The 105,774-nt window shown below is 65.9% G+C and carries 103 protein-coding genes and 3 tRNA genes; 67 read left to right on the top strand and 39 right to left on the bottom strand.

Features of this window, described 5'->3' with window-relative positions; translation table 11 throughout:
• The first annotated feature begins 284 nt into the window (after positions 1–284).
• Positions 285–710 (top strand): CBS domain-containing protein, encoded by a 426-nt coding sequence (locus ACTHQS_RS04585; RefSeq protein WP_440166458.1) that lies wholly within the window; start codon positions 285–287, stop codon positions 708–710.
• Between the two features lie 91 nt (positions 711–801).
• Here ACTHQS_RS04585 and ACTHQS_RS04580 read toward each other — a convergent pair whose 3' ends face one another.
• Positions 802–1,800 carry a LysM peptidoglycan-binding domain-containing protein gene (locus ACTHQS_RS04580; protein ID WP_440166456.1) on the bottom strand — a complete coding sequence of 333 codons (999 nt, stop codon included), beginning with the start codon at positions 1,798–1,800 and terminating at the stop codon, positions 802–804.
• Between the two features lie 372 nt (positions 1,801–2,172).
• On the opposite strand from ACTHQS_RS04580, the gene ACTHQS_RS04575 reads away from it, so the two are divergent.
• Positions 2,173–2,727 carry an acyl-CoA thioesterase gene (locus ACTHQS_RS04575; RefSeq protein ID WP_440166454.1) on the top strand — a complete coding sequence of 185 codons (555 nt, stop codon included), beginning with the start codon at positions 2,173–2,175 and terminating at the stop codon, positions 2,725–2,727.
• 93 nt (positions 2,728–2,820) lie between these two features.
• Complete coding sequence (locus ACTHQS_RS04570) at positions 2,821–3,255, top strand: thioredoxin family protein (RefSeq protein ID WP_440166452.1); 435 nt, start codon at positions 2,821–2,823, stop codon at positions 3,253–3,255.
• 85 nt (positions 3,256–3,340) lie between these two features.
• Here ACTHQS_RS04570 and ACTHQS_RS04565 read toward each other — a convergent pair whose 3' ends face one another.
• Complete coding sequence (locus ACTHQS_RS04565; RefSeq protein WP_159631253.1) at positions 3,341–3,619, bottom strand: putative quinol monooxygenase; 279 nt, start codon at positions 3,617–3,619, stop codon at positions 3,341–3,343.
• Positions 3,620–3,712: 93 nt separating this feature from the next.
• Between ACTHQS_RS04565 and ACTHQS_RS04560 the strand changes: the two genes are divergently transcribed.
• The gene (locus tag ACTHQS_RS04560; RefSeq protein ID WP_440166450.1) at positions 3,713–5,389 is read left to right on the top strand and encodes an AMP-binding protein; all 1,677 of its coding nucleotides are present in this window, start codon (positions 3,713–3,715) and stop codon (positions 5,387–5,389) included.
• Positions 5,390–5,399: 10 nt separating this feature from the next.
• On the opposite strand, the gene ACTHQS_RS04555 is transcribed toward ACTHQS_RS04560, so the two are convergent.
• Positions 5,400–6,017: a hypothetical protein gene (locus ACTHQS_RS04555; protein WP_440166448.1), complete on the bottom strand. Its 618-nt coding sequence runs from the start codon at positions 6,015–6,017 to the stop codon at positions 5,400–5,402.
• 121 nt (positions 6,018–6,138) lie between these two features.
• Entirely contained in the window at positions 6,139–7,125 is a 987-nt protein-coding gene (locus ACTHQS_RS04550) for a DNA-3-methyladenine glycosylase family protein (RefSeq protein WP_440166446.1), read from the bottom strand.
• Positions 7,126–7,277: 152 nt separating this feature from the next.
• On the opposite strand from ACTHQS_RS04550, the gene ACTHQS_RS04545 reads away from it, so the two are divergent.
• Positions 7,278–7,694 carry a VOC family protein gene (locus ACTHQS_RS04545; RefSeq protein WP_440166444.1) on the top strand — a complete coding sequence of 139 codons (417 nt, stop codon included), beginning with the start codon at positions 7,278–7,280 and terminating at the stop codon, positions 7,692–7,694.
• Between the two features lie 26 nt (positions 7,695–7,720).
• Here the strand turns inward: ACTHQS_RS04545 and ACTHQS_RS04540 are convergent, their stop codons facing one another.
• Positions 7,721–8,908 (bottom strand): SLC13 family permease, encoded by a 1,188-nt coding sequence (locus ACTHQS_RS04540; RefSeq protein ID WP_440166442.1) that lies wholly within the window; start codon positions 8,906–8,908, stop codon positions 7,721–7,723.
• 59 nt (positions 8,909–8,967) lie between these two features.
• Between ACTHQS_RS04540 and ACTHQS_RS04535 the strand changes: the two genes are divergently transcribed.
• The 5 genes from ACTHQS_RS04535 to ACTHQS_RS04515 all read left to right on the top strand — a co-directional run bounded on the left by ACTHQS_RS04535 (position 8,968) and on the right by ACTHQS_RS04515 (position 14,355).
• Positions 8,968–10,353 carry a cystathionine beta-synthase gene (locus ACTHQS_RS04535; protein WP_440166440.1) on the top strand — a complete coding sequence of 462 codons (1,386 nt, stop codon included), beginning with the start codon at positions 8,968–8,970 and terminating at the stop codon, positions 10,351–10,353.
• Between the two features lie 25 nt (positions 10,354–10,378).
• Entirely contained in the window at positions 10,379–11,542 is a 1,164-nt protein-coding gene (locus ACTHQS_RS04530) for a cystathionine gamma-synthase (RefSeq protein WP_440166438.1), read from the top strand.
• 162 nt (positions 11,543–11,704) lie between these two features.
• On the top strand, positions 11,705–12,211 hold the full coding sequence (locus ACTHQS_RS04525) for a winged helix-turn-helix transcriptional regulator (RefSeq protein ID WP_440166436.1): 507 nt from the start codon (positions 11,705–11,707) through the stop codon (positions 12,209–12,211).
• A 26-nt stretch (positions 12,212–12,237) separates the two neighbouring features.
• Entirely contained in the window at positions 12,238–13,560 is a 1,323-nt protein-coding gene (locus tag ACTHQS_RS04520) for an MFS transporter (protein ID WP_440166668.1), read from the top strand.
• 24 nt (positions 13,561–13,584) lie between these two features.
• On the top strand, positions 13,585–14,355 hold the full coding sequence (locus ACTHQS_RS04515) for an SDR family oxidoreductase (RefSeq protein WP_440166434.1): 771 nt from the start codon (positions 13,585–13,587) through the stop codon (positions 14,353–14,355).
• Between the two features lie 132 nt (positions 14,356–14,487).
• Here the strand turns inward: ACTHQS_RS04515 and ACTHQS_RS04510 are convergent, their stop codons facing one another.
• The 4 genes from ACTHQS_RS04510 to ACTHQS_RS04495 are packed head-to-tail and all read right to left on the bottom strand — an operon-like array spanning position 14,488 to position 19,017.
• Positions 14,488–15,693, bottom strand: a complete 1,206-nt coding sequence (locus tag ACTHQS_RS04510) for an acyl-CoA dehydrogenase family protein (protein WP_440166432.1) — start codon at positions 15,691–15,693, stop codon at positions 14,488–14,490.
• Between the two features lie 11 nt (positions 15,694–15,704).
• Complete coding sequence (locus ACTHQS_RS04505) at positions 15,705–17,198, bottom strand: APC family permease (RefSeq protein ID WP_440166430.1); 1,494 nt, start codon at positions 17,196–17,198, stop codon at positions 15,705–15,707.
• Positions 17,195–18,406 (bottom strand): glutathionylspermidine synthase family protein, encoded by a 1,212-nt coding sequence (locus ACTHQS_RS04500; protein WP_440166428.1) that lies wholly within the window; start codon positions 18,404–18,406, stop codon positions 17,195–17,197. The genes ACTHQS_RS04505 and ACTHQS_RS04500 overlap by 4 nt, the downstream gene beginning before the upstream one ends.
• Before the next feature lie 2 nt (positions 18,407–18,408).
• Entirely contained in the window at positions 18,409–19,017 is a 609-nt protein-coding gene (locus ACTHQS_RS04495; protein ID WP_440166426.1) for a Tat pathway signal protein, read from the bottom strand.
• Positions 19,018–19,198: 181 nt separating this feature from the next.
• Here ACTHQS_RS04495 and ACTHQS_RS04490 point away from each other — a divergent pair, with 181 nt between their 5' ends.
• From ACTHQS_RS04490 to yidC, 6 genes are all read left to right on the top strand, one after another.
• On the top strand, positions 19,199–19,852 hold the full coding sequence (locus ACTHQS_RS04490) for an MOSC domain-containing protein (RefSeq protein ID WP_440166424.1): 654 nt from the start codon (positions 19,199–19,201) through the stop codon (positions 19,850–19,852).
• A 407-nt stretch (positions 19,853–20,259) separates the two neighbouring features.
• Positions 20,260–22,350, top strand: a complete 2,091-nt coding sequence (locus tag ACTHQS_RS04485) for a DEAD/DEAH box helicase (RefSeq protein ID WP_440166422.1) — start codon at positions 20,260–20,262, stop codon at positions 22,348–22,350.
• 299 nt (positions 22,351–22,649) lie between these two features.
• Positions 22,650–22,721 (top strand) — tRNA-Thr (locus ACTHQS_RS04480).
• 60 nt (positions 22,722–22,781) lie between these two features.
• A tRNA-Met gene (locus ACTHQS_RS04475) sits at positions 22,782–22,858 on the top strand.
• A 313-nt stretch (positions 22,859–23,171) separates the two neighbouring features.
• Complete coding sequence (locus tag ACTHQS_RS04470) at positions 23,172–24,125, top strand: hypothetical protein (RefSeq protein WP_440166420.1); 954 nt, start codon at positions 23,172–23,174, stop codon at positions 24,123–24,125.
• A 138-nt stretch (positions 24,126–24,263) separates the two neighbouring features.
• The gene (gene yidC / locus ACTHQS_RS04465) at positions 24,264–25,052 is read left to right on the top strand and encodes a membrane protein insertase YidC (protein WP_440166418.1); all 789 of its coding nucleotides are present in this window, start codon (positions 24,264–24,266) and stop codon (positions 25,050–25,052) included.
• A gap of 9 nt (positions 25,053–25,061) precedes the next feature.
• Here yidC and ACTHQS_RS04460 read toward each other — a convergent pair whose 3' ends face one another.
• On the bottom strand, positions 25,062–25,961 hold the full coding sequence (locus ACTHQS_RS04460) for an SDR family oxidoreductase (RefSeq protein ID WP_440166416.1): 900 nt from the start codon (positions 25,959–25,961) through the stop codon (positions 25,062–25,064).
• The gene (locus ACTHQS_RS04455; protein WP_440166414.1) at positions 25,958–26,422 is read right to left on the bottom strand and encodes a nuclear transport factor 2 family protein; all 465 of its coding nucleotides are present in this window, start codon (positions 26,420–26,422) and stop codon (positions 25,958–25,960) included. The genes ACTHQS_RS04460 and ACTHQS_RS04455 overlap by 4 nt, the downstream gene beginning before the upstream one ends.
• Before the next feature lie 92 nt (positions 26,423–26,514).
• On the opposite strand from ACTHQS_RS04455, the gene ACTHQS_RS04450 reads away from it, so the two are divergent.
• Positions 26,515–27,174 (top strand): TetR/AcrR family transcriptional regulator, encoded by a 660-nt coding sequence (locus ACTHQS_RS04450; RefSeq protein ID WP_440166412.1) that lies wholly within the window; start codon positions 26,515–26,517, stop codon positions 27,172–27,174.
• Between the two features lie 67 nt (positions 27,175–27,241).
• Positions 27,242–27,796 (top strand): dihydrofolate reductase family protein, encoded by a 555-nt coding sequence (locus ACTHQS_RS04445; protein ID WP_440166410.1) that lies wholly within the window; start codon positions 27,242–27,244, stop codon positions 27,794–27,796.
• On the opposite strand, the gene ACTHQS_RS04440 is transcribed toward ACTHQS_RS04445, so the two are convergent.
• From ACTHQS_RS04440 to ACTHQS_RS04420, 5 genes are read right to left on the bottom strand one after another with little or no spacing between them, the layout of a single operon-like run.
• The gene (locus ACTHQS_RS04440) at positions 27,781–29,001 is read right to left on the bottom strand and encodes an MFS transporter (RefSeq protein WP_440166408.1); all 1,221 of its coding nucleotides are present in this window, start codon (positions 28,999–29,001) and stop codon (positions 27,781–27,783) included. The genes ACTHQS_RS04445 and ACTHQS_RS04440 overlap by 16 nt on opposite strands.
• A 39-nt stretch (positions 29,002–29,040) precedes the next feature.
• Positions 29,041–29,838, bottom strand: a complete 798-nt coding sequence (narI, locus tag ACTHQS_RS04435; RefSeq protein WP_440166406.1) for a respiratory nitrate reductase subunit gamma — start codon at positions 29,836–29,838, stop codon at positions 29,041–29,043.
• 2 nt (positions 29,839–29,840) lie between these two features.
• Positions 29,841–30,461 carry a nitrate reductase molybdenum cofactor assembly chaperone gene (narJ, locus tag ACTHQS_RS04430; RefSeq protein ID WP_440166667.1) on the bottom strand — a complete coding sequence of 207 codons (621 nt, stop codon included), beginning with the start codon at positions 30,459–30,461 and terminating at the stop codon, positions 29,841–29,843.
• An 11-nt stretch (positions 30,462–30,472) separates the two neighbouring features.
• A complete protein-coding gene (gene narH / locus ACTHQS_RS04425) occupies positions 30,473–32,197 on the bottom strand; it encodes a nitrate reductase subunit beta (protein WP_440166404.1) in 1,725 nt (574 codons plus the stop codon).
• On the bottom strand, positions 32,197–35,907 hold the full coding sequence (locus tag ACTHQS_RS04420) for a nitrate reductase subunit alpha (RefSeq protein ID WP_440166402.1): 3,711 nt from the start codon (positions 35,905–35,907) through the stop codon (positions 32,197–32,199). The genes narH and ACTHQS_RS04420 overlap by 1 nt, the downstream gene beginning before the upstream one ends.
• 104 nt (positions 35,908–36,011) lie before the next feature.
• Here ACTHQS_RS04420 and ACTHQS_RS04415 point away from each other — a divergent pair, with 104 nt between their 5' ends.
• Both ACTHQS_RS04415 and ACTHQS_RS04410 read left to right on the top strand, forming a co-directional pair.
• On the top strand, positions 36,012–36,668 hold the full coding sequence (locus ACTHQS_RS04415; protein WP_440166400.1) for an SDR family oxidoreductase: 657 nt from the start codon (positions 36,012–36,014) through the stop codon (positions 36,666–36,668).
• A gap of 18 nt (positions 36,669–36,686) precedes the next feature.
• A complete protein-coding gene (locus ACTHQS_RS04410; RefSeq protein ID WP_440166398.1) occupies positions 36,687–38,258 on the top strand; it encodes a Na+/H+ antiporter in 1,572 nt (523 codons plus the stop codon).
• A gap of 5 nt (positions 38,259–38,263) precedes the next feature.
• Here ACTHQS_RS04410 and ACTHQS_RS04405 read toward each other — a convergent pair whose 3' ends face one another.
• Complete coding sequence (locus ACTHQS_RS04405) at positions 38,264–39,475, bottom strand: ROK family protein (protein WP_440166395.1); 1,212 nt, start codon at positions 39,473–39,475, stop codon at positions 38,264–38,266.
• Positions 39,476–39,571: 96 nt separating this feature from the next.
• On the opposite strand from ACTHQS_RS04405, the gene ACTHQS_RS04400 reads away from it, so the two are divergent.
• From ACTHQS_RS04400 to ACTHQS_RS04380, 5 genes are all read left to right on the top strand, one after another.
• Positions 39,572–41,284 (top strand): glycoside hydrolase family 13 protein, encoded by a 1,713-nt coding sequence (locus tag ACTHQS_RS04400; RefSeq protein ID WP_440166393.1) that lies wholly within the window; start codon positions 39,572–39,574, stop codon positions 41,282–41,284.
• Positions 41,285–41,348: 64 nt separating this feature from the next.
• Positions 41,349–42,290: an aldo/keto reductase gene (locus ACTHQS_RS04395; protein ID WP_440166391.1), complete on the top strand. Its 942-nt coding sequence runs from the start codon at positions 41,349–41,351 to the stop codon at positions 42,288–42,290.
• A 125-nt stretch (positions 42,291–42,415) separates the two neighbouring features.
• Complete coding sequence (locus tag ACTHQS_RS04390; RefSeq protein WP_440166389.1) at positions 42,416–43,279, top strand: HpcH/HpaI aldolase/citrate lyase family protein; 864 nt, start codon at positions 42,416–42,418, stop codon at positions 43,277–43,279.
• Between the two features lie 26 nt (positions 43,280–43,305).
• Positions 43,306–44,244 (top strand): DUF2797 domain-containing protein, encoded by a 939-nt coding sequence (locus ACTHQS_RS04385; protein WP_440166387.1) that lies wholly within the window; start codon positions 43,306–43,308, stop codon positions 44,242–44,244.
• A 57-nt stretch (positions 44,245–44,301) separates the two neighbouring features.
• Positions 44,302–44,526, top strand: coding sequence for a DUF3188 domain-containing protein (locus tag ACTHQS_RS04380; protein ID WP_440166385.1), 225 nt, complete (start codon positions 44,302–44,304; stop codon positions 44,524–44,526).
• On the opposite strand, the gene ACTHQS_RS04375 is transcribed toward ACTHQS_RS04380, so the two are convergent.
• Both ACTHQS_RS04375 and ACTHQS_RS04370 read right to left on the bottom strand, forming a co-directional pair.
• Positions 44,516–46,204, bottom strand: coding sequence for a SulP family inorganic anion transporter (locus ACTHQS_RS04375; RefSeq protein ID WP_440166383.1), 1,689 nt, complete (start codon positions 46,202–46,204; stop codon positions 44,516–44,518). The genes ACTHQS_RS04380 and ACTHQS_RS04375 overlap by 11 nt on opposite strands.
• Positions 46,201–46,581: an ArsR/SmtB family transcription factor gene (locus ACTHQS_RS04370; protein WP_440166380.1), complete on the bottom strand. Its 381-nt coding sequence runs from the start codon at positions 46,579–46,581 to the stop codon at positions 46,201–46,203. Before ACTHQS_RS04370 ends, ACTHQS_RS04375 begins: the two co-directional genes overlap by 4 nt.
• Before the next feature lie 130 nt (positions 46,582–46,711).
• Between ACTHQS_RS04370 and ACTHQS_RS04365 the strand changes: the two genes are divergently transcribed.
• The 5 genes from ACTHQS_RS04365 (at position 46,712) to ACTHQS_RS04345 (ending at position 50,955) form a co-directional block, all read left to right on the top strand.
• Positions 46,712–47,173: an FAS1-like dehydratase domain-containing protein gene (locus ACTHQS_RS04365; RefSeq protein ID WP_440166378.1), complete on the top strand. Its 462-nt coding sequence runs from the start codon at positions 46,712–46,714 to the stop codon at positions 47,171–47,173.
• Positions 47,174–47,175: 2 nt separating this feature from the next.
• A complete protein-coding gene (locus ACTHQS_RS04360; RefSeq protein WP_440166376.1) occupies positions 47,176–47,613 on the top strand; it encodes a MaoC family dehydratase in 438 nt (145 codons plus the stop codon).
• A 121-nt stretch (positions 47,614–47,734) separates the two neighbouring features.
• Positions 47,735–48,802 carry a UDP-N-acetylmuramate dehydrogenase gene (locus tag ACTHQS_RS04355; RefSeq protein WP_440166374.1) on the top strand — a complete coding sequence of 356 codons (1,068 nt, stop codon included), beginning with the start codon at positions 47,735–47,737 and terminating at the stop codon, positions 48,800–48,802.
• A 37-nt stretch (positions 48,803–48,839) separates the two neighbouring features.
• Positions 48,840–49,943: a winged helix DNA-binding domain-containing protein gene (locus ACTHQS_RS04350; RefSeq protein ID WP_440166372.1), complete on the top strand. Its 1,104-nt coding sequence runs from the start codon at positions 48,840–48,842 to the stop codon at positions 49,941–49,943.
• Positions 49,944–50,190: 247 nt separating this feature from the next.
• Positions 50,191–50,955 (top strand): polysaccharide deacetylase family protein, encoded by a 765-nt coding sequence (locus ACTHQS_RS04345; protein WP_440166370.1) that lies wholly within the window; start codon positions 50,191–50,193, stop codon positions 50,953–50,955.
• Between the two features lie 96 nt (positions 50,956–51,051).
• On the opposite strand, the gene asd is transcribed toward ACTHQS_RS04345, so the two are convergent.
• From asd to ACTHQS_RS04290, 11 genes are all read right to left on the bottom strand, one after another.
• Complete coding sequence (gene asd, locus ACTHQS_RS04340; protein ID WP_440166368.1) at positions 51,052–52,194, bottom strand: aspartate-semialdehyde dehydrogenase; 1,143 nt, start codon at positions 52,192–52,194, stop codon at positions 51,052–51,054.
• Positions 52,195–52,275: 81 nt separating this feature from the next.
• Entirely contained in the window at positions 52,276–52,692 is a 417-nt protein-coding gene (locus ACTHQS_RS04335; RefSeq protein WP_440166366.1) for a hypothetical protein, read from the bottom strand.
• A gap of 2 nt (positions 52,693–52,694) precedes the next feature.
• The gene (locus ACTHQS_RS04330) at positions 52,695–53,339 is read right to left on the bottom strand and encodes a hypothetical protein (RefSeq protein WP_440166364.1); all 645 of its coding nucleotides are present in this window, start codon (positions 53,337–53,339) and stop codon (positions 52,695–52,697) included.
• 23 nt (positions 53,340–53,362) lie between these two features.
• The gene (locus tag ACTHQS_RS04325; RefSeq protein WP_440166362.1) at positions 53,363–54,349 is read right to left on the bottom strand and encodes a hypothetical protein; all 987 of its coding nucleotides are present in this window, start codon (positions 54,347–54,349) and stop codon (positions 53,363–53,365) included.
• A gap of 120 nt (positions 54,350–54,469) precedes the next feature.
• Positions 54,470–54,688: an NF038396 family protein gene (locus ACTHQS_RS04320; protein WP_018760496.1), complete on the bottom strand. Its 219-nt coding sequence runs from the start codon at positions 54,686–54,688 to the stop codon at positions 54,470–54,472.
• Positions 54,689–54,692: 4 nt separating this feature from the next.
• Complete coding sequence (locus ACTHQS_RS04315) at positions 54,693–55,277, bottom strand: dihydrofolate reductase (RefSeq protein ID WP_440166360.1); 585 nt, start codon at positions 55,275–55,277, stop codon at positions 54,693–54,695.
• Positions 55,274–56,077 (bottom strand): thymidylate synthase, encoded by an 804-nt coding sequence (locus ACTHQS_RS04310; protein ID WP_440166358.1) that lies wholly within the window; start codon positions 56,075–56,077, stop codon positions 55,274–55,276. Before ACTHQS_RS04310 ends, ACTHQS_RS04315 begins: the two co-directional genes overlap by 4 nt.
• A 46-nt stretch (positions 56,078–56,123) precedes the next feature.
• On the bottom strand, positions 56,124–57,092 hold the full coding sequence (locus ACTHQS_RS04305; protein WP_440166356.1) for an NUDIX hydrolase: 969 nt from the start codon (positions 57,090–57,092) through the stop codon (positions 56,124–56,126).
• Positions 57,093–57,101: 9 nt separating this feature from the next.
• A complete protein-coding gene (locus tag ACTHQS_RS04300; protein ID WP_440166353.1) occupies positions 57,102–59,351 on the bottom strand; it encodes an RNA degradosome polyphosphate kinase in 2,250 nt (749 codons plus the stop codon).
• Between the two features lie 129 nt (positions 59,352–59,480).
• Positions 59,481–60,449, bottom strand: coding sequence for a mycothiol synthase (gene mshD / locus ACTHQS_RS04295; RefSeq protein WP_440166351.1), 969 nt, complete (start codon positions 60,447–60,449; stop codon positions 59,481–59,483).
• Positions 60,450–60,482: 33 nt separating this feature from the next.
• Positions 60,483–61,181 (bottom strand): winged helix-turn-helix transcriptional regulator, encoded by a 699-nt coding sequence (locus ACTHQS_RS04290; RefSeq protein ID WP_159631339.1) that lies wholly within the window; start codon positions 61,179–61,181, stop codon positions 60,483–60,485.
• A 340-nt stretch (positions 61,182–61,521) separates the two neighbouring features.
• On the opposite strand from ACTHQS_RS04290, the gene ACTHQS_RS04285 reads away from it, so the two are divergent.
• From ACTHQS_RS04285 to ACTHQS_RS04260, 6 genes are all read left to right on the top strand, one after another.
• Complete coding sequence (locus ACTHQS_RS04285; protein ID WP_440166665.1) at positions 61,522–62,289, top strand: permease; 768 nt, start codon at positions 61,522–61,524, stop codon at positions 62,287–62,289.
• A 173-nt stretch (positions 62,290–62,462) separates the two neighbouring features.
• Entirely contained in the window at positions 62,463–63,071 is a 609-nt protein-coding gene (locus ACTHQS_RS04280) for an FABP family protein (RefSeq protein ID WP_142133067.1), read from the top strand.
• 44 nt (positions 63,072–63,115) lie between these two features.
• Positions 63,116–63,853, top strand: coding sequence for a flavodoxin family protein (locus ACTHQS_RS04275; RefSeq protein WP_440166348.1), 738 nt, complete (start codon positions 63,116–63,118; stop codon positions 63,851–63,853).
• A 22-nt stretch (positions 63,854–63,875) separates the two neighbouring features.
• Positions 63,876–64,958 carry a CAF17-like 4Fe-4S cluster assembly/insertion protein YgfZ gene (gene ygfZ, locus ACTHQS_RS04270; protein ID WP_440166346.1) on the top strand — a complete coding sequence of 361 codons (1,083 nt, stop codon included), beginning with the start codon at positions 63,876–63,878 and terminating at the stop codon, positions 64,956–64,958.
• Positions 64,958–65,383, top strand: coding sequence for an ankyrin repeat domain-containing protein (locus ACTHQS_RS04265; protein ID WP_440166344.1), 426 nt, complete (start codon positions 64,958–64,960; stop codon positions 65,381–65,383). Before ygfZ ends, ACTHQS_RS04265 begins: the two co-directional genes overlap by 1 nt.
• Positions 65,384–65,434: 51 nt before the next feature.
• Positions 65,435–66,964, top strand: coding sequence for a DHA2 family efflux MFS transporter permease subunit (locus ACTHQS_RS04260; protein ID WP_440166342.1), 1,530 nt, complete (start codon positions 65,435–65,437; stop codon positions 66,962–66,964).
• On the opposite strand, the gene ACTHQS_RS04255 is transcribed toward ACTHQS_RS04260, so the two are convergent.
• The 5 genes from ACTHQS_RS04255 to ACTHQS_RS04235 form a co-directional block, all read right to left on the bottom strand.
• A complete protein-coding gene (locus ACTHQS_RS04255; RefSeq protein WP_440166340.1) occupies positions 66,926–67,642 on the bottom strand; it encodes a GNAT family N-acetyltransferase in 717 nt (238 codons plus the stop codon). The genes ACTHQS_RS04260 and ACTHQS_RS04255 overlap by 39 nt on opposite strands.
• Before the next feature lie 27 nt (positions 67,643–67,669).
• Positions 67,670–68,695 (bottom strand): ATP-dependent 6-phosphofructokinase, encoded by a 1,026-nt coding sequence (locus tag ACTHQS_RS04250; protein ID WP_440166339.1) that lies wholly within the window; start codon positions 68,693–68,695, stop codon positions 67,670–67,672.
• 205 nt (positions 68,696–68,900) lie between these two features.
• Entirely contained in the window at positions 68,901–69,155 is a 255-nt protein-coding gene (locus ACTHQS_RS04245) for a PspC domain-containing protein (RefSeq protein ID WP_440166337.1), read from the bottom strand.
• A 3-nt stretch (positions 69,156–69,158) separates the two neighbouring features.
• Positions 69,159–69,416: a hypothetical protein gene (locus ACTHQS_RS04240; protein ID WP_440166335.1), complete on the bottom strand. Its 258-nt coding sequence runs from the start codon at positions 69,414–69,416 to the stop codon at positions 69,159–69,161.
• 1 nt (position 69,417) lies between these two features.
• Positions 69,418–71,010, bottom strand: coding sequence for a PspC domain-containing protein (locus ACTHQS_RS04235; RefSeq protein ID WP_440166333.1), 1,593 nt, complete (start codon positions 71,008–71,010; stop codon positions 69,418–69,420).
• A gap of 125 nt (positions 71,011–71,135) precedes the next feature.
• Between ACTHQS_RS04235 and ACTHQS_RS04230 the strand changes: the two genes are divergently transcribed.
• Positions 71,136–72,473: an ATP-binding protein gene (locus ACTHQS_RS04230; RefSeq protein ID WP_440166331.1), complete on the top strand. Its 1,338-nt coding sequence runs from the start codon at positions 71,136–71,138 to the stop codon at positions 72,471–72,473.
• Positions 72,470–73,174, top strand: a complete 705-nt coding sequence (locus ACTHQS_RS04225; protein ID WP_440166329.1) for a LuxR C-terminal-related transcriptional regulator — start codon at positions 72,470–72,472, stop codon at positions 73,172–73,174. Before ACTHQS_RS04230 ends, ACTHQS_RS04225 begins: the two co-directional genes overlap by 4 nt.
• 153 nt (positions 73,175–73,327) lie before the next feature.
• Here the strand turns inward: ACTHQS_RS04225 and ACTHQS_RS04220 are convergent, their stop codons facing one another.
• Positions 73,328–74,545 (bottom strand): pyridoxal phosphate-dependent aminotransferase, encoded by a 1,218-nt coding sequence (locus ACTHQS_RS04220; RefSeq protein WP_440166327.1) that lies wholly within the window; start codon positions 74,543–74,545, stop codon positions 73,328–73,330.
• A gap of 276 nt (positions 74,546–74,821) precedes the next feature.
• On the opposite strand from ACTHQS_RS04220, the gene ACTHQS_RS04215 reads away from it, so the two are divergent.
• From ACTHQS_RS04215 to rplL, 9 genes are all read left to right on the top strand, one after another.
• Positions 74,822–74,894, top strand: a tRNA-Trp gene (locus ACTHQS_RS04215).
• 82 nt (positions 74,895–74,976) lie between these two features.
• Positions 74,977–75,261, top strand: coding sequence for a preprotein translocase subunit SecE (gene secE, locus ACTHQS_RS04210; RefSeq protein ID WP_142133076.1), 285 nt, complete (start codon positions 74,977–74,979; stop codon positions 75,259–75,261).
• Between the two features lie 114 nt (positions 75,262–75,375).
• On the top strand, positions 75,376–76,191 hold the full coding sequence (gene nusG, locus ACTHQS_RS04205) for a transcription termination/antitermination protein NusG (protein WP_440166326.1): 816 nt from the start codon (positions 75,376–75,378) through the stop codon (positions 76,189–76,191).
• Positions 76,192–76,319: 128 nt separating this feature from the next.
• Entirely contained in the window at positions 76,320–76,751 is a 432-nt protein-coding gene (gene rplK, locus ACTHQS_RS04200) for a 50S ribosomal protein L11 (protein WP_018760472.1), read from the top strand.
• 177 nt (positions 76,752–76,928) lie between these two features.
• Complete coding sequence (gene rplA, locus ACTHQS_RS04195) at positions 76,929–77,636, top strand: 50S ribosomal protein L1 (protein WP_440166323.1); 708 nt, start codon at positions 76,929–76,931, stop codon at positions 77,634–77,636.
• Positions 77,637–77,773: 137 nt separating this feature from the next.
• Positions 77,774–78,871 carry a GNAT family N-acetyltransferase gene (locus ACTHQS_RS04190; RefSeq protein WP_440166321.1) on the top strand — a complete coding sequence of 366 codons (1,098 nt, stop codon included), beginning with the start codon at positions 77,774–77,776 and terminating at the stop codon, positions 78,869–78,871.
• A gap of 7 nt (positions 78,872–78,878) precedes the next feature.
• Entirely contained in the window at positions 78,879–79,997 is a 1,119-nt protein-coding gene (locus ACTHQS_RS04185; RefSeq protein ID WP_440166319.1) for a GNAT family N-acetyltransferase, read from the top strand.
• A gap of 296 nt (positions 79,998–80,293) precedes the next feature.
• On the top strand, positions 80,294–80,875 hold the full coding sequence (gene rplJ, locus ACTHQS_RS04180) for a 50S ribosomal protein L10 (RefSeq protein ID WP_255172854.1): 582 nt from the start codon (positions 80,294–80,296) through the stop codon (positions 80,873–80,875).
• A gap of 77 nt (positions 80,876–80,952) precedes the next feature.
• Entirely contained in the window at positions 80,953–81,327 is a 375-nt protein-coding gene (gene rplL / locus ACTHQS_RS04175) for a 50S ribosomal protein L7/L12 (protein ID WP_139029946.1), read from the top strand.
• A gap of 81 nt (positions 81,328–81,408) precedes the next feature.
• Here the strand turns inward: rplL and ACTHQS_RS04170 are convergent, their stop codons facing one another.
• Positions 81,409–81,906 carry an aminoacyl-tRNA deacylase gene (locus ACTHQS_RS04170; RefSeq protein ID WP_440166316.1) on the bottom strand — a complete coding sequence of 166 codons (498 nt, stop codon included), beginning with the start codon at positions 81,904–81,906 and terminating at the stop codon, positions 81,409–81,411.
• Entirely contained in the window at positions 81,906–83,105 is a 1,200-nt protein-coding gene (locus ACTHQS_RS04165) for an acetyl-CoA C-acetyltransferase (RefSeq protein ID WP_440166314.1), read from the bottom strand. The genes ACTHQS_RS04170 and ACTHQS_RS04165 overlap by 1 nt, the downstream gene beginning before the upstream one ends.
• A 266-nt stretch (positions 83,106–83,371) precedes the next feature.
• Between ACTHQS_RS04165 and ACTHQS_RS04160 the strand changes: the two genes are divergently transcribed.
• The 9 genes from ACTHQS_RS04160 (at position 83,372) to ACTHQS_RS04120 (ending at position 98,268) form a co-directional block, all read left to right on the top strand.
• The gene (locus ACTHQS_RS04160; RefSeq protein ID WP_440166312.1) at positions 83,372–83,866 is read left to right on the top strand and encodes a hypothetical protein; all 495 of its coding nucleotides are present in this window, start codon (positions 83,372–83,374) and stop codon (positions 83,864–83,866) included.
• 311 nt (positions 83,867–84,177) lie between these two features.
• The gene (gene rpoB, locus ACTHQS_RS04155; RefSeq protein ID WP_387557584.1) at positions 84,178–87,687 is read left to right on the top strand and encodes a DNA-directed RNA polymerase subunit beta; all 3,510 of its coding nucleotides are present in this window, start codon (positions 84,178–84,180) and stop codon (positions 87,685–87,687) included.
• 104 nt (positions 87,688–87,791) lie between these two features.
• Positions 87,792–91,691: a DNA-directed RNA polymerase subunit beta' gene (locus ACTHQS_RS04150; RefSeq protein ID WP_440166310.1), complete on the top strand. Its 3,900-nt coding sequence runs from the start codon at positions 87,792–87,794 to the stop codon at positions 91,689–91,691.
• A gap of 449 nt (positions 91,692–92,140) precedes the next feature.
• Positions 92,141–92,515 (top strand): 30S ribosomal protein S12, encoded by a 375-nt coding sequence (gene rpsL / locus ACTHQS_RS04145; protein ID WP_009358312.1) that lies wholly within the window; start codon positions 92,141–92,143, stop codon positions 92,513–92,515.
• 1 nt (position 92,516) lies between these two features.
• Positions 92,517–92,987, top strand: a complete 471-nt coding sequence (rpsG, locus tag ACTHQS_RS04140) for a 30S ribosomal protein S7 (RefSeq protein ID WP_003803829.1) — start codon at positions 92,517–92,519, stop codon at positions 92,985–92,987.
• Positions 92,988–93,056: 69 nt separating this feature from the next.
• On the top strand, positions 93,057–95,171 hold the full coding sequence (gene fusA / locus ACTHQS_RS04135) for an elongation factor G (protein WP_440166308.1): 2,115 nt from the start codon (positions 93,057–93,059) through the stop codon (positions 95,169–95,171).
• A 256-nt stretch (positions 95,172–95,427) separates the two neighbouring features.
• Positions 95,428–96,618, top strand: coding sequence for an elongation factor Tu (gene tuf, locus ACTHQS_RS04130; RefSeq protein WP_018760460.1), 1,191 nt, complete (start codon positions 95,428–95,430; stop codon positions 96,616–96,618).
• A 166-nt stretch (positions 96,619–96,784) separates the two neighbouring features.
• A complete protein-coding gene (locus ACTHQS_RS04125; RefSeq protein WP_440166306.1) occupies positions 96,785–96,910 on the top strand; it encodes a hypothetical protein in 126 nt (41 codons plus the stop codon).
• A gap of 107 nt (positions 96,911–97,017) precedes the next feature.
• Complete coding sequence (locus tag ACTHQS_RS04120; protein WP_440166304.1) at positions 97,018–98,268, top strand: Nramp family divalent metal transporter; 1,251 nt, start codon at positions 97,018–97,020, stop codon at positions 98,266–98,268.
• A gap of 33 nt (positions 98,269–98,301) precedes the next feature.
• Here the strand turns inward: ACTHQS_RS04120 and ACTHQS_RS04115 are convergent, their stop codons facing one another.
• Positions 98,302–99,738 carry a GH1 family beta-glucosidase gene (locus tag ACTHQS_RS04115; RefSeq protein ID WP_440166302.1) on the bottom strand — a complete coding sequence of 479 codons (1,437 nt, stop codon included), beginning with the start codon at positions 99,736–99,738 and terminating at the stop codon, positions 98,302–98,304.
• A 396-nt stretch (positions 99,739–100,134) separates the two neighbouring features.
• Between ACTHQS_RS04115 and rpsJ the strand changes: the two genes are divergently transcribed.
• From rpsJ to rpsQ, 11 genes are read left to right on the top strand one after another with little or no spacing between them, the layout of a single operon-like run.
• Positions 100,135–100,443: a 30S ribosomal protein S10 gene (gene rpsJ / locus ACTHQS_RS04110; RefSeq protein WP_003803825.1), complete on the top strand. Its 309-nt coding sequence runs from the start codon at positions 100,135–100,137 to the stop codon at positions 100,441–100,443.
• Between the two features lie 17 nt (positions 100,444–100,460).
• Positions 100,461–101,111, top strand: a complete 651-nt coding sequence (gene rplC, locus ACTHQS_RS04105) for a 50S ribosomal protein L3 (protein WP_307425018.1) — start codon at positions 100,461–100,463, stop codon at positions 101,109–101,111.
• Between the two features lie 4 nt (positions 101,112–101,115).
• Entirely contained in the window at positions 101,116–101,736 is a 621-nt protein-coding gene (rplD, locus tag ACTHQS_RS04100; protein ID WP_440166300.1) for a 50S ribosomal protein L4, read from the top strand.
• The gene (gene rplW, locus ACTHQS_RS04095; RefSeq protein ID WP_011692807.1) at positions 101,733–102,038 is read left to right on the top strand and encodes a 50S ribosomal protein L23; all 306 of its coding nucleotides are present in this window, start codon (positions 101,733–101,735) and stop codon (positions 102,036–102,038) included. Before rplD ends, rplW begins: the two co-directional genes overlap by 4 nt.
• A gap of 29 nt (positions 102,039–102,067) precedes the next feature.
• Positions 102,068–102,907 (top strand): 50S ribosomal protein L2, encoded by an 840-nt coding sequence (gene rplB, locus ACTHQS_RS04090; protein WP_026264302.1) that lies wholly within the window; start codon positions 102,068–102,070, stop codon positions 102,905–102,907.
• A gap of 12 nt (positions 102,908–102,919) precedes the next feature.
• Entirely contained in the window at positions 102,920–103,201 is a 282-nt protein-coding gene (gene rpsS / locus ACTHQS_RS04085) for a 30S ribosomal protein S19 (protein ID WP_003803803.1), read from the top strand.
• A 38-nt stretch (positions 103,202–103,239) separates the two neighbouring features.
• The gene (gene rplV / locus ACTHQS_RS04080) at positions 103,240–103,605 is read left to right on the top strand and encodes a 50S ribosomal protein L22 (protein ID WP_009358304.1); all 366 of its coding nucleotides are present in this window, start codon (positions 103,240–103,242) and stop codon (positions 103,603–103,605) included.
• Entirely contained in the window at positions 103,606–104,436 is an 831-nt protein-coding gene (gene rpsC / locus ACTHQS_RS04075; protein ID WP_440166298.1) for a 30S ribosomal protein S3, read from the top strand.
• Positions 104,437–104,853 (top strand): 50S ribosomal protein L16, encoded by a 417-nt coding sequence (gene rplP, locus ACTHQS_RS04070; RefSeq protein ID WP_015937848.1) that lies wholly within the window; start codon positions 104,437–104,439, stop codon positions 104,851–104,853.
• 2 nt (positions 104,854–104,855) lie between these two features.
• Positions 104,856–105,185, top strand: coding sequence for a 50S ribosomal protein L29 (gene rpmC, locus ACTHQS_RS04065; RefSeq protein WP_018760452.1), 330 nt, complete (start codon positions 104,856–104,858; stop codon positions 105,183–105,185).
• Entirely contained in the window at positions 105,182–105,487 is a 306-nt protein-coding gene (gene rpsQ / locus ACTHQS_RS04060; RefSeq protein ID WP_018760451.1) for a 30S ribosomal protein S17, read from the top strand. The genes rpmC and rpsQ overlap by 4 nt, the downstream gene beginning before the upstream one ends.
• Positions 105,488–105,774: the final 287 nt, after the last annotated feature.

Here is a 105,774-nt window from a genome sequence, read left to right as displayed (position 1 = left end):
GGCGTTGGGAGAAGGGCTGCAGGAGGTGGTGGGGCGTTGGGAGAAGGGCTGCAGGAGGTGGTGGGGCGTTGGGAGAAGGGCTGCAGGAGGTGGTGGGGCGTTGGGAGAAAGGCTGCAGGAGGTGGTGGGGCGTCGGAACCTTAGGCGGGCAAAGGTTCGAAATCGGCGGCCGAAAGCGGGCTCCAGCCGCCGTCGACACCATGGTGGTGCGGGCGTAATCTGGCAGCATCGGCGCATGTGCTCCGATGCCCTGCGTCGATAATCCATCGATGAAGGAGGACTCAATGAGTGTTGTACGTGAATTCATGACCACGGATGCGCGATGCATCGGAGAAAGCGAATCCCTCACGGCCGCGGCCCGCATGATGATGGACCTCGACTGCGGAGCGCTTCCCATCTGCGGTGATGACGGCAAGTTGAAGGGCATGATCACTGACCGCGACATCGTGCTTAAATGCGTCGCCGCCGGCCGCGACCCCGGCCAGATGACGGCCCGCGATCTCGCCTCCGGCAAGCCGTACTGCATAGATGCCGACGCCAACGTTGATGCAGCCATCGACATGATGGAGGAGCACCAGGTACGCAGGCTCCCGGTGATCTCGGACCACAAACTGGTGGGCATCATCAGCCAGGGCGACATTGCCCGCAACTACTCCGAACAGCGTGTGGGCGAACTGGTGGAACACATTTCAGAACGCCACGGCGTGTAGCGCGTCATTGACTTGTCCGCGGATCCAGCCCTTGAAGGTTCGGACCCGCGGACAAGCTTAGGACTTCCCGGGCTCAGACCCGGCCGAACTGTCAGTTCAGCGCGATCAGGAGCATGGTGCTGGTTCCCGGAATACAGGTCTGCAGGATCGCCCTGGGGAAGCCGCCGAACACCGCGACGACGTCATTGGTGGTTCCCGGATTCGGGACGGTACCTCGCCCGGTCACCGTGTACGTCCCGTACCCCGGGATGCTCACCGTTTCGCCTACGCCGATTCCCGAGAACCGGGCCCACCCGCCGCAGAAATCATGCTCGGTGATGAACAGCGAGAAGCCGTCGTTGGGGGTGTAGTGGATCGGCCCAATGCAGGCATCCACCATGGACTGGCCGCCCGAGCCGGCCACGTAGATGGTGCGGACGGCAGGAGCCGCCGACACAACCGCGGGAGCCGGAGCAGGTGCCTGTTGTGCAGCAACCGGTGCCCCGGCGGGCGCCGGCGCGGGTGCGGGAGCAGGTGCAGGCTCGGCAACTGCGATGCGCGGACCTGCCAGCAGGAGCGTCTGGCCCGGGTAGATGGTGCTGTACGCACTCAGCCCGTTGGCCGCGAGCATGGCGTTCATGTCCACGCCATGGCCGGCGGCAATCGCCCCGACGGTGTCGCCCGGGACCACCGTGTACAGATTGGGGTCGCCGGCCGGTTCGGGGGCCGGCGCGGGTGCGGGCTCCGGCGCCGCCGGAGCCGGAGCAGGTTCGGCCGGTGGGGCCGGCGCTTCGGCAGCCGGAGCAGTGGCCTGTGCGGCGACCGCTTCCACCGCCGAACCTGCTGCCGGAGCTGATTCGGCCGTGCTGCCCGCCGGCGGCGGTGCCGTTGCCTCCGCAACCTGCGCCGCCGCCGTCGTGCTCCCGTTGAGTGGCGCCGGCGGCGCCGCCATTGCGCCGATACCCACCGCAGCCACCACCGCTGCCGTGGCCATGCCGGCCCATAACTTGTTGCTGATGACCGGCCGGCCGGAGGTGAGGTCGGTCCGGGGTTCGTCGGTGGCGAAGCTTCTGCTGGCGCCGTCGGGGGAAGGGAGGAAAGGCTGGTTCATGGGTTGCCCATCAGGTTTCGGTCCCGCCGCGGCGGTGCGTTGCACGCCAGGACGCTGGACGGAGCGAGATGTCGTTGCGCCGCCGGCCCCGGCAGGTGCCGGAGCCGAAAGCGGCGCAGGTTGGAGGCATCCGCACACCCAGAAAATGCGGAGCTCCGCGTGAAGGCAGGAGCTCCCGGAAGCAACCCGGGGGACCTGCCAGCGCGTGTTGGTCCTAGGAATCCCGAGTCTAGGAATGACGCCAAGGCCGGGGCACCAGTAGGGATTACCCGACTTTGCAGGCCCGCTACTCGCCCGGATCAGGGCTGCTACTCGACGGCGGGCGGGCGAATACTTGCCTTACGAAATGTTACTCACGGGTAACATGGAGGCATGCACCTGCTCCTGAGAACCCTCCTCATGCTCTTCCGCTCCCGCCGCCGTCCGCCGTTGTCCGTGTGGGACCCGTCGACACTGCCACTGCGCGTCCTGCCCACAGACATCGACATCGCCATGCACGTCAACAACGGCATGTACCTGTCCCTGATGGACCTTGGCAGGTTCGACCTGATGGTGCGCAGCGGCGTCTGGAAGCGGATGCGCCGCCGTGTCTGGAGCCCGGTGGTGTCCGCGGAAACCATCTCCTTCCGCAAGCCGCTGCAGCTGTGGCAGGAGTACGCCATCGAGACCCGCGTCATCGGGCTGGACACGAAGGCGATCTTCTTCGAGCAGCGCATGGTGGCCGACGGCGAGATTTACGCGCGTGCCTACATCGCCACCCGGCTGGTCACCAAGTCCGGCCCGGTAAGCCAGGAAGATATCCTCGCCGAGTTCGGTGCCCCGCCCGCGGACCTGGTCCTCCCGGACTGGATCCACGAGTGGCGCGCCTCCAGCGCCCTCCCCGGCAGCCGCACACCGGCCCCGCACCTCTGGGATGCCACCTCCTGAGCCGGCCGCCGCCGTCGTCCTTTCCGTTATTCCCAATGACGCGGGGAGCGAACAACCGCGACAGGCTCCCGGCCGGGCGCGTAGCGTGGACACATGGCTACCCTTGACATCACAGGTGAACAGTTCGCATCGACGATTGAAGGAAACGACATTGTCCTGGTTGATTTCTGGGCGGAATGGTGCGGTCCCTGCAAGCAGTTCGGCCCCACATACTCAACAGTGTCCGAGAAGCACCCGGACGTCCTCTTTACCAAGGTGGACACCGAAGCTGAGCAGCAGCTCGCGGCGGAGGCCGGCATCACCTCCATCCCCACGCTGATGGCCTTCCGTGAAAAGGTGCTGGTGTTCTCGCAGCCCGGCGCACTGAACGCCCAGCAGCTGGAACAGGTGGTGGACGCTGTGAAGGCGCTGGACATGGAGGAAGTCCACGCCCATGTGGCCAAGCAGCGCGAAGAAGCAGCAGCCGCGGCCGCTAAGCCCGCCGGCCAGGGCGGTCCCCAGGACGGCACGCAGATCCCCGACTTCTAAGACCCCTTTTTAACGCAGAATGCGGGACCTCCGGTGGGAGGTCCCGCATTCTGCGTTTAACGGCTGCGCGGACTAATGACTGCGCCTAGACGCGTTCCACCTTCACCGGTTCGGCCAGCAGCGCGCTCAGCGATTCGTTCAGGTCCTGCACGGCGATGCCTTTGGAGTGCCTGTCCAGGTCTTCCTCGGACGCCCACTGCTCGGTGAGGACCAGCTTCTCCTCCGTGGCTTCAGTGAGTTCGTACTGGATGCAGCCCGGCTCCTTCACCACCTCGTCGATGGCGATTTCCAGGGCCAGCTTGACGCGGTGGAACTCGCCGTCGTTGGGGATGAACGTTGCTATCAGGTCAATGGGTGCACTCATGGATTTCACAATACCGGGCGCCCGGGAAGGAACCGGCAGTGTTGCGGCGCCGGCATGCTTCTCCTGCCGGGATCCTGTTGGTAGCGTGCCATCATGCGTGCTTATACAGCCGGGGACACTGACGTCCCGCTCCTGGAGGAAACCATCGGCGCGAACTTTGAGCGCGTCGCCGCGCAGTTTCCCCTCCACGACGCCCTCATCGAGGCCGCACCCGTGCCGGGCGCTGACGCCCGCCGCTGGAGCTACACCAAGATGAACGACGACGTCGACCGGCTGGCACGCGCGCTCCTCGCCTTGGGCGTTGCCAAGGGGGAGCGGGTGGGCATCTGGAGCCCCAACTGCGCCGAGTGGACGCTGCTGCAGTACGCCACGGCCAAGATGGGCGCCATCCTGGTCAACGTCAACCCGGCCTACCGCAGCCACGAACTCGAATTCGTGGTCAAGCAGAACGGCATGCGCACGCTGGTCACGGCGCCGTCGGACGACAACAGCGACTACGTGGCCATGGCCCGCCAAGCCCTCCTCACCTGTCCCGATCTCCGGGAACTCGTCTTCCTGCCGGTCCATGGCCTGGACGCGCTGAAAGCCGGCAGCCCCCAAAGCGACGCGGAACTCACGTACGCCGAACTGCTGACCCGGGCGGACGGCGTCGGGCATTCCGTCTTGAAAGCCCGCATGGCCGAACTGAACCCGCACGACCCCATCAACCTGCAGTACACCTCCGGCACCACGGGGTTCCCCAAGGGCGCCACGCTGACCCACCACAACATCCTGAACAACGGCTACGCCATTGGCGAGCTGCTGGGCTACACAGAGCATGACCGCGTGGTCATCCCGGTGCCTTTCTACCACTGCTTCGGCATGGTGATCGGCAACCTCAACGCCCTCAGCCACGGCGCCGCCACCATCATCCCGGGCCGGGGCTTCTCGCCTGCGGCGGCGCTCGAGGCCGTCCAGGACTTCGAGGGGACCTCCCTGTACGGGGTGCCCACCATGTTCATCGCCGAGCTGGCCCTGCCCGACTTCGGCACCTACGACCTCTCCACGCTCCGCACCGGCGTCATGGCGGGATCGCTGTGCCCCATCGAGGTGATGAACCGGGTGATTTCGGAGATGAACATGGTGGACGTGGCCATCTGCTACGGCATGACCGAAACCTCGCCGGTGTCCACCATGACCCGGAAGGGCGACACGCTGCAGCAGCGCACCGAGACCGTGGGCCGCACCATGCCGCAGCTGGAGAGCAGGATCGTGGACCCCGCCACCGGCGAGGAACTGGAGCGCGGGCAGATCGGCGAGCTCTGCACCCGCGGCTACGCCGTGATGGCCGGGTACTGGAACCAGCCGGACAAGACGGCCGAAGCGATTGACGCGGACGGCTGGATGCACACCGGGGACCTGGCCCGCATGGACGAGGACGGCTACGTGGTGGTGGAAGGCCGCATCAAGGACATGGTGATCCGGGGCGGCGAAAACATCTACCCCCGCGAGATCGAGGAGTTCCTCTACACCCACCCCGACATCCAGGACGTGCAGGTAATCGGAGTCCCGGACCAACGGTATGGCGAGGAGCTGATGGCCTGCATCATCCTCAAGCCGGGAGCCGGACCCCTGGACGCCGACTCCCTGGCCGAATTCTGCCGCGGGCGGCTGGCCCACTACAAGGTCCCGCGCTACGTGGAGGTCCGGGAGAGCTTCCCCATGACGGTCTCGGGAAAGATCCGCAAGGTCCAGATGCGCGAGGAAGCGGTGGCCCGGCTGGGGCTCTGACCTCGCCGCGTCAGCTGGTTTCGCGGGCCGGGGACGGCCGGCGGGAAAACCGCATTATAACCAGCGCAGCCAGGACTGCTGCCGCCAGCCCTGCCGCCGCCAGCCCTGCCGCCGCCAGGAGCTGCCGGGAAGCGCCTGCGGATGACCCCAGTGCGCGGACGGCGCCGCGGCCCGTCCGCCCCTTGCCTGTTGTTGTGACTTCGTCAGGGGAGAGCTCCCAGTCCTCCTGTGTGGGAAAGATCCCGGCCGGAAGCTTCTCCTGCTGGAGCCTCCGGCGGGAGGCGAGCCGCTCACGGACCTCCTCGTTCGGGGCCGGGACGATCGTGTCTGCCGTCACCGCTGCCTCGAGGTCGACAATGTAAGGCTCGCCGTAGAAGGCTGAAGAAGCGACAGATTCCACCCAGGTGGCCGGTGGTGTCTCCACCCCGTGGCGCGCAAAGGCAGCCCGCAGCATGTCCCGGATGGCGCCGATGCCCTTGCCGTCGGCTTCCCGGGTCACCTCGAAGATGGCGAGTTGGAGCCGCACCTTCTCATCCGCCAAGGGGTCCGTGGCGGTGGGGTCCTGCAGGGCCGGGTCCACGGCAACCTGCTCACCGCCCTGGTTCCTGCTGCCTGGATTGGTGCTCATGGCCGTCCCTTCCGTCATGGTGCAGCCCTCCGCCTCGCGGTGGCCTTCATCCATGGCCGTACCCATTGCCCCGCGGATCAAGCATCCCGGTTGATGAGAGGGCCCGCGGTTTCCCGGCCGGTCAGTGCCCGCGGTGGTCCTGGATGGTCATCCTCGGGCCGAACGTGGGCTTGCGGAACCCGGTGCTCTGGATCATCCGGACCACGCGCTGCCGGTGCCCCCGCCAGGGCTCCAGCAGCCGGAGCATCCCGGCGTCGTCAGTCCGGTGTCCGGTCAGGGCCGCTCCTACATAGGCGGCCAGGTGGTAGTCGCCCACCGAAATGGAGTCGGGGCAGCCGTGGGTGCGCTGCACCACCTCGGCTGCCGTCCAGACCCCGATGCCCGGAATGACCTGCATCTTCTCCGCGGCCTCCAGCGCCGGCAGCGCCGCAAGGCGTTCAAGCGCGACGGCGGAGCGCAGCGCGCGCATGACGGTGGCCGAACGCTGGGGCCCCACCCCGGCCTTGTGCCACTCCCAGCTGGGAACCTGCAGCCAGCGCGCGGCCGTCGGTGCGACCACGAGTCCAGCCGGCGTGGACATCCCGGCCCGGGGCGCCGGAGTCCCATAACGGTGGACAAGGTAGCGGTAGGCGCGCCGTGCCTCAATCACCGTCACCTTCTGCTCAAGGATGATCGGCACCAGCTGGTCCACCATGCGGCCGCTTGACGGGAGCCGGACTGCCAGGCTGCGGCGCCGGGCCTCCCGTACCATGCGTGGCAGCGTGGAATGGAAGGCCGGTTCATCGAAACCCTGCCAGTCGTCGTCGGACCCCAACAGCCGGGGCGCTGCCTGCACGGCGGCTGCGGCGCCCGGGCCCCAGGCCTGGATATCCACCAACGGCCCGCCCGCGTCGCCGCCGCCCGCAGGGGCGAGCCGCATGGTGGCCGGACCCTCCGGCGTCGTAAAGGCATTCCAGATGACGTCCCCCTGGATACAGAAGGACGGATCGCTGTTGCCTCGCAGGAGCGGGCCCAGGGTCCGGGAAAGGCTGTAGGGACCCTCCGGATACCAGCGCAGGGACACGTCCGCCGCGGCTGCCAGCCGGGGAGGTGCCGCTGCGATCGTCATGTCTTCCATCGTCCCACGGACCGCCGACAGTGGCGGGACCATCGGCCCTTCTGCGCTTCCCGGCTCCGGATTAGGATCGCCGCGTGGAGCACCCGGGCAGCCGGCGCAAGGCACCCAACCAACAGGGAAGCACAGGAATATGGAGGGCAACCATGGGCGGAGTAGTGCATTTCGAGATTCCCGCGGACGACCAGAAGCGGGCCAGGAAGTTCTACCAGGAGGCCTTGGGCTGGCGGGTCGAACCGGTGCCGGGCATGGACTACAGCATGGTCATCAGCACGGACATGGACGACGACGGCCAGCCGGCGGCCGCGGGCGCCATCAACGGAGGGATGATGGCCAGGGAAGGGCAGATCACTGCCCCGGTGATCACCGTTGACGTTCCGGACATCGACGCCACGCTCAGGAGCGTGGAGCAGCTTGGCGGCTCGGTGGTCATGCCCAAGAACGAGATTCCCGGGATGGGCTTCACGGCTTACTTCAAGGATCCCGAGGGCAATGTGATGGGCCTCTGGGAGAACCTTCCCGCCGGCGAGGGCGGCGACGGCGGCCAGGCCCCCGGCAGCTGATCGCAGGCAGCTGATTAGGGGCTTACTTAGGGCATCCCGGACACGGCCCACAGTGCCAGCACGGCCAGCGGCACGGTCAGCGCCACCGCCACCACTCCCGCTGCGGCGAACCCGCCCCACCTGATGGGAACGTTCAGCACACGCAGCCGCTCGTGCCACAGCAGCGTGGCCAGCGAGGCCCAGGGGGTCACCAGCGGGCCCAGGTTCACCCCAATGAGCAGCGCGGCGAGCCTGGCCTGCGAGCCCGCCACCGGCTCCAGCGCCAGGTAGGCGGGAAGGTTGTTGGCAGCGTTGGCCGCGCCGGCGCCCAGCCCCGCCAGCTGCAGGAGCGCAGGCAGGCTGTCCCCGGTGCTGGCTATCCCCGTCAGCAGGGTGGCGAGGCCATGCGCATGCAGGGCCTCCATCAGCATGAACAGCCCCACCGTCAGCATCAGCGGCCGCCACGGGACCATGGACCACCGAAGCACGGAGGGCCGGCGGCGGAGGAAGACCGCCAGCAGGACGGCGGCCGCAGCCAGCGCCGGGTACTGGACCGGCACCCCGGATACCAGCGCGGGCAGCAGGACGAGGAGCGTGATCGCCGCGGCCTTCAGCAGGGTGCGGTCACGGACGGGATGGGCCGGCTGCGGCCCGTAGGTTCCGCGCAGGTCCCGCCGGAACGCCAGCCACAACAGGGCAAGGGGGACCAGCAGGCCCACCAGGGCGGGTGCCCACACCAGACCCGCGAACCGCCACGGGCTCAGGCCCAGCCGGTCCTGCGCCAGGAGATTGGTCAGGTTGGACACCGGCAGCAGCAGGGAAGCGGTATTGGCCAGCCAGATGCTGGTCAGCGCGAACGGCAGCGGCGGGATCCGGGCGTGCACGGCCAGCAGGACCACCACCGGCGTCACCAGCACCGCCGTCGTGTCCAGGGACAGGAACACCGTGGACACCGTGGCCACTGCAACCACCAGGAGCCACAGCAGGAGGACCCGGCCCCGCCCCAGGGCGGCCAGGCGGTCAGTCACCACCCGGAACAGCCCTGCCTCATCCACCAGTTCCGTGACCAGGGACATGGCCAGCACAAAGGCCAGGATGGGAATGGTCCGGCTGGCCAGGTCCCCGAAGGCGGGAAGGGGCAGCACACCGGATGCCAGGGCGGCCACGCCTGCTGCCAGGGTGGCGCCGGGCAGCAGGTAGCTGCGGGCAGCTTTCAGCCATGCGAACTGCTTCACCGGCTTATCCTCGCACCGGGGACAGGGAACGGCGTGCAGGAAGCGGTAGCTTTGTACCTATGAAGTACGCCCAGTCCATCCTGGACCTCATCGGCAATACCCCGCTCATCAAACTCAACCACGTGACTGACGGCATTAAGGCCACTGTCCTGGTCAAACTGGAGTACCTGAACCCCGGCGGGTCCATCAAGGACCGCATCGCGGCGCAGATGATCGAGGACGCCGAACGCGAGGGCAAGCTGAAGCCCGGCGGCACCATTGTGGAGCCCACATCGGGCAACACCGGGGTGGGCCTGGCCCTCGTGGCGCAGCAGAAGGGCTACAAGTGCATCTTCGTGGTCCCGGACAAGGTGGGCGAGGACAAGCGCGCCGTACTGCAGGCCTACGGCGCCGAAGTGGTGGTCACACCCACCTCCGTCCCGCCGGACAGCCCGCAAAGCTACTACGGCGTCTCGGACCGGATCACCCGGGAGACGCCCGGGGCCTTCAAGCCGGACCAGTTCTCCAACCCCGCGGCACCGGGAAGCCACTACAAAACCACCGGCCCGGAGATCTGGCGGGACACGGACGGCACAGTCACCCACGTTGTCATCGGCGCCGGCACGGGCGGCACCATCACCGGCACAGGCCGGTACCTCAAGGAGGTTTCGGCTGACAGGCCCGAGTCCGACGGCGGGGTGGTCCGGATCATCGGCGCGGACCCCGAAGGGTCGGTCTACTCAGGCGGTACCGGGCGCCCCTATTTCGTGGAGGGCGTCGGCGAGGACATGTGGCCGGCGAACTACGACAAAACCATTCCTGATGACGTCATCGCGGTCTCCGACGCGGACTCCTTTGCCATGACCCGCCGCCTGGCGCGGGAGGAGGGGCTGCTGGTGGGCGGTTCCTCCGGGATGGCCGTAGTAGCCGCGCTGCAGGCGGCGAAGGACCTGCCGGAAAGCGCCGTCGTCGTGGTCATCCTGCCCGACTCCGGACGCGGCTACCTTGCCAAAATCTTCAACGACCAGTGGATGCGCTCTTACGGTTTCCTCTCCGGCGGCGAGGAAACCTCCGTGGGGGAGGTCATCAAATCCAAGAACGGCGAACTGCCGGACCTGGTGCACATCCACCCCAACGAGTCGGTCCGCGACGTCATCAACATCATGAACGAGTTCGGCGTCAGCCACATCCCGGTCCTGTCGCAGGAGCCGCCCGTGGTCATGGGGGAGGTCCTCGGCGCCGTGGACGAGCGCACCCTGACCGCCAAACTGTTCCGCGGCGAAGCGAAGCTGACGGACAAGATCTCCGAACACATGGGCCCCAAGCTGCCCGTGATCGGCTCACTGGAAACCATCTCCGCCGCCAGGGAACTGCTCTCTGACACGGACACCCTGATGGTCACGTTCGTGGGCGCGCCCGTGGGCATCCTCACCCGGCACGACCTGCTGGCCTACCTCAGCAACTGATCTGCGCTACCCGCAAAGGAGCATCATGACCGCCTCTGAAAACCAAGGCTTCAACACCCGTGCCGTCCATGCCGGACAGGAGTTCGAACCCCGCACCGGGGCCGTGGTGCCGCCGCTGCATTTCAGCTCCACCTATGCCCAGGACGGCATCGGCGGCCTGCGCAGCGGCTACGAGTACGGCCGCGGCGGCAACCCGACGCGGGACGCGCTGCAGGAACAGTTGGCCGCGTTGGAACTGGGCACCCACGCCTACAGCTTCAGCTCCGGGCTCGCCGCGGAGGATGCCCTCATCCGCGCGCTGACCCGCCCCGGGGACCACATCGTGCTGGGCAATGACGCGTACGGCGGAACCTACCGCTTGATCAGCCGGGTCCTGGGGGACTGGGGCATAGGCAACACCCCGGTGGACATGGCCAACCTGGACCGGGTCCGCCACGCGGTGGACGCCCACAAAACCCGGTTCGTGTGGGTGGAGACGCCGTCCAACCCGCTGATGAAGATCACCGACATCGTGGCGCTCGCCGACATAGCGCACGACGCCGGCGCCCTTCTGGTCGTCGACAACACCTTCGCGTCCCCCTACCTCCAGAACCCGCTCGCCCTGGGTGCCGACGTGGTGGTCCACTCCACCACCAAGTACATCGGAGGCCATTCAGACGTGGTGGGCGGCGCCGTCGTGGTCAAGGATGAAGAACTGGCGGAAAAGATCGGCTTCGTCCAGTTCGCGGTAGGCGCCGTGTCCGGTCCCATGGACGCTTTCCTGACCACCCGCGGACTCAAGACACTCGGCGTCCGGATGGACCGGCACAGCGAGAACGGCCAGGCCGTGGCCGAATGGCTGCTCGAGCGCCCGGAGGTCGAAGCCGTCCTCTACCCGGGACTGCCCACCCACCCGGGCCACGAGCTGGCCAAGCGCCAGATGCGCAAGTTCGGCGGCATGGTGTCCGTCCAGTTCAAGGGCGGCGAAGCTGCTGCCCGCAAGGTGGCCGAGTCAACGTCCGTGTTCACGCTGGCAGAATCCCTGGGCGGGATCGAATCGCTGATGAACTACCCCTCCGAGATGACCCACGCGTCCGTCAAGGGCACCGAGCTGGCCGTTCCGGTGAACCTGCTGCGCCTGTCCTGCGGCATCGAGGACAAGGAAGACCTGGTCGCGGACCTGGACCAGGCGTTCTCCAACATCCCGTAACCCCTCCGCGAGCTGTGCCCCACCCGCCCCCTGGCCTCCCAAGCCCGCCCAGGGAACCCCGCGAGATGGCACTTCACGGCAGTGTTTCCGCCCTGGACTGCCGTGAACTGTCATTTCGCGGGACGTGTGGCTTTCTTGAAAGAAGTCAGCTAGGGTTCCGTTATGCCTCTTCGATCCGACTGGTCCCAACGCAGCTGCAGCATGGCCCGCGGCCTGGACATCCTGGGAGACCCCTGGTCCATCCTTGTCCTCCGCGAGGTCTTCATGGGGAACGGGCGCTTCGACGCCATGAAGAGCCGGCTGGAAGTGGCAGACTCCGTCCTCACCAAGCGCCTGGCAGGCCTGGTCGAATCGGGGCTGCTGGAGAAGAGCGCCTACGACGACGGTGGCCGCACCCGCCAGGAATACGTCCTCACTCCCAAAGGTGAGGACGCGCTGCCGGTCCTGAACGCGGTCACCATCTGGGCGGAGAAGCATTTGCCCGCGCCCTCGGACCAGGCACACCTCTACGTCATCCATTCCGGCTGCGGGAAAGCCACCACCTCGGCGGACACCTGCACCGAATGCGGTGAACGGCTCACCGCGGCGAACACCAGCTGGCACAGCAGGGCCCGGTCCGAGCAGCCCATCCCGTTGTCCACTGCTGCCGGGAAAGGAACGGCCGCGTGAGCGCCCTGCCCGGGAAAGCGGCGGACATGTCAACGCTGCAGACCCCGCGCGGACCGCGCCGCCGCCTGCACCCAGCCTGGGCCGTGGCCGTCGTGGCATTCCTCGCCCTGGTGGGAGCAGCCGGTTTCCGGGCGGCTCCCGGCGTCCTGATGGTCCCGCTCCAGCAGGAGTTCGGCTGGTCCACCACGGTCCTGTCCGCGGCAGTCAGCATCAACCTGGTCCTCTTTGGCCTGACCGCCCCGTTCGCCGCCGCCCTGATGGAGCGGTTCGGCATCCGGGCCGTGACGGCAACGGCCCTGGTCCTGATCGGCATGGGCAGTGCACTGACCGTGCTGGTGAGCCAGTCCTGGCAGATCCTGCTGACCTGGGGCCTGCTGATCGGCCTCGGCACGGGCTCCATGGCCCTGGTCTTCGCCGCCACGATCGCCAACACCTGGTTCACCAAAAGCCGCGGCCTGGTCATCGGCATCCTCACCGCAGGCAGCGCGGCCGGCCAGCTGGTCTTCCTGCCCTTCATCGCCATGCTCGCCCAGGACCCCGGCTGGCGGCAGGCCTCCCTGCTCATCGCGGCAGGCGCCCTGGCCGTGGTCCCGCTGGTGTTGAAGTTCCTCAAGAACTCGCCGGCCGACGTCGGGGTCCTGCCCTACGGCGCGGACCCGGTGGCCGCTGATGTTGAAGAACCGGAAGCCGCAGCGGACCGCAAAGACGGCGGCCGCACCAACGCCGCCGTCCGCGCGCTGCAGGCGCTCCGGCGCGCCAGCAAGGTCAGGACGTTCTGGGCTCTCGCCGCCGGTTTCGCCATCTGCGGGGCCACCACCAACGGACTGATCGGCACCCACTTCATCCCCTCCGCCCACGACCACGGCATGCCCCAAACCACGGCCGCGGGACTGCTCGCCGTCGTCGGGATTTTCGACATCATCGGCACCATCGCCTCGGGCTGGCTCACCGACCGCTTCAACCCCCGCGTCCTGCTGGCCGTCTACTACCAGTTCCGCGGGATCGGCCTGCTGGTGCTTCCGCTGCTGCTGAACGCCGAGGTGCAGCCCAGCATGATCGTGTTCGTCGTGATCTACGGCCTGGACTGGGTGGCCACCGTCCCACCCACGGCAGCCATCTGCCGCGAAACGTTCGGAGCTGACGGCAGCGTGGTCTTCGGGTGGGTCTTCGCGGCCCACCAGCTGGGCGCCGCCGCAGCCGCCATCGCCGCCGGTGCCCTCCGTGACGCCACCGGGCACTACACCTACGCCTGGTTCGGCGCCGCCGCCATGTGCACCATCGCCGCCGTCATCAGCGCCACCATCCGCCGGCACCACAGTCCAAGGGAAGTGGAGCCCGCAGCGGCCTGAAACGGGCGCCGCTAGGCTGGTCGGATGGAACCGCTCACACCCGCCCCTGCCCGCCCTGTTGCCCTGGTCACCGGCGTGGGCAGGCTGGCCGGCATCGGCGCGGGAATTGCCCGCCAGCTCGCGGCGGACGGCTGGGACCTGGTCCTGTCCTACTGGGCCGGCTACGACGCCCGCATGCCGTGGGGCAGCGCACCGGAAGACGTGGTCCGCCTGACCGCGGAGCTGGAAGCCATTGGCGCCCAGGCCCATGTCCTGTCGGCCGATCTCCAGGATCCAGGCGTCCCGGACCGGCTCGTGGCGGAGTCCGCCCAGCTGGCCGGACCGCTGCAGGGCCTGGTGCTCAGCCATGCCGAATCAGTGGACTCCGGCGTGCTGGACACCACCATTGAATCCTTCGACCGGCACTTCGCCGTCAACACCCGCGCCAGCTGGCAGCTGATTGCAGCGTTCGCGCGGCAGGCAACGGACGACGGCGGCGCGATCGTTGCGCTGACCAGTGACCACACAGCCTTCAACCTTCCCTACGGGGCCTCGAAGGGGGCGCTGGACCGGATCGTGATTGCCGCCGCCCGGGAGCTGGGCCCGCAGGGAATCTCCGCGAACGTCCTCAACCCGGGGCCCGTGGACACGGGCTGGATGACTCCAGTGGTCCGCGAAGAGCTCACCGCGCAGCAGCCCACCGGCCGCCTGGGCACCCCGGCGGACGTTGCCGGGACCGTGGCCTTCCTGCTTTCGCCGGCCGGGCGGTGGGTGTCCGGGCAGCTGATCAAGGCCGACGGCGGCTTCTCCGCCTGAGCGCTGCACCGCCACCCCGCCGAGTTGGCATTTAGCGGCAATGTGTGGCCGGTTCACTGCCGTGGGGCCCACGCCCGCAGGGTTCCCTGGCCGAGCTTGCGAGGCTAGGGGCGGGTGGGGAACAACTCGCGCTCAGTGGAAGGCGTTGAGTCCGGTGATGTGCCGGCCCAGGACCAGGGTGTGCACCTCGTCGGTTCCCTCATAGGTCCGGACCGATTCGAGGTTCGCGGCGTGCCGCAGCGGTGAGTAGTCGGTGGTGATGCCGTTGCCGCCCAGGATGGAGCGGGCTTCACGGGCGATCTTGATGGCCTCGCGGACATTGTTCAGCTTGGCCAGCGAGATCTGCTCGGGCCGGAGGGTTCCCGCGTCCTTGAGCCGGCCCAGGTGCAGCGCCAGCAGGGTGCCCTTCTGGATCTCCACCAGCATGTTCACCAGCTTCTGCTGCGTGAGCTGGTAGCCCGCCAGCGGCTTGCCGAACTGCAGCCGGTCCAGCGAGTATGCCAGTGCTGCCTCGTAGGAATCGCGGGCGGCTCCCATGGCGCCCCAGGCGATCCCGTACCGGGCCTCGTTGAGGCAGGTGAACGGGCCGCGCAGCCCCCGCGCACCCGGCAGCAGGGCCTCGGAGCCCAGCCGGACGCCGTCGAACACCACGTCGCACTGGATGGAGGCGCGCATGGACAGCTTCTGCTCGATGGGCGTGGCTGTGACGCCTGGGGTTCCGGCGGGGACCAGGAAGCCGCGAACGCCGTCGTCCGTCATGGCCCACACCACCATGACGCCGGCCACGGACGCCAGCCCAATCCAGCGCTTGGCGCCGTTGAGCACCCAGCCGGCGTCGTCCCCGCTGCCGTCCCGGACCGCGGAGGTGGCCATGGCGGCGGGGTCCGAGCCGGCCGTGGGCTCGGTCAGGGCGAAGCAGCCGATCACCTCACCCGCTGCCATGCGCGGCAGCCACTCCTGCTTCTGCTCCTCGGAGCCCCAGGTGTGGATGGCGGTCATGGCCAGTGAACCCTGGACGGACACGAAGGTGCGGATGCCTGAGTCGCCGGCCTCCAGTTCCATGGCGGCAAGGCCGTATTCGACGGCGGACCGGCCCGGGCAGCCATAACCCTCCAGATGCATCCCCAGCACGCCCAGCTCACCCAGCTCGGTCGCCAGGTCGAGGGGGAAGACGGCGTCCTCGTACCAGCGGGCGATGTCCGGCCTGATCCGCTGGTGGGTGAAGTCGCGGACCTTTTGCCGGAGCTCCAGTTCCTCCGCGGACAGCAGGGAGTCGAGGTCCAGGACATCGGACGGACCGCCGGTCACGGCTTCACCAGGCATCTGTTCACCAGTCATTTCTTCACCAGTCATTTCGCCGCCAGGAAGTAGCCGCGGGTGGCGGGCAGGAAACGGCAGACGACGGCGAGGACCACACCGAGCGCCAGCAGCAGCACGCCGCTGACAAAAGCGCCGCCGACGCCGAAGATCTGGGTGTCACCGTAGGCCGGGTCCCACATCTGCACCGCCGAGATGAAGAACGCCGCGGTCAGCAGCAACGCCCCGGCCAGCGGCAGGATGCCGCGGAACCAGAGGTTGCGCACCGATTCCCGCAGCGTTCCACGGAAGTACCAGAAGCAGGCGAAGCCGGTCAGGGCGTAGTAGAACGCGATGAACAGGCTGATGGCACTGATGGAGTCCGCCAGGAGGTTTTCGCTCAGGAAGCTCATGGCCACGTAATAGGCCGCGGCCGCGCCGCCCATCACCCGGGTGGAAAAACCCGGCGTCTGGTTTCGCGGGTGCACTTCCGCGAACTTTGCCGGCAGCGCCCCGTGGACGCCCATGGAGAGGGTCCCGCGGGCTGTGGGCAGGATGGTGGTCTGGGTGGAGGAGAGGACGGACGCCAGAACCGCGACGACGATCAGCCAGCCCCATGGGCCCAGCACCACGTCCTTCATGGCCAGGAAGACGTCATCCTGGTTGGCCTCGTTGCCCAGGCCGATCCCCTCGGAGCCCACCGTGGCGTACATCATCACCAGCAGCGCCACGGAAACGTAGATCGCCACCAGCACGAAGGCGGAGATCACGGCGCCGCGGCCGGGGGTGGTGGACGGGTTCTCGGTCTCCTCGTTCACGGCAAGGCAGGTGTCCCAGCCCCAGTAGATGAAGAGGGCCAGGAGGGCTCCATGCACCACGGCACCGGGATCGGCGAAGGCGCCTGCAGGGTTGAACCACTCGAAATCAAAGGCCTGCCCCTCCGGCGCACCGCCCACGATCCGCACCACAATGGCCAGCGCAAAGAGGCCCAGCGCAATGTACTGGACATAGGTCAGGACGCGCTGGACGTGTTCGCCCAGCCGGATCCCGCGGTAGTTCACCAGGGTCATGAGGATGATGAACGCCAGCCCTGTGCCGGTAACCAGTAATTGGTTCTCCGCCAGAGATCCGTCGCCCACCAGCAGCCACAGGTACTGGCCGGCCACCTGCGCCAGGTTGGCCAGGACCACGATCCCGGCCAGCGCCACGCCCCAGCCGCCCAGCCAGCCGGCCCAGGGGCCGAAGGCCTGGCGGGACCAGGTGAACGTGGTGCCGCAGTCCGGGATGGCACTGTTGAGCTCGCGGAAGGCGTAAGCGATGAAGAGGACCGGGATGAAACCCAGCAGCAGGATCAGGGGCGTGTAGTTGCCGTTGACGGCAACAATCAGGCCCAGGGTGGCCGCCAGCGAGTATACCGGCGCGGTGGAGGCCAGCCCCAGCATCACCGAGTCGCCCAGATCCAGGATCCCGGCCCGCAGTCCCTTGGCAGGCACCGGGGTGCCCGGCCCGCCTCCGGAGGGTCCCGCCGTCGTCATGTCCGTACTCATAGGGCGATCCCTGCCTTGGTGGAGTCGGCCACCGCCGAAAGCGGCGCCGGTGCATCGATGGTGTTGGGCACGAAGCGGCAGAAGTAGTCCGTGACCGGCCCGTCCGATTCCCGGATGCCGCAGCCCACGGACTCGCCGTCAACCACCCACAGGCCCAGGACGGGACGGTTTCCGTCGAAGTCCGGGAGGGGGTGGTACTGCTGGTAGCACCAGCCCTCGCGGCCGTAGCCGCCGGGCTGCTCCAGCCTGATGCCGTCCGCGTGGATGCGGATGTTGTCGCCTTCGCGGCCGTGCAGGGGCTTGGCCACCCATTCCTTCAGCGGCCCGGGGTCAGTGAGGTACGCGGGCAGCAGGTTGGGGTGGTTGGGGTAGAGGTGCCACAAAGCGGCGAGCAGTGCCTTGTTGGACAGCAGCATTTTCCAGGCCGGCTCCACCCAGCGCGGGTTGTGGGCCCGCTCCAGCAGCCGGGGCCCGAACTCCTCCTTCATCATCAGCTCCCATGGGTAGAGCTTGAAGATGGTGCTGATCATGAAGTTGTCCAGGTCCACGAAGCGGTTCAGGTTGGGGTCCCACCCGATATCGGACATGTTGATGCCGATGGTGGTCCACCCGGCCTGGCCGGCCACGTCCCGCATGTAAGCAGCGGTCATCCAGTCCTCGCCGGATTCCTCCACCTCGGAATGGGCAACGTGCAGGGTGCTCATGCCGGTGCGGTACTGGAACTTCTTCCATTGCCGGATCAGCGCCTCGTGGATGCCGTTCCACTGGTCCTTTTCCGGGTGGACGTCCTGCAGCCAGAACCATTGGGCCACAGCGGCCTCGATGAGCCCGGTGGGGGTGTCCGCGTTGTATTCGAGCATTTTGGCCGGGCCGCCCTGGCCGTCGTAGATGAAGTCGAACCGGCCGTACACGTCCACGTCGCCGGCCTGCAAGGATTCCGCTGCCAGCTCCAAGGCCTGGGGGCCGATGCCGATGCTGCCCATGGCGCCGGTGGCCAGGAACTTGGCTGCCTCGAGGCACATCCGGTGCATGTCCTCGGCCACGAGCTCAAGGGTCTCCACCTCGTCCATGGTGAACTCGTAGTACGCCGATTCGTTCCAGTACTCGATCCGGCGCCCGTCATCCATGGTGGTGGTGGAGAAAACCAGGCCCTGCTCTTCTATCTTCTGCTTCCAGCCCTGCCGGGGCTCAGACAACATCCGTTTCATCCTCAGCCTCCCGAGACCTTGCCGCCGCCGCCGCTTGAACCGCTCTTGGCGCTTGAACCGAACCCGCCACGGCTGACCGTGCCGCCCTTGCTGCTGTAGCCCGTGGACGCCTTGGCGCCGGTGGGGACGCTGCGGGTGTAGTTGGGTGCGGTGGACCTGTTCTGGCCGATGGGGGGAACGCTTGCCCCGCGGGAGTAGAAGTACCAGGCGTAGATGCCGCCACTGCGGCCGGCGGAACTGTCGCAGTTGGTGTCCGCCACGCGCTCGCCGGTTTCGTCGTTGAAACAGACCTGTGCGTACTCAGGGTCATCCTCATTGCTGGCCACCACCGCCGTGATGGTGCCGGCCAGCAAAGCGGTCACGCCGAGGCCCACCACCACGGTGCGGCGCTGCGAGCGCTTCTTGCGGGCTGCCGCCTGGTTGAGCTGCTTTTCCCGCTCGCCCGCAAACGGATCCACGGGGGTGACGGGCTCGTTGAGGAGTTCGGGACGCAGCTCCGGTTTGGGGACCTGCCAGGGCGGTGGCTTGGCAGTGCTGCCGGCGCCACTGCCGGCGTCGTTTGCCGGCCCGGTTTCCGGTTCCTCTTTTGGGTCTTTCTGGTTCGAGTCCACGGCGTCCCCCTCAATTGGTCACGCGATTTGGGCGCAGCACTGCACCCCCAAATGCAAGTCTCGAATCAGCGTAGTCCCTGCCGATGCCGCCTGCGAGCAGGAATGCCCTGCGGCAAGGGGGGGAGAACTGCCCATTGCGGGTGCGTGCCGGCGCTGTGCCCCGGGACCCTAGACTGATGCCATGGAATCCGGTTCTGTCCTTGCCGTCTGCCGCGTCCACCAGCTGCTGGGGGACCAGAGCAGTGTTGGCGTCACGGCCATCGATAAGCGCCCGGCCGGTGGTCCGGTCAAGGTGCACAAGCTGGGCCTCCGCGGGGACATCCAGGCCGACAGGGCCCACCACGGCGGGGAGGACCAGGCCGTCTACGCCTACTCGCAGGCCGACGCGGACTTCTGGGCCGCTGCCCTGGGGCGGGAACTGCCGCCGGGCACCTTCGGGGAGAACCTGCGGGTATCCGGCATCGAAACCACCCACGCAGTGATTGGCGAGCGCTGGGCGGTGGGCTCCGGCGTCGAACTCGAAGTCACGTCCCCGCGCACCCCGTGCGCCACGTTCCAGCGCCGGATGAAGGAACCGCAGTGGGTGAAGCGCTTCACCGAGGAAGGTCGGGTGGGGACGTACCTGCGCGTCCTCCGCACGGGCAGCATCCAGGCCGGGGACACGATCGAGCGGACGTTCGTCCCGCGCCACGGCATCACCATTGGCAAATGGTTCAGCGAACCGGACGTGGACGTGATTGAGGCCCTCCGCGGAGCAGAGGACGACGGCGAGATCCGGCTCCAGGACGAGTACCACACCAAGTTTGGGGTACTGCTGCGGCGGCTGGGACGGTAGGGACCGCCCAGCAGCGCGGCTGGAGGGTGCGGTGTGTGCGCAAGCTCACCGCCGCCGTCGGCCGTTCAATTTCCGGTCCGCGGCGTCCGTGCCTTACACTTGAAACATCCCCCACTCCGGAAATCCCTTTTTCCTGCCCAATTCTTGAGGCAGGACTGGCAAGTGTTGGGGCCCGCGCAAGCGATGCGGGCATTTTCATAGGGAGAGCCGGCTAAAGAAAACGCTGTACAGACTGCTGGGATAGCAGCCAAGAGATGCAGCGCGAAGTCCTGCCACGGGATTGCGAAAGCGCCGGACTTCTGTGACCGGCCGGTCAATGTTTGCCCGGCACCATCGGCACGTGTACTGCGGCTCCGCTCACCTCGGGTAGTGCCGCCTGGCCCCCTATGGATGAGGAATAACTCTCTATGCCCGAAAACCAGAACGAAACCATCGACGCAGCGGCAACCGCTGAGACCACCGCCGTCGAATTCACCGAGGCTGCTGCCCCGGCAGAGCAGCCCGTTGCCACCGAACCCGAAGCCCCAGCTGGGGCGGCTCCTGCGGCCAAAGCCGCGGAAGACGACGACACCGTGAAGTTCGCCGACCTCGGCATCGACGGCCGCGTCCTGGCCGCCCTGCAGGATGTCGGGTACGAGAAGCCGTCCCCCATCCAGGCAGCAACCATCCCGCTGCTGCTCGAAGGCCGCGACGTTGTTGGCCTGGCCCAGACCGGTACCGGCAAGACTGCAGCATTCGCAGTGCCGGCACTGTCCCGCTTGGCTGAACTCCACGACCTCAACGGCCCGTCCCGCAAGACCCAGGCGCTGGTCCTGGCCCCCACCCGCGAGCTGGCCCTCCAGGTTGCCGAGGCCTTCACCTCCTACGCCAAGCACATCGACGACTTCACCGTCCTGCCCGTCTACGGCGGCTCCGCCTACGGTCCCCAGCTCGCCGGCCTGCGCCGCGGCGCCCAGGTGGTTGTGGGTACCCCCGGCCGCGTGATCGACCACATCTCCAAGGGCTCCCTGGACCTGTCCGAGCTCCAGTACCTGGTGCTGGACGAGGCCGACGAGATGCTGCGCATGGGCTTCGCCGACGACGTTGAGCAGATCTTCCAGCAGACCCCCTCTGACCGCCAGGTGGCGCTGTTTTCCGCCACCATGCCGAGCCAGATCCGCCGGATGTCAAAGCAGTACCTGAACGACCCCGCCGAGATCTCGGTGAAGTCCAAGACCACCACCGGCGCCAACACCCGCCAGCGGTACCTGCAGGTCATGGGGCCGCACAAGCTGGACGCCATGACCCGCATCCTCGAGGTGGAAGAGTTCGACGGCGTCATCGCCTTCGTGCGGACCAAGATGGCTACCGAGGACCTGGCTGACAAGTTGAAGGCCCGGGGCTTCCAGGCCGCAGCGATCAACGGTGACATCCCGCAGCAGCAGCGCGAACGTACCGTGGACGCGCTGAAGGAAGGCCGGATCGATATCCTCGTTGCTACCGACGTCGCCGCCCGCGGCCTGGACGTCGAGCGCATCAGCCACGTGATCAACTACGACATCCCGCATGACACCGAGTCCTACGTGCACCGCATCGGCCGCACGGGCCGTGCGGGCCGCTCCGGCGACGCCATCCTGTTCATGACGCCGCGCGAGAAGTACCTGCTGCGTTCCATCGAGAAGGCCACCCGCCAGCCGGTGGAGCAGATGCACCTGCCCACCGCCGAGACCGTGAACACGCTGCGTCTTGGCAAGTTTGCCGAGCGCATCACCGAGACCCTTGAGTCCGAGGACGTCTCGATGTTCCGCGACCTGATCGCTTCCTACGAGGAAGAGCACAAGGTGCCGGCAGCAGAAATCGCTGCGGCGCTGGCCGTTATGGCGCAGGGCGGACAGCCGCTCCTGGTCAAGGAACTGCCCGCGGCTCCCGAGTTCCAGAAGCGTGAGCGCTCCAAGGACGGCTTCGGCTCACGCGGCCCGACCCGTACGCTCACCGAGGGCAACGCCACCTACCGGATCGCCGTCGGACGCCGCCAGCGCGTCATGCCGGGTTCCATCGTGGGCGCCATCGCCAACGAGGGCGGCATTTCCTCGGCCCAGATCGGTGGCATCGACATCCGTTCGGACCACTCCCTCGTGGAGCTTCCCGCGGACCTGAGCCCCGAGCAGCTGCGCGCCCTGTCCCGCACCCGGATCGGCGGCGAGCTGATCCACCTTGAGCTGGACAACGGACGCAAGCCCTCGGGTGACCGAGGCGCCTACCAGGGCAACCGTGGCGGTGACCGCGGCGGCAACTTCAAGGGCAACGGCGGGTTCAAGAAGGAATTCCGGAAGAACGACGGCGAGCGGTCCTCGGCTGACCGCGGCGGACGTTCGTACAGCGACCGTTCAGAGCGTTCCTTCAGCGACCGCGGCCAGTCCGGCGACTCCCGCTTCGGCGGCCACGGCGACGGCTCCCGCAAGCCCCGCAGCGGCGGCGACAGCGGACACCGCGACTTCAACCGCAAGGGCAAGTGGTAAACCCTTCCGCAGGTTGAGGAATTGACGACGGCGATGGGCCGGCTTTCGAGCCGGCCCATCGGCCTTTAACCGGAAGCCGGATGTGGGGATGGACACATTCCCGTCCGGGCATGAAGGCGGGGAGCCTCTGAAAGGCGGTTTCCGCCGCCGTCCGCCCTGCTGCCCATGGCCCTCCCGCCCCGGAATTCCGCGGAAAATCCGGGTAGACGGTCCAGGAGACGACGTACCCAGGAGGCCGGAAGCTGCCCGGTACGCCGATTTGTTGGTGCGGAAATCTTCCGGTAGAGTATTTACTCGTTGCCCCCCTAGCTCAGTGGTAGAGCGCGTTCTTGGTAAGAACGAGGTCACCGGATCGATTCCGGTGGGGGGCTCTGAATGAGGGCCTGCGTCAAGGCGGTTTGACCGGCTTGACGCGGGTTTTTCTCATTCGTGGCGGTGTAGCTCAGTTGGTTAGAGCGCACGACTCATAATCGTGAGGTCGGGAGATCGAGCCTCCCCACCGCTACCAAGTAAGACCCCCGGAATCCCCGAGATTCCGGGGGTCTTTTCGTTGCCTGCAGTAGGCCCACCCAAACACAAAAGCGTCTATGCGGAACGCCATGACCCGGAGGCCTCAGTGCCTTCCGATTGGCACGTACCCTGCGCGGCATGTAACGTTTAGGTCACCGGTTGGCACACACGCTTGGGGGAGCGTCCTGAACGCTCTTGCGTGTGCTAAGTCCCAGGCCTGTGCCTTGCATTCCGCAGACCGTAACCCTGTCCGGGCAGGGCACCCTGGTGTCGCTGCCCCATCCGCACTCCCATGAAGAGGCTCAGTTTTCATGCGCAGAAACCATCTGCTCGCCGCCGGCATGCTCTCGGCACTCCTTGCCACAACCGCCTGTGGCACCGTCACCGGCGCCGCCAACCCCTCCGCCCCATCGCCGGGCTTTAGCTCCGCCGGCATCGAGGCCAGCGCCAGCACTTCCAAGGACACGCCGCCCGACCAGGTGGGCGCCTCCCAGCGCATTGCCGCCGACAGGGCTGCCGCGGCAGCCCAGGCCGGGAAGGCGGCCACTGAGGCCAAGGAAGCCGAAGAAGCCGCAGCTGCGGAGAAGGTGGCCAAGACCGAGGCCCAGGCAGCCGCAGCAGCCGCAAAGGTGGCTGCCGGCGCCCCGGCAGCCGGCAAGGCCGCCGCGTCAGTTCCCTTGCCCGCCACGATTCCTTCCGCCGCGGCAAAGCCCGCACCCGCGCCCGCTGTCCCGGCGCCCGCGGCCCAGCCGTCCTCCGAGCGGATTGTCACCACCACGTACACCACGGCGTACACCTGGTTCGACAACACCCCTGCCGGGTCGGCAACCATCAGCCACCCTGTGCTGCATCAGTCTGCCGGCGGCACAGGCACCTTTGAAGACCCCATCACCATCGCTGTAGGGCACTCGTTGGCTACGGGGCAGGACATCCTCGACTTTCCCGCAGGCACGCGCATCTACCTCCCGGACGTCCGCCGCTACTTCATCGTGGAGGACACCTGCGGCGATGGCAACGATCCCCAGGGCGGCCCGTGCCACCAGGGCGCCAACGCGAACGGAACCAACTCCACCATCTGGATCGACATGTGGATTGGCGGCAAGGGTGTCAGTTCCGGTGCCGCCGACCAGTGCGCCAGCAGGGTGACCAACATCAACACCGCGGTCTTCAACCCGGTCAGCGACTACGTGGTGGCGCCGGGCGCAGGAGTGATCCATGACGGCCGATGCGATGCAGGCTACGGCAACGCACTCGTGAAGAAGTAACTGACGGGACGGGCCCGCCGGAACCAGGTGGTGACCGAAGCGGGGGCCGGCGAAACCGCCGGCCCCCGCTTGCTGCTTAACCGTGACAACCGGGGTGATCCGAAGTAGCTTGGCAGCAACTGGCGGATTGGGGACTCGGTGGACTTTTTCACGGCGGTGATGGAACCGTTCCGGTGGCTGGTGTCCGTCATCATGGTGGCTTTCCACGATGGACTCAGGGCGGCGGGCATGCCCGCGGCAGGCGGTTGGACCTGGACGCTGTCCATCATCGGGCTGGTACTGGTGATCCGCGCGGCGTTGATCCCGGTGTTCCTGGCGCAGGTCCGGGCCCAGCGCCGGATGCGGCAGCTGCAGCCGGACCTGAAGGAGCTCCAGGACAGATACAAAGGCAGGACGGACCAGGCGTCGCGGCAGGCCATGGCCCAGGAACAGATGGCCCTGTACAGGAAACATGGCACCAACCCGTTCTCTGCGTGCCTGCCGCTCCTGATCCAGGCGCCGTTCTTCCTGGCCCTGTTCCAGGTGCTGTCCGGGATCTCCAGCGCCGCGCCCCAAGGCGCAGGAATCGGAGCCCTGGGCCGGGACCAGGTGGTCCAGTTTGACTCCTCCAGCATCTTTGGAGCCCCGCTGTCCGCCTCCCTGTTGCACGGCGGCGGGGACCAAGCCGCCGTGGCGGTGCTCGCCGTCGTCATGATCCTGGTGATGATCGCCTGCCAGTTCCTCACCCAGAAACTCGTGGCGGCGCGGAGCATGGCGGGGCAGGACGCCGATAGTCCCCTGATGCGCCAGCAGCGGGTCCTCCTCTATGTCCTGCCGTTGATCTTCGGTGTTGGCGGCATCTTCTTCCCCATCGGCGTCCTGGTCTACTGGACGGTCTCCAACGCTTGGACCCTGGCCCAGCAGTTCCTGGTGTCGCGCCGGCCTTGATCGAGGGGGTCAGTGGCCGGCCAGCGCCTGCGACTGCTCCTTCAGGAAGTCGGTGACCGACCTTGGATTGATTCCGCGTTGGCGGAGGGGTTTGTCATCCCAGGTGGCCTCCTCGATATCCGAAGACAACCCGGCGCCCAGCGCAGAAGCCATGGCGTCGTTCCTGCGTTTCAACATAAGCGTGGCCAGCCGCGCCACGGGGCGCGGCATGCGCTGCACCTTCATGGGGCGGTGGGACAGTTCCCCTGCCAGCCCAATGATCTCGTTCGTGGTCAGGGGCTCGGGTCCGCCCACGTCGATCTGTGCCGGCGGAGCGGGCTCCAGCGCCACAGCGGCGAGGAGGGCGGCAATATCCCCGCTGGATACCAGCCGACGGCGGTTGTCGCCCTTGCCGATGACGGTTGCCTTTCCCGCCGCGAGGTCGAACCGGGCGGCGCGGCTGAGTTGGACTTCCTGCAAGCCGTCGGAGCGGACCACCACGGCGCGCATGGGGGAGTCCGCCAGGCGCCGCTCAATGGCGAGCTTGGCCTGTTCCAGCGGGGTCCGCCGCCTGGCGCCGCCGATCGGGAAGGACAGGTAGACAAAGCGCTGCACGCCGGCGGCCTCCGCGGCATCAACAAAATGGCCCATGCCCACCTCGTCGACGTCCCGAATGGTGGCGGAACTGGTCCCCGCAAACCGGCGGGTGATCGCCGTTGCCGTGGCAATCACCGTTTCGACGCCCTCGCACGCGGGCGCCAGCGTCGCAGGTTCGGTGAGGTCGCCGCGCACAATCTGCGCGCCGATCGCCCGGAGCGGTGAATCGTCAGTGGTGGGCCGGACCAGGCAGCGGACATCCTGCCCGGATTCACGCAGCAGCCGGGCCACCCGGCCGCCCAGGTCACCCGTTGCCCCCACCAGGAGGATCATGGCCCTGCTCCTTCCGGGCCGGCTCCGGTGACGGCCTGGACCGCGGCATTCACGTCCGCCGTATCCCTTTCGACAGGCTCCAGGTAGAACCTGACGGCCACGATCCGGTCGCCACGGACGCTGAAGATTGCCACGCCGGCCTGCTCGACGGCGCTGCCGTCCAGGCGGGTGCCACGCGATCCCCATTCGACCCATACTTTGCCGCCGGTGCCGGTGCCGGTGCCGGTTGCCGAGTCCAACACTGTCACGGTGAGGTCAGGGATCCCTGCGAACAGCGCGGACCAGTTCTTCCGTACCTGCGCACTCCCGGTGAAGCTGCGGGCGGGGTGGTTGGGGGTGATATTGACGTAGTCGTCTGCGAACTCGGCCATCATGGCATCGAGGTCGCGCCGCTGGGCTGCGGAAAACATTCGGCGCACAGGGCCGTCGGGGAGGCGGTCCACGCCGTCTGGCGTGTCCATGGAAAAGCTCCTTGATGCCTCGCCGGGCGAGGCTGTCACCTGTTAGATTGATTTAAATACAGTTAGCTGTATTGATTGGAGTTTAAGACCGCATGCAGAGCCCAGTCAATGCCTCCGGGAAACGCCCCGCGAGGCGAAGTTATGACGCACGGCGGCGCCGGCAGCTCGCTGCGGAGTCGCTGCACAGGGTCCGGGCGCATGCCAGGGAGCTGTTCCTCACACAGGGATTTGGGGCGACGACGATTGCCCAGATTGCCCGTGCTGCCGGGGTATCCGCCGAGTCGGTCTACAAGAACTTTGGCAGCAAGGCGGGGCTGGTCCGCGCCATTTACGAGGAGAGCCTCCTTGGTGCGGGCGGCCCGCCGGCCGAACAGAGGTCCGATCTCGCCCAGACAACGGAAACGGACCCGGTACGCCTGATGGAGCGGTTCGGCCGGTTCACCACGGAAATCAGTCCTATCGGCGCCCCGGTCTACCTGCTCATCAGGGATGCGGCGGCCAGCGGCGACGCTTCCATGGCGGCACTGCTGCGTGACGTGGACGATGCCCGTTACCGCCGGATGCTGCACAATGCGCGGCAGCTGGTGGGCAGGGGGCTCCTCCGGCCCGGCCTCAGTACGGCCGAGGCTGCCGACATCATGTTCACCTCCACCGCCGCCGAACTCTACGAGACCCTGGTGATCAAGCGGGAATGGTCCGCCGAACGCTACGGCACCTTCATTGCCCGGACCCTGGCGGCAAACCTGCTGTGACCCGCGCCGGCCGCCAAACCCCGGCGCGTCCCTGTTCCCCGCAGGATTCCCCCGGCAGAATGGGCCCATGGCGCAGCTGATCTACTCCGCAATCATGTCCCTGGACGGTTACACCGCAGACACGGACGGCAACTTCAACTGGTCCGCGCCGGACGAGGAAATCCACGCTTTCGTCAACGACCTGGAGCGGGATGTGGGCACCTACCTCCTGGGCCGCCGGATGTATGAGGTGATGTCGGTCTGGGAAACCATGGACACGCGGGATGAGCCGCCGGTCATCCAGGACTATGCCCGCATCTGGCAGGGGGCGGACAAGGTGGTCTACTCAACCACGCTGGACACCCCCAGTACCCCGAAAACCCGCCTGGAGCGGCAGTTCCTCCCGGAAGCCGTGCGGGACCTCAAGGAGGACAGCGACCGGGACATCAGCATCGGCGGCCCCACCCTCGCGGCGCACGCCCTCAAAGCCGGGCTGGTGGATGAGTGCCAGCTGTTCATCAACCCGGTGGCCGTCGGCGGCGGCCTGCGTTTCCTGCCGGACGGACTGAAGGCACGGCTGGAGTTGCTGGAGGAGCGCCGGTTCGGCAACGGGGTGGTGTACCTGCGTTACCGTGCCCGCTGAACCGCTGCCGTCCCGGCCCGTGGCTGGACCGCGAGCAGGGTGAACAGGAGGGCCACCAGGGCTGTTCCCACCAACAGGAGCAGCCCGATCGAATAGCTGCGCGTCGCGGCGTCGTAGGTTGCGCCCATGACCAGCGGGGGAAAATAGCCGCCCAGGCCGCCCGCCGCGCTGACGATGCCGCTGATGCTGCCCACTTTTCCTGCCGGGGACAGGACACCAACCCACGCGAACACCCCGCCCGTCCCCAGCCCCAGCGCCGCAGCCATGGCAACGAACGTGGCACCTGCGGGAACCTCGCCGTCGGGCCGCAGGTTCACCACCCAGCCCAGGACCGCGACGGCAGCCAGCGCCACGAGCACCACGGGCTTGGAGCCCAGCTTGTCCGCCAGCACCCCGCCAACGGGACGGGCCAGGACGGCGGCCAGGGCAAATCCGGCCGTCCGGGCGCCGGCGCCGGCAGGATCGAAGCTGTAGACGTCGCGCAGGTAGGTGGGCAGGTAGGTGGCGAACGACACGAAGCCACCAAAGACAACTGCGTACAGGAAGCACATCTTCCACGTGACGGCCGTCCTGGCCGCGTCCAGGAGTTTGGGCAGCACGGGCGCGTGGTTGGGGGCCCAGCCCGGTGATTCCTTCATGACAAACCAGACCAGTGCCGCCATCGCGGCCAGGACCCCGGCGATCAGCAGGTGGGTGGGAAAGTACCCGATCGCGGCCACCAGCCGCGGATTCAGGAAAGCAGCCAGCGCCGTCCCGCCCATGCCGGCGCCAAAGACGCCGGTGGCGAAGCCCCTGCGTGCCGGTTCGTACCAGGCACTGACGAACGGGATCCCCACGGCGAACACCGTCCCCGCCACGCCGAGCAGCAGCCCCGCCCCCAGCACCAGCGCAAAGGAACTGATGAGGCCGCCCACGGACACCAGGAGGATGGGCGGGATGGCGGCCAGCAGGACAAAGGTGAACATGGCCCTGCCGCCGTACTTGTCCGTGAGCGTGCCCACTACGATCCGTCCCAGCGAACCGACGAACACCGGCATGGCCACCAGGATCCCCGTGGTGGCCGGCGTCAGGGACAGGTTCTGGGTGTAGAAGGCACCCAGTGTGGCCACCGAGTTCCACGCCCAGAATCCTGCCACCGACGCCGCCGTGGCCAGCGCCAGGTTCAGCGCCCTGCCGGTCACTGGCGTTGAGGTTGTTCCGGCCACTGCTTGCTCCTCACCACATCATCCAAAACGCACCGCCGGTCAGCGGTTGCGCGTGTCCCTGTCCGGCGTGCCCACGGCGGACCAGCCCCGGCCCTTGGTCTCCCTGTCCCGTGACCGGTAAACGATGTATGGGCGGAACAGGTAGTGCAGGGGCGCGGTAAAGGCGTGCACCAGCCGCGTGAACGGCCAGATGACGAACAGCGCCATCCCCACCAGCGTGTGCAGGTGGAAGGAGAACGGCGCGGCCGCCATCGCCGCAATATCCGGCTGGAAGATAAACAGCGACCGGAACCACGGCGCCACCGTTTCCCGGTAGTTGTGCCCGTGTTCGCCCTCGAACACGCTGGCCAGCGTGGTCCACAGGCCAAACACGATGGCAGCAGTCAGCACCACATACATGGTCTTGTCGTTCTTGGTGGTGGCCATGAACACCGGCCCCGTGGTGCGCCGCCGGTAGATCAGCAGCGCAATTCCGCCCAGCGTTCCCACACCGGCGATGCCGCCCACCAGCAGGGCATTGAAGTGGTAGAACTCCTGGCTCATGCCCGCCGCCGCCGTCCAGGCCATCGGAATCACCAGGCCGAAGAAATGCCCGGCGATGACGGCCAGCAGCCCGAAGTGGAACAGCGGGGAAGCGATCCGCAGGAGCCGGGATTCATACAGCTGGGAGGACCTGGTGGTCCAGCCGAACTGGTCGTACCGGTACCGCCACACCAGCCCGCCCACCAGCACCACCGCCATGACGTAGGGCAGCACGCCCCACAGGACGGTGTCCCAGGTGTTAACGACGACGGCGGCTCCCGGCTCCGTCTCGAGCATCGCCCCGAGTGCCCGCATGGTCAGCCCCTCCTGACGGGCAGCAGCCGCGGGTCATAGGGGTCGAGCCCCACGCTTTCGGTGGGTGGTCCGTATCCGGCCATGCGCATCACTTCCTGCTCGTCCTGCGGTGACTTTCCGGGCAGCGTGGCGCAGATGGCCGCCAGGATCCCGCTGTGCGGCAGGTTGTCCCGCAGCAGCCCGAGCCGGAGCATCTCAAGGCTGGCCCGGTAGCGCTGCAGCAGTTCGCGTCCGGCGGCCCCATCAACCCGGGCCGCGAATTCCAGCACCATGGGCAGGTAGTCCGGGAGTTCCCCGTCCAGGTCCACCAGGACACCGCTGTGCCGGTAGGCCTCCTTGAAGAGGCCCAGCACTTCTCCGCGGCGGCGGGTGTCCCCGTCCGTCCAGTAGCTCAGGTGCAGGGCATGCCGCCTGCCGAGGTCGAATTCCCGGACGTACTGGGCCTGCAGTTCCATGGGCGGGGTGGCTGCCAGCAGGTCCAGCACCGGCGCGAACCCGGGCAGGGCGCCGGGAAATTCGGACAGCGCGGCCCGGACCAGGGGAACCCGCTCCACCAGTTCCTCGTCCGGGTAGGACAGGCACCAGGCCGCGGCAAGGTAGACCACCTGGTCGCGGCGGGTCATGGCTGGCCGGTTCACTGTTGGTCCTCGGCACCGGCAAGGGTGTCCGGGGCCGGGCCGCCGTCCGGGGAATGCCTGTCCGGGTAATCCTTGTCCGGGAAGAGTCCGGGAGGTGCGCCGCGGCCATCCCAGTTCAACAGGTTCACCCTCCCGCGCAGGCTTGTTCCTGCCGCGATGGTGTCCGAGCTCTGCCGGTCCCGCAGCGCGTTGAACGTGTCCACGGCCACCGGGACGGGCCTGCCGCTCGCCTCGCCGAACGGTGCTGAATCCTGCATGCCCGGTCCGCCGTCGAAATCCAGCGAACAGCCCAGCTCCTCCAGGTCGTGGGCCTGCTCCACGTGGGCTGTGGGAATGACGTAGCGCTCGCTGTACTTGGCGATGGCCATCAGCCGGTACATGTCGTACATCGTCTGCCCGTCCATGCCCACCGCCTCCGGGATGGACTCGTCGGGGTCCTCGCCCATGCTGATGCCGCGCATGAAGGAACGCATGGCCGCAAGCTTCCGCAGGACGGCGGTGACCCGTTCCGTATCCCCGGCGGTGAAGAGTTCGGCGAGGTACTCCACCGGGATCCGGAGGGCGTCGATGGCGCCGAACAGGTTGCCGGTGTCCTCGCCGTCGTGGCCCTGGTCCCGCAGCAGGTCCACCACCGGGGAGAGCGGCGGCACGTACCAGACCATGGGCATGGTGCGGTACTCCGGGTGCAGCGGCAGCGCCACCTTGTAGACCTTGGCCAGGGCGTAGACGGGGGACCGGCGGGCCGCGTCCAGCCAGTCCTCCGGGATGCCCTGCGCCCTGGCCTCGGCCTGGACGCGCGGGTCGTGGGGGTCCAGCAGCACATCCATCTGGGCGTCGTAGAGGTCCTGCGGGTCGGTGACGGACGCTGCCGCAGTGACGGCATCGGCGTCGTACAGGAACAACCCCAGGTAGCGCAGCCGGCCCACGCATGTTTCGGAGCAGACGGTCGGCAGGCCAACCTCCACGCGGGGGTAGCAGAACGTGCACTTCTCGGCCTTGCCGGTCTTGTGGTTGAAGTAGATCTTCTTGTAAGGGCAGCCGGTGACGCACTGGCGCCAGCCGCGGCAGCGGTCCTGGTCCACCAGCACGATCCCGTCCTCCACCCGCTTGTAGATGGCGCCCGACGGGCAGGACGCCATGCAGGACGGGTTCAGGCAGTGCTCGCAGATCCGGGGCAGGTAGAACATGAAGGTCTGCTCATAGGCGAACTTGATCTTGTCCTCTGACTCGCGCCGGACCTTCTCCACGATGGGATCCAGGTGGCCGTGGTCCTGCGAGCCGCCCAGGTTGTCATCCCAGTTCGCGGACCAGGTGATCTTAGTGTCTTCACCGGTGATCAGGGACTTGGGCCGGGCCACGGGGAAGTCGTCGCCCAGGGGTGCGTCCACCAGGGTCTTGTAGTCGTAGGTCCAGGGCTCGTAGTAGTCCTTGAGCTCCGGCTGGACAGGGCTGGCGAAGATGCCGAACAACTTCTTGACCCTGCCGCCGACCTTCAGCGTCAGCTTGCCGCGGCGGTTCAGGGTCCAGCCGCCGTACCAGCGGTCCTGGTCCTCATAACGGCGGGGGTAACCCTGCCCGGGCCGGGTCTCCACGTTGTTGAACCACACGTACTCCATGCCGGCACGGTTGGTCCATGCCTGCTTGCAGGTCACGGAGCACGTGTGGCACCCGATGCACTTGTCCAGGTTCATCACCATGCCCATTTGGGCCATCACACGCATCAGTACTGCACCTCCTGCGAGCGGCGGCGCACCGTGGCCACCATGTCGCGCTGGTTTCCGGTGGGGCCAAGGTAGTTGAACGCGTACGCCAGCTGCGCGTAGCCGCCGGCCAGGTGCGAGGGTTTCACCAGCAGCCGGGTCACGGAGTTGTGGATTCCGCCGCGCCGGCCGGTCGCCTCCGATTTCGGGACATCGATGGTGCGTTCCTGGGCGTGGTGGACGTAGACCACGCCTGCCGGCATGCGGTGGCTGACGATCGCGCGTGCCACCAGGACGCCGTTGACGTTGGTGCACTCCACCCAGTCGTTGTCCCGGACCTTGATGGCGTCGGCGTCGGCCGGGCTCATCCAGACGGTCGGTCCGCCGCGGGACAGGGACAGCATCAGCAGGTTGTCCTGGTATTCGGAGTGGATGGACCACTTCGAGTGCGGTGTCAGGTACCTGACCGTCACCTCCATGGCGCCGTCCGAGCCGAGCCGCGGTTCGCCGAACAACCGGTGCATGTCCAGCGGCGGCCGGTAGATGGGCAGGGCCTCGCCGATGTCGATCATCCAGTCGTGGTCCAGGAAGAAATGCATCCTGCCGGTGAGGGTGTGGAAGGGTTTGAGCCGTTCGATGTTGATGGTGAACGGGGCGTACCGCCGCCCTCCGGTCTCGGAGCCGGACCACTCCGGGGACGTGATCACGGGGACCGGACCTGCCTGGGTCTGGGCGAAGGTGATGAACTTTTCCTCCGAGCCCTCCGCCAGGTCCGCCAGCTTCCTTCCGGTGCGGACCTCCAGGTCCTTGAAGCCCTGCACGGACAAGGCGCCGTTGGTGGTGCCGGAGAACGCCAGGATTGCTTCCGCCATTTTTGAATCGGTGTCCATGGCCGGCCGGCCGTCCGCCGCGCCGCCCAGCATCACGCCGTTGGCATGGCTGAGGCGGGCCAACGGTTCGGCCATTTTGTAGGTGACATTCTTGACGGTGAAGCCCAGTTTGTCGGCCAGGGGCCCGACGGCGGCGAGCTTGTCCGCGATGGCCGTGTAGTCCCGCTCCACCACGGAAAAGACGGGCATATTCTGCCCCGGCACCGCAGGGATGTCCGGGTCCCGCCAGTCGCGGACCCGGCCGCCGGGCTGGGCGAGCTGGCCCGGGGTGTCGTGCTGCAGCGGGATGCTGACGAGGTCGCGGCGGACGCCCAAGTGGGTTTTTGCCTGCCGGGAGAATTCCCGGGCCAGGAGGTGGAAGGTGTCGAAGTCCGTCTTGGTTTCCCACGGCGGGTCGATTGCGGGGCTGAAGGCGTGCACGAACGGGTGCATATCCGTGGAGGAAAGGTCATGCTTTTCGTACCAGGTGGCGGCCGGGAACACGACGTCGGACAGCAGCGTGGTGGACGTCATCCGGAAGTCGGCGGAGACCAGGAGGTCCAGTTTCCCCTCCGGCGCTTCCTGGTGCCAGGCCACGTCCCGGGGCTTGAGTTCCTCTGCGCTGTCCCCGCCCAGGACGTTGTTGTGGGTTCCCAGCAGGTTGCGGAGGAAATACTCGTTGCCCTTCGCGGATGAACCGAAGAGGTTGGACCGCCACAGCACCAGGGTCCGCGGCCAGTTGGCCGGGGCGTCCACGTCCTCGATGGCAGGGTTGAGGGAGCGGTTCTTCAGCGCTTCGGCGATGTAGGAAGGTGCGTCGGCGGCGGTCCCGGCGGCCACGGCGGCCTCCGCCTCATCGGCCACGTCCAGGGGGTTGCGGTCGAACTGCGGGTAGAAAGGCATCCAGCCCAGCCGGGCGGACTGGGCGATGGCGTCCGCCGTGTGCATGCCGTCCAGCTTTCCGGTGGACAGAGGGGATTTGAGGGCGTCGGCGGAGTACCCGTCCTGCCGCCACTGGTCCGTGTGCATGTACCAGTAGCTGGTGCCGGTCATGGTCCGCGGCGGCCGTGACCAGTCCAGGGCATTGGCCAGGGACACCCAGCCGGTGATTGGCCGGGTCTTTTCCTGGCCCACGTAGTGCGCCCAGCCCCCGCCGTTGCGGCCCATGCAGCCGGTGAGCATCACCAGGGCCAGCACCGCCCGGTACGTGGTGTCACCGTGGAACCACTGGCAAATGCCCGCGCCCATGATGATCATGGAGCGGCCCTGCGACTGCTCTGCATTGCGGGCGAACTCCCGAGCCACCCGGATGCAGGCCTGGGCAGGGACGCTGGTGATCTCCTCCTGCCAGGCCGGTGTGTAAGGGGTGGCGGCGTCGTCGTAGCCGGCCGCCCACTCGCCGGGCAGGCCGTCCCTGCCCACGCCGTACTGGGCAAGCATCAGGTCGAACACGGTGGTCACCAGCTGGCCGTCCACCTCCATGACCGGGACACCCCTGCGGAGGATGCTGCCTTCGCCGCCTGCGTCCTCGAAACAGGGGAGCAGGATTTCGGCGCTCTCCCCGGACACTTCCCGGAGGGACAGGGCGGGCTCCATCCCCTCAAGGTCCAGGTTCCACTTGCCTTCGCCGCTGCCCGAGTACCGGAACCCCATCGACCCGTTGGGGACCGCCGGCCGCCCCGCGGCCTTGTCGAACAGGACGGTGCGGAACGCCGCATCCTCAGCCGTGGACTCCCCGGGGACGTCGAGGGCGGTGAGGAACTTCGACGGCGTGAGGGCGCCGTCGTCGGTCTTCTCCAGCCTGACCAGGAAGGGAAGGTCCGTGTACTGCTTCACGTAGTCGGTGAAGAACGGCACCTGCCGGTCCACGAAGGATTCCTTCAGCATGACGTGGCCCATGGCCATGGCCAGTGCAGCATCGGTTCCGGCCTGCGCCGGGAGCCATTCGTCTGCGAATTTGGTGTTGTCCGCGTAGTCGGGGCTGACGGTGACCACCTTGGTGCCGCGGTACCGGACCTCGGTCATCCAGTGCGCATCCGGGGTGCGCGTGACCGGAACGTTGGAACCCCACATCATGAGGTAGCGGGCGTCCCACCAGTCTCCGGATTCGGGAACGTCGGTCTGGTCGCCGAACACCTGGGGGCTGGCGACGGGAAGGTCGGCGTACCAGTCGTAGAAGGACGTCATCACCCCGCCGATGAGCTGGATGAAGCGGGTCCCCACCGCGTGGGACACCATGGACATGGCCGGGATGGGGGAGAAGCCCGCGCAGCGGTCCGGGCCGTACGTTTTGATGGTGTTCACGTGGGCTGCGGCGGCAATCTCGATGGCTTCCTGCCAGGAGACGCGCACCAGGCCGCCCTTGCCGCGGGCCTGCTGGTAGCGCCGCCGCTTTTCCGGGTCGGCAGCGATCTCTGCAAAGGCCAGCACTGGATCGCCCAGCCGGGCTTTGGCCTCCCGGTACATCTCCACCAGGACTCCGCGGGCATATGGAAAGCGGACGCGGGTGGGGGAGTAGGTGTACCAGGAAAAGGCCGCCCCGCGGGGACAGCCTCTTGGTTCATACTCCGGGCTGTCCGCGCCCACGGACGGGTAGTCCGTCTGCTGCGACTCCCAGGTGATGATGCCGTCCTTGACGTACACCTTCCAGGAGCACGAACCGGTGCAGTTCACCCCGTGCGTGGAGCGGACCACCTTGTCATGGCTCCAGCGGTCGCGATAAAAGATGTCACCCTTGCGGCCGCCCTCCCGGAACACCGCCCTGCCGTCCTCTGTCTGGTCCCACCTCGTGAAGAAACGGCCCAGCTTCAACATTGCTTCTGATGCGGGTCCATCTAGCCCCGCATGGGGTCCGGCAGCCATGCCCCCAAGCTAGGCAGGCGCTTTAAAGGCGGGATAGGGCACAAAGGCCCTGTTCAGGGCCAAATGGCTTCAGCGTGCAGGTGCCGGGAAGGCAGAATGGGTGCATGACACGCATCGCCATCATCGGCGGCCACGGCAAAGTGGCCCTTCTCCTGTCCGCACTCCTCACCGGCGAGGGCCACTCCGTCACCTCGTTCATCCGCAATCCGGACCACGCCGGCGACGTCGCCGGCACCGGCGCAACGCCGGCCGTGCTGGACGTGGAGAATTCGACGACCGAGGCCATCGCCGGGGCCCTCGCCGGACACGACGCCGTGGTCTGGTCCGCCGGCGCAGGGGGCGGCAGCCCGGAGCGCACCTACGCCGTGGACAGGGATGCCGCCATCCGCTCCATGGATGCCGCTGTCCAGGCCGGGGTGAACCGGTACGTCATGGTGTCCTACTTCGGTGCCGGTACGGACCACGGGGTGCCGGAGGACAACAGCTTCTTTGCGTACGCGGAGGCCAAGGCGGCAGCGGACGAGTACCTGCGCGGCACCGGGCTGGCCTGGACCATCCTTGGCCCTGGCGCACTGACGGACAAGCCCGGAACGGGACTGATCGACGTCGACCCTTCGCCGGAAGGGGACCGGGACACCTCCCGTGCCAATACGGCCATCGTGGCAGCAGCCGTGCTGGACCTGCCCCAGACCGCCGGCCGGACCATCGAATTCCGCGACGGCACGCTGCCCGTGGCGGCGGCCCTGGAACCGCGCCCGTAACCGCCGGGGAAGCGGCTCATGGACCAGCTCGCCCTCATCATCGGACTGCTGCTGGCCACGGTGGTGGCTGTGGGCCTGGGGGACAGGCTGAAGCTGCCGTACCCGGTCCTGATGCTCCTCCTGGCAGTGGCGCTGACCTTCATCCCGGGCTTTCCTGACCTGGAGATTGCCCCAGAGCTCATCCTGCCCATCTTCCTGCCGCCATTGCTGTTTGCCACCGCCCAGCGGAGTTCGTGGGCGGTGTTCCGGGTCCGGTGGCGCACGCTGCTCCTGATGGCCGTGGCCCTGGTGGTCATCACCACGGCGGTTGTGGCCGGCGCGGCGTGGCTGATGATTCCCGGCATAGGGGTTCCCGCGGCCATCGCCCTCGGGGCCATGGTGGCGCCCCCGGATCCTGTGGCCGTGGAGTCGGTGGCGGGCCGGGTGCACATGCCGCGCCGCCTGATCACGGTCCTTCAAAGCGAGGGACTATTCAACGACGCCGCCGCCATCGTGATCTTCCAGGCGGCCGTGGCCGCCGCCGTGGGCGGCACCAGGGTGCAGGCCGACGTCGTCCTGCAGTTCCTGGTGGGCGCGGCACTTGCCGTCCTGGTGGGCATCGCCATGGGCTGGCTGATCGCCCTGGTCACCCGGCTGGTCACATCCATGGTGGCCCGCAGCGCTGTGACCCTGGTGGTGCCTTTCGCCGCGTACATCCTCGCCGAGGAGGTGCACGCCTCAGGTGTCATTGCCGTGGTGGTGACCGCCCTTGAAATGCAGCGCCACGCCCGCCCGCAGGACGCGGCCGAACGCGTCACGCGGACTGCTTTTTGGGATGTGGTGGAACTGCTGGTCACCGGGCTGGCCTTCGGCCTGGTGGGGCTGGAAATCCGCCATGTGGTCCGCGATGAGGGGACGGAAATCTTCGGCATGATCGGGGTGGCCGTCGTGGTCTGCGTCCTGGTCTTCGCGGTCCGCTTCCTGTGGCTGGGTGTCCTGGCCCTTGGCGCCCGCAACCGCCGGAACCTCCTGCAGCCCACGTCCCTGAAGGAAGTCCTCATCCTGACCTGGTGCGGCATGCGCGGGCTGGCCACCCTGGCATTGGCCCTGGCCCTGCCGCTCACCCTGGCGGATGGGACGCCTTTCCCGGGCCGGGACTACCTGCTGGTGATTGCCTGCGCGGTGCTGCTTGCCACGCTGGTCCTTCCCGGGCTGACGCTGCCGTGGTTGATGCGTTTCCTCAAGGCCTCCGAGGACGGTACAGCCGAACGCGACGCCGTCCGGCTGCTGGCCACACGTGCGCAGGCAGCGGCGGTCGCGGCCCTGAAGCAGCACGACCTGATGACGGACCTGCCGCCGGAGAAAGTGGCGCTGGTCAGGGACCGGATGCGGCGCCTGCACGCGGAGCTGACGGACGGGAGCCTGAGGAACGAACCGCTGGCAGAAAAGCGCCAGCGGGGACGTGAGCTGGCCATCGCCGTCCAGACCATCGCGCTTGACGCGGCGCGGCAGGAAGTGGTGGCGGCCCGCAACGAGCCGGACATGGACCCGGAGGTGGCGGACCGGGTGCTCCGTCAGCTGGACCTGCGGACCATGGTCATGCCGGAGTAACGGGTTCAGGCCGGAGTAACGGGCCCCGCCAGCACCAGGTCCAGCGAGTTCCCCTCCACATAATCGAGGGCGCGGCGCACGGCGCCCACCGTCACGATGGAATCGCCCAGCGGGGATACTGCCACGCGTGCGGGGGTGGCAGTGTATTCAGCCAGGCGCTCGCTGATGGGGTCAAGGAGCACGTGGGCCGAATCTGCCACCCCGCCGCCGATTACCACCAGCTCGGGGTTGAGCATGGTGGCCACGGTCCCCACCACCCGGGCCATCCTGTCCGCCAGCCGGTCCAGGATGCCCATCGCCACGGCATCGCCTTGGGCTGCGGCGGCGAAGACCTGCTCTGCCTCCACCCGCCCGGGCTGGACGTCACGGAGGGCTGTGGGGCTGTCCGTGGCCAGGGCTTCGGCCGCCCAGGTCCGGGCCAGGTGGGCAATGCCATAGGTATCGCCCACGCCTTCCACCAGGTTCAGGTACGCGAGCTCCCCGGCACTGCCCCGCGTTCCGTGGACCAGCCGGCCGCCCTCCACAATGCCAGAGCCCAGCCGCTCACTGGCCAGGATCACCACCACATCTTCAATACCCGCGGCTGCCCCCTGCCAGCGGTCACCCAGGGCCGCAAGGTTGGCGTCGTTTTCCAGCAGCACGGTCCAGCCGCGGGTTTCCTTGAGGGCCGGCCGCAGTCCCACGTCGAACAGCCCCCAGAATGTCTGCGTGGCCACTACGTCCCCGTGCCGGTCCACCGGCGCGGCGACCCCCGCGCACACGGCCAGCACCTGTCCTGGTTCCGCTCCTGCGGAGCCAAGGGCGGCCATGGCCACGCCGTCGATAAAGGCGGTGCGTTCCCGGGAGTTGACGTCCCCGGCCTGGAAGGGGCGGCTGGACCGGCCAAGGGTCTTGCCCCGGAGATCCGATACCACCGCGGTGACTTTGGAGTAGCCGATGTCCATGCCCAGCACCACGCCGGCCCGCTCATTGAGCTCGAATCGGCGTGCCGGGCGGCCCTTCCGGTACCCGCCGAACTCCCGCTGGTTCTCCAGCTCCTGGATCCAGCCCCGCCGGACCAGGTCCTCGCAGACAGCGATGGTGGTAGCCCGCGTCAGGCCGGTGGCAGCCATGACGTCGGTGACGGTCACCGCTCCCGAGGCGCGCATGAACTCCAGGACAGCGCCGGCACTGACCCGCCGCAGCAGCTGGGGAGTCGCCGGAACCGGTTCAGGCATGCTGTTGACCTTCCTGTCCAAAACACCAGATAATACTTGAGGAAGTAAATTTAGACTCAATATAAATATAGCCGCACTGAAGAAAAGGGTCAGTCCTTGTCCACCACCGCCACTCTGGCAACCCTGTCCGACTCTGACCGTCTGGCCGACCCCAACTGGTGGCGCCAGGCCTCCGTCTACCAGATCTACCCCCGCAGCTTTGCCGACTCCAATGGCGACGGCATCGGCGACCTGAAGGGCATCACCGCCAAGGTCCCGTACCTCAAGACGCTGGGCATCGACGCCGTGTGGCTGAGCCCGTTCTACCCGTCCGCGCTCGCCGACGGCGGCTACGACGTGGACGACTACCGGGACGTCGACCCCAAGCTGGGTACCCTGGCTGACTTTGACGAGATGGCCAAGGCACTGCACGAAGCCGGCATCAAACTGATCGCGGACATCGTCCCCAACCATTCCTCCGACCGCCACAAGTGGTTCCAGGAGGCGCTTGCGTCCCCCAAGGGCTCCCCGGCCCGCGACCGCTACATCTTCAGGGACGGCAAAGGCCCCAACGGTGAGTTCCCGCCGTCGGACTGGGACTCGGTGTTTGGCGGCCCGGCGTGGGAGCGCATCACCGAACCCGACGGCACCCCCGGCCAGTGGTACATGCACATCTTCGCCAAGGAACAGCCGGACCTGAACTGGTCCAACCGCGAAATCCGCGACGACTTCCTCAAGACCCTGCGTTTCTGGTCCGACCGCGGAGTGGACGGTTTCCGCGTTGACGTGGCACACGCCCTCACCAAGGACCTCACCGAGCCGCTGCTCTCCAAGCTTGAACTGAGCGCCGCCAACACCGGCGTTGACGGATTTGACGACGGCACGCACCCGTTCTGGGACCGCGACGAAGTGCACGAGATTTACGCCGAATGGCGCGAGGTCTTCAACGAGTACAACCCGCCGCGCACCGCCGTCGCCGAAGCCTGGGTGCACGCCACCCGGCGTGCCCGCTACGCCAGCCCCCAGGGCCTCGGCCAGGCGTTCAACTTCGACCTCCTTCAGGCTGATTTTGACGCCGCCGAATACAAGGAAATCATCACCCGCAACCTCGCCGAGGCCGCGGCCACCGGCGCCTCCTCCACCTGGGTGTTCTCAAACCACGACGTGGTGCGGCACGCCACCCGCTATGGCCTGCCGCAGGTAGCCAAGGAAAAGGCCGGCGCCAAGGGCCAGGACGGCAAGGACTGGCTGCTCGCCGGCGGCCCCAAGGACCAGTTGGACGTCGAGCTCGGTGAACGGCGCGCCCGCGCCGCCACTCTGCTGATGCTGGCTGTTCCCGGCTCCGCGTACCTCTACCAGGGCGAGGAGCTGGGCCTGCAGGAAGTGGCCGAGATTCCCGAGTCGGAACGCCAGGACCCGTCCTTCTTCCGTAACAAGGGCGTGGAGATCGGCCGCGACGGCTGCCGGGTCCCACTGCCCTGGAAGGTGGAAGGTACGTCCTTCGGCTTCGGCGACGGCGGGTCCCACCTGCCGCAGCCCGATTGGTTCAGCAAGTACGCCGTCGAGGCCCAGGACGGAACCGAGGGATCCACGCTGGAGCTCTACCGCAAGGCCCTGAAGCTGCGCCGCGAACTGCTCACCGGTGAAGAGCTGGAGTGGATGGAGAGCGGCAACCCGGACGTCCTGCACTTCAAGCGCCCCAACGGGTGGCAGTCCGTGACCAACTTCGGGAACACCGCCGTGGACCTTCCCGCCGGCACGGTCCTGGTCAGCAGCGCCCCGTTGGAGGACGGCAAGCTGCCGGCCAACACCACCGCATGGCTGCGCTGATCCTGGATCCCGCGGACGCCCGGGCACTGCCGAAGCAGGCTGTCCGGACGGGCGGCCGGGGCTGATGCAGGAAGTCATTTACGGCTGCATGGGGCTGGGCGGCAGTTGGTCTGAGGAACCCCATGGCACCCACCATGTGGAGCAGGCCGCTGCTGCCGTCCAGGCCGCCCTGGACGTGGGCACTACCTTGTTCGACCATGCGGACATCTACCGCGGCGGCAAGTCCGAGGCCGTGTTCGGTGAAGTGCTGGCCGGTACGCAGGGCCTGCGGGAGCGGATCCGGCTGCAGACCAAGTGCGGCATCCGGCTGAACGAGCGCGGCCTGCAGACGCACTACGACCTGAGCCGGGATGCCATCCTGGAACGCGTAAACGGCAGCCTCGAACGGCTCCGCACCGACTATGTGGACATCCTCCTGCTCCACCGCCCGGACCCCCTGGCGGACCCTGCGGAGGTGGGGGCCGCCGTCGGGCAGCTCATGGCCGAAGGCAAGGTCCGGCAGCTGGGTGTGTCCAACATGTCCGCCGCGCAGATCGAAGTGCTTCAGGACCGGCTGGAGACCCCCGTGGTGGCCAACCAGCTGGAGATGAGCCTGCTCAAGCGGGCGTGGCTGGAGAGCCAGGTCCTGGTCAACCATCCGGAACACCTGGACTACAGCTTTCCGCACGGCACGCTGGAGTACTGCACGCGCAACAGCATCACGTTGCAGGCGTACGGCTCCCTGGCCCGCGGCGCCTACACCGGCGCTGAACCGGAAAGCCCCACATCAGCCCGGGCCGCCACCGCGGAACTCGTGGCGCAGCTTGCGGGCCAGTACGGAACGTCCGGCGAGGCCGTCCTCCTGGGATGGCTGATGAAGCATCCGGCTGGGATCGCGCCGGTCATCGGCACGGCCAATCCCGACCGGATCCGGGCCTGCGGCGACGCGGCGCGGGTGGCAGGGGCCCTCACCCGTGCCGACTGGTACAAACTCTGGGTCACCGCACGGGGCAGCAACATCCCCTGAGCCTCCCAACTGCTGCCAGCTACTTTCCGCACCAGGCCGGTCACAACCCGTTTAGTTCGTATTGATCCTCACAAGCGGGCCGTTTTCTTCGCCGTGCCGCTCGCGGGCCGGATACTGTAGAAAGCATGACGTCTACCATCGCCGCCGAAACCGTTAGGCCGGAACGCAATATCCCCGCAGAGATCGCCCGTTCCTGGCTGCTGGTCAATGCCATGAAGCCGGAGCTCTTCGACCAGTCGGCCGTGTCCCGCGCCGATTCGATCATCCTGGATATCGAAGATGCGGTGGACCCCTCGCAGAAGGACCAGGCCCGGAACAACGTCATCGACTGGCTGACGTCCGGCGGCAAGGCCTGGGTCCGGATCAACGACGCCACCAGCCCGTTCTGGGCCGATGACCTTGCCGGCCTGCGCGGCACCCCGGGACTGCTCGGCGTGATGCTCGCCAAGACCGAGTCCGCGGACCAGGTGACCGAGAGCTACCACCGCATGGACGGCAAGACGCCCGTCATTCCGCTGGTGGAATCCGCCTTGGGCATCGAGGAAGCCAACCACATCGCCAAGGCCCAGGGCGCGTTCCGCCTGGCCTTCGGCTCCGGTGACTTCCGCCGCGACACCGGCATGGCCGCCACCCCGGAAGCCATGGCCTACCCGCGCGCCAAGCTCGTCGTCGCCAGCCGCGTGGGCAACCTGCCCGGCCCCATCGACGGCCCCACCGTCGGTACCAACCACCCCATCCTGCGCGAGCAGACCGGCATCACGGTGATGATGGGCATGACCGGCAAGCTCTGCCTGGCCATCGACCAGACCCCGGTGATTAACGAAGTCATCAGCCCCACGCCGTCGGACGTCGCCTGGGCCACCGACTTCATGAACGACTTCGAGGCAAACGGCCGCGTTATCCGTGACGGCTCCGACCTGCCCCGCCTGGGCCGCGCCGAAAAGATCATGAAGCTCGCGGTAGCCTTTGGGGTGCAGCCCGCGCTGTAGCGCCACCCACCACTTCAGGAGACCCCGTGACCGATACCCGCTATCTGGTCCACGGGGTCTTTTGGGATGGTCCGCCTGCTTCAACGCCAACGGACGACGGCGGCCCGGTCCTGCGCCTCCAGTCACCCGAGGGGGACTTCCTGGAGATCAGCCTCAGGGCGGGCAGCCGGCTCGGCTTCAAGGTGGTGGAACCCGGAAGGTTCTGCTTGGGCCACGTCCAGGTCCAGTCAGCAGGCTCCCGCCGCCACATCCTGTGCGGCTCGGCCGCCCCGGCGCTTCGGGGCAAGCAATGCGAGCGGTGCTTCGTGCTGGACGAGTCCCGCCTGATGCACGACTTCCACCGCGGCGGCAGGGTAACCCCTGGCCTGCGGGACTACCTGATGCAGGAACACTGGCTCTACGTGGCCACGTTCGCGGGAGGCGCCACCAAGGTGGGAACGGCCTCCGGCCCACGGAAGTGGAACCGTTTGGCGGAGCAGGGGGCCGCAGTGGCGAGGTACGTTGCGAGGGCGGAGGATGGCCGTGTGGTGCGGGTCCTCGAGGACCTGGTAACTGCCGGGGTTGGGCTGACGCAGCAGGTGCGCTCTGCAGCAAAGGCGGAGGCGCTGCTGCAGCCGCTCCCGGCCAAGGCGCTGGACGCCGTCAATGCCCGCGCGGCCGGTGACGTGCAGGCCCTGCTGGCGCGCACCGCCGTCGACGGCTTCCAGGCTGTGGAGGAGCAGTGGCTGCGGCCCGCGCATGCTGAACCCCTTTACGGAAGGACGCCGCGCCACGCCTACCCGCACGCGCTGGACCAGGGACAGCACGGCTTCAGCATCGCAGCCCTGGGCGGGGCCAACGCGCTGGCGCGGCTGGACGGCACGGACGCCGAATTCGTGGTCAACCTGTCCCGGCTGGCCGCCCGGACCGTCGTGCTGGGGGAGTACGCCTCGGAGGTGCCGGCAGTACAGGAACCCTTGTTCTGAACGTCGGGGTCACGGCCCAGGCCGCCGGGGTGGCTGCGGACTCGGTAGACTTGGACGGTGCTGAACGAATTCTGGGCCACCGCGCCCACCCGCTACAAAGTCCTGGTCTTCAGCGCGATGGGACTGATCGCCGTCGGCATCATCCTTAACCTGGTGGGCAACACCAGCGGCAACCAAGCACTGGCCATGGCTTCCCTTCCCCTCATCGGGCTGGGGCTGGTCCTCCATGTCGTGGGCATCGTGGTCCGCGGCCAGGCGATCCGCAGGAACCTCAAGCGCTAGCTGCCGCCGCGTTCCGCAGGACGTGGCTGCGGGCGTGGTCAACGGCATCCGGCAATTCCTCAAACAGGTGCTTGTGGTGCCGCAGGGAACGGATCACGCCCACGTTGGTCACCAGGTCAAGATGGTCCGGCCGGACGCCCTTGAGCAAAACGGTGATGCCGCGCAGCTCCAGCGCGGAAATCACCTCCACCAGGGCGTGGGCACCGGTGGCGTCGAGCATCCGCAGCTGGGACAACCTGATGATGGCCACCTGAACGTCCTTGACCTGGCTGATCTCCTGGAGGATGCGTTCGGCGGCGCCAAAGAACATCGCCCCATCCAGCCGGAAGAGCGCGATGTGTTCGTCTCCTTCCACCGGGGGACCCGGAATACCCTCGCGCTGGACGCCGCTCAGGGAGGCGAAGGTCCGCAGGGCGAAGAGGGCTGCCGCGGCCAGTCCAATCTGGATGGCAACGATGAGGTCGAATGCCACGGTAATGACCGCCGTGAGCACGAAAACAGCGGCATCTGCCCGCGTGGAACGCAGGATGGCGGTGATGGTGCGCTGCGAGACCATTCGCACCGCAGTGACCATCAGGACCCCGCCAAGTGCTGCCAGCGGGATGCGGCTGACCATTCCGGACGCCAGATAGGTGATGCCCAGCAGTACGACGGCGTGCACAGCTGCGGCCAGGCGGGTCCTCGCCCCGGAACGCACGTTCACCGCCGTCCGCGCAATCGCACCGGTGGCGGGCATCCCGCCGAACAGGCCGGCGGCGATGGAAGCCAGACCTTGTCCCATCAGCTCGCGGTCGGGGCTGTAGGCGCCGGTCGGCCTGCCGTCCGGCCCGGCCATCCCGGCGGCCACCCGCGCCGAGAGCAGTGACTCAATGGCAGCCAGGACGGCGACAGCCACGGCGGGCATCACCAGGCTGCCCAGGGAGGAAAGATCGAAAGCGGGGAGGGCCGGCGCCGGAAGGGAATGCGGCAGTGCACCGATCCGCGGGACGTCCAGCTGCAGGATTTCGGCAGCGGCCGTCGCTAGGAGGACCGCCAGCAGGCTGGCTGGAACGGCGCGGAACAGCTTCTGCACCAGGACCATCACGACGGCGACTCCCGCCACGAGCGCGAGCGTCAGCAGGACCGTCGGAGCGGCGGAGCCCGCTGCCGCCTCCACCGCGGCCAGGAGGGTGTTGTGCCCCGGGGTGCCTGACGTTCCCGTGGCCAGCGGAACCTGCTGGAGGAAGATGATGGCGGCGATTCCCAGCGTGAAGCCCTCAACCACCGGCCAGGGAATGAAGGCCACGGCCCGGCCCAGGCCACTGAAGCCGAGGGCGCAGACCAGCAGCCCTGCCATCAATGACAAAAGGGCAACGCTCCCGACACCGTGGACCGCCACCACGGGTGCCAGCACCACCACCATGGCGCCCGTGGGCCCGGACACCTGCACGGGGGACCCGCCCATGACGGCCGCCACCATGCCGGCCACGATCGCCGTGATGAGGCCTGCTTCGGCGCCCACCCCGGAGCTGACGCCGAACGCCAGGGCCAGCGGCAACGCCACAATGCCCACGGTGATCCCGGCCAGCAGGTCGGTGCGCCACGTGGCGGCGAGCCCGGCGTAATCCTTCCGGGACGGAAGGAACCGGGTGAGCCCCCTGGGGGCCGTGCCGGAGGCAGCGACAGTATTCGCGGTCACGAGGCCGACCCGCCGGCCAGGTGGTCCGCCGGGAGCTGCTGCGCAAGCCGGAGCTGCTCGTTGGAGCCAGCCAGGCTGTCCAGGAGGAAGGTCCGGGCAATGGCCAGCAGCTGCGACACCCCCGGGTGGGCGAGTTGGTACGTCACCGCGTTGGCACTGCGTACCGAGGTCACCACCTTGTGCTTCCGCAGGGTGGCCAGGTGCTGGGAAAGGTGGGAGGCCTCCAGCCCGGTTTCTGCCAGGAGGTAGCTCACCGGCGCAGACTCCTGCGGCGCCGCGGCCAGCAGTTCAAGGATCCGGATCCTGGCAGGGTGGGCCAGCCCCTTGAACAGGTTCGCTTTGATCTCGTAGAGCGGGGCTTGGGCGGAAGACAGCATCAGACGGAGCGCTCCTGTGCGCGATGGCCGCCCGGAATGACCGCGGGCAGCGGATTGATGGAATGATGAATCCATCATATCATTGCGCCCTGCGCCTTTTGAAGGGGGTGGCAGCGATAGGCTGGAATCCATGACTATCAATCCGGACCTGCAGGGCCGCAGCTACCCTGCCGCAGAGGTGTACGACGTCGGCCGCGAAAAAATACGCGAGTTCGCGCGCGCAGTAAAGGCCACCCACCCTGCGCACTTTGACGTGGACGCAGCAAAGGCCCTGGGCCACTCCGATCTGGTGGCACCGCCCACTTTCGCCATCATCATTGCCCAGCGCGCCGACGCCCAGCTCATCGAGGATCCGGAAGCCGGCATCGACTTCTCCCGCGTGGTCCATGCCGACCAACGCTTCACGCACCACCGGCCCATCGTTGCCGGCGACCGGCTTGTCGCCGAACTGCATGTCGACGGCGTCCGCGCCATGGGCGGCGGCGCCATGATCACCACCCGCTCGGAGATCCTCGCCCTCGGTGCCGGCGACGCGCGGGAACCCGTCACCACCACCACGTCATCCATCCTGGTCCGCGGAGAGGGACAGTAACCATGAGCCCCAGCTTCAACGAACTCAGCGCCGGACAGGAAATCGGCAGGCGCACCGTCGAGGTCACCCGCACCGACCTGGTCAAGTACGCCGGCGCCTCCGGCGACTTCAACCCCATCCACTGGAACGAAGCCTTCGCCACCGGCGTGGAACTGCCCGGCGTCATCGCGCACGGCATGTTCACCATGGGCTCGGCCGTCCAGCTGGTGACTGACTGGGCAGGCGACCCGGCCGCCGTCGTCGACTTCCAGACCCGTTTCACCAAGCCGGTCCTGGTCACGGACACCACCGGAACCGATGAGCCCGGCGCCACCATCGAGGTCAGCGGCACCATTGGAAAGCTCGACGCCGAGGCCGGCACCGCCCGCGTGGACCTTACCGTGGTCTCCGCCGGGCAAAAGGTCCTGATGAAGGCCCAGGCCCTCGTCAAGTTGTCCTAGCCGGCCACGCTGCGGGCATCCTGGATTCGCTCCTGGCCGTGATGGTGATGCCCGCGGTGAGCTTCGTGCTGTCGCCCGGTGGCCCGGAAGCCCAACCAGGTTTCCCTAGTATTGTTGTCGGGTGACTCCCACGCTTCTTTCCTCCCTGACCACATCCGCCGTCGGAGGCCCTGCCGGCAAGTACGTCGAGGCCCGCACCGAGGCGGAGATCATCGACGCCGTCCGGTCGGCGGATGCCGCGGGGGAACAGGTCCTGATTGTCGGCGGCGGGTCCAACCTCCTGGTTTCCGACGACGGGTTCCCCGGGACCGTCATCAGGATCGCCTCCGAGGGGTTCACGGTCAACGCCGAGGACTCGTGCGGGGGAGTGGCGGTGGTGGTGCAGGCCGGCCACAACTGGGACAGGCTGGTGGAGCACGCGGTACGCCACGCCTGGTCCGGAATCGAGGCGTTGTCCGGCATCCCCGGGTCTACCGGTGCCACGCCTGTCCAGAACGTGGGTGCGTACGGGGCCGATGTTTCCCAGACCATCGCGGCCGTCCGCACCTGGGACCGTGAGCGGAATGCTGTACAGACCTTCACCAATTCGGAGTTGAAGTTCGGCTACCGGGACTCCATCCTCAAGCAGACTACGGTCAACGGCTCGCCCCGGTATGTGGTCCTCACCGTCGAGTTCCAGCTGCCGCTGGGGCGGATGAGCGCGCCGATCCGTTACGCCGAGCTGGCCCGGGCCCTCAGCGTGGAAGTTGGCCAGCGCGCCTACGCCAATGACGTCCGCCGCGAAGTGCTCCGCCTGCGTGCCTCCAAGGGGATGGTGTGGGACAGTGCGGACCGGGACACCTACTCCACAGGTTCCTTCTTCACCAACCCCATCGTGCCGGCTGAGGTGGCGGGCAAGCTGCCGGAGACCGCACCCCGTTACCCGGCAGGGCAGGATGGACTGGTGAAACTGTCTGCGGCGTGGCTGATCGACCAGGCAGGCTTCGGGAAGGGCTTCGGCCTGGAAGCGGACGGCGTGGCCGGCGGCCGGGCGTCGCTGTCCACCAAGCACACCCTGGCCATTACCAACCGAGGCTCCGCCAGCGCCGCCGACATGGTGGCCATTGCACGGGAGGTGCGCGCCGGCGTCGAACGCCGCTTCGGCATTTCGCTGAACCCGGAGCCGCTGCTCATCGGCCTCGAACTTTAATCGTCCCGGCAGGCCGCGCCGGGCCTAGGATGGGCGCATGGCTGCATCTGGTGCCCTGCGCGACGGCAGGATGATCGGCAGGCTCCGGCTGGCGTCCCAGCGGCTTGCCGGGATGGAGGCCACCTCCGTGCCGGAGCTGGTCCGCTGGATGACCGCCATGCAGGCCCAGGACCTGCCCGCGGCGCTGTGGGCGGTGGGCGTCCGCGTGCCTGGGGCGGGACTTTCCCAGGTGCGGGCTGCCATTGATGCAGGAACGGTGGTGCGGTCATGGCCCATGCGCGGGACCCTGCATTTGGCCGCTCCCGAAGACTTGCGCTGGATGCTGGACCTCACGGCTGAACGGCTCACCAGGAGCATCGCGGCGCGCCACCGGCAGTTGGACATCAGCTGGGCGGATGTGGAGAAGGCACGCGACCTGGCCCTGGACCGCATCCTGGCTGACGGTCCCATCAGCCGTTCCGGGCTGTTCAAGGTGTTCGACCACGGAGGCCAGCCCACGCAGGGCCAGCGCGGCATCCATCTCCTGGGTTCGCTCTGCCGGCACGGATGGCTGGTGCTGGGGCCCCTTGCCGGAAACCAGCAGCTGATCGCGGCATTCGACGAATGGATACCCTCGTCCCGGAGCCTGGAACGGGAGGAAGCCCTCGCCGAGTTCCTGCTGCGCTACTTCCGCAGCCACGGGCCTGCCACCCTCCGCGACTTCGCCTGGTGGACGCAGCTGCCCCTGACGGAGGCGCGGAGGGCGTTTGAGAACGTCCGGCACGGGCTGGTGGAGCTGGCGTTCGGGGGAACCAGCTATTGGCTGTCCCCGGACGTCGTGGCCCTCCTGGACTCCAGGGTGCCAGGTGCGCGGTCCCTTCACCTGCTGCCCGGTTTCGATGAATTCGTCCTCGGCTACACGGACCGCAGCCTGGTCCTGGCACCGGAGCACTCCGACCTGATCGTTCCCGGTGGCAACGGTGTCTTCAAAAAGACGGTGGTTGCCGCGGGGAAGGTGATTGGCACCTGGGCGCTGCAGGGCAGGGGGCCGCATGCCGTCGTCGTACCCGAACTCTTCGGCGACACCAAGCCCGTCACGGCAGCAGCCGAGGCGGCTGTTGCACGCACCGCCAAACGCTACCTTGCCTTTCTCGGCGGCTGACAAGGGTCCAGGCGCTTTCGCCTCGCAGCGGATGGCTGGCTGGGGGCGAGTAGTGGGCGACAGCAATTCGCGTAGTGGCCACTCTGGCCGTACGGGTCAGGCGGGTTTACCGTGTCTTCATTGCGCGAGCGTGAGCTGCCGAGCTTGCAGAGACAATGGGCGACGGCGCCCACTTGAAGACGCTGCCTGCTTGAACAGGCAGGACTCTCCCCAGAGCAGGAACCACGACGTTAGGGTCGAGGACAAGATGAACATTATGAACCGAATCCGGGTAATAGGGGCCTCCGTCACCCTGGCACTCGGCGCCGCTTTGCTTTCGGTCGCCCCTGCCGCCCATGCCGCAGACGCGATGGTGAGTGTGACCTTTGACGATGGCTGGGCCAGCCAGTACAACAACGCGCTGCCCATCCTGAAGAAGTACGGGGTTCCGGCCACGCTGTACGTCCTCTCGGGATCGATCAACACGCCCGACTACATGACGCAGGCCCAAATACAGGCCTTCGCAGACCGGGGCGACGAGATCGCGTCCCACACAGTCACCCACCCTGACCTGACCAAACTTAAAGCCGCCCAACTCGAAAAAGAGCTTGCCCAAAGCAAGGCCACTCTGCAACAGATGTTCGGTCCGTCCGCGGCGCTGGATTTCGCCTCCCCCTTTGGGGCCTATAACGCGACCACCACTGCGGCCGTCCAGAAGTATTATGCAACCCAGCGCAACACCGACGACGGCTTCAATGCCCGGGCCGGTTTCAACCCCTACAACATCCTGGTGCAGAACGTCGACTCCAGCACCACCACCGCCACGGTCAAGGGCTGGATCAGCTCCGCGAAAGCAAACAACACGTGGCTGGTATTGGTCTACCACGAGGTGGGGGTGAGTATCGGGCAGGACATTTACCATACGCGCACTGCCGTGCTCGATGCCCATATGGCGGCAGTGAAGGACAGCGGCCTGCCCATGGTTACTGTCCGCCAGGGCGCCAACGCCCAGGCCTCAGTGAACGCACCATAAGGGACCCTGGCGAATCCGGGGTAACTAAAAGAGCGGCCCGACCTGCATAAGCACTGCTTTATACAGGTCGGGCCGCTCGTCAGGCAGCTATCGGGGCTACAGCTGCCCCGTGGCGATGTTGAGCATGCGGCGCAGCGGCTCGGCGGCACCCCACAGCAGCTGGTCGCCGACCGTGAACGCGCTGATGTACTGCGGGCCCATCTCCATCTTGCGGATGCGGCCCACCGGGATGTCCAGGGTGCCGGAAGCGGCCACCGGGGTGAGCTCGGCCATGGAGGCTTCCTTGGTGTTGGGAACCACCTTGGCCCACTGGTTGTCCTCGTCCAGCAGCTTCTCGATCTCGGCTACCGACAGGTCCTCGCGCAGCTTCAGCGTCAGGGCCTGGGAGTGGGAGCGCATGGCACCGATGCGGACGCAGAGGCCGTCCATGATCACCCGGTTTTCGTCCGTGGTGCCCAGGATCTTGTTGGTTTCCACCCCGGCCTTCCACTCTTCCTTGGACTGCCCGTTGCCCAGGTCCGCGTCGATCCAGGGGATCAGGGAGCCGGCCAGGGGGACGCCGAACTGGGTGGCGTCGATGTCGGTGCGCTGGTGGGCCAGGACCTTGCGGTCGATCTCCAGGATGGCCGACGCCGGGTCGTCCAGTTCCGTGCTGACCTCGGCGTTGAGCGTGCCGAACTGGCTGAGCAGTTCGCGCATGTGCCGGGCGCCGCCGCCGGAGGCAGCCTGGTAGGTCATGGAGGTTCCCCACTCCACCAGGCCGTTCTTGAACAGGCCGCCGAGGCCCATGAGCATGCAGGAGACGGTGCAGTTGCCGCCGATGAAGTCCTTGGTGCCGTTGACCAGGCCCTTGTCGATGACATCGCGGTTGATGGGGTCCAGCACGATGATCGAGTCGTCATTCATCCGCAGGGTGGAGGCTGCGTCGATCCAGAGGCCGTCCCAGCCGCGGCTGCGGAGGTCGCCGTGAACCTGCTTGGTGTAGTCGCCGCCCTGCGCGGTGACGATAATGGGCAGCTTGGCCAGGGTGTCGAGGTCGAACGCGTTCTCGAGCTTGCCGGCACTGCCTCCTGCTGTTCCAGCAATAGACGGCGCGGCACCTCCCGCGTTGGAGGTGGAGAAGAACACCGGGTTGATGTTGGCGAAGTCGCCCTCGTCCTGCATGCGCTGCATCAGGACGGAACCGACCATGCCGCGCCATCCGACCAAGCCGACGGAAGGGGTAGCTGCTGTAGTCATTCGACTAGTTTAGACTTCGCATCCGGAAGGGCGCAGTCGGTTACGTCACGCCCCGCGTGTACCTCATGCCCGCCGTGCGGTTCATTCGCTGACGTGTCCTGCTCCAGGTTCCGGTACGTGCCGTTCCTTGCGCAGTTTCTTGGCCCGGTATTCATCCCTCGCCATGCTGAAGGTATACCAGGCTCCAAAAATGCTGAACGCGGTGAGGACCAAGGCGCCCCAGAACGGCTGGCCACCATCAGGTAAAGGACGCACCAGTATCACCAGGGAAAGAATGACCAGGACCACCATGACGGCAGCGAGGATTCCCATGCCCCACCACGACCGCACCTGCACGTGTCCGCGCCCGGGAGAAAAACCGATCTCTTCGCCGGGATAGCTGTGCAGTTCCCCTGTACTGGTCCTGCGCAGAACGCGCTTCTCACCCCGGGCAAGAGCGGCCTTGTGCTCGGCATAAACCTCATCATTGCGGCGTTCACGGTCGCGGTCGAATGTCACAGTCAGTCCTGCCGGATGGTTCGGATGTGGCCAAGAAGAGCGGTGTCGTCTACGCCGCTGGTTTCAGTGACGTCTGTCTGCCGGGGTGTGGAGATGCCGATCGTCCAGGATTGGTCGCCGCCGTTCTTCACGTACAGTGTCTGCCCCTTGGGATCTTCGCGGCGGCGGAGTGTGGCGCCGCCTTGGGGGTTATCGCGCAGATGCTGCTTGATCACCATGAAATTGGCCTCGGCGGCTGTAACATCGGGCCGCTGCGCCATGGCCCACCAAGTGAAGTAGGCCCTGGGCTGGAACAGCAGATTAATGTCCCCGCCTTCCATGCCAATGACGCTGTCGCCACCCTCTGCCGTCAGCAGGGAAATCTCCATCCGGCGGCTGGCGGAGGAGAGAAGGGCAGCCACGGCGGCAGTTGGTCCTGACACAGAGAGGAGCCCGTCACTTTCGGCTTTGGCCAAGCCCCGGGCCACCAGTGACGAAGCGCCCGCGCTCACCATGTCCGTGTTGTTCAGATAGCCGTCCACCCTCAGTGCTTCAGCGCTGAGCACGGCAGCGTCCCCGCCCTGGAGGCTTGCAAGGGTAACCATCTCGGCAAAGCCATATCCGATGGCATCCGGCATCGAGGGGGCTTCCGTTGTTGTCTCAGTCATCGTCAGTACCTCTCATTGTGGGCTCAGAATCCAAAGAAGTCGCCGACTTTTTCAGCGGCATCCCCAGCGCCTTCCCAGGCTTCCCCGGCACCATCGGCGATGGATCCGCCGATGGCATTGACTGTTTCCTTGACTATCGGAACATTGTCATAGATGGCCAGCGCTCCGGACGCCACCATCGCCGCAGTTCCTACAGGCGGGGGAGCGAAACTGGCTACTCCCAGGCCGGCCTTGATACCGGAGTAAACGGCAGCACCGGCATCGCCTTCCTTGATGTTGTTGACGGTGTCCAGCACATCAAGGCCAACTCCGATTCCGCCCAGGGCTTTACCGCCGAATTCGAAGAACTTGGCCGCCTTGCCGCCCTCGGCGAGGTTCAGGGCCGTGTCCCACCTGCCGTCGAACAACTCGGAAGAGGTGTTGAAATACTGGCTCAGCATGTTTGAGTCCTGGAACGCCTTCGCGACATTCCGGAAGTCCTTGGAGAACAAGAACTCGGCCACGTTGTCTGCCTTGCTGATGAAATGGGGAAGATCGAACAGTCCTGCCCGCAGATTCGGCAGCGCCTTGGTGAGGTTGTAAATGTCCCAGCCGCTGCGGAAAGGAGAATTGGGGTTCGTGAGCCAGTCCGGGCCCCAGGGATCGTTGCTGCCCTGCCCCGGGATTGCCGGGCGCGGGCCGTTGTTTCCGACAGGCGAACCGGTGCCAGGTCCGCCACCGGCGCCGGAGCCCGAGCCTTTGGTGCTGGCCTTCTCCTGCTCATCAGCGTTCCTGAGCAGCACCTTTGATTCCTGCTGGAGCCGCGAGACAGTTTGCTGAAGAAGCGTGCGGTGGCTGCTGTTCCAGTCAGACCGGAACCGCTGGGCGTCTGCGCCTTTCCAGGCCGGGTTGTTGTTGATCTGGCTGCTCAGCTGCGTGGACTGCTGCTGCAGCAGGTCCGCCGTCTTGCTGAACTGCTGCGCGAGGGTCCGCAGTTGCTCGACGTCGGCGCCCCACAAAGTACCTGCCACCAGGATTCCCCCCAATATTCATCCAACAGCCCCCAGAGTGCTGCGTGCACCAGCCTAGGGCAGGAGCGTGCCGCCCGCGATGGGGCGGTCTCCCCATGCAAACAGCAGCAGTCCCGGGTTTTAGCTTTGGTCCGACTGCTCCAGCACCGCGGCCTTCCGCGCGCGCAGTGCGAAAAACGCCCCGAAGGTGAACACCTGTGTGACCACCACCAGGACGATGGCCCCGGCGATCTTGTTGCCGCCCAGGATCATGGTCAACCCTACGATCGCGGACAGCAGCGCCAGGAGGGGCAGCAACATGTAGCCCAGGACGAACAGGGTTTCCGGTTTCTTCAGCATTTTCCTAGCCCTCGGTCCGTGACCATTTGGTGAATCGGTAGCGTGTGCCGTTGGCGGCCGTGAGCCAGCCATCCGGCGGGACGGAGGCGGTGGCCTCCCAACTGGTGCCAAGCTCGGGGGCGAACGTGTCGCCGTCGGCCTTCACGTCAATGGTGGTGACCACCGCAACGTTGGCGAGGTCGGTCGACTGGCGGAAGACATCGCCGCCGCCGAGGATCCAGACGGTTTCGCCGCCGTCGACGAACTGCGACTCAAGGAGCGCGTCATCCAGGGAGGGAACCACGACGGCGCCCTCCGCCTCGGGCGTGTCGGCCCAGGCTTTCTGCCGGGTAATGACGATGTTGGTGCGGCCGGGCAGGGGCCGGTACTTGTCCGGGAAGGACAGCCAGGTCTTGCGGCCCATGATCACCGGGTGGCCGGTGGTCAGCCGGGTGAAGTGCTTGAGGTCCTCCGGCAGGTGCCAGGGCATGTCTCCGTCCTTGCCGATGACGCCGTCGGACGTCTGCGCCCACACCAGCCCAACACCGGTGATCGACTCGGCCAGTTCCTCCGTAAAGGACTGCGGATCCGTGAAATTTTCGGTGCTCATACAGCGATCGGCGCCTTGATCGTGGGGTGGTGCTGGTAGCCCACCACGTCGAAGTCCTCCAGCGTGTAGTCGAAAATCGAGGCCGGCTTGCGGGTGATCTTCAGCCGCGGGTACTCGTACGGCTCCCGTTCCAGCTGTTTGAGGACCTGGTCCATGTGGTTCTCGTAGATGTGCACGTCCCCGCCGGTCCACACGAATTCGCCGGGTTCAAGGCCCACCTGCTGGGCGACCATGCAGGTAAGAAGTGCGTACGAGGCGATGTTGAAGGGGACGCCCAGGAACATGTCAGCGGAGCGTTGGTAGAGCTGGCAGGAGAGCTTGCCGTTTGCCACGTAGAACTGGAAGAACGCGTGGCAGGGAGGGAGCGCCATGTCGTTGAGCTCGGAGACGTTCCACGCAGACACGATGTGCCGGCGCGAGTCAGGATTGGACTTCAGGTTTTCGATAAGTTCGGCGATCTGGTCGATGTGGCCGCCGTCCGGGGTGGGCCAGCTGCGCCACTGCACGCCGTAGACGGGGCCCAGGTCGCCGTCCTCATCCGCCCACTCGTTCCAGATGGTGACGCCCTGGTCCGTCATCCACTTGATGTTGGTCTCGCCCCGCAGGAACCACAGGAGCTCTACTGCCACGGACTTGAAATGGACCCGCTTGGTGGTGATCAGCGGGAAGCTCCGTGAAAGGTCAAAGCGGATCTGGCGCCCGAAAACGCTGGTGGTTCCGGTGCCCGTGCGGTCCGATTTATGGGTGCCGGTGGCCAGGACATCGCGCAGGAGGTCTTCATAAGGCGTTGGAATGCTCACGCCCCAAGTCTACTTTGAATGCCTCTTGACTCGTGGGAGGGCCGGGTCAGTCATCGAAGGGCTTGAACTGCTCTACCGCTACGACCTGTTTCTTACCGCTGTTGGCCACATGGCAGACCACCACCTCGCCCGGAGACAGGAACGGCTCGCGGGCGGGCAGGAGCTTTGCCAGGTGTGGTGGCATGTGGGTAGCCAATTGCTTGAGCACTGTGGGCAGGGCGGGCCGGTGGGTGCAGACCACCACGGCCCGTTGCTTGTCGACAAGGGATTCGATGACGGCTGCGGTCTTTTTCGGACTGCGCTGGTGCTTGTGCTCGGTCAGGCCTTCCGCCAGCTTCACCTTGGCGCCCGTGGCCCGCGCGTACGGGGCAACGGTGGCAACGCAGCGCAACCAGGGGCTGGTGACAACCCGCATCGGCTTCCATGCCTGCAGGAGCCGCCCCACAGCCTGGGCCTGGCGGGATCCGGTGGCCGCCAGTGGACGCTCACCCTCGGCCTTGCTCCAGGACGCACGCGGCTTGGCCTTGGCATGGCGGAGCACCAGCAGGGGCCACGTGTCCAGCCCGCCGCGTTCATGCGCGTCGCGCAGGTATTCAAGAGGTACGACGTCGGACGGGTTGGACAGCAGGCGGGCGGCCTTTTCGGGGGCACACCACATCACGCTGTCCACCTCCTTGCCGTCCGGAACCAGGGTCTCGCCGTTGACCTTGACCGCCCAGTAATGGACCACCTTGAGGCCAGAGGCCACGTGGTAGTGGATGGGCGGCAGCGGTATGCCCAGCGGCGCTTTGAGCCCGATCTCCTCCCACACCTCACGGAGGGCGCATTCCGGGACGGTTTCGCCGGCGTCGATTTTTCCCTTGGGCCAGGACCAATCGTCATAACGGGGCCGGTGGATCAGCAGGACCTCCAGGCCGTCCCTGCCGGCGCGCCAGGGGATGGCGCCCGCAGCGGTGACGGCTACCGGTTCCCCCGGGTGGTCAGTCTGGTCGGCTACGAGTGCATCGCTCGACAACGCGGCTGCCTATCGCCGGCTCAGGCTGCGTTGCCGCGGCCGGGACGCCAACAGCCAGGACTGGACGTCTTCAAGCGGCTTCCCGTCCTCGGACAGGTGGTGCCGGATCCAGCGGCCCTCGTTGTCCAGGTGCCAGCTGGAGGTTTCCGGGTCCATGTAGCGGCGCAGGAGGTCAAGGACGTAGGTGATGTCGTCCGGGCTGCTCAGCTGCACCAGCGCCTCCACCCGGCGGTCCAGGTTCCGGTGCATCATGTCCGCGGATCCGATGTACACCACGGGGTCCCCGCCGTTGGCAAAGGCGAACACCCGCGAGTGTTCAAGGAACCGGCCCAGGATGGAACGCACCGTGATGTTGTCGCTCAGGCCGGGAACGCCGGGGCGCAGCGAGCAGATGCCGCGGACCACCACGTCTACCTTCACGCCCGCCTGGGATGCGCGGTACAGGGAGTCGATGATGGCTTCGTCCACCATCGAGTTCACCTTGATCTGCACATGGCCCGGCACACCTGCCCGGGCGTTGCGGATCTCCGTCTCGATCCGGTCGATGAGGCCGGACCGCACGGAGCGGGGCGCCACCAGGAGCCGCTTGAACGTCGACTTGGGGGCGTAGCCGGAAAGCTGGTTGAACAGCTTGGAAAGGTCCTCGCCCACCTGGTCATTGGCAGTCAGCAGGCCCAGGTCCTCGTAATACCGTGCGGTGCGCGGATGGTAGTTGCCTGTGCCGATGTGGCAGTAGCGGCGCAGCCCGTCCACTTCCTGCCGCACCACCAGCGAAAGCTTGCAGTGCGTCTTCAGGCCCACGATTCCGTACACCACGTGCACGCCGGCCTGTTCCAGTTTGCGGGCCCAGGAGATGTTGGCCTGCTCATCGAACCTTGCCTTGATTTCCACCAGGGCCAGGACCTGCTTGCCGGCCTCGGCGGCATCGATCAGGGCGTCCACAATGGGGGAGTCACCGGAGGTGCGGTAGAGGGTCTGCTTGATGGCCTGGACCTTCGGGTCCGACGCAGCCTGCTCCAGGAACGCCTGAACAGAGGTGGAGAACGAATCGTACGGGTGGTGCAGCAGGATGTCCCGGCGCCGCATGGCAGCAAAGACGTTGGCGGCCTTGGATGTTTCGGACTCGTTCAGGTACCGCGAGGTATGCGGAACGTGCTTGGGGTAGTGCAGGTCCGCCCGGTCGATACCGGCAATGACGGACAGGCCCCGCATATCCAGCGGCGCCGGCACCGAGTACACCTCGGACTCTTCGACGCCCAGCTCACGGATCAGCAGCGCCCGGATGTTGGGGTTGATGTCGTTGGTGACTTCCAGCCTGACGGGCGGCCCGAACCGGCGGCGCAGGAGTTCCTTCTCGAGTGCCTGCAGGAGGTTCTCGGCGTCGTCCTCTTCGACCTCCACGTCCTCGTTGCGCGTGACGCGGAAAGTGTGGTGCTCCAGGACCTCCATGCCCGGGAACAGTTTGTCCAGGTGGACGGCGATGACTTCCTCGAGCGCAATGAACCGTGCCACCCGGCCCGGTACCGCACCGGCGCGGGGGCCGTCGATGGAGATCAGCCGCGGCAGCTGGTCCGGGACCTTGACGCGGGCGAAGAGTTCCTTGTCGCTGACCGGGTTCCGGACCACCACGGCGAGGTTCAGCGACAGACCCGAGATGTACGGGAACGGGTGGGCCGGATCCACGGCAAGGGGCGTGAGGATGGGGAAGACTTTTTCCGCGAACATGACGCTGAGCTGCTGCTGGGCGGCGTCGTCCAGTTCCCCCCACTGCATGACGTGGATGTGCTCATAGGCCAGGGCGGGGCGGATCTGCTCGGCAAAAACCTGCGCATGCCGCTGCTGGAGCCGGTGGGCTTCCTCGCTGATCCGCTCCAGGACCTCGACCGGGCTGAGGCCGGCCGGGGAGGGGACGGCAAGTCCGGTGGCGATGCGGCGCTTGAGGCCGGCCACGCGGACCATGAAGAACTCGTCCAGGTTGGAGGCGAAGATGGACAGGAAGCTGACCCGCTCCAGCAGGTGGAGGGTGGAATCTTCCGCCAGTTCCAGGACGCGGGAGTTGAAGGCAAGCCAGCTCAGTTCGCGGTCAAGGAACCGGTCAGGCCTGATGTCGCCTTCCGGCTGCAGGTTCGGCGCGAATTCAGGGATGTCGATCCGGTCCTGGGTGGCCCGTGATGCCGGCACCTCGGAGGAGCCGAAGCGGGCCCGGACAGGCACCGCAACATCCTGGGACGTGGCTGTTCCGGACGGTTCCGGGTTCATGGCTTCTCCTCTAGCTGGCGCTCCAGTGCCGGCGCTTCCGCCCCGCGCGGCTCCATTTCAACCTTACAAGCATTCAACCGCCCCACCGCCTTTGTTTTACGCCGCGCCAGGGATTGGTTCCCGCCCTGCCTACCCGCCGGCGGGGCCGTACATGACGTCCATGTCCCAGCGGGCGAAGCCGAGCCGGCGGTACAGGGCAACGGCCGGGGCGTTGTCCGCATCCACGTAGAGCATCACGCCGTTCAGTCCCGCGTCCCGAAGGTGCTTGATGCCGGCAATGGTCAAAGCCTTGCCCAGCCCCGTGCCCTGTGCCTCCGGTGTCACGCCCACCACGTAAACCTCGCCGATGGCAGGGTGCTCGCCGTGGCGGGGGTGGACCTTGGTCCAGTGGTACCCCAGCAGGCGCCCGTCCCGGTCTTCCGCCAGGAGGAAACCGGACGGGTCGAACCAGTCCTCCGCCATGCGCGCCTCGAGGTCGGTCCTGGTGAGGCTGCCCTGCTCAGGGTGGTGGGCGAAGGCCGCCCGGTTGGCGGCCAGCCAGGCTTCCTCATCCTTGCCCGGCACGAAGGCGCGGATGGCCACCCCGTCCGGAAGGCCGGCGTCGGGCAGGTCCGCGCCCGCCGTCGTCATCCGCATCTTCCACAACTCGCGCACCGGCGCGTACCCGTAGCGGGCAGCAAGGTCGGCCGCGGCCTCGTGGTTGCCGTGGGACCACGCGTTGAGCCCGTCAAAGCCGCGGACTTCCTTTAGCGCGCCCACCAGCCGGTCCGCCACACCCTGGTTCCGGTAGGAGGGATGGACGGCGATTTCCAGGATGCCGGTTCCGTCCGGCTCTTCAACCACGACGGCGAAGCCCGCCAGATCCTGGCCGGTTACCGGGTCGGAGTCCTCGTCCGGCGCGTAGAGGGCCAGCGTCAGCAGGCTGTGCTCCCCTGAATCCCCGGCGCGCATGGTCACCAGGGTTTGCTCGGAAACAGAGGGATTGCCGTCCGATTCCTCAGCCGCGGCCAAAAGGTCGCGGCAGTCTTTCAGCAGTTGCTGGTCCACTCCGCCCCGGACGACATGGACGGGCCACTTCTGCGGATGCGCTGGAGTCATGAGCCAAGGCTATATGCCGGCGCCGGTCCAGGCTCAGGCCTCGGTGAGTTCATCTTCCTGCTGCCGGACCAGGGTGAGGCGGTAGCCCACGTTCCTGACGGTGCTGATCAGGTTCTCGTGGTCCGCGCCGAGCTTGGCACGAAGCCGCCGGACGTGGACATCCACCGTGCGTGTGCCGCCGTAGTAGTCGTAGCCCCAGACCTCGGTCAGCAATTGCTGCCGGGTGAAAACGCGGCCGGGATGCTGCGCCAGGTATTTCAGGAGTTCGAACTCCTTGAAGGTCAGGTTCAGCGGGGCCCCGTTGACCCGGGCGGTGTAGCTTGCCTCATCGATGACGACGCCGGCGGCACGGATCTCGCTCGGCGTGTCTTCCTGCTCGGGCACCGCCCGGGCAACGGACAGCCGGATGCGGGCCTCCACCTCGGCGGGCCCGGCGGAATCAAGGACGATGTCGTCAACTGCCCAGGCGGAGGACACCGCCGCCATGCCGCCCTCAGTGAGGATCAGCACGAGCGGGGCGCTGAGGCCAGTGGCTTTCAGGAGCTGGGTGAGGGAGCGGGCCCCCACCAGGTCCTTGCGCGCGTCGAGCAGGACAATGTCGCAGGGGTCTGTTTCGAGGAGGGCCGTCGGCTCGGCGGGGAGGATATGGACCCTGTGGTTCAGCAGCTCAAGGGCAGGCAGGATGTCCACCGAAGAACCGGTGCTGTTGGTCAGTAACAGGATGTGCGACATTGTTCCTCCAAGGGCCGTCCGCGCATCGTTGGGCGACTGAACCGGATTCTCACCGGCCGGTACTGGCTTCCTGCAGGAGGTTTTGGTCCGTCAGCATGCCGCCGGCCAGCCACCTCAGCAGGGAGCGTAGCTGAACCTTGAGTATACCCGGCAGCCCCTTCCACGCCACAGATCCGGGACGTGGACAGACGCATTTTGCGACATATCCAGTTCATATAAGGCAGGATTGGACCAGGGCGGACCCGCCCTGCCATGAGGGGGCTGACCAGCCTTCCGGCCGATCGCCAGGATGGGAAAACAGCGCAGTGAGTGCACCGACGAAGCACAGGCCGGGCCCCGCATGACGCCGGAACTGCAGGCACCCGTGCGGTCGCTTGGCTCCTGGACCGTCGGCGTCGTCGGGATCGCCGGCCTCATTGCCATCATCGCGGGGGTGTACGCCTCCCCGGAGGCACTCGTGGTGGTGGGCATCCTGGTTGCCGCAGCGGTGGGTATCGGCTGGCCGCACTTCCTGCGCATTCCCGCCAAGAAGACCCTGGCCGCCGTCATCGCCCTGCCGGGTGCAGGCGCCGCAGTGGCGGCCGCCCTGGCGCCGGCTCCCGGATACCTGGACTGGACGCCGGCCTTCGTTGCACTGGGAATGATGGCCGTCTTCGTGGTGCAGCTGATCCGCGGCACCGGGCAGGCGCAGCGGCTGGAGTCCACCCTGGGCTGCTGCGCCGGTGTCCTGCTGTCCTGCCTCGGCGCCGGCTGGATTGCAGGCTCCCGTTTCAACGGTGTCCGCGAGATGCTCCTGGTGGCGGCCATCAGCGCGGCGGTGGCCCTGCTGGCCGGGCTCATCCGCTGGCCGGACAGCATCGTTGCTCCGCTGGGTGTGGTGCTTGCAGGCCTGGCCGGTCCGCTCGCGGGGCTGGTCCTGTCGGACATCGCCGTCCTGCCGGCCGCCGTCTTCGGTGTGGTTGTGGGTGCCGTCCTTGCGAGCTTCAGGCGGCTGGCCACGCTCCGCGGCGCTCCACTGAACATCCCGGCGGCGCTGGGCATGGGCCTTGCCCCTGTTTCGGCCGTCGGATCCCTCGCGTACTTCATAGACAAACTACTCATCTACTAACGGGTTAGGATGGCACCATGTCCGTACTTGCTTTTGAAATCTTCTTCCTTGTCCTGCTCGGCCTCGCGAGCGTGTCCATGGCCTGGTTCGCCGGCTTCGTGGTCTACCGCCTCTTCAAGGGCCAGAAGTAGCCACCCCTTTACCAGGACCGGCCGTTTCTGGAGGTAATACCAATGCCTATTGAGATTCCTACAGACCTGACCCCCGAACTGGTCCCCCTTTCCTGGCTCATTGGTGAGTGGGAGGGCCGTGGCCGGCTGGGCAGCGGCGATGAGGATTCCGAACACTTCCTGCAGCACGTTTCCTTCACCCACAACGGCCTGCCGTACCTGCAGTACCGTGCCGAAAGCTGGCTGACCGACGACGAGGGAACGCGCCTGCGGCCCCTTACCGTCGAGACGGGCTTCTGGGCGCTGGAGCGCAAGCAGCTTGATGCTGACGGCGGTCCCGGGCTGGTGCCTGCGGATATCGTGCCGGTGCTGAAGAGTGCCGACGAGGTTGAAGCGCTGCGCAACAAGGACGGCGGATTCGACATCTCCGTGTCCATCTCGCACCCCGGCGGAATCTCTGAGCTGTACTACGGCCAGATCAAGGGCCCCCAGATCCAGCTGACCACCGACATGGTGATGCGCGGCAGCCACTCGAAGGACTACAGCGCGGCCACCCGCATTTTCGGCCTGGTGGACGGCAACCTTTTGTGGCGGTGGGACGTTGCCACTGGCGGCGAGGCAGGGAAGGGCCTGGAGGCGCACGCCTCCGCGTTCCTGCACCGGGTTTCCTGACCAAAAAGAGGGTCTCCCGACCCACGAAAAAGGGGAGCGGCACCGTGGAAGAAAGTACCCGGGAAACAGCAGGGGCGGCGGTGGGTTACAGCGACCTGAAGGCTGTCTTCTTCAACGGCACGCTGAAAAAGTCGCCCCAGACATCCAACACGGACGGACTGATCCGCATCAGCCGCCTGATCATGGAAAAACAGGGCGTCAGCACCACGGTGATCCGCACGGTTGACCACGACATCGCCAGCGGCGTCTACCCGGATATGACCCAGTACGGCTCGGCCACCGACGCGTGGCCCGAGCTTTACCCCGCCGTCCAGGCGGCCGACATTGTGGTGGTCGCCGGACCCATCTGGCTGGGGGACAACTCCTCCCAGACCAAGAAGCTGATCGAACGCCTTTACGCCCATTCCGGTGAGCTCAACAGCAAGGGCCAATGGGCGTTTTACCCGAAAGTCGGTGGCTGCCTGATCACCGGAAACGAGGACGGAATCAAGCATTGCGCCATGAACGTCCTGTACAGCCTGCAGCACATCGGGTTCAGCATTCCCCCGCAGGCCGACGCCGGATGGATCGGGCCCGTAGGGCCCGGCCCGAGTTACCTGGACGAAGGCTCTGGCGGCCCGGAGACGGACTTCACCAACCGGAACACCACGTTCATGACCTGGAACCTCCTGCACCTGGCGCGGATGCTGAAGGACGCCGGGGGCTACCCCGCGTACGGAAACCTGCCGGGTGAATGGGCTGCCGGAACACGATTCGATTTTGAAAACCCGGAATACCGCTGACCCCCAAGGACTTCTACTTCATATGACTACGCCCAGCCCTTTGTTGTCGCGCCCCGGGGCCGTCGAGGCCACCGGCCCTGACGCCGGGGTCGCCGCCCACTACGGCGAGCCGCTGCGCGAGCAGCGCGCACTCGCCGCCGGAACCGCCGTCGTCGACCTTTCCCACCGCGGCGTGGTCACCGTCACCGGGCCTGACCGCCTCAGCTGGCTCAATACCCTGTCCTCACAGCAGGTGGCAGCGCTGAAGCCGGGGGAGTCCAGCGAACTGCTGCTCCTCAGCGTCCAGGGCCGCATCGAGTTCGACGCCCGGGTGATCGATGACGGGGAGACCACTTGGCTGATCGTTGAGGCCGCCGAAGCCGCCCCGCTGGCCGAGTACCTCAACCGGATGAAGTTCATGCTGCGGGTGGAGATCGCGGACGCCTCGGCGGACTGGGCCGTTATGGGCAGCACGCGGGCCGTGCCCGAATGGTCCGGACACCTCGCCTGGCAGGACCCGTGGCCGCACGTTTCCGCCGGCGGATACTCCTACGCCACCGTCTCTGAGGAGAACCATCCCGGGCTTGAGCGTCCATGGTTCGAGTACCTGATCCCCGCCGCCGGGCTGGAGGACGCGGTCGCCGGGCGCGCGCTGGCGGGTGTGCTCGCCGCAGAGGCGCTCCGGGTGGCCGCCTGGCGCCCCCGCATCGGCGCCGAGACGGATGACAAGACCATCCCGCACGAACTGGACCTGCTGCGCACCGCCGTGCACCTGGCCAAGGGCTGCTACAAAGGCCAGGAAACCATCGCCCGCGTCCACAACCTGGGCCACCCGCCGCGCCGGCTGGTGTTCCTGCAGCTGGACGGTTCGCAGCACACCCTGCCCGCTGCCGGCAGCCCCGTCATGGCCGGGGAACGGAAAGTGGGAACGGTGACCTCGGTGGCGCAGCACTATGAAATGGGCCCCGTCGCCCTGGCAGTCATCAAGCGTTCCGTGGCCCCGGATGAAATACTGACGGTCCTGGACGGCGATGAGCCGTATCCGGCCGCCCAGGAACTCATTGTTGCCCCCGACGCCGGCCAGGTAGTGGGGCGCCAGACCGGATTCCTGAGGGGGCCACGCTGATGACCGAGAACACCACGCCCGTCCATGCTGGGGCGGAGGCAACGGAAGGGCACGACGACGACGCCCTGGCTTTGGCGCATACGCTCTTCCAGGCTGCCCGTGACGGAAGCAATGAGCTGCTGGGTGCCTACCTTGACGCCGGCGTTCCCGCCACCATGACCAACTCAGCCGGCGACTCCCTGCTCATGCTGGCCGCCTACCATGGGCATGCCGGTACCGTGCAGCTCCTCCTGCAGCACGGCGCCGATGCCAATACCGCCAATGACAGGGGCCAGACCCCGCTCGCCGGAGCCGCATTCAAGGGCTACTCGGACGTGGCAGGCATCCTGCTGGAAGCCGGAGCGGATCCGGATGCCGGTGCACCCTCCGCCCGCGCCGCGGCGCAGATGTTTGCCCGCACGGAGATCCTGGACCTCCTGGGCTGATCTTCCGGGTTTCCGCCCGGCACCAACCAAAACTTCCCAAAGGATGACCGAGTGGAAAACGTAGCAAAGCCGTGGCCGGCGCTGTGGTCCCTGGTGATCGGGTTCTTCATGATCCTGATCGACACCACCATCGTGTCCGTAGCCAACCCCCGCATCATGGAGGGCCTGGACGCCGACATCAACTCGGTGATCTGGGTGACCAGCGCCTACCTGCTGGCCTACGCCGTCCCCCTGCTCATCACCGGCCGGCTCGGCGACAGGTTCGGTCCCAAGAAGCTTTACCTTTCCGGCCTGGTGGTGTTCACCCTTGCCTCCTTGTGGTGCGGCCTGTCCGGTGATGTCGGGATCCTGATCGCTGCCCGTGTCCTCCAGGGCCTTGGCGCGGCCATGATGACACCGCAGACCATGGCCGTGATCACCCGGATCTTCCCGCCGGACCGGCGCGGCTCGGCGATGGCCGTCTGGGGCGCGACCGCGGGGATGGCGACCCTCGTGGGGCCCATCCTGGGCGGGATCCTGGTGGACGGCCTTGGCTGGGAGTGGATCTTCTTCATCAACGTGCCCATCGGCGTCGTGGGCTTCATCCTGGCGCTGCGCAACGTCCCGGCCCTCAGCACCCACCCGCACCGGTTCGATATCCCCGGGGTCCTGCTGAGTGCCGTCGGGCTGTTCCTGCTGGTCTTCGGCATCCAGGAAGGCGAGACGTACAACTGGGGCACCATCACCGGACCGATCAGCGTGTGGGGCCTGATCATCAGCGGCCTCGTGGTGCTCGCCGCCTTTGTGCTGTGGCAGCGCTTCAACAAGGGCGAGCCGCTGCTGCCGCTGGCACTGTTCCGGGACAGGAACTTTTCGCTGGCCAACATCGGCATCACTACGGTGGGCTTCACGGTGACGGCCTTCAGCCTGCCGCTGATCTTCTACTATCAGCTGGTCCGGGGCCTTACCCCTACGCAGTCCGCCCTGATGATGGTGCCCATGGCGCTGATCTCCGGCGGGCTGGCACCCGTGGTGGGGAAACTGGTGGACCGGGTCAACCCCAAATACATCACCGCCACCGGCCTGGTCCTCATGGCAGTGGCGCTGCTGTGGAATTCGGCACTGATGCAGCCGGACACGCCCATCCTCATGTTCCTGCTGCCCAGCGCGGTCCTCGGCTTTGCCAACGCCGGCATCTGGGCGCCGCTGAGCACCACCGCCACCCGGAACCTGCCGCCGCGGCAGGCCGGTGCAGGGTCGGGGGTCTACAACACCACCCGCCAGATCGGCGCGGTACTGGGCAGCGCAGCCATCGCCGTGCTGATCCAGTCCCGGCTGGCCGCCGAGCTGCCCACGGGTGGGCCAGGCGGGGCGGCCGGGGAGGGGCTGGCGATGGGCGGCTCGCTTCCGGAGTTCCTGCATGCGGGATTCTCGACGGCGATGGGCCAGTCCATCCTGCTGCCCGCCGGAGTGATCCTGGTGGGGGCAGCGGTGGCATTGTTCTTCGCCAAGCCGCAGCCGGTCCAGGGCTGGGGCGCGCAGGGAAAGCCGCAGGATCAGGCGTCAGCGAAGGTGGACGCTGGTCTGGATTCCGCCGGCTGAGAGGCCCAGCTTCCGGGCCAGTGCCAGGCAACCGGTGTTGCTGACGTCTGCACGCCACTGCAGCGTCAGCCCGGCGGCAAGGGCTTCATGGGCGGCAATGGAACCGGCCAATGAGCCAAGGCCGCGCCGCCGCCAGTCGGGATCCACCAGCACGCCCATGTTGGCCAGCAGGCCTTCCCATTCCCCATAAGCGCCGCAGGCCAGCGGTACACGCCTGCCATCCTGCTCGTGCACGATCGTGTAGCGGTTCTCGAGGTCGGACAGGCCCACCTCGTTGACGTCGTCCGGCGGGCACCTGCCTTCCAGTTCGATCGCCTCCGGATTCCCGTGCGAGACGGTCAGTTCCTCGGAGGGCTGCTGCAGTGGCAGGTCGTCGGCGAAGAACAGGGCGGCGGCACCGAGTCCGTGGCCGCCCTGCTCCCTGGTCAGTTTCAGCAAGGTGACGTGCTGGGCCATCTCCTCGTCGGGAATGTCCGCCGCGGCGTCAATGACGCTCCGTGGCCCCACCAGGGCGGAACTTCCGAACAGCCGCACAAACTCGACGGTCCGGGCCGATTCATCAGCCCGGACTATCCTCTTCCCGGATGCCAGGGCGTCACCGAACGCGTCGTCGTCGAGGCCCAGCCGGCGCGCCCACGCCAACTGGATAATGGCCGCTGAGCCCGGATCGAGTGTCATGGTCCCAGCCTAGGGCGGCCCGGAGGCTTAGCCGAAAAGGACCGCGGCTTCGTCGTAGCGGTTTTGCGGGACGGTCTTGAGCTGGCCCAGGGCTTCCTGGAAGGCGACGTGCTGGATATCGGTGCCCTTCAGTGCCACCATGGTGCCCCAGTACCCTTCCACCACCGAGTCGATCGCGGCCATGCCAAGCCTGGTGGCCAGGACCCGGTCAAAGGCTGACGGGACGCCGCCGCGCTGGATGTGGCCCAGGATGGTGGCGCGGGTTTCGATGCCGGTGCGGGCTTCGAGTTCCGGGGCGAGCTGGTCGGCGATGCCGCCCAGGCGGGGACGGCCAAAGGTGTCCAGTCCGCGCTCGGAGTGCGGGCTTTCCATGTGCTCCGGAACGAAGCCTTCAGCCACCACCACCAGGGGTGCGCGGCCACGGTGGTGGGCTTCCTTGACCCATTCGGTGATTTGCTCGATGCTGACCTTCTGCTCGGGGATGAGGATGGCGTGCGCGCCGGCAGCCATGCCGGCGTGCAGGGCAATCCAGCCCACGTGCCGGCCCATCACTTCGGCGATCATGCAGCGGTGGTGGGACTCGCCCGTGGTGCGCAGCCGGTCGATGGCCTCCGTGGCGATCTGCACGGCGGTGTCGAAACCGAACGTGTAGTCGGTGGCGTCGAGGTCGTTGTCCACGGTCTTGGGAACGCCTACGATCTTGAGCCCGGCGTCGGTGAGGCGCTTGGCCGCGGCGAGGGTCCCTTCACCGCCGATGGCGATGATCGCGTCGATGCCCAGGCGGTCCATGTGGGCCTTGATGGCTTCGGGGCCGCCCCCATTTTCGAACGGGTTGGTGCGGGACGTGCCAAGGATGGTGCCGCCCTGTTTGGCGATGCCGCGGACCATGGTGCGGGGAATATCGATGATGTCCCCTTCCACCACGCCCCGCCAGCCATCACGGAATCCGACGAATTCCTGGCCGTGTACTGCGATGCCTTTCAGTACCGCACCTCGGATCACGGCGTTCAATCCGGGGCAGTCGCCACCGCTGGTGAGGATTCCAATTTTCATGTTCGGCTCAAATCCTGGGAAGAAGGTTTACAGGCAGAGCGCCACGCTGAGCTCACCTAGAAGTGTAGTGGGGGGTGTGGGGTACGACACAAACCGGTTACATGGGGCTGCTGGAAGCAGCGGGAGAAAGGGCAGGCAAAAGCCCCCGTCCGATGAATGGATTCACGGGACGGGGGCTCGGGCCTGCCGGCGTGAGCCGGACGGGTCAGCTGTTAAGCGACCGGCGGTCCAGGAACGTCTGGAGCGGGATCTCGTTCCGCTGGTCCGGAAGGATCACCCACGCCAGGACGTAGAACACGAAGGCCGGGCCCGGAAGCAGCGCGAAGAGCAGGAAGGCGATACGGACGAACGCGACGTCCACGTTGAGCTTGGCAGCGATGCCGCCGCAAACCCCGCCAAGCCACCGCTCGGGGCCGCGCTTCAGGCCGAAGCCCCTGACGATGCTGAAGAACTTATCCATGGTTCAAGACTTCCCTGTAGTTGGTTCGTTGTCACGTTTCCGGGCTGAGAGCAGGCCGCCCACCACCAGGGCCACGCCCGCGCCGATCATGAGGCCGATCAGGACGTAGGTGCCGTTGAGGGTCACGATGCCCAGCTGCGCCACGATGATCAGTGCAGCCAGCGCCAGGACGATCAGTCCCCACACCACCGTGCCCACCCTGGCGGGTGCCGGTCCGGCAGGGTGTTGGCCCGCCGTCGTCGTAATGTTGCTGTTGTCCATGTCAGTTGCCTTCCTGGATGGTGACGTTGCTGAAGGTGCCGTCGATTTGCACCACCAGGTGGTTGCCCGGCTTGTCCGTGTTGTAGGTGCTTTCACGGGTGGTGGTGCCACCGCGCTGGCCGCTGGCTTCGTTCAGGTTCCCCATGGTCATGTCCGCCTTGATGTCCACGGGCACGTTCTGCGGGATCACCACCGTCACGTTGCTGGCGGTGATGTCCAGGGGAACCACGACGTCGGACGTCAGGGGGGCGGTGGGGGAGAGGTCCGTGAGGTCCACCGTTCCCCGCCCGGCGGTGATGTCGATGCCGCCGCGCGCCTCCTCGATGCTGGCCGGGTTCCAGTCGACCTGCTGGAAGCGCATCCGGCCGTCGTTCAAGGTGTTGTAGATGCCACCGGTGACCAGTGCGATTACTGCGAAGAGGCTCAGGATGCCTGCGGTCCGGCCGCGGAAGCCCGCCACCATGATGCCCAGCCCCAGGACGGCTGCGGCACTGGCCCACACAATGGCGTTGGCCGAGCCGCCCAGGTCGATGATGTTCGCGGCATCGAGCGCCTTGAGTCCACCGCCCACCAGCAGTGCGAGTCCTGTTGCAATGGCGACTGCCGGAGCGCCGGGACCGGACGGCCGGGGCTTTGGCGGCAGCGGCGGGACCCACGGGGCGGGGTAGCCGTTGCTGCCCGGTACGCCGCTGCCGGGTCCGCCGGGAGACGTGCCGCCACTGCCGCCGGCTCCGCCGGGGGCGCCTTCGCCGGGAGCGGATGGCATTCCGGAAGGGCTGTAGCCGCCTTGGCCGTAGCGGCCCGTGCCCGCCCTGCCCGCCGTGCCGGCGGTGCCGCTGCCGTACGGGGGTGTTGCGGTGCCTGGGGCGGCGGGGACCGGACCGGAAGCGGTGCCTGCGGAGAACGTTGAGGTGTGGGCCGGGCCGGAGCTCCCCATCGGATAGGTCCCGTCGGGGGCCGCGGTGCCGTGGCCGGCGATGGTGGGGTGGGCCTTGTTGCGCTGTGAGAGGTAGTAGATCAGGTAGATGGCGCCGCCCACCCAGAAGAGCGTCCACAGCAGGCCGCTCAGGCCGTTGTGGCTCCAGCCCCAGAAGCCTCCGCCCAGGCCGGTGAGTCCCAGGACCGTGGCGATGAGGGAACCCGTCATACCGCTGGACCAGCGGCCCGCGCCGGCTTCCTGGACATGGATCCTGCCGTCAGGTTCGGGAAGGAAGGCCCAGGCCAGGCCGTACAGGAGTACGCCGATGCCGGCCAGGAGGGTCAGGACAATGAAGACGCCCCGGATAATAATGGGGTCCACACCGAGCCGGTGTGCGATGCCGCTGCAGACGCCGCCGATCCACCGGTCGTTGCCGCGGTAGATGCCGTTGCTGCGGATCCAGCCGAAGAAGTCGGTGGACGGCGCCGGGGCGGGGCTGCCCTGGAACGCGTAGCGCTGGGATTGATCCGCAGGTGGGACCGGGGCGGGGTCCGGAGGCGTGGAGGCGGAGGACGGCAGCGGCTCGGTGGGCCGCTCGCTGTTCGTGCCGGGCAGCCCGTCGGGAAGGGGTTCGGCAGGGTGTTCGTCGTCGGGGGAGGGGGTCTGCGAGTTCATACCTCGATCCTCCCGTTCAGGCCGGTTGGCGCTCTACTGGGGGAAACCCTGAACCGTCCCTGAGCTGTCCCCGGGAAGCGGGCGTATGCGGTCCGGGCAACCCTGATCCGTGTTTGGATTGACCCATGACAACCCTTCCGGCGCGGCCGCCCCTGGCACGGAGCAGCGACCGTGTCATTGCAGGGGTATGCTCAGGCCTTGCCGCGCACCTGGGCTGGCCGGTGAAGAACGTCCGCGTGGGCATGGTCCTGGCGTCCTTCGCAGGAGGGGCGGGCCTGGTCTTCTATGCCTGGCTCTGGATCATGGTGCCCACGGCGGACGAGGCTGCCCGCCGCAACGCCCGCCGCCCGGCGTCGCCCATTGCCCCGGCGGTGAGCCAGCCCGCCCAAGGAAAGGCGGCCGACGGCGGAACCCCGGCAGGTGCCGCCGGTCCCGTCCCGGACGGTGAGGCTGCGCCTCCCGGACAACCCTGGTTCCGCGCGCGCGGAATGCGGTATGGCAAGGAAATCCTGTTGGGCTGCGGGCTCCTGCTGGTGGCCGGCATCATGATTGCCCAGCTGCTGGGCGTGGATGTGTCCCTCGGAACGCTGATCCCGGCTGCCGCTGTGCTGGGCGGCGCCTCGATCGCGTGGATGCAGCTGGACGAAACCCGCCGCGCCGGGCTGATGGACAAGACCAAGGCAAACCAGGCCGGCGGATGGGGCCGCCTTGCAGCCGGCCTGGCTTTGGTGGTGGCCGGGGTCCTGGTGATGGTCTCCGGCTCGGGCTCGTGGGAGCAAACCTGGCTCGCGTTGCTCGCTTCTGTGGCCGTGCTGGGCGGGGTGGTGCTGGTCCTGCTGCCCTGGGCACTGAAGTTCTGGCGCGACCTGGAAGCGGAGCGCGCCGGCCGGATCCGGGAAACGGAACGTGCCGAGATCGCCGCCCACCTCCACGATTCGGTGCTGCAGACCCTTGCCTTGATCCAACGGCGGGCGGGCAACGAGCACGACGTCGTCCGCCTGGCCCGTGCCCAGGAACGCGAGTTGCGCGGCTGGCTGTTCCAGGATCCAGGCCGCGAAAGCGGGCAGCTTTCAGACCGGGTCAAGGCTGTTGCCGGCGAAGTGGAGGACCTGCTTGGCAACGCCGTGGAGGTGGTCACTGTCGGTGACGCCGCCATGACCGAGGCACACGAGGCCCTGGTCCAGGCAAGCCGGGAGGCCATGCTCAACGCCTCTCGGCACGGTGGCGGGACGGTCTCGGTCTACCTTGAAGCGTCCGACGGGCAGGCCGAGATCTTCATCAAGGACAGGGGACCGGGCTTTGAACTGGGAGATGTACCGGCGGACCGGCTCGGCATCCGGGAATCAATCATCGGCAGGATGAAACGGCACGGCGGCTCCGCCGCCATCCTCAGCACCGGCGACGGCACCGAGGTCCGCCTCCGGCTGCCGGCCGCCGCAGAACACGCGGAAGGAAAATCATGACCACAACGCAGGGAACAGGTGGACAGGGAACAGGTGCCGGAGGCGCCAGCCGGCCAAACTCCGTGCGGGTGGTCATCGTGGACGACCACGCCATCTTCCGGTCCGGACTGAAGGCCGACCTTGACGCCAGCATCCAGGTGGTGGGGGAGGCTGCCACCGTTGAGCAGGCCATCGCCGTGATTGCCCAGCAGCGGCCCGACGTCGTCCTCCTGGACGTCCACCTGCCGGGCGGGCTGGGGGGCGGCGGCCGCGAAGTCATCGCAGGCTCCGCCGCGCTTTTGTCCAGCACCCGGTTCCTGGCACTGAGCGTCTCCGATGCAGCGGAGGACGTCGTCGCCGTGATCCGCGCCGGAGCCCGCGGCTATGTCACCAAGACCATCTCCGGCGCCGAAATTACCGACGCCGTGTTCCGGGTGGCCGGCGGCGATGCGGTCTTCTCTCCCCGCCTCGCCGGTTTTGTCCTGGACGCCTTCGGCACTGCCCCCGCCGATATTGCCGATGACGAACTGGACAAGCTCTCGGCCCGCGAACTTGAAGTCATGCGGCTCATCGCGCGGGGCTACAGCTACAAGGAAGTGGCCAAGGAACTCTTCATCAGCATCAAGACCGTGGAGACCCATGTGTCGGCAGTGCTGCGGAAGCTCCAGCTCTCCAGCCGCCACGAACTCACCAAGTGGGCCGCGGAGCGCCGCCTCCTCTAGCCGCCCATCACCTCCTGCCCCTATATCTCCAACGCCCCATCACCTTTCGGGCCTTAAACCAGAACGCCCCATCACCTTTCGGGCCTTAAACCAGAACGCCCCATCACTTGGTGATGGGGCGTTCTGGTTTTTCCTGCGAAAGGTGATGAGGCGTTACTGGGCCTTGCCCAGGAAGTCCTGCAGGCGCTGCACCCCGGTGGCGAGGTCGTCGTCGCCCAGGGCGTAGGAGAGGCGCAGGAAGCCGGAGGGGCCGAACGCCTCGCCCGGAACCACAGCCACCTCAACCTCGTCGAGGATCAGCGAGGCCAGCTCCGCGGAGGTCTGCGGCGTGGCGGTGCCGGACGCGGTGGGGAATTCCTTACCCAGCAGCGCACGGACGTCCGCGTATACGTAAAAGGCGCCCTTCGGCGTCGGGCATTCCACGCCGTCAATCGCATTCAGCCCCGCGACGATGGCCTTGCGGCGGCGGTCGAACGCCACCTTCATCTCATCGACCGCGGTCAGCGGGCCGGACACGGCGGCGAGGGCGGCAATCTGCATGATGTTGGACACGTTCGATGTGGCGTGCGACTGCAGGTTGGTGGCCGCCTTGATGACGTCTGCCGGGCCGATCATCCAGCCCACCCGCCAGCCGGTCATGGCGTAGGTCTTGGCAACGCCGTTGAGGATGACCACCTTGTCGCCCAGTTCCGGGGCAGCGGTGGCGATGGAGGTGAAGGGGACGCCGTCGTAGGTCAGGTGCTCATAGATCTCGTCGGTGACCACCCACAAGCCCTTGGCCGCGGCCCACTTGCCGATCTCCGCCACCTGCTCGGGGGAGTAGACAGCGCCGGTGGGGTTCGACGGCGAGACGAACAGCAGGATCTTGGTCCGGTCCGTCACGGCTGCTTCTAGCTGCTCAATGGTCACCAGGTAGTCCTGCTCAGGCCCGGCGAAAACGTCAACGGGCACGCCGCCGGCCAGGCGGATGGCCTCCGGGTAAGTGGTCCAGAACGGGGCGGGGACGAGGACTTCGTCCCCCGGATCCACCAAGGTGGCGAAGGTGTTGTAGACGGCCTGCTTGCCACCGTTGGTGACCAGCACCTGCGAGGGATCCACGGTGTAGCCGGAGTCGCGCAGGGTCTTCTCTGCGATTGCCTTCTTCAGCTCGGGAAGACCGCCGGCGGGGGAGTAGCGGTGGTACTTGGGCTGGCCCGCCGCCTCGATGGCAGCCTGGACAATGTAGTCCGGGGTGGGGAAGTCCGGTTCGCCCGCACCGAAGCCAATAACCGGCCGGCCAGCTGCCTTCAGCGCCTTGGCCTTGGCGTCAACGGCCAGGGTTGCGGATTCGGCAATTGCGGAAATGCGTTGGGAAACGCGGGCGGAAGGCATTGGCAGGTCCGTTCTTCGCTTGCAGCCGGGAGGCTGGAATGTGGGATTCGACGAGTTCTACTCTATGCTGTTCACCGGACCCTCCGGGGTGCCGGTTTTGATTTATGACTGCCTGGCGCAGCACGTTTCGAACCGGACTTCGGTTGGACCGGGGCGGGCTGGTTTTACCTACGCGAAGTTCTTGCGTAGACTGGTTCACCGGTGTTGAAACACAGATGATGGCGTGCGCCCCAGTTCAAGCTGGTGTCGGCCATCAAAGAGTGGAATTCACTCCATAGGGTAGTGGCGCAATTGGTAGCGCAGCGGTCTCCAAAACCGCAGGTTGCAGGTTCGAGTCCTGTCTGCCCTGCGCAAGCTGCTCCGGGCGAAAGCCCGGAGCAGGCGCAGCAACCATGGTTCTGATCAGGGCCGGGTAATCCACCATTGCAAAGATGAGCGAGGACCAGGTGACCGAAACAGCTGCCAGCAGCTCCAAGGGCCGCCCAGCTAAGAAGGAAGCCAAGGCAAACTTCTTCGCCCGCATTGCACTTTTTGTCCGCCAGATCATCGGCGAACTGAAGAAGGTTGTCGCCCCCACCCGCAAGGAACTGATCAACTACACGCTCGTGGTGCTGGTGTTCGTGGCCATCATGATGGTCATCGTCAGCCTGCTGGACATTGGTTTCGGAACCGCTGTCAGCTGGATCTTTGGCGGTACCGGCTCCAAGGACAGCTAAGGCTGCACGGTCCGCAGGCCGCGTGATTCACCGGGGTAACCGGAAGGAAGCGCCGGCGTGCGGAATTGAGCCATTTAAATAGGCATGTTAGGCAATGAGGAAGCAGGAGACCAAGTGTCTGAGCAGGAGCTCGAGGTAACCGAGACTGGGCTGGAAGAATCCCCGGACGTCACGGCAGAAGCCGGTGAAGAGTCCGAGGTTGAGTCCTCCACGCCCGAATCCGACGACGCCGCCTCCGACGTTGCAGAAGCTGACGCCGACGCTTCAGACGCCGACGGTGAAGACGAGCCCGCAGACGCCCTTGCCGCCGCGGCAGCCACCGCAGCAGCGGACCCCGCAGAGGAGTTCAAGGCCAAGCTGCGCCGCCAGGAGGGTGACTGGTACGTCATCCACTCCTACGCCGGTTACGAGAACCGCGTGAAGGCCAACCTTGAAACCCGCATCCAGACCCTGGACATGGAAGATTACATCTTCGAGATCCAGGTGCCCATGGAAGAAGTCGTGGAGATCAAGAACGCCCAGCGCAAGGTGATCAACCGCGTCCGCATCCCCGGCTACGTCCTGGTCCGCATGGACCTGACGGACGCTTCCTGGGGTGCCGTCCGGCACACCCCCGGCGTCACCGGCTTCGTGGGCAACGCCCACAACCCGGTCCCGCTGCGCCTTGACGAGGTCTTCTCCATGCTCGCCCCTGTCTTCGAGGAAGAGCAGGCCGAGAAGGGCAAGCCGGTCAACAAGCAGCACCAGGCCCCCGTCGACGTCGACTTCGAGGTTGGCGAGTCCGTCATCGTCAAGGAAGGCCCGTTCGAGACCCTTCCCGCCACCATCTCCGAGATCAAGGTCGAATCCCAGACCCTCGTGGTGCTGGTCTCCATCTTCGAGCGCGAAACGCCGGTCACCCTGGCGTTCAACCAGGTCACCAAGATCTGAGAATCCTAGAATTCGTTCCGGCGCCGCCCGCTTAGCAGCTCCGGAACGGCCGGCCGCCTCGCCATGGCGGCCACAAACCTGAGGCACGCTCCTGTGCCCCAGGACGTTATTGAGAGAAGGACCCTACATTGGCTCCCAAGAAGAAGGTCACCGGCCTCATCAAGCTGCAGATCCAGGCAGGTGCCGCCAACCCGGCCCCGCCGATCGGTCCTGCGCTTGGCCAGCACGGTGTCAACATCATGGAATTCTGCAAGGCGTACAACGCTGCGACGGAAGCCCAGCGCGGAAACGTCATCCCCGTGGAGATCACGGTCTACGAGGACCGTTCCTTCACGTTCATCACCAAGACCCCGCCGGCTGCAGAGCTCATCAAGAAGGCTGCAGGCGTTGCCAAGGGTTCATCCACCCCGCACACCGTCAAGGTTGCCAAGCTGACCCAGGCCCAGGTCAACGAGATCGCCTCCACCAAGATGGAAGACCTCAACGCCACCAGCCTCGAAGGCGCAGCGAAGATCATCGCCGGCACCGCCCGCTCCATGGGCATCACCGTCGAGGGCTAACACCCTTACCGCTGTCCAGCGTTGGGTAATTGACGACGACGGGCGGCACCGCCGGGACACCGGCACCAAAAAAATTGAAATGTTGGTCATCCGGGCCGGATAACGAACCGGATCACCGACTGTGGCAGGGCCCAGCGCGGTCCGCAGACCACAACTGCACAAGGAGAAATAAGCAGCATGGCAAAGCGCAGCAAAGCATATGAGGCAGCAGCCGCCAAGATCGACGCGGAGAAGCACTACGCACCGTTCGAGGCAGTAACGCTGGCCAAGGACACCAACCCGTCCAAGTTCGACGCCACCGTTGAGGTCGCCTTCCGCCTCGGCGTGGACCCCCGCAAGGCTGACCAGATGGTCCGCGGCACGGTCAACCTGCCCCACGGCACCGGCAAGACCGCCCGCGTCCTGGTCTTCGCAACGGGCGACAAGGCTGAGGCCGCAATCGCAGCCGGCGCCGACTTCGTTGGTTCTGACGACCTGATCGAAAAGATCGCCGCCGGCTGGACCGACTTCGACGCCGCCGTTGCCACCCCTGACCTCATGGGCAAGGTTGGCCGCCTCGGTAAGGTCCTGGGTCCGCGTAACCTGATGCCGAACCCGAAGACGGGCACCGTGACCCCCGACGTCACCAAGGCCGTCAACGACATCAAGGGTGGAAAGATCGACTTCCGCGTCGACAAGCACTCCAACCTGCACTTCATCATCGGCAAGGTATCCTTCGACGCCGTCAAGCTGGCCGAGAACTACGCAGCAGCACTGGAAGAGGTGCTTCGCCTCAAGCCGTCCGCTGCGAAGGGCCGCTACATCCAGAAGGCAACCGTTGCCACCACGTTCGGCCCCGGCATCTCCGTGGACCCCAACGTCACCAAGGTGCTCACCGAGGCATAGTCCTCATCAGCATCCCGTGCTTCTAAGGCACATCTGAAGGGACCGTCCGGCTGCCAGCCGGGCGGTCCCTTCATCGTTAACACATCGTTTCCTTGCGCAGACCCCGCCAACTGTCCACCGCTGGCTAGGCTGAGGGGATGACGCAGCCGAACGCCCTGGTGATTTCCGCCGTCGTTGTTCCGCCTGCCGCGGACGCCGCGGACGGCTACCAGGACTTCCGGGACTGCGAGGCGATGCGGAGGGCGCATGAGCTCGACACCTGGGGTGACCTGGACCGCGGCTACACCTTTGCCGAGGAAGTGGAGCATTGGCGCGGCACCGAGTACGAGGCGCGGCACCTCTTTGTTGGCCGGCTTGGCCCGGAAACCGTGGGCATGTGTTCGGTAACGTTGCCGCTGCGCGAGAACACCAGCACGGCCGGGATCGGTGTCCTGGTGGTTCCGTCCTACCGACGGCGAGGCCTGGGACGCCAGCTGCTCCAGTACGCCGAGGAGGTGGCGCGGGACAACGGCCGTACCTCCCTGGACGGTTACTTCGAACTCCCGGCGACACTGCTGGACGGCGACGGGCCGCGGCAAGCGGCCAAATCCGGGGCAGGAAGCCTGCCCGCAGATGACGCCGCCACTGCCTTTGCCGTGGCCCTCGGATATGAGCTGGAACAGGTGGAGACGTCCAGCAGGCTTTCCCTACCGGTGCCGCCGGAGCGGCTGGAGAAGCTGGAAGCCGAGGCAGCTGCCCACGCGGGCGGTTACACCTTGATGGGATGGGACGACGCCTGCCCTGACGAACTGGTGGACAGCTTCGCCGTCCTCAACGCCCGCATGAGCACGGACGTACCCACGGCGGGGATGGATTGGGAAGGCGAGCTCTGGGACGCAGCCAGGGTCCGCCGCAACGAGGAAACGCTCGCCCGCAGCGGGGTCCAGGCTTTGGTGGCGGCCGCCATGGACCGGTCCACCGGCGAGCTGGTGGCCTACACGGTCCTCAACTGGCGCCCCGGGGTCCCGGCAACCGTGCTGCAGCAGGACACCCTGGTGTCCGCCGGGCACAGGGGGCACCGGCTGGGCATGCTGATCAAGCTTCAAAACCTCCGCAGGGTCCCGGACAGATGGCCCGCGGCGCGCTCGGTCCTGACGTGGAATGCCAGCGAAAACCAGCATATGCTGGCGATAAATACCGCCCTTGGATTCAGGCCCGCCGGCTATGAAGGTGAGTGGCAGAAACGGCTGGGATGATGCCCGCATGGCAATAGACGTGAAGATCGAGCAGCTGTATATTCCCGACTCACTGGACACCCCGGACGCAGCGGACTTCCTCGCCGCCGTGGAGGTGGGCCGCAAGGTGCGCATGCAGACCTGGGGCAGCGACGATCTTGCCTACGGCGCCCAGGAAAAGTTGCTTGAGTTCGCGGACCCGTATGAGCGCCAGCTGATCCTCGTTGCGAAGGTGGACGGCGCGATTGTGGGCACGGTTGATATTGCGCTGCCCCTGACCGATCACCTGGACCTCGCCGAGCTCACCCTGGACATCCTGCCCGAGTTCCAGCGGCAGGGGGTGGGGCGCCGCCTGCTTGAGGCGGCCGAACAGCTGGCCAGGGGTGAAGGCCGCACCATGATCCTGGTGGACACCAACCATCCGGGCGCGTCACTGCACGAGTTTGAACGGGCGCAACTGGTACCCGGCTCCGGGCAGGGGTTTGTGCCCTTGGAGAGCCGCGAAGTGGAGTTCGCGCAGAAGACCGGATACACGCTGCAGCACATCGAGCAGTTCAGCTCCTGCCTCCTGCCCCTGGACACCAAGCTGGTGGCCGACCTCCAGGCTGAAGCCGAGGAAGCCAACAACGGCAGGTACCGGCTGCACCACTGGACGGACCGCTGCCCGGACCGCTGGTTGGAGGCCGTGGCCGCGCTCGAAAACCAGGCCGGCGCCGACGTTGACCCGTCCCTGGACGCGCCGATTGAACAGGACATGGTGTTCGACGGCGGCATCCTGCGTGAGGCGGAGGACGTCGCCATCGCGCAGGGCAGGAGAACAGTGGTCACCGCCGTTGAGCACATCGCCACCGGATCACTGGTGGGCCTGACCACGATCACGGTCCTGGCGCACCGGGCTGACGTGGTGTTCCAGGACGATACCCTGGTCCTGCAGGAACACCGGGGCAACAAGCTCGGGCTCCTGATCAAGGTGGCCAACATGGAACGGCTCAGCGAGCAGTTCCCGGACGCACGCATCATCTACACCTGGAATGCGCCGGAGAACCGGTACCTCCTGACGGTCAACAAGCAGCTGGGATTCCAGACGGCCGGCGTGACGGGGATCTGGCAGAAAGAGCTCCCCACGCTGCATACCAGCACCAGCTAAGCGCCAATTTGGCGGACCGGCAGTGCCTCGCGTAAGCTGGGAGTACCAAAGACCGTCGGTTGTTGGAAATCCACTCTCCTGTACATGGCTCAATTCTGTAGTTGTGCGCAGGGGACCACAGTGGCTTTCCGGACGAAGGACCCTCAACGCAGGGCGGCCGGCGCAGGTGAACGAAGCAAAGTTCCGCGGTATAACCGTGTTGAGCCAAGCCCCGTGCATCTGCGCGGGGCGTTTTTAGTTTTAGCTCTCTTGAGCGGGGACCGTCGAATACCGGCACTATCCCCGGAAGGAGGGTTATGGCAACGCCTACCAAGGTTTCAGCAGTAGCTGAGATCACTAACGATTTCAAGGAATCGAACGCCGCTGTCCTGACCGAATACCGCGGGCTCACCGTTGCACAGCTCAAGCAGCTGCGTGTTTCTCTCGGCCAGGACACCAAGTTCGCGGTCGTCAAGAACACCCTGACCGCCATTGCAGCCAAGGAAGCCGGCGTCGAAGCATTCGACGGCCAGCTTGCCGGCCCCACTGCAATCGCGTTCATCAAGGGTGACGCAGTTGCCGCTGCCAAGAGCCTGACGGATTTTGCCAAGGCCAACAAGCAGCTGGTCATCAAGACCGGTTACTTCGAGGGCAAGGCGCTGGACGCCAGCGAGGTAGCCGCACTGGCTGCCCTCGAGTCCCGCGAGCTGCAGCTCGCCAAGGTTGCAGGCGTCCTCAAGGCACCCGCCGCCGCAGCTGCACGCATCATCGACGCACTGCGCCTCAAGCTTGAAGAAGAGAACGGTGCACCGGCAGCTGCCGAAGCGCCCGCCGCTGAAGAAGCTCCCGCCGCTGAAGCAGAGGCTCCGGCCGAAGCTCCCGCTGCCGAAGAGAACTAATTCTCTTACCCACACCAGACTCCGGTGCCCGTCCGGCCCCGCGCCGCCCGGACACCACAACAGGAAGGACGCCTACCATGGCGAAGCTCAGCAACGAAGAGCTCATTGAAGCTTTCAAGGAACTGACCATCATCGAGCTCTCCGAGTTCGTCAAGCTCTTCGAAGAGACCTTCGAAGTTACCGCCGCTGCTGTTGCAGTTGCTGGCCCCGCCGGCGCTGCTGCTGAAGAGGTTGAAGAGAAGACCGACTTCGACGTCGTCCTCGAAGCTGCCGGTGACAAGAAGATCGCAGTCATCAAGGAAGTTCGCGCCATCACCTCCCTCGGCCTCAAGGAAGCCAAGGACCTGGTTGACAGCGCACCGAAGGCTGTTCTCGAAGGCGCCACCAAGGAAGCTGCCGAGAAGGCCAAGGAGCAGCTCGAGGCTGCAGGCGCCACCGTTACCCTCAAGTAACAACGCCTTTTCCTTCGGAAACCCCGTCCCACTGCGAGTCAGTTGGGCGGGGTTTCCTGCTTTAATATCGCGAAGTCCTGCTTAGCCGGGGTCGCTGATGTCCGCCACCACGGCGCCAAGGGCCGCGGTGAGCGCGTCGGCGTCCACGAACGCGCTGTAGCCGTGCGCCCCGGCGCCCATGGAGATGCGCCGCCCGGTAATCTTGGCATCGGCATAGACGGGCCAGGCGGTGGTGCTGCCCAGCGGCGTGATGGTGCCCCGCTCGTAGCCCGTGGCCTCCAGTGCAGTCCCCGCGGGCGGCAAAGACAGCTTGTTCACTCCCACCAGGGCGCGGAGCTTTGGCCACGAAATCTGCCGGTCGCCCGGGATGAGCGCGAAGAGGAACGTCCCGTCCTTGTGCTTGACCACCAGGGACTTGACGATGTCCGCCGGTGAGATACCCAGGATGTCCGCAGCCTCTTCGAGGCTCTTCGCTGCGGGCCGTTCCACCACGTCAACGTGCAGGCCACGGGCTGCGGCGTCGGCCAGGAACCGTTCCCGTCCGACGCCGTCCGCTCCGTTTCCGGATGGACCCGCCATCAGTCGCGGTACAGCAGGAGGGCTTCGCCCTGCCCGCCTCCGCCACAGAGGGATACGGCAGCCTTGCCGGTCCCGCGCCGCTTCAGCTCATGCGCAGCGTGGGCGGCCAGCCGGGCACCTGAAGCACCGATCGGATGACCCAGGGCGATGGCGCCGCCGTGGAGGTTGCACTTCTCCAGCGGGTAGTCCAGGTCCTTGAGGGACTGCACGGCCACCGAGCCGAATGCTTCGTTGATCTCGATGAAGTCAAGGTCGGCGGTGCTCCACCCCGCTTTGCCAAGGGCATTCATGATGGCGTTGGAGGGCTGGGAATGCAGGGAATTGTCAGGCCCGGCCACCTGCCCCGGCTTCCCGACCACCGCGAGGTACTCCAGCCCGTGTTCCTCCGCGTAGCCGCGGGAAGTGAGGACCAGGGCGGCGGCGCCGTCGGACAGGGGAGAGGAGTTGCCGGCGGTGATGGTGCCGTCAGTGACGAAGGCAGCCCGCAGGCCGGCCAGGGACTCGATCGAGGTATTGGGGCGGACCCCTTCATCGGTGTCCACCACCAAGGGCTCGCCCTTGCGCTGCTTGACGCTGATGGGTGCGATCTCGCTGTCGAACGTTCCGTTCTTAGCCGCAAGCGCCGCGCGTTGGTGCGATTGGGCGGCAATGTTGTCCTGCGAAGTGCGGTCGATGCCCAGCGAGAGGTTCCGCGTCTCGGTGGACAGGCCCATCGACTCCCCGTCGAAGGCGTCGGTCAGCCCGTCGTGGGCTGCAGCGTCCAGCGCCTGGATGGACCCGTATGTCCACCCTTGGCGTGATCCCGGAAGCAGGTGCGGCGCCCGGCTCATCGACTCCTGGCCGCCCGCCACCACCACGGCAGCCTCGCCTGCGCGGATCATCCGGGCTGCGTCAATCACGGCGGTCAGGCCTGAAAGGCATACCTTGTTGACGGTCACGGCAGGCACGTTCCACCCGATGCCGGCGCCGATGGCGCTTTGCCGCGCGGGGTTCTGGCCGGCGCCTGCCTGCAGGACCTGGCCCATGATGACGGCCTCCACATCCGCTGCATCGACGCCACTGGATCCCAGGGCAGCTTTGATGGCGTGCGCACCCAGGTCCACAGCCGTGAGACTGGAGAGCTGGCCGTTGATCCGGCCCTGCGGGGTCCGTGCGGCCCCGAGGATGACAACGTCATTGTTGTGGGGAGAGTTGTCCATGGTTACCACTTTCAGTCCGGTTTCGGTCTAAGCCACCAAGGCTATCGTGAGCCTGGTCACCCAACTATTCAAACGCTGGAAGCGCTATGTGCATTCCTGCCGCGGCATTCCTGCGGCCGGATTCTGCGGCGGGGCAGGGGAGGGGTCCCCACCGGCGCGTTGTGTACGACGGCGGCCGCTTGCGTAGGGTGGAAGGCGAGGCTGTGCAGGGGACGCGCTTTGCAAGGGGACACCAGGTCCGGGGCCGGGACGGACGGAGCGGGATCGTGAAGAAGGAGCTTTCTGCGGCGGCCATCGCCGTGGCACTGATGGGCGGCACACTGGCGGGCTGCTCGGTGTCAGCACCCGCGCCGGCGGAATCCACCCAGCCAGCGGGACCGCCGTCGACCTCGGTCCATGGGCCGGAAGCCGGCAGCCCTGCTGCCTCCACCGGGCCGGGAAGTACCGGTGCAGCGGCTGGGGCGGGCGGAACCAGGGGGGCCTGCGAACTGTTCAACAAGCTGGTGGCGGCCTACGCCGCGGTTTCCCCCACCGACTCCAAGGGCTACGAGGACATCTACTCAAAGGCCCAGGACGCGAAGGATACGGTCTCCGGAGACCTGCGGGGGCTGTTCACGTCGCTGAGCCTGTTGGCCATCGACCACTCCTCGGCGGCGGGATCCGGGGGCAGGCCGTCCCAGGAATCCCAGGACGCGGTGCGGGATGCCGTGTTCGCAAACGCCGGAACCTGCACGGCGGAGGGCGTTACGCTGCGGCTCTGAGGCCGGCCAGCCTCCTCGCGTACCGAGGCCCGAAACAAGGTGCTTGCATTCCGGCGGGATGTGGGGTAGACATGTAGGTTGTTTTGCCGTATCGTAGATATTTGCGTCTTCCCTGTTTACCTTCAGCCTTCATATAGCGGTGGGCTTTGCCTGGCAGCTGGCAATCAACGTGCCGTAACAACGGTCACAGCATAGTCAGTCCAGGCCCCGGGTCATATAGCGGAACCGGATGGTAGCGCTGCGGAGTCACTCCGCAGGGTGCACAGCGGGGGAGATCTGAAAACGCCTGAAGGTCTGTGGAAGGATCCCTCTTGGTCGCCTCGAGCACCTCTAATAACGAAACCGCTAACACTGCCGACAGCACTGATGGTGCCACTCGCCGGCTCTCATTCGCAAAGATTCACGAACCCCTTGACGTTCCGAATCTGCTTGCCCTGCAGACAGACAGCTTTGACTGGCTGGTCGGCAATGAGCGCTGGCAGGCACGCGTGGCAAAGGCTGTCGAAGAAAACGATCTCAGCGTCGCCACCACGTCCGGCCTGTCGGACATCTTCGAAGAGATCTCCCCGATCGAGGACTTCCAGGGCACCATGTCCCTGAGCTTCTCCGATCCGGAGTTCGCTGACCCCAAGTACACCATGGCCGAGTGCAAGGACCGGGACGCAACGTACTCGGCTCCGCTGTACGTCAAGGCCGAGTTCATGAACAACAACACGGGCGAAATCAAGCAGCAGACCGTGTTCATGGGTGACTTCCCGCTGATGACCGAGAAGGGCACCTTCGTCGTCAACGGCACCGAGCGTGTCGTCGTCTCCCAGCTGGTCCGTTCGCCGGGCGCCTACTTCGAGCGCGCCGCCGACAAGACCAGCGACAAGGACATCTTCACCGCCAAGATCATCCCGTCCCGCGGTGCATGGTTCGAGCTCGAGATCGACAAGCGCGACCAGGTCGGCGTCCGCCTCGACCGCAAGCGCAAGCAGTCCGTCACCGTCCTGCTGAAGGCCCTGGGCTGGACCGAAGGCCAGATCCTCGAAGAGTTCGGCCAGTACGACTCCATGCGGGCAACCCTGGAGAAGGACGCCACCGAAACCCGCGAAGACGCCCTGCTGGACATCTACCGCAAGCTGCGTCCGGGCGAGCCGCCCACCGTCGAGGCTGCCCAGTCGCTGCTGGACAACCTGTACTTCAACTCCAAGCGCTACGATCTGGCCAAGGTTGGCCGCTACAAGATCAACCGGAAGCTGGGCATCGACCGCTCCCTTGGCGACAAGGAAGCTTCGGTCCTGCATGTTGAAGACATCGTGGCCATGATCAAGTTCCTGGTCGCGCTGCACGCCGGCGAGAAGACCATCAAGGGCACCCGCGATGGCCAGGAAGTGGACCTGCGCGTCGAAATCGATGACATCGACCACTTCGGCAACCGCCGCATCCGCGCCGTCGGCGAGCTCATCGAGAACCAGGTCCGCACCGGCCTGTCCCGCATGGAGCGCGTTGTTCGCGAGCGTATGACCACCCAGGACGTCGAGGCCATCACGCCGCAGACCCTGATCAACATCCGCCCTGTGGTTGCAGCCATCAAGGAGTTCTTCGGAACCTCCCAGCTGTCGCAGTTCATGGACCAGAACAACCCGCTCTCGGGCCTGACCCACAAGCGCCGCCTGTCGGCCCTTGGCCCCGGTGGTCTGTCCCGTGACCGCGCCGGCATGGAAGTCCGTGACGTGCACCCGTCCCACTACGGACGCATGTGCCCCATCGAAACCCCTGAAGGCCCGAACATTGGCCTCATCGGTTCGCTGGCTTCCTACGGACGTATCAACCCGTTCGGTTTCATCGAGACCCCGTACCGCCTGGTCAAGGACGGCGTCGTGTCCGACGACGTCCAGTACCTGACGGCCGACGACGAGGCCGAGGTCCTGATCGCCCAGGCCAACGCCCCGCTGGACGAGAACAAGAAGTTCGCCGAAGAGACCGTCCTGGTCCGTGCCCGCGGTGGTGGAGGCGAGCCCGTCCTGGTTCCGGCCGAGGACGTCGAGTTCATGGACGTTTCCCCGCGCCAGATGGTTTCCGTGGCTACCGCCCTGATCCCGTTCCTGGAGCACGACGACGCAAACCGCGCACTCATGGGTGCCAACATGCAGCGCCAGGCTGTGCCGCTGGTCCGTTCCGAGGCCCCGTTCGTGGGCACCGGCATGGAGCGCGCCGCCGCCGTCGACGCCGGTGACGTTGTCATCGCCAAGAAGGCCGGTGTGGTCACCGAGGTTTCCGCCGAACTCGTCATCATGCTCAACGACGACGGCACCGAGACCAACTACCGCATCAACAAGTTCGCCCGCTCCAACCAGGGCAACTGCTACAACCACCGCGTCCTGGTCAACGAAGGCCAGCGCCTGGAAGTTGGCGGCATCATCGCCGACGGCCCGGCAACGGACCAGGGTGAGCTCGCACTGGGCAAGAACCTGCTCGTGGCATTCATGTCATGGGAAGGCCACAACTTCGAGGACGCCATCATCCTCTCGCAGCGCATCGTTGCCGAGGACGTCCTTTCCTCCATCCACATCGAGGAGCACGAGATCGATGCCCGCGACACCAAGCTTGGTGCCGAGGAAATCACCCGTGACATCCCCAACGTGTCCGAGGAAGTCCTGGCCGGCCTGGACGAGCGCGGCATCATCCACATCGGTGCCGAGGTTGAAGCAGGGGACATCCTGGTCGGAAAGGTCACCCCGAAGGGTGAAACCGAGCTGACCCCGGAAGAGCGCCTGCTGCGCGCCATCTTCGGTGAGAAGTCCCGCGAAGTGCGTGACACCTCCCTGAAGGTTCCCCACGGCGAGTCCGGCACCGTCATCGGCGTGCGCGTCTTCGACCGCGACAACGACGACGAGCTGCCCCCGGGCGTGAACCAGCTGGTCCGCGTCTACGTGGCCGCCAAGCGCAAGATCACCGACGGCGACAAGCTCGCCGGCCGCCACGGCAACAAGGGTGTTATCTCCAAGATCCTCCCGATCGAGGACATGCCCTTCCTTGCCGACGGCACGCCCGTTGACATCGTCCTGAACCCGCTGGGTGTTCCGGGCCGAATGAACGTGGGCCAGGTGCTCGAAACGCACCTCGGCTGGGTTGCCAAGACCGGTTGGAAGATCGAAGGCGAGCCCGAGTGGGTCAAGCAGCTGCCCAACCTGCCGCGCGAGAGTGGTCCCACCACTGTTGCAACGCCGGTGTTCGACGGCGCCCGCGAAGAGGAAATCACGGGCCTGCTGGATTCCACCAACGTGACCCGCGACGGTGACCGCCTGATCAACTCCTCGGGCAAGACCCGCCTGTTTGACGGCCGCTCCGGCGAGCCGTTCCCGGATCCGATCTCGGTCGGCTACATGTACATCCTGAAGCTCCACCACCTGGTGGACGACAAGATCCACGCACGCTCCACCGGCCCGTACTCCATGATCACGCAGCAGCCGCTGGGTGGTAAGGCACAGTTCGGTGGCCAGCGCTTCGGTGAAATGGAAGTGTGGGCGCTCGAAGCTTACGGCGCCGCCTACACCCTCCAGGAACTCCTCACGATCAAGTCCGATGACATCCACGGTCGTGTGAAGGTCTACGAAGCGATCGTCAAGGGCGAGAACATCCCCGAGCCGGGGGTTCCCGAATCCTTCAAGGTCTTGATCAAGGAAATGCAGTCGCTGTGCCTGAACGTGGAAGTTCTTTCCACGGACGGAACCACAATTGAAATGCGTGACTCTGATGACGCAGTCTTCACGGCTGCGGAAGAACTGGGCATCGATCTGTCTCGCGCAGAGCCCAGCTCCGTAGAAGAGGTTTAGCAGGTAAGCGTTCGACGGCGGGTGCGCACCCGCCGTCGAACGCCCCCTCCCTCATCCCGCACCAAGACTTCAGAATTTAGAGAACAAGAGAGAACAGGGACCATATGTCCAGCGAATCCTCCTTCGGCCTCATGCAGATCGGCCTCGCCACCGCGGAAGACATCCGCGGCTGGTCGTACGGCGAGGTTAAGAAGCCGGAAACCATCAACTACCGCACGCTCAAGCCCGAGAAGGACGGCCTCTTCTGCGAGAAGATCTTCGGCCCGTCCCGCGACTGGGAATGCTACTGCGGCAAGTACAAGCGCGTGCGCTTCAAGGGCATCATCTGTGAGCGCTGTGGCGTTGAAGTCACCCGCGCCAAGGTCCGCCGTGAGCGCATGGGCCACATCGAGCTGGCCGCCCCGGTCACGCACATCTGGTACTTCAAGGGTGTTCCGTCCCGCCTGGGCTACCTCCTTGACCTGGCCCCGAAGGACCTCGAAAAGGTCATCTACTTCGCTGCCTACATGATCACCAGCGTCGACGAGGCTGCCCGCCACGAGGAACTGCCCAACCTGCAGGTTGAGCACGACATCGAGAAGAAGCAGCTGATCGACAACCGCGACGGCGACATCGCCGCGATTGCCCGCGACCTTGAAGGCGAAATCGCACGCCTCGAGGGCGAAGGCGCCAAAGCTGCCGACAAGAAGAAGGCCCGCGACTCCGCCGACCGCCAGATGGCCAACGTGCGCAAGCGTGCCGACGCCGACATCGAGCGCCTCGAGCAGGTCTGGGACCGCTTCAAGAACCTGAAGGTCGCCGACCTCGAAGGTGACGAGGGCCTGTACCGCGAGCTGCGGGACCGCTACGGCATGTACTTCGAAGGCTCCATGGGTGCCGAGGCCATCAAGAAGCGCCTCGAGAACTTCGACATGCAGGCGGAGTCCGACCTGCTGCGCGACATCATCGCCAACGGCAAGGGCCAGCGCAAGACCCGCGCCCTCAAGCGCCTGAAGGTGGTCAACGCATTCCTGACCACGAACAACAGCCCGCTTGGCATGGTCCTCGACGCCGTCCCGGTGATCCCGCCGGAACTGCGCCCCATGGTCCAGCTGGACGGTGGCCGCTTCGCGACCTCCGACCTCAACGACCTGTACCGCCGCGTGATCAACCGCAACAACCGCCTCAAGCGCCTGCTTGACCTGGGTGCTCCGGAGATCATCGTCAACAACGAGAAGCGCATGCTTCAGGAAGCTGTTGACAGCCTCTTCGACAACGGCCGCCGCGGCCGCCCGGTCACCGGACCTGGCAACCGTCCGCTGAAGTCCCTGAGCGACATGCTCAAGGGCAAGCAGGGCCGTTTCCGCCAGAACCTCCTCGGCAAGCGCGTCGACTACTCCGGCCGTTCGGTCATCGTCGTCGGCCCGCAGCTGAAGCTGCACCAGTGCGGCCTGCCCAAGCAGATGGCCCTGGAGCTCTTCAAGCCGTTCGTGATGAAGCGCTTGGTTGACCTCAACCACGCCCAGAACATCAAGTCGGCCAAGCGGATGGTGGAGCGCTACCGCCCGCAGGTCTGGGACGTGCTCGAAGAGATCATCACCGAACACCCGGTGCTGCTCAACCGTGCACCTACCCTGCACCGCCTGGGCATCCAGGCGTTCGAGCCGCAGCTTGTTGAAGGCAAGGCAATCCAGCTGCACCCGCTGGTTTGTGGCGCGTTCAACGCCGACTTCGACGGCGACCAGATGGCAGTCCACCTGCCGCTGAGCCCCGAAGCCCAGGCCGAAGCCCGGATCCTGATGCTGTCCTCGAACAACATCCTGAAGCCCTCTGACGGACGCCCGGTCACCCTGCCTTCGCAGGATATGATCATCGGCCTGTACCACCTGACCACCAAGCGGAAGGGTTCAGCCGGCGAAGGCAGGATCTTCTCTTCCGTATCGGAAGCCATCATGGCGTTCGATGCACGCGAGCTGCACCTGAACTCGCAGGTCAAGATCCGGCTTGAAGGGTTCGTCCCCTACGCCGGTTGGGAAGCTCCGGAAGGTTGGGAGCCCGGCCAGCCGGCGCTCGTCCAGACCTCCCTGGGCCAGGTTGTGTTCAACCAGACCCTGCCCGAGGACTACCCGTGGGTTGAAGCCGTTGCCGACAAGGGCGAACTGTCCCGGATCGTTAACGACCTCGCCGAGCGCTACCCCAAGGTTGTTACCGCGGCAACGCTGGACAACCTGAAGGATGCCGGTTTCTACTGGGCCACCCGTTCAGGCGTCACCGTCGCCATCTCCGACATCGAGGTTCCGGCTGCCAAGCCGCAAATCCTTGCCGGTTACGAGGAGCGCGCCGCCAAGATCCAGGGCCAGTACGACAAGGGCCTGATCGACGACGACGAGCGCCGCCAGGAACTGATCGAGATCTGGAACAAGGCAACCAACGACATCGCTTCCGTGATGCGTGAGAGCCTGTCCCCGATGAACACCATCAACCGCATGGTGTCCTCCGGTGCACGTGGTAACTGGATGCAGGTCCGCCAGATCGCGGGTATCCGTGGCCTGGTGGCCAACCCGAAGGGTGAAATCATCCCGCGCCCCATCAAGTCCTCCTACCGTGAGGGCCTGTCAGTGCTGGAGTACTTCATCGCCACGCACGGTGCCCGTAAGGGTCTGGCCGATACCGCGCTGCGTACCGCCAACTCGGGTTACCTGACCCGTCGTCTGGTGGACGTTTCGCAGGACGTCATCGTCCGTGAAGAGGACTGCGGCACCGAGCGCGGCCTGGTCACGCCCATCGCCGTCGCCGATTCCAACGGTGAGCTCGTCCTGGACGAGAACGTCGAGAACAGCGCCTACGCACGTACCCTCGCTGTCGACGTCGTGGACTCCGAGGGCAACGTCCTCGCAGCCGCCGGCACCGACTGCGGCGACGTGGTCATCGACGAGCTCTTCAAGGCAGGCATCACCGAGGTCAAGGTCCGCTCCGTACTCACCTGTGAGTCCAGCGTCGGTACCTGCGCCCTGTGCTACGGCCGTTCGCTGGCCACCGGCAAGACCGTGGACATCGGCGAGGCCGTGGGCATCATCGCCGCACAGTCCATCGGTGAACCCGGTACCCAGCTGACCATGCGTACGTTCCACACCGGTGGTGCTGTTTCCGCAGGCGGTGGCGACGACATCACCCAGGGTCTGCCCCGTATCCAGGAGCTCTTCGAAGCCCGTACTCCGAAGGGTGTTGCCCCGATTGCTGAAGCAGCCGGCCGCATCACCATCGAAGAGTCCGAGCGCCAGATGCGCCTGGTCATCACCCCGGATGACGGAACGGAAGAGATCGCCTACCCGGTCCTCCGCCGTTCACGCCTGCTGATCGAAGACGGCGACCATGTCTCCGTTGGCCAGAAGCTGATCAACGGCCCGGTCGACCCCAAGCAGGTCCTGCGCATCATGGGTCCGCGTGCGGCACAGAAGTTCCTTGTGGACGAAGTGCAGGGCGTGTACCGCAGCCAGGGTATTGGTATCCACGACAAGCACGTCGAGGTTATCGTCCGCCAGATGCTGCGCCGCGTCACGGTCATCGAGTCCGGCGAATCGGACCTGCTGCCCGGCGAGCTCGCCGAGCGCAGCCGCTTCGAGGACGCCAACCGCCGCGTTGTGTCCGAGGGCAAGACTCCGGCTTCCGGACGTCCTGAACTCATGGGCATCACCAAGGCGTCGCTGGCCACCGAGTCCTGGCTGTCCGCAGCTTCCTTCCAGGAGACCACCCGCGTCCTGACGCAGGCGGCCATGGAAGGCAAGAGCGATCCGCTGCTCGGCCTGAAGGAAAACGTCATCATCGGTAAGCTGATCCCGGCCGGCACGGGCCTCCCGCGCTACACCGAGGTCACCGTGGAGCCCACTGAGGAAGCAAAGGCCAACCTGTTCACCGGCCCCAGCGCATTCAGTGACTTCTCGTACGACACCCTGGGCGGTGACGGAGCTCCCGAGTTCCACGCCATCCCGCTGGATGACTACGACCTGGGCAACGACTTCCGCTGACGCGTAAGCCTGACGACGGATGGTCCCGCACCGAAAGGTGGGGGACCATCCCCGTTTAAACATCGATTGCTCCGTACTTGTCGTTCTGGTGGCCCATAACGACAAGTACGGAGCAATCGACCGGGGGAGAGGCCCCGATTAAGGCATGGAGCCCGTCCGTGCTAGACTTGTTACCAATTGTTATTGTGGCAGTGGATGAGTGCGCCGGTATCAGCTGAAAAGCTGGACCAGAGCGACGTTTCCGGTTTGCAGGGTTCTTGTGCAACGTATGCCACATTTTTGCATGCCTAGGGAACTGCAGGAATGTACGTTCCGTGCCGGTGTGCGATCCGACTATTAAGGCTTCGCCTTCGCCGCCATGGAGATTCCCTTCAGGGCCCGGGCGGCGGGGCAACGCAACAGGAGAGTGGCCGGAAACAGCCACTCCGGATAAAACGGAGAACACGAGAGTGCCTACGATTAACCAGCTGGTCCGTAAGGGCCGCACGCCTAAGGTCTCAAAGACCAAGGCTCCCGCGCTTAAGGGCAGCCCCATGCGCCGCGGTGTTTGCACCCGCGTCTACACCACCACCCCGAAGAAGCCGAACTCGGCTCTGCGTAAGGTGGCACGTGTGCGCCTCAACGGCGGCGTGGAAGTTACCGCCTACATCCCCGGTGTTGGCCACAACCTGCAGGAGCACTCCATTGTGCTCGTTCGCGGTGGTCGTGTTAAGGACCTCCCGGGTGTCCGCTACAAGATCGTCCGTGGCGCCCTCGATACCCAGGGTGTGAAGAACCGTAAGCAGGCCCGCAGCCGCTACGGCGCAAAGATGGAGAAGAAGTAATATGCCTCGCAAGGGTCCGGCCCCCAAGCGGCCGCTCGTTTCGGATCCGGTATACGGTTCCCCGCTGGTAACCCAGCTCATCAACAAGGTACTCGTTGACGGTAAGAAGTCCACGGCAGAGCGCATTGTCTACGGTGCACTCGAAGGCGCACGCGCCAAGTCCGGCGGCGACCCCGTTGCAGCCCTGAAGAAGGCCATGGACAACGTCAAGCCTTCCCTCGAGGTCCGCTCCCGCCGTGTCGGTGGCGCCACCTACCAGGTTCCGGTTGAGGTCAAGCCGGGCCGCTCCACCGCACTCGCCCTGCGGTGGCTGGTTGGCTACTCCAAGGCCCGCCGCGAAAAGACGATGACCGAACGTCTCCAGAACGAAATCCTGGATGCGTCCAACGGTCTCGGTGCCGCTGTGAAGCGTCGCGAAGACACCCACAAGATGGCCGAATCCAACAAGGCCTTCGCACACTACCGCTGGTAATACTCCCCGGTCGCCGCCGGCTCAACCGAGCCGGCGGCGAACGTGTAGTCCATCCCAAAAGGAGACCCCGTGGCACAGGACGTGCTTACTGACCTTAGTAAGGTCCGCAACATCGGCATCATGGCCCACATCGATGCCGGCAAGACCACCACCACCGAGCGCATCCTGTTCTACACGGGTGTGAACCACAAGATCGGCGAAACGCACGACGGCGCTTCGACCACTGACTGGATGGAACAGGAAAAGGAACGCGGCATCACCATCACGTCTGCCGCCGTGACCTGCTTCTGGGAAAACAACCAGATCAACATCATCGACACCCCGGGCCACGTGGACTTCACGGTTGAGGTTGAGCGCTCCCTGCGCGTCCTCGACGGTGCAGTCGCCGTCTTCGACGGCAAGGAAGGCGTTGAGCCGCAGTCCGAGACCGTATGGCGCCAGGCTGACAAGTACAACGTCCCGCGTATCTGCTTCGTCAACAAGATGGACAAGCTCGGTGCTGACTTCTACTTCACCGTAGACACCATCATCAGCCGCCTCGGCGCCAAGCCGCTGGTCATGCAGCTGCCCATCGGTGCTGAGAACGACTTCATCGGCGTCGTCGACCTGCTCTACATGCGTGCCCTGGTGTGGCCCGGCGATGCCAAGGGTGACGTCACCATGGGTGCCAAGTACGAGATCCGCGAGATCCCGGCTGACCTTCAGGAAAAGGCTGAGGAATACCGCGCGAACCTCGTTGAGACCGTCGCTGAGTCCTCCGAAGAACTCATGGAGAAGTACCTCGAGGGTGAAGAGATCTCGATCGACGAGCTCAAGGCCGGCATCCGCAAGATGACCATCAACTCCGAGCTCTACCCGATCTTCTGCGGTTCTGCCTTCAAGAACCGCGGCGTTCAGCCCATGCTCGACGCAGTGGTGGACTACCTGCCGAACCCGCTCGACGTCCCCCCGATGGTCGGTCACGATCCTCGCGACGAAGAGAAGGAACTGACCCGCGCGCCTTCCGCCGAAGAGCCGTTCTCGGCCCTGGCGTTCAAGATTGCTGCCCACCCGTTCTTCGGCCAGCTCACCTTCATCCGCGTGTACTCCGGTCACGTGGAAGCAGGCGCCCAGGTGGTCAACTCCACCAAGGGCAAGAAGGAGCGCATCGGCAAGCTGTTCCAGATGCACGCCAACAAGGAAATGCCCGTTGAGGGCGCTACCGCAGGCCACATCTACGCAGCCATCGGCCTGAAGGACACCACCACGGGTGACACTCTGTGCGATGCCAACAACCAGATTGTGCTCGAGTCCATGAGCTTCCCGGAGCCCGTGATCTCGGTTGCCATCGAGCCGAACACCAAGGGTGACCAGGAGAAGCTCTCCACCGCCATCCAGAAGCTCTCCGCTGAGGACCCCACCTTCCAGGTGTCCCTCAACGAAGACACCGGCCAGACCATCATCGCCGGCATGGGCGAGCTCCACCTGGACATCCTGGTGGACCGCATGCGCCGCGAGTTCAAGGTTGAGGCCAACGTGGGCAAGCCCCAGGTTGCTTACCGCGAAACCATCAAGCGCGCCGTCGAACGCCACGACTACACGCACAAGAAGCAGACCGGTGGTTCGGGTCAGTTCGCAAAGATCCAGATCGCCATCGAACCGCTGGACACCGCCGAGGGCGAGCTGTACGAGTTCGAGAACAAGGTCACTGGTGGCCGCGTTCCCCGCGAGTACATCCCGTCTGTTGACGCGGGCATCCAGGATGCACTGAACGACGGCGTCCTGGCCGGCTACCCGGTTGTTGGCATCAAGGCCACGCTGATCGACGGCGCGTACCACGATGTTGACTCCTCGGAAATGGCGTTCAAGATCGCCGGCCGGATGGCTTTCAAGGAAGCTGCACGCAAGGCGAACCCGGTGCTGCTCGAACCGCTGATGGATGTCGAGGTCCGCACCCCTGAGGAATACATGGGTGAAGTTATCGGTGACCTCAACTCCCGCCGTGGCCAGATGCAGTCCATGGAAGATGCACAGGGCGTCAAGGTCATCCGTGCGCACGTTCCGCTGTCCGGCATGTTCGGCTACATCGGTGACCTGCGCTCGAAGACCCAGGGCCGTGCTGTGTACTCCATGACGTTCAACAGCTACGCCGAGGTCCCGAAGGCAGTTGCCGACGAGATCATCCAGAAGTCCCGCGGCGAGTAGTCCTTCCGGACTTTCGAAGCGAACACCTCGGTTGCGCTGTCTGCCAGCGGACAGCGTGGCCGGTGCAGGTGGCCGGGCCGGCCGGACCCATCCGGCCGGATTCCGGCCCCTGCACGAACAGGCTCAGGGGATTAGTATTAGTTCCTGAATCTGCAATTTCACCAATCCAAAGCCCCCCAAGTAGACTTACCTGAGTTTCTGCCGCGACAAGAGCGGCAGGAGGGTATGTCATTTGAAAACGTTCTAGGAGGAACCTGTGGCAAAGGCAAAGTTCGAGCGGACTAAGCCGCACGTCAACATCGGCACCATCGGTCACGTTGACCACGGTAAGACGACGCTGACGGCCGCCATTTCCAAGGTGCTGTACGACAAGTACCCGACTCTCAACGAGAAGCGTGACTTCGCGTCGATCGACTCTGCACCCGAAGAGCGTCAGCGCGGCATTACCATCAACATCTCCCACGTGGAGTACCAGACCGAGAAGCGTCACTACGCACACGTTGACGCCCCCGGCCACGCTGACTACATCAAGAACATGATCACCGGTGCTGCCCAGATGGACGGCGCAATCCTCGTGGTTGCCGCTACTGACGGCCCGATGGCTCAGACCCGCGAGCACGTTCTGCTGGCCCGCCAGGTTGGTGTTCCCTACCTGCTGGTCGCGCTGAACAAGGCTGACATGGTCGACGACGAGGAACTCCTCGACCTCGTCGAAATGGAAGTTCGTGAGCTCCTCAGCTCGCAGGGCTTCGATGGCGACAACGCTCCGGTTGTCCGCGTTTCAGGCCTGAAGGCCCTGGAAGGCGACCCCGAGTGGGTCAAGTCCGTTGAGGACCTGATGGCTGCTGTCGACGAGTCCGTTCCGGACCCCGTACGTGACCGTGACAAGCCGTTCCTGATGCCGATCGAAGACGTCTTCACCATCACCGGCCGTGGCACCGTTGTTACGGGCCGCGCCGAGCGTGGAACCCTCGCCATCAACTCCGAGGTCGAGATCGTCGGCATCCGCCCGGTCCAGAAGACCACGGTTACCGGTATCGAGATGTTCCACAAGCAGCTCGACGAAGCATGGGCCGGCGAGAACTGTGGCCTGCTGCTCCGCGGTCTGAAGCGCGACGATGTCGAGCGTGGCCAGGTTGTCGTCAAGCCGGGTTCCATCACCCCGCACACCGACTTCGAGGCCAACGTCTACATCCTCTCCAAGGACGAAGGCGGACGTCACAACCCGTTCTACTCCAACTACCGCCCGCAGTTCTACTTCCGTACCACGGACGTAACCGGCGTTATCACCCTGCCCGAGGGCACGGAAATGGTTATGCCTGGCGACAACACTGAGATGACCGTTGCGCTCATCCAGCCCATCGCTATGGAAGAGGGCCTCGGCTTCGCTATCCGCGAAGGCGGCCGCACCGTTGGTTCGGGGCGCGTTACCAAGATCATCAAGTAGTACTTGCTGATCAAGGATCCGTCGGGCCCCGGCCCGCGCTGAATCCGAACGAAAGCCCCGCTGCTTCAAGCAGCGGGGCTTTCCTTTTGCCCCTTTTTAGCCGGACTCTGCACCTGCTGCCTGGAGGGGGCCACTGATACTGTTGCAGCACTGAAAGGAGATCATCATGGGATGGCTTATCTTCCTGATCATCGCGGTGGCCGTCGTGGCCGGGGTGTTCTGGGTCAAAAGGAATTTCCGGCACGAGATTGACCGGGCCAAGCGGATCAACAGGGCAAACAGGAACCAATAGCAGGCAGTTGCAGCTCCGGTTGCTGGCACGCCTTATTCCTACTTTTCGGTATGCCTAAATTGGCGGTATCCTCGTCTTATTGATGCCCGCAACGACGAGGACACGTGATGGCTGTTTCAACATTGGCGGCGGAATCCGCCACCACCAGAGTCTGGTCCCGCCTTCTGCTGCTCGGGCCGGCCTTCGTTGCCGCCATCGCGTACGTGGACCCGGGAAACGTGGCGGCGAACCTGACTGCCGGGGCGAATTTCGGGTACCTGCTCGTCTGGGTTTTGGTGGCAGCGAATGGCATGGCCGTCCTGATCCAGTACCAGTCAGCCAAGCTGGGTCTGGCCACGGGAATGAGCCTGCCGGAAATCCTCGGCAAACGCCTGGGAACCGGGCGGCGCCGTGCCTACTGGGTGCAGGCTGAGGTCGTTGCCGGGGCCACGGATATGGCGGAAGTCATTGGCGGGGCCGTGGCGCTCAACCTGTTGTTCGGTTTGCCACTGCTGACGGGCGGGTTCATCATCGGCCTGGCGTCCATGGTGCTGCTGTCGCTGCAGTCGCACCGGAGCCAGAAGTCCTTTGAGCTCGCCATTCTGACCCTGCTCGGCGTCATCGCCGTCGGGTTTGTCTCGGGCCTGTTCGTCGCGCCGCCCGATCCGGGTGGTGCCTTTGCCGGCCTCGTGCCGCGGTTCGAGGGAACCGACACCGTCCTGCTCGCGGCCAGCATGCTTGGTGCCACTGTCATGCCGCACGCGATCTATCTCCACTCCGCCCTGGCCCGGGACCGGCACGGTTTCTCGGAAGATCCGGCGGTCAGGACGCGGTTAATCCGGGCTACCCGGTTTGATGTCGCCGGAGCCCTGCTGCTGGCCGGAATCGTTAATATTGCCATGCTGTTGCTTGCCGCCACCAGCCTCCGCGGGGTGGAGGGGACCGACACCATCGCTGGTGCGCACGCTGCCGTGACGTCGGCACTGGGGCCGGTCATCGGCGTCGTATTCGCTGTGGGACTGCTGGCCTCGGGCCTGGCCTCCACCTCGGTAGGGTGCTACGCGGGGGCCACCATCATGGGCGGCCTCCTGAAGGTGAGGATTCCGCTGCTGATCCGCCGCACCATCACCTTGATCCCCGCCCTGTTGGTCCTGGGCGCAGGCATCGAACCTACGTTGGCCCTGGTCCTCAGCCAGGTGCTCCTGAGTTTCGGCATACCGTTTGCGCTCATCCCGCTGATCCGCCTCACTGGCAGCCGCAAGGTGATGGGCATCCACGCGGACTCGAAGGCGCTCCGGTTCGCCGGCTGGACCAGCGCCACCCTGATCGTCGGGCTGAACTGCGTGCTGATCTTCCTCACTGTCCTGGGGCACCAGTGACCTGCCAGTGGCCACAGGCAGGGAAACGGCCGGCTAGTCCTGGCGCTGGCGCCGCGCCCGGGACAGCGCCTGGTACCAGTAGAAGGACCGCTTCGGGGTCCGCTCCAGCGAGTCGAAGTCCACATGCACCAGCCCGAAACGTTGCGAGTAACCTGCGGCCCACTCGAAGTTGTCCATGAGCGTCCAGACGTAGTAGCCGCGCAGGTCCACGCCCTCCGCTATGCCGCCCGGCGCAATGGCCTCAAGTGCCGTTCCAAGGTGCGCAGCCAGGTACTCCACCCGGTCCGTGTCCTCCAGCGTCTCTGAAACCCTGTCGGGCTCAGGGAAGCTCGCGCCGCCCTCGGTGATGTACATCGGCGGGAGGGCCTGTCCGTACCGGTCCCGCATTTCCTGCAGCAGGACGCCCAGGTGCTCCGGTGCCACGGGCCACCCGAAGCCCGTGCTGCCGTACTCGGGGTAACCCACTTCGTGGAAAGGCAGCTTGGCTATTTCCTTGTGCATGTCCGCAGGCATGGGGGTGATGCCTGGCCCCAGGGCCACCTTCACCGGAAAGTAGTAGTTGAGCCCGTAGAAGTCGAGGGGCTGGTGGATGGTCCTCAGATCGGCATCGGATATCTTGCCGATTGATCGCAGCCAGGGCTTGGCGTACACGGGCAGTTTTGGGTACCGCCCCAGCAGGACGGGATCAGCGTAGAGCCTGTTCATGAGGAGGTCGTAGAGGTGCGCCACGAGTCGGTCGCCGATCTTCCGGGTGGCGGGCCTGACGGGGGAGTGCAGGTTGGTCAGGCCAACGCCGCCCGCCACTCCGGCCGCCCGCAGTGCCTGCACGCCCAGCCCGTGCGCCAGGAGCTGGTGGTGGATGGCGGGAAGGGCATCGAACATCAACCGGCGCCCCGGCGCATGGACCCCCAGTGCGTATCCGTTAAGGGTGACCGACACGGGCTCATTGAGGGTGACCCACTGGTCCACCCGGTCCCCGAACCGCTCACCGGCGGCTCGGGCGTACTCGCCGAACCTTTCGGCAGTGTCGCGGTTCAGCCAGCCGCCACGGTGTTCCAGCGGCAAGGGGGTGTCCCAGTGGTAGAGGGTGGCCATGGGGGAAATGCCGGCGTCGAGGAGCTGGTCGATGAGGCGGTCGTAGAAGTCCAGGCCTTCGGCGTTCAAACCGCCCCGGCCGTCGGGCTGGATGCGCGGCCAGGAAAGCGAGAACCGGTAGGAGTCGACGCCCAACTCCTTGAGCAGCGCAATATCCTCCGGCAGCCGGTTGTAGTGGTCGCACGCCACTGCGGGGGAGTGCCCGTCCAGGATGGCGCCGGGCTTCTCCGCAAAAGCGTCCCACCCTGAGGGTCCGCGGCCACCGGCTGTCAGCGCGCCTTCGATTTGGAACGCCGCGGCGGCGACGCCCAGAGTGAACGACGGCGGCACGCGCCCGGCCAGTTCCGTCACCGATTCAGTGCCTTCCAGGGTCATCCCCCTATCATCCAGCCCGTTTCTTTTCGCTGCAATGGTCCGTGAGGGGGACGGACAGGGGCCAATTCGCATCTGCGGGGCTTTTCCGGCATACTAGATGAGTTGTTCAAGCGCTTCTTCGCGTCCCGATCCGGATAATGCCGGGTGCAGGGTCCAAGTTGAAGACCAAACATAACCCACCCCAATGGAATTGCGGATTTGTATGCGTGTTCAGCGCGACACGCCCGACCGCGGGGGTCGGTTGCGCCGGCAAGGTGAGGAACCCGGATTTATCCGGATTCAGTTTGTGCGGCGGATGGTGGTTACGACCTCAAATGCTTCGGCAGCCATACAACGAGTAAGTGAACAGGGCAGCCCTAAACCGGGGAAGCACAGACTGAAAGAGAGTCAGGCGACATGGCGGGACAAAAAATCCGCATCCGGCTGAAGTCATACGACCACGAGGTCATTGACGTTTCAGCACGGAAGATCGTTGAGACGGTCACGCGCGCAGGCGCAACGGTAGTTGGCCCCGTGCCGCTGCCGACGGAGAAGAACGTGTACTGCGTTATCCGCTCTCCGCACAAGTACAAGGACAGCCGCGAGCACTTTGAAATGCGCACACACAAGCGTCTTATCGACATCATCGATCCCACGCCGAAGGCTGTTGACTCGCTCATGCGTCTCGACCTGCCGGCTGACGTGAACATCGAAATCAAGCTGTAGGGAGGTGCTGAGAGACTATGACCGCAACCCGTAACGTAAAGGGCCTGCTGGGCACGAAGCTCGGCATGACCCAGGTCTGGGACGAGAACAACAAGCTCATCCCCGTCACTGTGGTCCAGGCAGACTCGAACGTCATCACCCAGCTGCGCAACGCAGAAGTTGATGGCTACGTCGCCGTTCAGATCGGCTACGGCCAGATCGATCCCCGCAAGGTCACCAAGCCGCTGGCTGGTCACTTTGAAAAGGCAGGCGTCACGCCTCGCCGCCACGTCGTCGAACTTCGTACCGCAGATGCTGCCGAGTACGAGCTGGGCCAGGAGCTCTCCGTGGAGCTCTTCGAAGCCGGCCAGAAGATCGACGTCGTCGGGACCACCAAGGGTAAGGGCTTCGCCGGTGTCATGAAGCGTCACGGCTTCCACGGCGTTGGCGCTTCCCACGGTGCCCACAAGAACCACCGTAAGCCCGGTTCAATCGGTGGCGCATCCACCCCGAGCCGCGTCTTCAAGGGCATGAAAATGGCCGGCCGCATGGGCGCCGTTCGTCACACCACGCTGAACCTCACCGTTCACGCGGTCGACGTCGAGAAGTCGCTGCTCCTTATCAAGGGTGCCGTTCCCGGTGCCCGTGGCCAGGTCGTCTTCGTACGCACCGCCGTGAAGGGAGCCTAGTTCAATGGCTAACACTGTCCAGGTTGACCTGCCTGCAGAGATCTTCGACGTTCAGACCAACGTGCCGCTGCTGCACCAGGTTGTCGTTGCCCAGCTCGCTGCTGCCCGCCAGGGAACCCACAAGACCAAGACCCGCGCTGAAGTTTCCGGTGCAGGACGCAAGCCGTTCAAGCAGAAGGGCACCGGCCGCGCCCGTCAGGGTTCCATCCGTGCTCCCCACATGACCGGCGGTGGCGTTGTCCACGGTCCCACCCCGCGTGACTACAGCCAGCGCACCCCCAAGAAGATGATTGCTGCTGCACTGCGCGGCGCACTGTCTGACCGGGCCCGCAACGGTCGCATCCACGTTGTCGCAGAACTGGTTGAAGGCACCAAGCCGTCCGCCAAGACTGCCCTGGCAACGCTCCGCGGTGTTTCCGACCGCAAGAACCTGCTGGTCGTCATCGAGCGCGATAACGACGTTGCTGCACTGTCCGTGCGCAACCTCGCCGGCGTTCACGTTCTGTACGCAGACCAGCTGAACACCTACGACGTTCTCGTCTCTGATGACGTTGTCTTCACCAAGGCTGCTTACGACGCATTCGTTGCCGCTAAGGCAGCTAAGAACGAGGAGGATGCCAAGTGAGTGCAGCCACCATCAAGGATCCCCGCGACGTCGTGCTTGCACCCGTCGTGTCGGAAAAGAGCTACGGCCTGATCGACGAGGGCAAGTACACCTTCCTGGTGGACCCCCGTTCGAACAAGACCGAGATCAAGCTGGCCGTGGAGAAGATCTTCTCCGTCAAGGTCGAATCGATCAACACCATCAACCGTGCCGGTAAGCGCAAGCGCACCAAATTCGGATGGGGTACCCGCAAGAACACCAAGCGTGCGATTGTCACCCTCAAAGAAGGCACCATCGACATCTTCGGCGGTCCGCTCGCGTAGCGGAGACCACTTTAACGAGGAAATAAATTATGGGAATCCGTAAGTACAAGCCGACTACCCCGGGCCGTCGTGGCTCGAGCGTAGCGGACTTTATCGAAATCACGCGGTCGACGCCGGAAAAGTCGTTGGTACGTCCGCTGCCCAAAAAGGGCGGCCGTAACAACACCGGTAAGATCACCACCCGTCACAAGGGTGGCGGACACAAGCGCCAGTACCGTCTGATCGACTTCCGTCGCCACGACAAGGACGGCGTCAACGCCCGCGTTGCCGAAATCGAGTACGATCCGAACCGCACGGCTCGCATCGCCCTCCTGCACTACGTTGATGGCACCAAGCGTTACATCATCGCTCCCAACAAGCTCTCCCAGGGCGACGTAGTTGAGGCCGGTGCCGGTGCTGACATCAAGCCCGGTAACAACCTGCCCCTGCTCAACATCCCGGTGGGTACTGTCATCCACGCAGTTGAACTGCGTCCCGGTGGCGGCGCCAAGATGGGCCGTTCCGCCGGCGCATCCATCCAGCTTGTTGCCAAGGAAGGCCGCTTCGCCCAGCTGCGTCTGCCTTCCGGCGAAATCCGCAACGTTGACGTGCGCTGCCGCGCAACCGTCGGCGAGGTGGGCAACGCCGAGCAGTCGAACATCAACTGGGGCAAGGCCGGCCGTATGCGGTGGAAGGGCGTCCGCCCGACCGTCCGTGGTGTCGCCATGAACCCGGTTGACCACCCGCACGGTGGTGGTGAGGGTAAGACGTCCGGTGGACGTAACCCCGTCAACCCGAACGGTAAGCGTGAAGGCCGCACCCGCCGCCCCAACAAAGAGAGCGACAAGCTTATTGTGCGTCGCCGTCGTACTGGCAAGAACAAGCGATAGGAGCCTGGACACATGCCACGCAGCCTGAAAAAAGGTCCTTTCGTTGACCAGCACCTCTTTGTGAAGGTAGCCAGGGAAAACGAAAAGGGCACCAAGAACGTCATCAAGACCTGGTCCCGCCGTTCGATGATCATCCCCGACATGCTCGGACACACGATCGCCGTACACGACGGACGCAAGCACATCCCGGTGTTTGTCACTGAGTCGATGGTCGGGCACAAGCTCGGCGAATTCGCTCCCACGCGGACATTCCGCGGCCATGTCAAGGACGACCGTAAGGGCAAGCGCCGCTAGGCGCCTGCGTTTACGTCAAAGACGAGAGAAGGAAAGCAATGGAAGCCAAGGCAATTGCGCGCCACATCCGCGTAACGCCTATGAAGGCCCGGCGCGTCGTCAACCTTGTTCGTGGATTGCAAGCGAATGAGGCTCTGGCAATTCTGAAGTTTGCCCCGCAGGCAGCTTCGGAGCCGGTATTCAAGGTAGTTCAGTCAGCAATCTCCAACGCCCGGGTCCTCGCGGACCGCGACGGCGTGGCGTTTGACGAAGGCGACCTCATCATCAGCGAAGCGTTTGTTGATGAAGGCCCGACCATGAAGCGGTTCCAGCCGCGTGCCCAGGGTCGTGCATTTCAGATCAAGAAGCGCACCAGCCACATCACCGTGGTAGTCGCTACCCCGGAGAAAGAGGAGGCTCGCTAAGTGGGACAGAAAGTAAACCCGCACGGGTTCCGACTCGGCATCACCACCGATCACGTATCGCACTGGTTCGCTGACAGCACCAAGGCCGGACAGCGGTACAAGGACTTCGTTCGCGAAGACATCCGCATCCGCCAGCTCATGTCCACGGGCATGGAGCGCGCCGGCATCGCCAAGGTCGAGATCGAGCGCACCCGTGACCGCGTCCGCGTGGACATCCACACGGCACGTCCCGGCATCGTCATCGGCCGCCGTGGAGCTGAAGCAGACCGCATCCGCGGCGAGCTCGAAAAGCTCACCGGCAAGCAGGTCCAGCTGAACATCCTCGAGGTCAAGAACCCCGAGATGGAAGCCCAGCTTGTGGCCCAGGGCGTTGCAGAGCAGCTGACTTCACGCGTGGCATTCCGCCGTGCGATGAAGAAGGCCATGCAGTCCGCACAGCGTGCAGGTGCCAAGGGCATCCGTATCGCCTGCTCGGGCCGCCTGGGTGGCGCTGAAATGTCCCGCTCGGAGTTCTACCGCGAAGGCCGTGTGCCCCTTCACACCCTCCGCGCGAACATCGACTACGGCTTCTACGAAGCCAAGACCACCTTCGGCCGCATCGGTGTGAAGGTCTGGATCTACAAGGGTGACGTCACCGCGAAGGAACTGGCCGCACAGGCTGCTGCCGCACCGTCCCGTGGACCCCGGTCCGATCGTGGCGGCCGCCCGGGTGGCGCTGACCGTGGTGACCGCCGTCGTCGCAACGACCGCCCGGCCGCTGACGCAGCTCCTGCTGCTGAAGCTCCGGCAGCTGAGGCGGCTCCGGCCGCTGTAGAAGGAGGACAGGCTTAAATGCTTATCCCACGTCGAGTAAAGCACCGTAAGCAGCACCACCCGGGTCGTTCCGGCGCTGCTACGGGCGGCACCGAGGTTTCGTTCGGCGAGTGGGGTATCCAGGCTCTGAGCCCGGCATACGTCACCAACCGCCAGATCGAGTCCGCTCGTATCGCCATGACCCGCCACATCAAGCGTGGCGGCAAGGTCTGGATCAACATCTACCCGGACCGTCCGCTGACCAAGAAGCCGGCCGAAACCCGCATGGGTTCCGGTAAGGGTTCACCGGAATGGTGGGTCGCCAACGTCAAGCCGGGTCGGGTTCTCTTCGAACTCTCCGGTGTCAATGAAGAGGTAGCTCGCGAGGCCCTGCGCCTGGCGATCCACAAGCTGCCGTTGAAGGCACGCATTGTGCGTCGCGAAGGTGGTGAGTAGAAATGGCAGTAGGATCCAAGGATCTGGCTCCCGCACAGCTGGACGGTTTCGACAACGAGCGTCTCGTTGAAGAACTCCGCAAGGCCAAGGAAGAGCTGTTCAACCTGCGTTTCCAGTCCGCCACCGGTCAGCTGGAGAACCACGGCCGCCTGCGTGCAGTAAAGAAGGACATTGCGCGCATCTACACCGTTCTCCGCGAACGCGAGCTGGGCATTCGTGCCGAGGTTGCCGCACCGGTTGTGGAAGCCAAGGAAGAAAAGAAGTCCAAGAAGGCTGCAACCAAGAAGGCCGAAAAGGCTGAAACGGTTGAGACCGAGGAGGATGCCAAGTGAGTGAAAAGGACGAGAACGTGACGGAAACTGCTACCGCCGCCAAGGCTGGGGAGCGCGGTTACCGCAAGACGCGTCGCGGCTACGTGGTCTCCGACAAGATGGAAAAGACCATCGTTGTCGAGGTTGAGGACCGCGTAAAGCACGCCCTGTACGGCAAGGTCATCCGCCGTACCTCCAAGGTCAAGGCACACGACGAAGAGAACACCGCCGGCATCGGCGACCTCGTTGTCATCGCCGAGACCCGTCCGCTGTCCGCCACCAAGAACTGGCGGCTCGTGGAAATCCTCGAAAAGGCCAAGTAGCACCTGCTGCTTCGCTGGAAGCCCCTGTTCCCTTCCGGGAGCGGGGGCTTCCTCGCTTAACGCGGGCGTCACGCCAGGCAGCGTTTCACCCTAACGGACGACGGCGATGCCGTGGCCTGGCGGGGGAGCGGCACCCTGGGCGGGTCGAAAGACTGCCCTGCGTGACGCCGTCGTCCGTCCCGCCTAAACGCCCCATCACTTATCACCGCTTTTTCGGCGACGCCCCATCACTGTTTTCAAGAGAGTGAGCGGGCGTTGGCGGAACAGGGGCCATATGTGAGCGGGGG

It is taken from the genome of Arthrobacter sp. SAFR-044 (assembly GCF_051965175.1).
Lineage (GTDB): Bacteria > Actinomycetota > Actinomycetes > Actinomycetales > Micrococcaceae > Arthrobacter.
This window is presented reverse-complemented; position numbering and strand designations above follow the sequence as displayed.

Bases quoted from the DNA above. Each gene is read 5' to 3' on its own strand.
- ACTHQS_RS04415 (WP_440166400.1), top strand. From the start codon at position 36,012: ATGACACGCATCGCCATCATCGGCGGCCACGGCAAAGTGGCCCTTCTC.
- ACTHQS_RS04455 (WP_440166414.1), bottom strand. From the start codon at position 26,422: ATGGACACGCCAGACGGCGTGGACCGCCTCCCCGACGGCCCTGTGCGC.
- rplB (WP_026264302.1), top strand. From the start codon at position 102,068: ATGGGAATCCGTAAGTACAAGCCGACTACCCCGGGCCGTCGTGGCTCG.
- ACTHQS_RS04550 (WP_440166446.1), bottom strand. From the start codon at position 7,125: ATGACGATCGCAGCGGCACCTCCCCGGCTGGCAGCCGCGGCGGACGTG.
- ACTHQS_RS04450 (WP_440166412.1), top strand. From the start codon at position 26,515: ATGCAGAGCCCAGTCAATGCCTCCGGGAAACGCCCCGCGAGGCGAAGT.
- ACTHQS_RS04330 (WP_440166364.1), bottom strand. From the start codon at position 53,339: ATGACTGAGACAACAACGGAAGCCCCCTCGATGCCGGATGCCATCGGA.
- ACTHQS_RS04565 (WP_159631253.1), bottom strand. From the start codon at position 3,619: ATGAGTGCACCCATTGACCTGATAGCAACGTTCATCCCCAACGACGGC.
- ACTHQS_RS04245 (WP_440166337.1), bottom strand. From the start codon at position 69,155: ATGGATAAGTTCTTCAGCATCGTCAGGGGCTTCGGCCTGAAGCGCGGC.
- ACTHQS_RS04500 (WP_440166428.1), bottom strand. From the start codon at position 18,406: ATGAAACGGATGTTGTCTGAGCCCCGGCAGGGCTGGAAGCAGAAGATA.
- rplA (WP_440166323.1), top strand. From the start codon at position 76,929: ATGGCAAAGCGCAGCAAAGCATATGAGGCAGCAGCCGCCAAGATCGAC.
- rplV (WP_009358304.1), top strand. From the start codon at position 103,240: ATGGAAGCCAAGGCAATTGCGCGCCACATCCGCGTAACGCCTATGAAG.
- rplC (WP_307425018.1), top strand. From the start codon at position 100,461: ATGACCGCAACCCGTAACGTAAAGGGCCTGCTGGGCACGAAGCTCGGC.
- ygfZ (WP_440166346.1), top strand. From the start codon at position 63,876: ATGACTACGCCCAGCCCTTTGTTGTCGCGCCCCGGGGCCGTCGAGGCC.
- ACTHQS_RS04525 (WP_440166436.1), top strand. From the start codon at position 11,705: ATGCCTCTTCGATCCGACTGGTCCCAACGCAGCTGCAGCATGGCCCGC.
- ACTHQS_RS04570 (WP_440166452.1), top strand. From the start codon at position 2,821: ATGGCTACCCTTGACATCACAGGTGAACAGTTCGCATCGACGATTGAA.
- ACTHQS_RS04185 (WP_440166319.1), top strand. From the start codon at position 78,879: ATGGCAATAGACGTGAAGATCGAGCAGCTGTATATTCCCGACTCACTG.
- ACTHQS_RS04350 (WP_440166372.1), top strand. From the start codon at position 48,840: ATGGCTGCATCTGGTGCCCTGCGCGACGGCAGGATGATCGGCAGGCTC.
- ACTHQS_RS04370 (WP_440166380.1), bottom strand. From the start codon at position 46,581: ATGCTGTCTTCCGCCCAAGCCCCGCTCTACGAGATCAAAGCGAACCTG.
- rpsG (WP_003803829.1), top strand. From the start codon at position 92,517: ATGCCTCGCAAGGGTCCGGCCCCCAAGCGGCCGCTCGTTTCGGATCCG.
- ACTHQS_RS04490 (WP_440166424.1), top strand. From the start codon at position 19,199: ATGGAATCCGGTTCTGTCCTTGCCGTCTGCCGCGTCCACCAGCTGCTG.
- rplL (WP_139029946.1), top strand. From the start codon at position 80,953: ATGGCGAAGCTCAGCAACGAAGAGCTCATTGAAGCTTTCAAGGAACTG.
- ACTHQS_RS04280 (WP_142133067.1), top strand. From the start codon at position 62,463: ATGCCTATTGAGATTCCTACAGACCTGACCCCCGAACTGGTCCCCCTT.
- rpmC (WP_018760452.1), top strand. From the start codon at position 104,856: ATGGCAGTAGGATCCAAGGATCTGGCTCCCGCACAGCTGGACGGTTTC.
- ACTHQS_RS04290 (WP_159631339.1), bottom strand. From the start codon at position 61,181: ATGTCGCACATCCTGTTACTGACCAACAGCACCGGTTCTTCGGTGGAC.
- ACTHQS_RS04345 (WP_440166370.1), top strand. From the start codon at position 50,191: ATGAACATTATGAACCGAATCCGGGTAATAGGGGCCTCCGTCACCCTG.
- ACTHQS_RS04580 (WP_440166456.1), bottom strand. From the start codon at position 1,800: ATGAACCAGCCTTTCCTCCCTTCCCCCGACGGCGCCAGCAGAAGCTTC.
- ACTHQS_RS04190 (WP_440166321.1), top strand. From the start codon at position 77,774: ATGACGCAGCCGAACGCCCTGGTGATTTCCGCCGTCGTTGTTCCGCCT.
- ACTHQS_RS04265 (WP_440166344.1), top strand. From the start codon at position 64,958: ATGACCGAGAACACCACGCCCGTCCATGCTGGGGCGGAGGCAACGGAA.
- ACTHQS_RS04315 (WP_440166360.1), bottom strand. From the start codon at position 55,277: ATGAGCACCGAAAATTTCACGGATCCGCAGTCCTTTACGGAGGAACTG.
- ACTHQS_RS04555 (WP_440166448.1), bottom strand. From the start codon at position 6,017: ATGAGCACCAATCCAGGCAGCAGGAACCAGGGCGGTGAGCAGGTTGCC.
- ACTHQS_RS04255 (WP_440166340.1), bottom strand. From the start codon at position 67,642: ATGACACTCGATCCGGGCTCAGCGGCCATTATCCAGTTGGCGTGGGCG.
- ACTHQS_RS04515 (WP_440166434.1), top strand. From the start codon at position 13,585: ATGGAACCGCTCACACCCGCCCCTGCCCGCCCTGTTGCCCTGGTCACC.
- ACTHQS_RS04115 (WP_440166302.1), bottom strand. From the start codon at position 99,738: ATGACCCTGGAAGGCACTGAATCGGTGACGGAACTGGCCGGGCGCGTG.
- rplP (WP_015937848.1), top strand. From the start codon at position 104,437: ATGCTTATCCCACGTCGAGTAAAGCACCGTAAGCAGCACCACCCGGGT.
- ACTHQS_RS04395 (WP_440166391.1), top strand. From the start codon at position 41,349: ATGCAGGAAGTCATTTACGGCTGCATGGGGCTGGGCGGCAGTTGGTCT.
- ACTHQS_RS04300 (WP_440166353.1), bottom strand. From the start codon at position 59,351: ATGAACCCGGAACCGTCCGGAACAGCCACGTCCCAGGATGTTGCGGTG.
- ACTHQS_RS04530 (WP_440166438.1), top strand. From the start codon at position 10,379: ATGACCGCCTCTGAAAACCAAGGCTTCAACACCCGTGCCGTCCATGCC.
- asd (WP_440166368.1), bottom strand. From the start codon at position 52,194: ATGACTACAGCAGCTACCCCTTCCGTCGGCTTGGTCGGATGGCGCGGC.
- ACTHQS_RS04445 (WP_440166410.1), top strand. From the start codon at position 27,242: ATGGCGCAGCTGATCTACTCCGCAATCATGTCCCTGGACGGTTACACC.
- ACTHQS_RS04390 (WP_440166389.1), top strand. From the start codon at position 42,416: ATGACGTCTACCATCGCCGCCGAAACCGTTAGGCCGGAACGCAATATC.
- ACTHQS_RS04120 (WP_440166304.1), top strand. From the start codon at position 97,018: ATGGCTGTTTCAACATTGGCGGCGGAATCCGCCACCACCAGAGTCTGG.
- ACTHQS_RS04575 (WP_440166454.1), top strand. From the start codon at position 2,173: ATGCACCTGCTCCTGAGAACCCTCCTCATGCTCTTCCGCTCCCGCCGC.
- ACTHQS_RS04250 (WP_440166339.1), bottom strand. From the start codon at position 68,695: ATGAAAATTGGAATCCTCACCAGCGGTGGCGACTGCCCCGGATTGAAC.
- rplJ (WP_255172854.1), top strand. From the start codon at position 80,294: ATGGCAACGCCTACCAAGGTTTCAGCAGTAGCTGAGATCACTAACGAT.
- ACTHQS_RS04125 (WP_440166306.1), top strand. From the start codon at position 96,785: ATGGGATGGCTTATCTTCCTGATCATCGCGGTGGCCGTCGTGGCCGGG.
- ACTHQS_RS04170 (WP_440166316.1), bottom strand. From the start codon at position 81,906: ATGGCGGGTCCATCCGGAAACGGAGCGGACGGCGTCGGACGGGAACGG.
- ACTHQS_RS04545 (WP_440166444.1), top strand. From the start codon at position 7,278: ATGGGCGGAGTAGTGCATTTCGAGATTCCCGCGGACGACCAGAAGCGG.
- ACTHQS_RS04520 (WP_440166668.1), top strand. From the start codon at position 12,238: ATGTCAACGCTGCAGACCCCGCGCGGACCGCGCCGCCGCCTGCACCCA.
- ACTHQS_RS04365 (WP_440166378.1), top strand. From the start codon at position 46,712: ATGACTATCAATCCGGACCTGCAGGGCCGCAGCTACCCTGCCGCAGAG.
- ACTHQS_RS04420 (WP_440166402.1), bottom strand. From the start codon at position 35,907: ATGGCTGCCGGACCCCATGCGGGGCTAGATGGACCCGCATCAGAAGCA.
- ACTHQS_RS04560 (WP_440166450.1), top strand. From the start codon at position 3,713: ATGCGTGCTTATACAGCCGGGGACACTGACGTCCCGCTCCTGGAGGAA.
- ACTHQS_RS04470 (WP_440166420.1), top strand. From the start codon at position 23,172: ATGCGCAGAAACCATCTGCTCGCCGCCGGCATGCTCTCGGCACTCCTT.
- ACTHQS_RS04230 (WP_440166331.1), top strand. From the start codon at position 71,136: ATGACAACCCTTCCGGCGCGGCCGCCCCTGGCACGGAGCAGCGACCGT.
- narJ (WP_440166667.1), bottom strand. From the start codon at position 30,461: ATGACCCGCCGCGACCAGGTGGTCTACCTTGCCGCGGCCTGGTGCCTG.
- ACTHQS_RS04150 (WP_440166310.1), top strand. From the start codon at position 87,792: ATGTCCAGCGAATCCTCCTTCGGCCTCATGCAGATCGGCCTCGCCACC.
- ACTHQS_RS04165 (WP_440166314.1), bottom strand. From the start codon at position 83,105: ATGGACAACTCTCCCCACAACAATGACGTTGTCATCCTCGGGGCCGCA.
- ACTHQS_RS04460 (WP_440166416.1), bottom strand. From the start codon at position 25,961: ATGATCCTCCTGGTGGGGGCAACGGGTGACCTGGGCGGCCGGGTGGCC.
- ACTHQS_RS04240 (WP_440166335.1), bottom strand. From the start codon at position 69,416: ATGGACAACAGCAACATTACGACGACGGCGGGCCAACACCCTGCCGGA.
- ACTHQS_RS04585 (WP_440166458.1), top strand. From the start codon at position 285: ATGAGTGTTGTACGTGAATTCATGACCACGGATGCGCGATGCATCGGA.
- ACTHQS_RS04485 (WP_440166422.1), top strand. From the start codon at position 20,260: ATGCCCGAAAACCAGAACGAAACCATCGACGCAGCGGCAACCGCTGAG.
- ACTHQS_RS04220 (WP_440166327.1), bottom strand. From the start codon at position 74,545: ATGCCTTCCGCCCGCGTTTCCCAACGCATTTCCGCAATTGCCGAATCC.
- mshD (WP_440166351.1), bottom strand. From the start codon at position 60,449: ATGACTCCAGCGCATCCGCAGAAGTGGCCCGTCCATGTCGTCCGGGGC.
- rplD (WP_440166300.1), top strand. From the start codon at position 101,116: ATGGCTAACACTGTCCAGGTTGACCTGCCTGCAGAGATCTTCGACGTT.
- narI (WP_440166406.1), bottom strand. From the start codon at position 29,838: ATGCGGGCACTCGGGGCGATGCTCGAGACGGAGCCGGGAGCCGCCGTC.
- ACTHQS_RS04405 (WP_440166395.1), bottom strand. From the start codon at position 39,475: ATGCCTGAACCGGTTCCGGCGACTCCCCAGCTGCTGCGGCGGGTCAGT.
- ACTHQS_RS04320 (WP_018760496.1), bottom strand. From the start codon at position 54,688: ATGCTGAAGAAACCGGAAACCCTGTTCGTCCTGGGCTACATGTTGCTG.
- ACTHQS_RS04510 (WP_440166432.1), bottom strand. From the start codon at position 15,693: ATGACTGGTGAACAGATGCCTGGTGAAGCCGTGACCGGCGGTCCGTCC.
- ACTHQS_RS04360 (WP_440166376.1), top strand. From the start codon at position 47,176: ATGAGCCCCAGCTTCAACGAACTCAGCGCCGGACAGGAAATCGGCAGG.
- narH (WP_440166404.1), bottom strand. From the start codon at position 32,197: ATGCGTGTGATGGCCCAAATGGGCATGGTGATGAACCTGGACAAGTGC.
- ACTHQS_RS04235 (WP_440166333.1), bottom strand. From the start codon at position 71,010: ATGAACTCGCAGACCCCCTCCCCCGACGACGAACACCCTGCCGAACCC.
- ACTHQS_RS04505 (WP_440166430.1), bottom strand. From the start codon at position 17,198: ATGAGTACGGACATGACGACGGCGGGACCCTCCGGAGGCGGGCCGGGC.
- rpsJ (WP_003803825.1), top strand. From the start codon at position 100,135: ATGGCGGGACAAAAAATCCGCATCCGGCTGAAGTCATACGACCACGAG.
- ACTHQS_RS04410 (WP_440166398.1), top strand. From the start codon at position 36,687: ATGGACCAGCTCGCCCTCATCATCGGACTGCTGCTGGCCACGGTGGTG.
- ACTHQS_RS04225 (WP_440166329.1), top strand. From the start codon at position 72,470: ATGACCACAACGCAGGGAACAGGTGGACAGGGAACAGGTGCCGGAGGC.
- secE (WP_142133076.1), top strand. From the start codon at position 74,977: ATGAGCGAGGACCAGGTGACCGAAACAGCTGCCAGCAGCTCCAAGGGC.
- rpsS (WP_003803803.1), top strand. From the start codon at position 102,920: ATGCCACGCAGCCTGAAAAAAGGTCCTTTCGTTGACCAGCACCTCTTT.
- ACTHQS_RS04285 (WP_440166665.1), top strand. From the start codon at position 61,522: ATGACGCCGGAACTGCAGGCACCCGTGCGGTCGCTTGGCTCCTGGACC.
- ACTHQS_RS04535 (WP_440166440.1), top strand. From the start codon at position 8,968: ATGAAGTACGCCCAGTCCATCCTGGACCTCATCGGCAATACCCCGCTC.